Annotated in this window: 102 protein-coding genes, 1 tRNA gene and 1 riboswitch (1 of these 104 cut by a window edge); of the genes, 55 read left to right on the top strand and 48 right to left on the bottom strand. The window is 62.0% G+C overall.

Annotated features, from left to right (window positions below):
• Nucleotides 1–654: the 5' portion of a glutamate racemase gene (gene murI, locus AB0O81_RS01065; RefSeq protein ID WP_363580349.1), read on the bottom strand. 174 nt of this gene lie to the left of the window's left edge; 654 of the gene's 828 nt are visible here — the first part of the coding sequence; it begins with the start codon at nt 652–654; the stop codon falls past the left edge of the window.
• A gap of 40 nt (nt 655–694) precedes the next feature.
• Between murI and AB0O81_RS01060 the strand changes: the two genes are divergently transcribed.
• The gene (locus tag AB0O81_RS01060) at nt 695–2,035 is read left to right on the top strand and encodes a nicotinate phosphoribosyltransferase (RefSeq protein ID WP_363580347.1); all 1,341 of its coding nucleotides are present in this window, start codon (nt 695–697) and stop codon (nt 2,033–2,035) included.
• Between the two features lie 4 nt (nt 2,036–2,039).
• Here AB0O81_RS01060 and AB0O81_RS01055 read toward each other — a convergent pair whose 3' ends face one another.
• Genes AB0O81_RS01055 through AB0O81_RS01045 form a run of 3 tightly spaced genes read right to left on the bottom strand, consistent with a single transcriptional unit; the run spans nt 2,040 to nt 5,091 of the window.
• Complete coding sequence (locus AB0O81_RS01055; RefSeq protein WP_363580345.1) at nt 2,040–2,306, bottom strand: DUF3039 domain-containing protein; 267 nt, start codon at nt 2,304–2,306, stop codon at nt 2,040–2,042.
• A 50-nt stretch (nt 2,307–2,356) separates the two neighbouring features.
• Nucleotides 2,357–3,925, bottom strand: a complete 1,569-nt coding sequence (locus tag AB0O81_RS01050) for a hypothetical protein (RefSeq protein ID WP_363580343.1) — start codon at nt 3,923–3,925, stop codon at nt 2,357–2,359.
• Nucleotides 3,901–5,091 carry an ABC transporter ATP-binding protein gene (locus AB0O81_RS01045; protein WP_363580341.1) on the bottom strand — a complete coding sequence of 397 codons (1,191 nt, stop codon included), beginning with the start codon at nt 5,089–5,091 and terminating at the stop codon, nt 3,901–3,903. The genes AB0O81_RS01050 and AB0O81_RS01045 overlap by 25 nt, the downstream gene beginning before the upstream one ends.
• A gap of 467 nt (nt 5,092–5,558) precedes the next feature.
• On the opposite strand from AB0O81_RS01045, the gene AB0O81_RS01040 reads away from it, so the two are divergent.
• The gene (locus tag AB0O81_RS01040; protein WP_363580339.1) at nt 5,559–6,251 is read left to right on the top strand and encodes an NTP transferase domain-containing protein; all 693 of its coding nucleotides are present in this window, start codon (nt 5,559–5,561) and stop codon (nt 6,249–6,251) included.
• A 54-nt stretch (nt 6,252–6,305) separates the two neighbouring features.
• Nucleotides 6,306–7,253 (top strand): hypothetical protein, encoded by a 948-nt coding sequence (locus tag AB0O81_RS01035; protein ID WP_363580337.1) that lies wholly within the window; start codon nt 6,306–6,308, stop codon nt 7,251–7,253.
• A 21-nt stretch (nt 7,254–7,274) separates the two neighbouring features.
• On the opposite strand, the gene AB0O81_RS01030 is transcribed toward AB0O81_RS01035, so the two are convergent.
• Entirely contained in the window at nt 7,275–8,573 is a 1,299-nt protein-coding gene (locus AB0O81_RS01030) for a CDP-glycerol glycerophosphotransferase family protein (protein WP_363580335.1), read from the bottom strand.
• 41 nt (nt 8,574–8,614) lie between these two features.
• On the opposite strand from AB0O81_RS01030, the gene AB0O81_RS01025 reads away from it, so the two are divergent.
• The gene (locus tag AB0O81_RS01025) at nt 8,615–9,709 is read left to right on the top strand and encodes a glycosyltransferase family 2 protein (protein WP_363580333.1); all 1,095 of its coding nucleotides are present in this window, start codon (nt 8,615–8,617) and stop codon (nt 9,707–9,709) included.
• Nucleotides 9,710–9,719: 10 nt separating this feature from the next.
• Here the strand turns inward: AB0O81_RS01025 and AB0O81_RS01020 are convergent, their stop codons facing one another.
• The 3 genes from AB0O81_RS01020 to AB0O81_RS01010 are packed head-to-tail and all read right to left on the bottom strand — an operon-like array spanning nt 9,720 to nt 14,129.
• Complete coding sequence (locus AB0O81_RS01020) at nt 9,720–11,168, bottom strand: CDP-glycerol glycerophosphotransferase family protein (RefSeq protein WP_363580331.1); 1,449 nt, start codon at nt 11,166–11,168, stop codon at nt 9,720–9,722.
• Nucleotides 11,165–12,451: a CDP-glycerol glycerophosphotransferase family protein gene (locus AB0O81_RS01015; protein WP_363580329.1), complete on the bottom strand. Its 1,287-nt coding sequence runs from the start codon at nt 12,449–12,451 to the stop codon at nt 11,165–11,167. The genes AB0O81_RS01020 and AB0O81_RS01015 overlap by 4 nt, the downstream gene beginning before the upstream one ends.
• A 37-nt stretch (nt 12,452–12,488) precedes the next feature.
• On the bottom strand, nt 12,489–14,129 hold the full coding sequence (locus tag AB0O81_RS01010; RefSeq protein WP_363580327.1) for a trypsin-like peptidase domain-containing protein: 1,641 nt from the start codon (nt 14,127–14,129) through the stop codon (nt 12,489–12,491).
• Between the two features lie 114 nt (nt 14,130–14,243).
• Here AB0O81_RS01010 and AB0O81_RS01005 point away from each other — a divergent pair, with 114 nt between their 5' ends.
• The gene (locus AB0O81_RS01005; protein ID WP_363580325.1) at nt 14,244–15,443 is read left to right on the top strand and encodes an aminotransferase class I/II-fold pyridoxal phosphate-dependent enzyme; all 1,200 of its coding nucleotides are present in this window, start codon (nt 14,244–14,246) and stop codon (nt 15,441–15,443) included.
• A 3-nt stretch (nt 15,444–15,446) separates the two neighbouring features.
• Here the strand turns inward: AB0O81_RS01005 and AB0O81_RS01000 are convergent, their stop codons facing one another.
• The gene (locus AB0O81_RS01000) at nt 15,447–16,268 is read right to left on the bottom strand and encodes a carbon-nitrogen hydrolase family protein (RefSeq protein WP_363580323.1); all 822 of its coding nucleotides are present in this window, start codon (nt 16,266–16,268) and stop codon (nt 15,447–15,449) included.
• Nucleotides 16,269–16,369: 101 nt separating this feature from the next.
• Between AB0O81_RS01000 and AB0O81_RS00995 the strand changes: the two genes are divergently transcribed.
• Nucleotides 16,370–16,443: transfer RNA gene (locus AB0O81_RS00995), tRNA-Met, on the top strand.
• Between the two features lie 46 nt (nt 16,444–16,489).
• Here the strand turns inward: AB0O81_RS00995 and AB0O81_RS00990 are convergent.
• Nucleotides 16,490–16,960 (bottom strand): MarR family transcriptional regulator, encoded by a 471-nt coding sequence (locus AB0O81_RS00990; protein WP_363580321.1) that lies wholly within the window; start codon nt 16,958–16,960, stop codon nt 16,490–16,492.
• 73 nt (nt 16,961–17,033) lie between these two features.
• Here AB0O81_RS00990 and idi point away from each other — a divergent pair, with 73 nt between their 5' ends.
• The 7 genes from idi to AB0O81_RS00955 are packed head-to-tail and all read left to right on the top strand — an operon-like array spanning nt 17,034 to nt 22,661.
• A complete protein-coding gene (idi, locus tag AB0O81_RS00985) occupies nt 17,034–17,597 on the top strand; it encodes an isopentenyl-diphosphate Delta-isomerase (RefSeq protein WP_363580319.1) in 564 nt (187 codons plus the stop codon).
• Complete coding sequence (locus AB0O81_RS00980) at nt 17,594–18,649, top strand: polyprenyl synthetase family protein (protein ID WP_363580317.1); 1,056 nt, start codon at nt 17,594–17,596, stop codon at nt 18,647–18,649. Before idi ends, AB0O81_RS00980 begins: the two co-directional genes overlap by 4 nt.
• The gene (locus tag AB0O81_RS00975) at nt 18,646–19,527 is read left to right on the top strand and encodes a phytoene/squalene synthase family protein (protein WP_363580315.1); all 882 of its coding nucleotides are present in this window, start codon (nt 18,646–18,648) and stop codon (nt 19,525–19,527) included. Before AB0O81_RS00980 ends, AB0O81_RS00975 begins: the two co-directional genes overlap by 4 nt.
• On the top strand, nt 19,524–21,095 hold the full coding sequence (gene crtI / locus AB0O81_RS00970) for a phytoene desaturase family protein (protein ID WP_363580313.1): 1,572 nt from the start codon (nt 19,524–19,526) through the stop codon (nt 21,093–21,095). The genes AB0O81_RS00975 and crtI overlap by 4 nt, the downstream gene beginning before the upstream one ends.
• Before the next feature lie 2 nt (nt 21,096–21,097).
• Nucleotides 21,098–21,457, top strand: a complete 360-nt coding sequence (locus AB0O81_RS00965) for a lycopene cyclase domain-containing protein (protein ID WP_363580311.1) — start codon at nt 21,098–21,100, stop codon at nt 21,455–21,457.
• Nucleotides 21,454–21,771 carry a lycopene cyclase domain-containing protein gene (locus AB0O81_RS00960; protein ID WP_363580309.1) on the top strand — a complete coding sequence of 106 codons (318 nt, stop codon included), beginning with the start codon at nt 21,454–21,456 and terminating at the stop codon, nt 21,769–21,771. The genes AB0O81_RS00965 and AB0O81_RS00960 overlap by 4 nt, the downstream gene beginning before the upstream one ends.
• Nucleotides 21,768–22,661 (top strand): prenyltransferase, encoded by an 894-nt coding sequence (locus AB0O81_RS00955; RefSeq protein ID WP_363580307.1) that lies wholly within the window; start codon nt 21,768–21,770, stop codon nt 22,659–22,661. Before AB0O81_RS00960 ends, AB0O81_RS00955 begins: the two co-directional genes overlap by 4 nt.
• Before the next feature lie 51 nt (nt 22,662–22,712).
• On the opposite strand, the gene AB0O81_RS00950 is transcribed toward AB0O81_RS00955, so the two are convergent.
• Both AB0O81_RS00950 and AB0O81_RS00945 read right to left on the bottom strand, forming a co-directional pair.
• Complete coding sequence (locus AB0O81_RS00950; protein WP_363580305.1) at nt 22,713–25,634, bottom strand: UPF0182 family protein; 2,922 nt, start codon at nt 25,632–25,634, stop codon at nt 22,713–22,715.
• A 68-nt stretch (nt 25,635–25,702) separates the two neighbouring features.
• Nucleotides 25,703–26,770 (bottom strand): S16 family serine protease, encoded by a 1,068-nt coding sequence (locus tag AB0O81_RS00945; protein WP_363580871.1) that lies wholly within the window; start codon nt 26,768–26,770, stop codon nt 25,703–25,705.
• Nucleotides 26,771–26,993: 223 nt separating this feature from the next.
• Here AB0O81_RS00945 and AB0O81_RS00940 point away from each other — a divergent pair, with 223 nt between their 5' ends.
• Nucleotides 26,994–28,367: a zinc-dependent metalloprotease gene (locus AB0O81_RS00940; RefSeq protein WP_363580869.1), complete on the top strand. Its 1,374-nt coding sequence runs from the start codon at nt 26,994–26,996 to the stop codon at nt 28,365–28,367.
• A gap of 759 nt (nt 28,368–29,126) precedes the next feature.
• Here AB0O81_RS00940 and AB0O81_RS00935 read toward each other — a convergent pair.
• Both AB0O81_RS00935 and nudC read right to left on the bottom strand, forming a co-directional pair.
• Nucleotides 29,127–30,902 carry an ATP-dependent helicase gene (locus AB0O81_RS00935; protein WP_363580304.1) on the bottom strand — a complete coding sequence of 592 codons (1,776 nt, stop codon included), beginning with the start codon at nt 30,900–30,902 and terminating at the stop codon, nt 29,127–29,129.
• Nucleotides 30,899–31,813: an NAD(+) diphosphatase gene (gene nudC, locus AB0O81_RS00930; RefSeq protein ID WP_363580302.1), complete on the bottom strand. Its 915-nt coding sequence runs from the start codon at nt 31,811–31,813 to the stop codon at nt 30,899–30,901. The genes AB0O81_RS00935 and nudC overlap by 4 nt, the downstream gene beginning before the upstream one ends.
• A gap of 122 nt (nt 31,814–31,935) precedes the next feature.
• Between nudC and AB0O81_RS00925 the strand changes: the two genes are divergently transcribed.
• Nucleotides 31,936–33,285 carry a phosphotransferase gene (locus AB0O81_RS00925; RefSeq protein WP_363580300.1) on the top strand — a complete coding sequence of 450 codons (1,350 nt, stop codon included), beginning with the start codon at nt 31,936–31,938 and terminating at the stop codon, nt 33,283–33,285.
• 10 nt (nt 33,286–33,295) lie between these two features.
• Here the strand turns inward: AB0O81_RS00925 and AB0O81_RS00920 are convergent, their stop codons facing one another.
• Together AB0O81_RS00920 and AB0O81_RS00915 are read right to left on the bottom strand one after the other, a co-directional pair.
• Complete coding sequence (locus tag AB0O81_RS00920) at nt 33,296–36,625, bottom strand: ATP-dependent DNA helicase (protein WP_363580298.1); 3,330 nt, start codon at nt 36,623–36,625, stop codon at nt 33,296–33,298.
• A complete protein-coding gene (locus AB0O81_RS00915) occupies nt 36,622–39,750 on the bottom strand; it encodes an ATP-dependent DNA helicase (RefSeq protein ID WP_363580296.1) in 3,129 nt (1,042 codons plus the stop codon). The genes AB0O81_RS00920 and AB0O81_RS00915 overlap by 4 nt, the downstream gene beginning before the upstream one ends.
• Before the next feature lie 163 nt (nt 39,751–39,913).
• On the opposite strand from AB0O81_RS00915, the gene AB0O81_RS00910 reads away from it, so the two are divergent.
• Together AB0O81_RS00910 and AB0O81_RS00905 are read left to right on the top strand one after the other, a co-directional pair.
• Entirely contained in the window at nt 39,914–40,138 is a 225-nt protein-coding gene (locus AB0O81_RS00910; RefSeq protein WP_363580294.1) for a DUF3107 domain-containing protein, read from the top strand.
• Nucleotides 40,139–40,150: 12 nt separating this feature from the next.
• Nucleotides 40,151–40,441 carry a hypothetical protein gene (locus tag AB0O81_RS00905; RefSeq protein WP_363580292.1) on the top strand — a complete coding sequence of 97 codons (291 nt, stop codon included), beginning with the start codon at nt 40,151–40,153 and terminating at the stop codon, nt 40,439–40,441.
• A 20-nt stretch (nt 40,442–40,461) separates the two neighbouring features.
• Here the strand turns inward: AB0O81_RS00905 and AB0O81_RS00900 are convergent, their stop codons facing one another.
• The gene (locus AB0O81_RS00900) at nt 40,462–41,175 is read right to left on the bottom strand and encodes a ferritin-like fold-containing protein (RefSeq protein ID WP_363580290.1); all 714 of its coding nucleotides are present in this window, start codon (nt 41,173–41,175) and stop codon (nt 40,462–40,464) included.
• Between the two features lie 187 nt (nt 41,176–41,362).
• On the opposite strand from AB0O81_RS00900, the gene AB0O81_RS00895 reads away from it, so the two are divergent.
• Both AB0O81_RS00895 and AB0O81_RS00890 read left to right on the top strand, forming a co-directional pair.
• Nucleotides 41,363–42,814, top strand: a complete 1,452-nt coding sequence (locus tag AB0O81_RS00895; protein WP_363580289.1) for a DEAD/DEAH box helicase — start codon at nt 41,363–41,365, stop codon at nt 42,812–42,814.
• An 84-nt stretch (nt 42,815–42,898) separates the two neighbouring features.
• Nucleotides 42,899–43,333, top strand: a complete 435-nt coding sequence (locus tag AB0O81_RS00890) for an SHOCT domain-containing protein (protein ID WP_363580287.1) — start codon at nt 42,899–42,901, stop codon at nt 43,331–43,333.
• A gap of 34 nt (nt 43,334–43,367) precedes the next feature.
• Here the strand turns inward: AB0O81_RS00890 and AB0O81_RS00885 are convergent, their stop codons facing one another.
• Nucleotides 43,368–44,231 carry a PHP domain-containing protein gene (locus AB0O81_RS00885; protein WP_363580285.1) on the bottom strand — a complete coding sequence of 288 codons (864 nt, stop codon included), beginning with the start codon at nt 44,229–44,231 and terminating at the stop codon, nt 43,368–43,370.
• A gap of 89 nt (nt 44,232–44,320) precedes the next feature.
• Between AB0O81_RS00885 and AB0O81_RS00880 the strand changes: the two genes are divergently transcribed.
• From AB0O81_RS00880 to AB0O81_RS00870, 3 genes are read left to right on the top strand one after another with little or no spacing between them, the layout of a single operon-like run.
• Nucleotides 44,321–45,343, top strand: coding sequence for an endonuclease/exonuclease/phosphatase family protein (locus tag AB0O81_RS00880; RefSeq protein WP_363580283.1), 1,023 nt, complete (start codon nt 44,321–44,323; stop codon nt 45,341–45,343).
• 38 nt (nt 45,344–45,381) lie between these two features.
• Nucleotides 45,382–46,788, top strand: coding sequence for an aminopeptidase P family protein (locus tag AB0O81_RS00875; protein ID WP_363580281.1), 1,407 nt, complete (start codon nt 45,382–45,384; stop codon nt 46,786–46,788).
• Nucleotides 46,785–48,587: a gamma-glutamyltransferase gene (locus tag AB0O81_RS00870; protein WP_363580867.1), complete on the top strand. Its 1,803-nt coding sequence runs from the start codon at nt 46,785–46,787 to the stop codon at nt 48,585–48,587. The genes AB0O81_RS00875 and AB0O81_RS00870 overlap by 4 nt, the downstream gene beginning before the upstream one ends.
• On the opposite strand, the gene AB0O81_RS00865 is transcribed toward AB0O81_RS00870, so the two are convergent.
• Nucleotides 48,584–49,270 (bottom strand): alpha/beta family hydrolase, encoded by a 687-nt coding sequence (locus tag AB0O81_RS00865; RefSeq protein ID WP_363580279.1) that lies wholly within the window; start codon nt 49,268–49,270, stop codon nt 48,584–48,586. The genes AB0O81_RS00870 and AB0O81_RS00865 overlap by 4 nt on opposite strands.
• Entirely contained in the window at nt 49,267–49,974 is a 708-nt protein-coding gene (locus tag AB0O81_RS00860) for a general stress protein (protein ID WP_363580277.1), read from the bottom strand. Before AB0O81_RS00860 ends, AB0O81_RS00865 begins: the two co-directional genes overlap by 4 nt.
• Nucleotides 49,975–50,013: 39 nt before the next feature.
• On the opposite strand from AB0O81_RS00860, the gene AB0O81_RS00855 reads away from it, so the two are divergent.
• The 3 genes from AB0O81_RS00855 to AB0O81_RS00845 are packed head-to-tail and all read left to right on the top strand — an operon-like array spanning nt 50,014 to nt 53,001.
• Entirely contained in the window at nt 50,014–51,306 is a 1,293-nt protein-coding gene (locus AB0O81_RS00855; RefSeq protein WP_363580275.1) for a CBS domain-containing protein, read from the top strand.
• 1 nt (nt 51,307) lies between these two features.
• Nucleotides 51,308–51,838, top strand: coding sequence for a DUF1003 domain-containing protein (locus tag AB0O81_RS00850; RefSeq protein ID WP_363580273.1), 531 nt, complete (start codon nt 51,308–51,310; stop codon nt 51,836–51,838).
• Nucleotides 51,838–53,001 (top strand): Mrp/NBP35 family ATP-binding protein, encoded by a 1,164-nt coding sequence (locus tag AB0O81_RS00845; protein ID WP_363580271.1) that lies wholly within the window; start codon nt 51,838–51,840, stop codon nt 52,999–53,001. The genes AB0O81_RS00850 and AB0O81_RS00845 overlap by 1 nt, the downstream gene beginning before the upstream one ends.
• Before the next feature lies 1 nt (nt 53,002).
• Here AB0O81_RS00845 and AB0O81_RS00840 read toward each other — a convergent pair whose 3' ends face one another.
• Complete coding sequence (locus AB0O81_RS00840; RefSeq protein ID WP_363580269.1) at nt 53,003–53,404, bottom strand: Sec-independent protein translocase TatB; 402 nt, start codon at nt 53,402–53,404, stop codon at nt 53,003–53,005.
• 70 nt (nt 53,405–53,474) lie between these two features.
• On the opposite strand from AB0O81_RS00840, the gene AB0O81_RS00835 reads away from it, so the two are divergent.
• On the top strand, nt 53,475–54,110 hold the full coding sequence (locus AB0O81_RS00835; RefSeq protein ID WP_363580268.1) for a class I SAM-dependent methyltransferase: 636 nt from the start codon (nt 53,475–53,477) through the stop codon (nt 54,108–54,110).
• 66 nt (nt 54,111–54,176) lie between these two features.
• Here AB0O81_RS00835 and AB0O81_RS00830 read toward each other — a convergent pair whose 3' ends face one another.
• The 3 genes from AB0O81_RS00830 to dapE form a co-directional block, all read right to left on the bottom strand.
• Nucleotides 54,177–54,350, bottom strand: coding sequence for a DUF3117 domain-containing protein (locus tag AB0O81_RS00830; protein ID WP_276179034.1), 174 nt, complete (start codon nt 54,348–54,350; stop codon nt 54,177–54,179).
• A gap of 90 nt (nt 54,351–54,440) precedes the next feature.
• A complete protein-coding gene (locus tag AB0O81_RS00825) occupies nt 54,441–55,673 on the bottom strand; it encodes a hypothetical protein (RefSeq protein ID WP_363580265.1) in 1,233 nt (410 codons plus the stop codon).
• Nucleotides 55,655–56,731, bottom strand: a complete 1,077-nt coding sequence (gene dapE, locus AB0O81_RS00820) for a succinyl-diaminopimelate desuccinylase (RefSeq protein ID WP_363580263.1) — start codon at nt 56,729–56,731, stop codon at nt 55,655–55,657. Before dapE ends, AB0O81_RS00825 begins: the two co-directional genes overlap by 19 nt.
• A 42-nt stretch (nt 56,732–56,773) precedes the next feature.
• Between dapE and dapD the strand changes: the two genes are divergently transcribed.
• Together dapD and ppk2 are read left to right on the top strand one after the other, a co-directional pair.
• The gene (dapD, locus tag AB0O81_RS00815; RefSeq protein ID WP_363580865.1) at nt 56,774–57,727 is read left to right on the top strand and encodes a 2,3,4,5-tetrahydropyridine-2,6-dicarboxylate N-succinyltransferase; all 954 of its coding nucleotides are present in this window, start codon (nt 56,774–56,776) and stop codon (nt 57,725–57,727) included.
• Between the two features lie 52 nt (nt 57,728–57,779).
• Complete coding sequence (gene ppk2, locus AB0O81_RS00810) at nt 57,780–58,598, top strand: polyphosphate kinase 2 (RefSeq protein ID WP_363580261.1); 819 nt, start codon at nt 57,780–57,782, stop codon at nt 58,596–58,598.
• Between the two features lie 20 nt (nt 58,599–58,618).
• Here the strand turns inward: ppk2 and AB0O81_RS00805 are convergent, their stop codons facing one another.
• The 4 genes from AB0O81_RS00805 to AB0O81_RS00790 form a co-directional block, all read right to left on the bottom strand.
• On the bottom strand, nt 58,619–59,920 hold the full coding sequence (locus AB0O81_RS00805) for a citrate synthase (protein ID WP_363580259.1): 1,302 nt from the start codon (nt 59,918–59,920) through the stop codon (nt 58,619–58,621).
• A gap of 187 nt (nt 59,921–60,107) precedes the next feature.
• Nucleotides 60,108–61,220 (bottom strand): succinyldiaminopimelate transaminase, encoded by a 1,113-nt coding sequence (gene dapC / locus AB0O81_RS00800; RefSeq protein ID WP_363580257.1) that lies wholly within the window; start codon nt 61,218–61,220, stop codon nt 60,108–60,110.
• Nucleotides 61,221–61,247: 27 nt separating this feature from the next.
• On the bottom strand, nt 61,248–61,571 hold the full coding sequence (gene fdxA / locus AB0O81_RS00795; RefSeq protein ID WP_337338252.1) for a ferredoxin: 324 nt from the start codon (nt 61,569–61,571) through the stop codon (nt 61,248–61,250).
• A 9-nt stretch (nt 61,572–61,580) separates the two neighbouring features.
• Nucleotides 61,581–61,952 (bottom strand): DUF6113 family protein, encoded by a 372-nt coding sequence (locus AB0O81_RS00790; protein ID WP_363580255.1) that lies wholly within the window; start codon nt 61,950–61,952, stop codon nt 61,581–61,583.
• Between the two features lie 179 nt (nt 61,953–62,131).
• Between AB0O81_RS00790 and AB0O81_RS00785 the strand changes: the two genes are divergently transcribed.
• The 6 genes from AB0O81_RS00785 to AB0O81_RS00760 are packed head-to-tail and all read left to right on the top strand — an operon-like array spanning nt 62,132 to nt 69,195.
• On the top strand, nt 62,132–62,917 hold the full coding sequence (locus AB0O81_RS00785) for an ABC transporter ATP-binding protein (RefSeq protein WP_363580253.1): 786 nt from the start codon (nt 62,132–62,134) through the stop codon (nt 62,915–62,917).
• Complete coding sequence (locus AB0O81_RS00780; protein WP_363580251.1) at nt 62,914–63,756, top strand: ABC transporter ATP-binding protein; 843 nt, start codon at nt 62,914–62,916, stop codon at nt 63,754–63,756. Before AB0O81_RS00785 ends, AB0O81_RS00780 begins: the two co-directional genes overlap by 4 nt.
• Nucleotides 63,753–65,654, top strand: a complete 1,902-nt coding sequence (locus AB0O81_RS00775; protein WP_363580249.1) for an AMP-binding protein — start codon at nt 63,753–63,755, stop codon at nt 65,652–65,654. The genes AB0O81_RS00780 and AB0O81_RS00775 overlap by 4 nt, the downstream gene beginning before the upstream one ends.
• A complete protein-coding gene (locus AB0O81_RS00770; protein WP_363580247.1) occupies nt 65,651–66,589 on the top strand; it encodes a branched-chain amino acid ABC transporter permease in 939 nt (312 codons plus the stop codon). The genes AB0O81_RS00775 and AB0O81_RS00770 overlap by 4 nt, the downstream gene beginning before the upstream one ends.
• Nucleotides 66,586–67,797: a branched-chain amino acid ABC transporter permease gene (locus AB0O81_RS00765; protein ID WP_363580245.1), complete on the top strand. Its 1,212-nt coding sequence runs from the start codon at nt 66,586–66,588 to the stop codon at nt 67,795–67,797. Before AB0O81_RS00770 ends, AB0O81_RS00765 begins: the two co-directional genes overlap by 4 nt.
• 54 nt (nt 67,798–67,851) lie before the next feature.
• Complete coding sequence (locus AB0O81_RS00760; protein ID WP_363580243.1) at nt 67,852–69,195, top strand: ABC transporter substrate-binding protein; 1,344 nt, start codon at nt 67,852–67,854, stop codon at nt 69,193–69,195.
• Nucleotides 69,196–69,262: 67 nt separating this feature from the next.
• Here the strand turns inward: AB0O81_RS00760 and AB0O81_RS00755 are convergent, their stop codons facing one another.
• From AB0O81_RS00755 to AB0O81_RS00740, 4 genes are all read right to left on the bottom strand, one after another.
• Complete coding sequence (locus AB0O81_RS00755) at nt 69,263–69,577, bottom strand: AzlD domain-containing protein (protein ID WP_363580241.1); 315 nt, start codon at nt 69,575–69,577, stop codon at nt 69,263–69,265.
• Nucleotides 69,574–70,344 carry an AzlC family ABC transporter permease gene (locus tag AB0O81_RS00750; protein ID WP_363580239.1) on the bottom strand — a complete coding sequence of 257 codons (771 nt, stop codon included), beginning with the start codon at nt 70,342–70,344 and terminating at the stop codon, nt 69,574–69,576. The genes AB0O81_RS00755 and AB0O81_RS00750 overlap by 4 nt, the downstream gene beginning before the upstream one ends.
• A 113-nt stretch (nt 70,345–70,457) precedes the next feature.
• A complete protein-coding gene (gene typA / locus AB0O81_RS00745) occupies nt 70,458–72,374 on the bottom strand; it encodes a translational GTPase TypA (RefSeq protein ID WP_363580237.1) in 1,917 nt (638 codons plus the stop codon).
• 135 nt (nt 72,375–72,509) lie between these two features.
• Nucleotides 72,510–74,216, bottom strand: a complete 1,707-nt coding sequence (locus AB0O81_RS00740; RefSeq protein ID WP_363580235.1) for an ABC transporter ATP-binding protein — start codon at nt 74,214–74,216, stop codon at nt 72,510–72,512.
• Between the two features lie 29 nt (nt 74,217–74,245).
• Between AB0O81_RS00740 and AB0O81_RS00735 the strand changes: the two genes are divergently transcribed.
• On the top strand, nt 74,246–74,845 hold the full coding sequence (locus tag AB0O81_RS00735) for a PH domain-containing protein (protein WP_363580232.1): 600 nt from the start codon (nt 74,246–74,248) through the stop codon (nt 74,843–74,845).
• Here the strand turns inward: AB0O81_RS00735 and AB0O81_RS00730 are convergent.
• From AB0O81_RS00730 to AB0O81_RS00720, 3 genes are all read right to left on the bottom strand, one after another.
• The gene (locus tag AB0O81_RS00730) at nt 74,836–76,071 is read right to left on the bottom strand and encodes an ABC transporter permease (protein WP_363580230.1); all 1,236 of its coding nucleotides are present in this window, start codon (nt 76,069–76,071) and stop codon (nt 74,836–74,838) included. The two genes, AB0O81_RS00735 and AB0O81_RS00730, sit on opposite strands and share 10 nt — an antisense overlap.
• Before the next feature lies 1 nt (nt 76,072).
• Nucleotides 76,073–77,617 carry an ABC transporter permease gene (locus AB0O81_RS00725; protein ID WP_363580229.1) on the bottom strand — a complete coding sequence of 515 codons (1,545 nt, stop codon included), beginning with the start codon at nt 77,615–77,617 and terminating at the stop codon, nt 76,073–76,075.
• 212 nt (nt 77,618–77,829) lie between these two features.
• Nucleotides 77,830–79,671, bottom strand: coding sequence for an ABC transporter family substrate-binding protein (locus AB0O81_RS00720; RefSeq protein WP_363580227.1), 1,842 nt, complete (start codon nt 79,669–79,671; stop codon nt 77,830–77,832).
• A gap of 178 nt (nt 79,672–79,849) precedes the next feature.
• Between AB0O81_RS00720 and AB0O81_RS00715 the strand changes: the two genes are divergently transcribed.
• Complete coding sequence (locus AB0O81_RS00715) at nt 79,850–80,671, top strand: CPBP family intramembrane glutamic endopeptidase (protein WP_363580863.1); 822 nt, start codon at nt 79,850–79,852, stop codon at nt 80,669–80,671.
• Between the two features lie 73 nt (nt 80,672–80,744).
• Here AB0O81_RS00715 and gcvP read toward each other — a convergent pair whose 3' ends face one another.
• The 3 genes from gcvP to gcvT are packed head-to-tail and all read right to left on the bottom strand — an operon-like array spanning nt 80,745 to nt 85,144.
• Entirely contained in the window at nt 80,745–83,624 is a 2,880-nt protein-coding gene (gene gcvP / locus AB0O81_RS00710) for an aminomethyl-transferring glycine dehydrogenase (protein ID WP_363580225.1), read from the bottom strand.
• A complete protein-coding gene (gene gcvH, locus AB0O81_RS00705) occupies nt 83,621–84,004 on the bottom strand; it encodes a glycine cleavage system protein GcvH (protein WP_363580223.1) in 384 nt (127 codons plus the stop codon). Before gcvH ends, gcvP begins: the two co-directional genes overlap by 4 nt.
• Before the next feature lie 21 nt (nt 84,005–84,025).
• Nucleotides 84,026–85,144: a glycine cleavage system aminomethyltransferase GcvT gene (gene gcvT, locus AB0O81_RS00700; RefSeq protein WP_363580221.1), complete on the bottom strand. Its 1,119-nt coding sequence runs from the start codon at nt 85,142–85,144 to the stop codon at nt 84,026–84,028.
• 159 nt (nt 85,145–85,303) lie between these two features.
• A riboswitch (glycine riboswitch) is annotated at nt 85,304–85,400 on the bottom strand.
• A gap of 214 nt (nt 85,401–85,614) precedes the next feature.
• Between gcvT and AB0O81_RS00695 the strand changes: the two genes are divergently transcribed.
• From AB0O81_RS00695 to AB0O81_RS00685, 3 genes are read left to right on the top strand one after another with little or no spacing between them, the layout of a single operon-like run.
• On the top strand, nt 85,615–86,589 hold the full coding sequence (locus AB0O81_RS00695; protein ID WP_363580219.1) for an ATP-binding cassette domain-containing protein: 975 nt from the start codon (nt 85,615–85,617) through the stop codon (nt 86,587–86,589).
• Complete coding sequence (locus AB0O81_RS00690; protein WP_363580217.1) at nt 86,586–87,335, top strand: methionine ABC transporter permease; 750 nt, start codon at nt 86,586–86,588, stop codon at nt 87,333–87,335. The genes AB0O81_RS00695 and AB0O81_RS00690 overlap by 4 nt, the downstream gene beginning before the upstream one ends.
• Before the next feature lie 59 nt (nt 87,336–87,394).
• Nucleotides 87,395–88,219, top strand: a complete 825-nt coding sequence (locus tag AB0O81_RS00685) for a MetQ/NlpA family ABC transporter substrate-binding protein (RefSeq protein ID WP_363580215.1) — start codon at nt 87,395–87,397, stop codon at nt 88,217–88,219.
• A 68-nt stretch (nt 88,220–88,287) separates the two neighbouring features.
• On the opposite strand, the gene AB0O81_RS00680 is transcribed toward AB0O81_RS00685, so the two are convergent.
• On the bottom strand, nt 88,288–89,457 hold the full coding sequence (locus AB0O81_RS00680; RefSeq protein WP_363580213.1) for a MarP family serine protease: 1,170 nt from the start codon (nt 89,455–89,457) through the stop codon (nt 88,288–88,290).
• A gap of 131 nt (nt 89,458–89,588) precedes the next feature.
• On the opposite strand from AB0O81_RS00680, the gene AB0O81_RS00675 reads away from it, so the two are divergent.
• Genes AB0O81_RS00675 through AB0O81_RS00650 form a run of 6 tightly spaced genes read left to right on the top strand, consistent with a single transcriptional unit; the run spans nt 89,589 to nt 96,258 of the window.
• Nucleotides 89,589–90,317 (top strand): NUDIX domain-containing protein, encoded by a 729-nt coding sequence (locus tag AB0O81_RS00675; protein ID WP_363580211.1) that lies wholly within the window; start codon nt 89,589–89,591, stop codon nt 90,315–90,317.
• 11 nt (nt 90,318–90,328) lie between these two features.
• The gene (gene nadA, locus AB0O81_RS00670; RefSeq protein ID WP_363580209.1) at nt 90,329–91,681 is read left to right on the top strand and encodes a quinolinate synthase NadA; all 1,353 of its coding nucleotides are present in this window, start codon (nt 90,329–90,331) and stop codon (nt 91,679–91,681) included.
• Nucleotides 91,678–93,279 (top strand): L-aspartate oxidase, encoded by a 1,602-nt coding sequence (gene nadB / locus AB0O81_RS00665; protein ID WP_363580207.1) that lies wholly within the window; start codon nt 91,678–91,680, stop codon nt 93,277–93,279. The genes nadA and nadB overlap by 4 nt, the downstream gene beginning before the upstream one ends.
• Complete coding sequence (gene nadC / locus AB0O81_RS00660; protein WP_363580205.1) at nt 93,273–94,130, top strand: carboxylating nicotinate-nucleotide diphosphorylase; 858 nt, start codon at nt 93,273–93,275, stop codon at nt 94,128–94,130. Before nadB ends, nadC begins: the two co-directional genes overlap by 7 nt.
• Before the next feature lie 14 nt (nt 94,131–94,144).
• Nucleotides 94,145–95,293: a cysteine desulfurase family protein gene (locus AB0O81_RS00655; protein ID WP_363580860.1), complete on the top strand. Its 1,149-nt coding sequence runs from the start codon at nt 94,145–94,147 to the stop codon at nt 95,291–95,293.
• On the top strand, nt 95,290–96,258 hold the full coding sequence (locus AB0O81_RS00650; protein ID WP_363580203.1) for a glycosyltransferase family 2 protein: 969 nt from the start codon (nt 95,290–95,292) through the stop codon (nt 96,256–96,258). Before AB0O81_RS00655 ends, AB0O81_RS00650 begins: the two co-directional genes overlap by 4 nt.
• A 4-nt stretch (nt 96,259–96,262) precedes the next feature.
• Here AB0O81_RS00650 and AB0O81_RS00645 read toward each other — a convergent pair whose 3' ends face one another.
• Nucleotides 96,263–98,185 (bottom strand): ABC transporter ATP-binding protein, encoded by a 1,923-nt coding sequence (locus AB0O81_RS00645; RefSeq protein ID WP_363580858.1) that lies wholly within the window; start codon nt 98,183–98,185, stop codon nt 96,263–96,265.
• An 85-nt stretch (nt 98,186–98,270) separates the two neighbouring features.
• Here AB0O81_RS00645 and AB0O81_RS00640 point away from each other — a divergent pair, with 85 nt between their 5' ends.
• Nucleotides 98,271–98,468 carry a hypothetical protein gene (locus AB0O81_RS00640; protein WP_363580201.1) on the top strand — a complete coding sequence of 66 codons (198 nt, stop codon included), beginning with the start codon at nt 98,271–98,273 and terminating at the stop codon, nt 98,466–98,468.
• A 118-nt stretch (nt 98,469–98,586) separates the two neighbouring features.
• On the top strand, nt 98,587–100,095 hold the full coding sequence (locus AB0O81_RS00635) for an MDR family MFS transporter (RefSeq protein ID WP_363580199.1): 1,509 nt from the start codon (nt 98,587–98,589) through the stop codon (nt 100,093–100,095).
• Nucleotides 100,096–100,390: 295 nt separating this feature from the next.
• Here AB0O81_RS00635 and AB0O81_RS00630 read toward each other — a convergent pair whose 3' ends face one another.
• The gene (locus AB0O81_RS00630) at nt 100,391–101,500 is read right to left on the bottom strand and encodes an acyl-CoA desaturase (protein WP_363580197.1); all 1,110 of its coding nucleotides are present in this window, start codon (nt 101,498–101,500) and stop codon (nt 100,391–100,393) included.
• A gap of 371 nt (nt 101,501–101,871) precedes the next feature.
• Entirely contained in the window at nt 101,872–102,324 is a 453-nt protein-coding gene (locus AB0O81_RS00625) for an Hsp20/alpha crystallin family protein (protein WP_363580195.1), read from the bottom strand.
• Nucleotides 102,325–102,478: 154 nt separating this feature from the next.
• On the opposite strand from AB0O81_RS00625, the gene AB0O81_RS00620 reads away from it, so the two are divergent.
• Genes AB0O81_RS00620 through AB0O81_RS00605 form a run of 4 tightly spaced genes read left to right on the top strand, consistent with a single transcriptional unit; the run spans nt 102,479 to nt 105,307 of the window.
• On the top strand, nt 102,479–102,775 hold the full coding sequence (locus AB0O81_RS00620) for a hypothetical protein (RefSeq protein ID WP_363580193.1): 297 nt from the start codon (nt 102,479–102,481) through the stop codon (nt 102,773–102,775).
• 17 nt (nt 102,776–102,792) lie between these two features.
• Complete coding sequence (locus AB0O81_RS00615; protein ID WP_363580191.1) at nt 102,793–104,226, top strand: MFS transporter; 1,434 nt, start codon at nt 102,793–102,795, stop codon at nt 104,224–104,226.
• A gap of 56 nt (nt 104,227–104,282) precedes the next feature.
• On the top strand, nt 104,283–104,621 hold the full coding sequence (locus tag AB0O81_RS00610; RefSeq protein ID WP_363580189.1) for a metalloregulator ArsR/SmtB family transcription factor: 339 nt from the start codon (nt 104,283–104,285) through the stop codon (nt 104,619–104,621).
• Complete coding sequence (locus tag AB0O81_RS00605; protein WP_363580187.1) at nt 104,618–105,307, top strand: cation transporter; 690 nt, start codon at nt 104,618–104,620, stop codon at nt 105,305–105,307. The genes AB0O81_RS00610 and AB0O81_RS00605 overlap by 4 nt, the downstream gene beginning before the upstream one ends.
• Before the next feature lie 33 nt (nt 105,308–105,340).
• Here AB0O81_RS00605 and AB0O81_RS00600 read toward each other — a convergent pair whose 3' ends face one another.
• Nucleotides 105,341–106,048: a spermidine synthase gene (locus AB0O81_RS00600; protein WP_363580185.1), complete on the bottom strand. Its 708-nt coding sequence runs from the start codon at nt 106,046–106,048 to the stop codon at nt 105,341–105,343.
• Nucleotides 106,049–106,229: 181 nt separating this feature from the next.
• On the opposite strand from AB0O81_RS00600, the gene AB0O81_RS00595 reads away from it, so the two are divergent.
• Both AB0O81_RS00595 and AB0O81_RS00590 read left to right on the top strand, forming a co-directional pair.
• Nucleotides 106,230–107,045 carry an MOSC N-terminal beta barrel domain-containing protein gene (locus tag AB0O81_RS00595; protein WP_363580183.1) on the top strand — a complete coding sequence of 272 codons (816 nt, stop codon included), beginning with the start codon at nt 106,230–106,232 and terminating at the stop codon, nt 107,043–107,045.
• Between the two features lie 72 nt (nt 107,046–107,117).
• Nucleotides 107,118–107,468: a LysR family transcriptional regulator gene (locus AB0O81_RS00590; protein ID WP_363580181.1), complete on the top strand. Its 351-nt coding sequence runs from the start codon at nt 107,118–107,120 to the stop codon at nt 107,466–107,468.
• A 40-nt stretch (nt 107,469–107,508) separates the two neighbouring features.
• Here the strand turns inward: AB0O81_RS00590 and AB0O81_RS00585 are convergent, their stop codons facing one another.
• The 4 genes from AB0O81_RS00585 to AB0O81_RS00570 form a co-directional block, all read right to left on the bottom strand.
• On the bottom strand, nt 107,509–108,363 hold the full coding sequence (locus AB0O81_RS00585; RefSeq protein ID WP_363580179.1) for a 3-hydroxyacyl-CoA dehydrogenase: 855 nt from the start codon (nt 108,361–108,363) through the stop codon (nt 107,509–107,511).
• A 246-nt stretch (nt 108,364–108,609) separates the two neighbouring features.
• The gene (locus tag AB0O81_RS00580; protein WP_363580177.1) at nt 108,610–110,271 is read right to left on the bottom strand and encodes an ABC-F family ATP-binding cassette domain-containing protein; all 1,662 of its coding nucleotides are present in this window, start codon (nt 110,269–110,271) and stop codon (nt 108,610–108,612) included.
• Between the two features lie 80 nt (nt 110,272–110,351).
• Nucleotides 110,352–111,428 carry an alkene reductase gene (locus AB0O81_RS00575; RefSeq protein WP_363580175.1) on the bottom strand — a complete coding sequence of 359 codons (1,077 nt, stop codon included), beginning with the start codon at nt 111,426–111,428 and terminating at the stop codon, nt 110,352–110,354.
• 264 nt (nt 111,429–111,692) lie between these two features.
• Nucleotides 111,693–112,364 (bottom strand): alpha/beta hydrolase, encoded by a 672-nt coding sequence (locus AB0O81_RS00570; protein WP_363580173.1) that lies wholly within the window; start codon nt 112,362–112,364, stop codon nt 111,693–111,695.
• Between the two features lie 252 nt (nt 112,365–112,616).
• On the opposite strand from AB0O81_RS00570, the gene AB0O81_RS00565 reads away from it, so the two are divergent.
• Nucleotides 112,617–113,069 (top strand): hypothetical protein, encoded by a 453-nt coding sequence (locus tag AB0O81_RS00565; RefSeq protein WP_363580171.1) that lies wholly within the window; start codon nt 112,617–112,619, stop codon nt 113,067–113,069.
• Between the two features lie 79 nt (nt 113,070–113,148).
• The gene (locus tag AB0O81_RS00560; RefSeq protein WP_363580169.1) at nt 113,149–114,105 is read left to right on the top strand and encodes a class II glutamine amidotransferase; all 957 of its coding nucleotides are present in this window, start codon (nt 113,149–113,151) and stop codon (nt 114,103–114,105) included.
• Nucleotides 114,106–114,213: 108 nt separating this feature from the next.
• On the opposite strand, the gene ychF is transcribed toward AB0O81_RS00560, so the two are convergent.
• A complete protein-coding gene (gene ychF, locus AB0O81_RS00555; RefSeq protein ID WP_363580167.1) occupies nt 114,214–115,287 on the bottom strand; it encodes a redox-regulated ATPase YchF in 1,074 nt (357 codons plus the stop codon).
• Nucleotides 115,288–115,343: the final 56 nt, after the last annotated feature.

The following is a 115,343-nucleotide window of genomic DNA, read 5'->3' as shown; positions in this document are numbered from 1 at the left end:
GAGCTGACGATACACGTCTTTCGCTGTCTCATTGTCGCTTGACACCAAGCTCACGTCGGGGCCCATAACGTAGCTGATCACACCTTCAAGAAACGGGTAGTGGGTGCAACCAAGCACCAAAGTGTCGACCCCCGCGTGGCGCAGCGGCGAAAGATACTCTTCCGCGACCGCGAGCACTTCCGGCGAACCGGTAACGCCTGCCTCGACAAACTCGACGAACCGTGGGCACGCTTGGGCAAACACGGTCAGCCGCTCGTTGACCTCGAGCATGTCTTGGTACGCGCGGGAACCAATGGTGCCGGTAGTGCCGATGACGCCTACTCGCCCATTTCGCGTCGTCGACATCGCGGTGCGCACCGCGGGGCCGATCACCTCGATGACAGGCACGTCATAGCGTTCACGCGCATCTCGAAGCATCGCGGCAGAAGCAGTGTTGCAGGCGATCACGAGCATCTTGACGCCCTGATCCACCAATGTGTCGAGGATTTCGAGCGAATAACGGCGCACGTCAGCGATCGGCTTGGGACCATAGGGCGAGTGCGCAGTATCGCCGATGTAGACGAGCGATTCACGCGGCAACTGCGCAGAAATCGCCCGGGCGACGGTGAGCCCGCCGACCCCGGAGTCGAAGATTCCGATCGGCGCCTCATTCACGATCATTCAGCCTACGCCAGCACGTCAGTAGGCTGGCGTCATGAGCGCCTCGACTGCCGTCAGCACCGCCCTGCACACCGATCGCTACGAGCTCACCATGCTCGGAGCGGCACTACGCGATGGCACAGCCACTCGCCGCTGCGTGTTCGAGCTGTTTGGCCGCCGTCTTCCAGGCGGACGCCGCTTCGGTGTGGTGGCAGGAACCGGTCGATTGCTCAGCCTGCTACGCGAATTTCGTTTCGGCGATGACGAACTGCGGTTCTTGAAAGATCAGAAGGTGGTGGATGCTGACACGCTCACCTACCTCGAGAATTACCGGTTCACGGGCTCAATCGTCGGCTACCGCGAGGGCGAGATCTACTTTCCCGGCTCGCCGATCATGACAGTGGAAGGCACATTCGCAGAAGCCGTCGTGCTCGAGACGCTGGCGCTCAGTGTTCTCAACCACGATTCCGCGATCGCCACGGCCGCTGCGCGCATGAGCATTGCTGCGGGCGATCGCCCTCTTGCAGAGATGGGTTCGCGCCGCGCTGGCGAGGAATCCGCCGTTGCGGCAGCCCGTGCAGCCTACATCGCCGGCTTCACCGCCACATCGAATCTCGAGGCAGGTCGCCGCTGGGGCGTCCCCACCATGGGAACCGCCGCTCACGCGTGGACGCTGCTGCACGACAGTGAAGAAGATGCTTTCCGCTCGCAAATCGACGCTCTTGGATCCGGCACCACGCTGCTCGTCGACACCTATGACATTCGCGAAGGAGTCGAAACCGCCGTGCGTGTTGCTGGCACCTCGCTGGGCGGCGTCCGCATCGATTCGGGCGACCTGCCGACAGTTGCCGCGTCCGTGCGCGCGCACCTCGACGAGCTCGGCGCTACACAGACCAATATCACGGTGACCAGCGACCTTGACGAATTCGCAATCGCCGCGCTGGCTGCCTCGCCTGTCGACTCCTATGGCGTGGGCACGTCACTTGTCACGGGATCTGGAACGCCCACCGCAGGAATGGTCTACAAACTGGTCGCCCGACAGGATTCGACCGGCGCGTGGGTCTCGGTAGCCAAGGCGTCAACAGAAAAGAGCTCCAAAGGCGGGCGCAAGGCCGCATTCCGCACGCTGAAGGACGGCACCGCCACTCAAGAGCTCGTCAGCGTGTCCGACGGATTCGAACAGCTCAGCACTGCCGCGCAGCATCCTGGAGCCCGAGCGCTGCAAGTGACCCTCGTAGCGAAGGGAGACTTCGACAACGCAGCTGAGGGAAGCGCAGGAGTCGAATCCGCTCGATCACACCACGCGCGCGTTCGCGACGAGCTGCCAGTGCGTTCGCTGGCATTGAGCAGGTCTGACCCTGCTATTCCTACCGTCTACGTTGATGCCGCGCGCTAAGGCGCTATTTGACGAGCGACTCGTAGATCTCTTTGCACGTCGGGCAGACCGGGAACTTCTCGGGATCACGCCCCGGAGTCCACTTCTTTCCGCACAGCGCTCGTACCGGTTTTCCCGTCATCGCCGACTCAAGAATCTTGTCTTTCTTCACGTAGTGCGAGAAGCGTTCGTGATCACCGGGTTCGATGCTTTCTTCGCGGATGAGCTCTTCGAGCTCTCGGTCGAGGATAGCCGTACCACCCTGATCCGGGTTGTCGAGAGGAGTGCTCATGGTCAGTCAGTGTACCGGGATGCACATGCGGCCGGGGTCAAATTCGGCACTCACGTCGACTCAGCGAACTCCATCAATCGACTCGTACGACGCTCAAACACGGCGGCTCCGGTTGCCAGGCCGATGATCAATACGCCCACGCCGATTCCGAGTCCGCCCCACATCGCGGTCGCGATTGCGTCGTCATCGCCTGACAGACCCTGCCAGGCCCACCAGAGCGTTGGAGCGCTGAGAATCAGCACCCCGGCCAACACCACCCCTTGCGAGATCGAGCTCTCGGCTCCGGTGCGCGAGGGCTGACGAAATGGGCTGTCACCGGGTCGTGACACCGCGTACGGGGCAACTACAGACGCAATACTCGAGAGGCCGAGGCCACAGAGAAACAGCGACGAGCACACACCAATCATCGCCGGCAGTATCGACCATCGCCCGTGCAGAGACACGGCGATCGGAATCGCCACAGCGAGAAAAGGAATGCCGACAGCCAACACGGGAACAAGTCGGCCCATCCGATCGGATATGCCACGCACACCAGCGGCGAAGTGCATCCACACTGCCGTCGAATCGTAGGCAAGGTCGTTGTGCACCAACCAACCTAAGAAGAGAGCCGCGAACGGCACGGGAACTAACGCCACCATCTCGGGCGAAACACCGGCGACCAAAAGCGGCACGGTCGTCGCGGCCGCGGCTACCGGGATCACCATCATGTTGACGAGGTAGCGACGATCATTGAGCCAATAGAGCAGGCTCCGCCCCGCGATGGCACCAGCCGGCGTGCCCGGCGCGACAGCAAGCCAGCCGAGCCCGCCGCGTTCTCGAGCCGCCACTGGACGTTCGGTCGCGGTCAATAGCCGATTCACGAGCCATAGCCACACGACTCCCAGAAGCAAGACTGTTCCGACAGCCACGGTCACGGCCAGTGCAGCCTGAGGGTCGCCAGCCTCGACGAGTGCGGGAAAGGCCCACGCGGCGCCGATTGGTGTCAGCGCAAGCACTCCAATGACCTCTGAAAGCTGAGTTGGCACGACGCCATCCCACTCCAGCGATGCGAAAAACACAGCGGTGGGCACGACAACCACGATCATGGCCAAAAGAAACACACCGGTCAGCTCACGCGACTGCCGATCTTTGAGAAAGAGCGACGCGAGAGCCATGCACACGCGCGCCAACAATGCGCAGGTAACAATGCCGAGAACGACGCCTGACCCGACCAGAAGCGCAGACACCCCGAAACCGGTCCACAGCACAGCCAGGCAGAAAGCGATCGTTGTCAGCGCAAAGATCGGCACGCTGATGAGGCCTGCAAGCGCAAGAACCGCAGCCAGCGGTCGCGGGGACAATCCGAGAATGGCGAACCGGCGCGGATCAAGCGGGTCACTAGTTGCGCCGATGAGTGGCGACAATGCGAACGCCAGAGTGATGGCGGATCCGCCCAACACGGTCACCGCTATTACAACTTCGATGTCGGCACTCGCAAGCGAAAGCAATGCCCAGCACGCCGCAGCGGTCGCGGCAACGACCGCGAGAAATTGCACAACCGCGCGAGAGATTTCAGTGATGTCTCCTCGAAACGAACCGAAAAGTAGCGCGATCCTCAGTCGGAGAACGTGTGCAGCCATTCAAGACCCTCCACGTCGCTGAGTCCGCCGGCCAACTCAACGAAGCGCTGTTCGAGTGTCAGCTCGCCACGTACCTCTTCAACCGTGCCCTCAGCCAGCACTTGACCCGCCACGATGACAGCGACGCGAGTACACATGCGCTCGACCAATTCCATACCGTGGCTCGAAAGCACCACGGTTCCACCGTGAGCCACGTATGTGGTCAGAATGTCGATGATTACCGCGCTCGACACCGGATCGACCGCTTCGAAAGGTTCATCAAGAACCAGTAGGCGCGGTGAGTGGATCAGTGCACCGGCGAGCATGACCTTCTTCAGCATGCCGGCTGAGTAATCAGACACCACTCGGCCGAGTGCATCGGTGAGATCGAACGCGCGTGCAAGGTCGGTGGTGCGACTCTCGGCCACCGCGGGCTTCAGCCCGCGTAACACGCCGTAGTAGTACAGCAGTTGCCGCCCGGTCAGACGGTCGAACGTGCGCAGGCGATCGGGCAACACACCCATAAGGCGCTTTGCGCCTCTCGGGTCGGATGCAGCGTCAATGCCGCCCACATGAACCGTGCCCTTATCGGGAGTGAGCAGGCCCGCGATCATCGATAGCGTTGTGGTCTTTCCGGCACCGTTCGGCCCGACCAAGCCGTAGAACGTTCCGGCGGGAATCGTCAGATCGATGCCGTCGACCGCGGCGACCTGGCCGAATCGTTTCGTCACACCGCGCATGACAAGTACATCGCTCGTTGCTTCGGCGCCGGCGTCATTCGCGACGAGGAACTCATCGTCAACGATGCTCGAGCCGACCAGCTCCGCGAGCGGCGCGGCTGTGTCGTCGACCTCGAACTCGGAACTCTCTGGTGCGTTCTCGTCTACGCGAGTCTCGTCGTCGAGGAATGCCGCGGCGTCGGTAAGGTGCTCCTCCTCCGAGTCAGCGTCAGCTGCAGCAGCATCAAGCTCTTCAGCATCTTCAGCGTCCTCAGCGTCCTCAGCGTCTTCAGCGTCCTCAACGTCCTCAGCGTCCTCAACGTCAGCGGGCTCTTCAGTCAGCGCGCCATCGGACTGAGTCTCAGCCGGGCCCTCAGCCATGGACTCGTCCGCAGCTTCCTGCGCGGGCGAAGGTAGAGGGGGTTTGGGCGGAATCTCAATGTCATCTAGCGCGACGGCCTTGCTCACTGAGTTGGCCGGAAGAGGCGGGGGCGGACCCGGCCACGCTGGATCATCGGCGCGCGCGGTAAGTGGAGAAGATTCCGTGGTGGCCTCTGGCTGAACAGTCGGTTTGCTGTTTCGCGCGGGTTTCTTGCGCGGCTTCGCCTTTGCTGACCCGGTCCGAGCGCTAGCATTCTTTGTTCGCGGGGTGACCGACTTCAGCTTAAAAACGGGCACACTGCTTCCGTTATCCGCGTCGTCTGGACCAAAGTCGTTCGGTGCCGGCAGTGAGGCTGTCACCAATCAAACCTACCAAGCGAAACACCAACCCCGGTACGCATGACCTGGTAAAACGCCCAACCACTAAAGTCACGAATTCGCAACAGCCAGCCAAAACTCTGCACACTCACAGACGCCATCGCTAGCATGAAATTGGCACGAAGGGGTGTCCTGTCGGTTAACCGACAATGAATCGCCACTTTCAGGAGCAGACTTTGACCCTTCAGACCGTAATCCTCGCCGCTGGCATGGGTTCGCGACTTGGCCGTTCGTTGCCCAAGCCCCTTACCCAACTCAGCGATGGACGCAGCATTATGCGCCAGCAGCATGACAACATCCGTGCTGCTTTCGGCAAGACCGCGAAGATCACCACTGTTGTCGGCTATCGCGCAGAGACGATCGTTGAAGCCTTCCCCAATGCTGATTACGTCTACAACGACCGCTACGACCAGACCAACACTTCTAAGAGCCTGTTGCGTGCACTTTCGAAAACCGGACGCAGTGGCGTGCTGTGGATGAACGGTGACGTCGTGTTCGACCCGCGAGTTCTCGGACGCGCAATCGACCTGATCGAACGTGATCAGTCGTTCGTGACGGTGAACACCTCCAAGGTGAGCGACGAAGAAGTCAAGTACACCGTCACCGCCGAGGGGCACATCAACGAACTGTCAAAGACCGTCAAGGGCGGCATTGGCGAAGCAGTCGGCATCAACTACATCTCCAGCCGTGACAAGCGGGCATTCATGCACCATCTGACACGCGTCGATGACCAGGATTACTTCGAGCGAGGCCTCGAACTGGCAATCGCCGAAGACGGTATTTTGATTGAACCGCTCGACATCTCAGACTTGTACGCCGTTGAGGTCGACTTCGCCGAAGACCTCGAGCGAGCAAACCTCTTCGTCTGATCCACGCCGCACACTTAAGGCAATCTTCAGGGTAGACATGGTTTGATCGCCTCGATGGCTGAGCAGGTGCACCGCATTCACTCGTTGCCTGGCGACGCGCCTTGGCAGGGAGGGCTCCCGCCTGTCGGTTCTCCCGAGCATCCCCGCACGATACGGATGCTCGACACTGTGCTGTCGTTGCAGCGACCGCTCGTGCTCGCCCATCTTCGCAGCATCAGGTTGCGCCACCCCGACGCAACGCCAGCCGAGATCGTGCGTGTGCTTGAGCGCCGCTACCTCTCCGCTGTCACGAGCGGCGGTGCTGCTGTCGGAGCAACAGCAGTGGTGCCCGGCATCGGCACCGGCGTAACCCTTGCGCTCAGCGGCGTCGAAACGGTCGCTTTTCTCGAGGCCACCACACTCTTTGCACAGTCGGTCACGGAGGTGCATGGCATTCCGGTCGCAGACCCAGATCGTGCCCGCGCGCTTGTGCTCACCCTGATGCTCGGCAAAGAAGGCATCGACTTGGTCGGCCAACTCGCGAGACAGGCAAGCGGCCGAGGCCCTGGCCGTGACAAGTACTGGGGCGAAGTCGTCACGAAAAGTCTGCCGCGAGCGGCCGTGGGACCACTCGTCGACAAGCTGAAGACGACATTCATTCGGCAGTTCGCCGCACGCGCAGGTGCGTCGTGGATCGGCAAGGCGTTGCCGTTCGGGGTCGGCGCCGTGATCGGCGGCGCGGGCAACAACATTCTCGGCCGCCGTGTGCTGGTGAACTCCCGACGCGCGTTCGGCGTTACGCCCGAAGTGCTTCCCGAGGAGCTTGAGCCGCGGCCCGGCAGTCTCAGAGTGGAACGAATCGCCACTGGTGGCATTCGTCGCGCCGGTGGGGCCGTGGTCGGCGGCGTCGCGAAGAGCGCCGCAGCGATTGGCAACTCCGCGCGACGTCTTCCAAAGGTCCGACGTGCGCGCATCGACGATGGCGCGCACCACACGAGCTCCGGACAGCCCCAGACAGACTGAACAACGCAGACGGCCGGAGGTTCAGGAGCCGAGGAAAACTTCGTCGTCGCCAGCACCTTCGTCTTCGACGTCGATCAGATTCTCGTCTTCGTCAGCGTCCCCGGAGTGCCATCGCCCCCATTGATCCATCAGCTGCCCCACGGCACTCCCGAATCGCCGCGTAGCGGCTCCTGGCGCCGTGTCACCGAAATAGTGAGCTACCCATTGGTGTAGCTTTGCTCTGGCTTCATCATCGGCCATGACCCTTGACGACTGAGACACGATGTCTGCGGCGTCGTCAGCATCCAGCCACTCGCACGCCGACAGATAGCCATGAGTGTCGATTGCCGCCGCGGGGTCGGTGGGTCTCGCGATCAATAACGGTTTGTCTGCCGCCAGCCTGTCGTAGACCATCGCTGAAATATCAACAACCGCAACGTCGGCCGCCGCAAGTTGCCAGCCAAGCTCGGGGCCCTCGTCGAATACGTGCTGGGCCGCGGGATCTGCGGCATTGGCTGCCGCGATCGCCGCGATGATTCGCGCGTTCGCCGATCCGTACGCGGCATTTACCACTCCGGATCGCGGATGAGGACGATAGATCACACGGTGGTTCGGGCTTGCGAGCAACGCGCCAACAAGAGCCTCACCGTGAGTAGCGATAGACCCATAGTGCGCAGAGGGGCGATCCCCCTCCCAGGTCGGTGCATACAGCACGACCGTGCGAGCATCTGGCGTGTACGGCAAAGCGCCTGAATAGTGATCAGCCTGGGGCCGGCCGATCGCGATCGCACGCTTGTCGAAGTCGTAGTCCCAAAGCACCCGGCTAAGCCGCTCGCGCGCGGCATCGCCCGCGATGAAGGAATAGTCGTAGGCCTTGTACTGATTTGTGGTCATGTACATCTTGTCTGATTCGCCATGGTTGATGAAGACATGCCAACGTCGTCCATACCGGAACATCTGAAAGTTGCGAGTGTTCTGGTTGACATACAACACCACGCGAATGTCTTGCTCAGAGATGAACTTTTCAAGGTCGCGCACAGTCGGCACGAATGCCACGGGTGGCGCACCGGCGTCTGCAAGCATTGCCTGCGCACCAGTAGCCGAACGGCTGAGCACAACCACCGGCCAGTTCGCCTCCAAATCCGCGAGTGGCTTGTACCACTGGCGAATCTGATACATGTTCACAGCACCATCGGCAAAGTACACCGCCACCCGATAGTGCGACCGCGGATGAGCTGGTCGTGACGCGAGCGTGCGACGGACATCAATTACCGCTGCTCGAGATGACACTGCCTTCCCGACCAGTGAAAGTGCTTTCTTGCCATCCGAGACGATACCCACGCCTTCAGCCTACCTAGCCCTGCTCATGACATGATCGACGCGTGCATGTCGAGCAGCCCGGTCGCAAAGACCCCCCGAGACCGCCGTCCGGCGCGGGGGTGACTTTTGTGATGCCGGTGCTCAATGAGCGCGACTACCTTGAGCGCGCTGTTGCCACCGTGCTCGCTCAGCGCATCGATGAGCCCTTGGAGCTGATCCTCGCCCTTGGCCCCTCCACCGATGGCACGACTGAATTGGCATATGACATCGCGAGAAGCGACGACCGTGTGCGCGTCGTCGACAACCCAGCAGCTGACATACCCGTCGGGTTGAACCTCGCGATCAAAGCAGGACGCTATCCAACGATCATTCGTGTAGACGCGCACTCCGAGCTTCAAGAAGGCTACGCAATGCGTGCGCTGGCGACACTCGAGCGCGTTCGTGCCGCCAATGTCGGTGGCGTGATGCGCGCCGACGGTCGCACACCGTTTCAACGAGCGGTCGCGCGCGCGTACAACTCCCCCATCGGTTTGGGCGGCGGGGCTTATCACGGAGGCACCCAAGAGGGCGAAGCAGAATCTGCCTATCTCGGCGTGATGCGCCGATCCGTACTCGAAGAAGTTGGCCTGTTCGACGAGACGATCCGCCGCGGCGAAGATTGGGAACTCAACCTTCGCATTCGTCGAGCTGGCTACCGTGTCTGGTTTGATCCGAGCCTCTCGGTCACCTACTGGCCGCGTGAAAGCTGGGTACAGCTCGCACGCCAGTTCACAGCAACCGGACGGTGGCGCGGGGAACTCGTCCGCCGTTTCGGACGCGGCAATTCGCTGCGCTTTTTTGCACCGCCGCTCCTCGTCATCTCACTTCTGCTGGCGATCATCGTCGCGGCGCTGCAGTTGACCAGTGTGCTCGCGGGATGGTGGTCACTCGCAGCATCCCTCATCTATCTGCCGGCCCTCGTATATGCCCTCGTCATCATCGTCGTGTCGATCGGTCCAGGCGGCGGCAAAGGCTGGCGTGACAAGGTGTGGACGGCCGCGGTACTTCCCACAATGCACCTGTCGTGGGGCTATGGGTTCTTGGTCGGAATGCTACGCGGCGCCCATGACACGGTCGACACGTCCCGCCTCGGCACACGCAATACTCCCCTGCCGTAGACGCGTCGACTCAGTCGGACACCGGTCTGATCAAGTTCTGGTCAAGCATTCGAGACACAACACGCTCGGCGGCATGTCCGTCATCCCGCGAGTTGAATTTGGTCCGCCAGCGCTCGTACTTAGAAGCGAACGCCGCCGTATTCTTCTCGCGGATTGCCGCAATCAGCGCGGCTTCTGTGCTCACCACAGGGCCTGGGGCATGATCGGCGAGATCGAAGTAGAAGCCTCGCAACTCCCCTCGATAATGCTCCATGTCTGGCACAAAGAAGTACAGCGGCTTTCCGGTCGCCGAATAATCGAACATGACCGAGGAGTAGTCGGTGATGAGAGCGTCGGCTGCCAGCAGAAGCTGAGCAGTGTCAGGGAACGTCGTGACGTCGATGACACGCGACCCCTCAGCGTCTCGCCCTGGCCTCAGAGTGCGCGAATGCCCACGCACGAGCACAACCGAGTCCGTCGCTGCAGCTAGTACTGCGGGATCGATGTAATCGACAATCTCGTCACGGTCATCACGCCACGTGGGTGCGTAGAGCAGCACATTTTCGGTTGGTTCGATCCCGAGCAGAGCACGAGTGTGCGCTCCGTCTCCCGTAATAAGGACGTCGTTGCGCGGATGCCCTTCGACCCAGATAGGTCGACGTAGGAACGCGTACGCCTTACCCATGATGCGTTCGGCATAGGTGTTCTGGGCAAGCAAGACGTTCCAACGCCACGACTCACGTAGGACGGCGATTGCGCGGCGAGGATCAAAGCCTGGGCGGTGAAGCGCCAGCCGCTTAAGCGGGGTGCCATGCCAGGTTTGCAAAACTGCTTGCCCGGCACGGCGAACAAACCGGCGCCGCAGCCAATCGTTCACCACGAGCAGTCGAGCAGATCCACGCGCCCGCCACCAGTCAGGACTGCTCTCCACCACGGGGATCGCGCCTTCGGGAACAGCAACGGACAGATCCACGACGCTCCAATAGCGCGTCAGCCCGGGGGCACGGCGAACAAGCTCTCGGTCGATCGCGAGTGGGTTGCAGCTCGCGTTTCGCCCGTAGAAGCTCTCGAAGAACACCGCGTTCTCAAAGTGCGCAGGGCGTGTCGCGTAGCGCCTTTCCAGCGCATCCTGGCCCTCGCCGGAGTCATAGGCGGGATCAATTGGCGGACCCACATGGAGCACCCCCGCTGAGAATTCGGCACGCAAGCTACCTAGCTGAGTGAGCGGCAACGCGAGAGGTGTTTCAATCTTCGGAGAGGCGTGAAGGCGATACTCACCCGCTGGCAAAGGCAGCACCGGTCCACCCCACCGGGATGCGACGAGCGGCACCACCGCTGACCACGCGTCGTCACTCGCGACAATCGTCGCGTTCACCCGTGCTCGCGCGCCGATGAGCTCGATTGACTCAGGAGCCAGACCGACCCCGGCGAGCACCAGCGCAACATCATCGTCGCCGGAGGTGAAACTGGCCTGCGTCATCGGGAACCTTTCGGACTCTCGTCTTTAGTGGACGGCGCCAACCGCGCGGCCGCCAGGATCGCACGGTACACCCGGTCGGTGTTGCGACCGTCATCGTACAAGTGAACTCTGTCGCTGAGTCTCTGTGCCAGCTCGAGTCGACGATCATGCTCACCAGCGTCGCTGAGGAGCAAATCAAGCTGCGCGATGACTGCCGTCCACGTCGTTGCCCAGTTGTCGCCCGCCACGTCACGATACCGGCCGTAGAACCCACGTCGATCTTCGTACTCTTCAAGATCGGGGGCGAAGAACAGCGTGGGCATCGGAACGAGCGATGCATCATAGGCAAGCGACGAATAGTCAGTAATTAACGCGTCGAGGCCCGGGAGCAAGGGCGTGACATCCACGACGCTGTCTGCTCCAAGGCTTCGCACCCTGCCCGTCGAGAAGCCGGGCGCGTAGTCGCCTGCGCCCAACGGATGGGAACGCACCAGCAGGATCGCATCTCGCTGTTTGAGCACGGTATCAATCCGTTGCCAGTCGTCGGAGCTGGGGAGGGCCGGGTCGACCGCACCGTCGCGCCACGTCGGCGCGTAGAGCACCAGGCTGGCGCCGTCCACTGCGCCGACGACTGACTCGATCTGATCGATCGCCCGCTTCCGCCGCTGCGCTCGCGTGCCTCGTGAAAGCACATCAACCCTCGGCTCTCCCGTCACGGGCACAGCTGAGTCTCGCAATGAGAATGCAGACTCCAATCGCCCTCGCACCAGATGCGAGGCCGCAGGAATCAAGTCGATACGGGCCGTCGCGCGCCGGTACATGAACGAGATCAACACCCCAGCCAATGCGGCCCCCGGCAATTTGCTCACCGTGCTGGGAAGCCGCGTGGTCTCAGCGGAGTCGATGCCGATTCTTTTCAGCGGAATGCCGTGCCAAAGCTGCACGACAAATGCTCCAGAAACCCCATAGCGATTGACGTCACCAAAGCCGTGGGTCACCACGACAACTCTCGCGCGAGCAGTGCGCCAAAAGCCCTTCGCTGAGTGCTTGGTAACGGCGGGAATGCCACGCGCGCGGGCATCTGCGGCATGGGCGTCGGAGCCTACGAGCCAAACGGCCTTCTGATGGTCAGCAGCGGCGACGTCCCAGACTTCAAGGGCGCCGTCGGCGATTCCCACTCCACACCCAAAAACCCATTCATCGCGCGAACGCGGAATCAGTGCGGTGGCAACTCGACCCACGGCGTACAGCGGAATGGTGAGAAGCTTTCGGGCATTTCCCGCACCGAACGAGAAGGACGCCACTCCGCGAGCCTATCGCGGAGTGGCGTCCTTCTGCAGATCAGACCGGCAACTCTCCCAGAGTCACGGTGGCCTGCCCTGTCTGGCCATCCCGCACATAGGTGACCGTTGCTTCGCTGCCAGCGGCAGCCGCACGCACCTGCGCCGTGAGGTCGACCGAATCGGTGATGGGAACCCCATTGAATCCGGTGACGATGTCTCCTGACTGCAAGCCGCCCGCGGCAGCCGCACCGCCTTCAACAACCTCATCGATGTATGCCCCGGTTATCGTGGCGCCTTCCACCAAAGAAGCTGACAGTACATTTGCACCCAGCAGTCCGTGGGTTGCTGAACCGTTGGCAATGATCTCGCTTGATACCCGCTCGACGACATCCGAAGGAATCGAGAAGCCCACGCCGATCGATCCGGCAGTGCTAGACGAGCTTCCGGCCGAGGCGATAGCCACGTTGATGCCGATCAGGTTGCCCTCTGAGTCCACGAGCGCGCCGCCGGAGTTTCCAGGGTTGATAGCTGCGTCTGTCTGGATGACGGCAATCTTGATGGTCTCGCTCGTCTGCTGCTGGGTCTCGCCCTCGCCGAAATCGAAGAAGAACGGGCTGTCTTGTTCGCCCTGTTGCTCATCTTCGGAGTCACCTTGGGTGCCGCCTCGGCCGCTGCCGTCCGTCTCGTCCGATCCCGAGGTGTCGGGCGCAGCTGACGATGCGATCTCGATTGATCGATTCAGTGCGCTGACGATTCCTTCGGTAACCGTGTTCGATAGGCCGAGAGGCGCACCTACAGCAACAGTTACGTCGCCGACATTGAGGTCAGATGATGAGCCGAACTCGATGGGAGTGAGATCGCTGGCACCCACGAGCTTGATCACCGCGAGGTCGTATGTCGGGTCGGTTCCGACGATCTCAGCATCGAAGACCCGGCCGTCTGAGGTCGTGACACTGATCGTCGCATCCGCGGTCGCACCGTCGAGCGTGACCACATGGGTGTTCGTCACGACGTAGCCGTCTTCGCTCAGCACGACGCCCGAACCGGTTCCGCCACCGCTCGAACTCGAAGCAGAAATGGTGACAACGCTAGGAACGACTTTCGCGGCAATCGCGGTGGTCGCTGTTACCGAGTCTGTGTCATTGACGGTGACCGTCGAGGGACCTGCTGCCGGGATGCTGCTGCTGGGCTCGAAGAGTTGGGTTCCCGCGTATGCGGTTCCCAAGCCGGCGGCTCCGCCGACAATGGCGGCCGCGACCAAAAGGCCCACGAGCTTTCCCGCGCCGGAGGATTTCTTGGGCGCGGCTGCGGCGGGCGGCAGGCCCAGGTTGGGCGGCTGCGACGAGCCATCGATAGGCAACGTCGGGTAGGTGTCTTGCGCTGCTGTTCCGAATGCAGCTCCCGCCTGACCTGCGTATGCCGGCGGCACGGAGTGACCCTGCGGGGGTGCATAACTGCGCTGCGGAGTGACCGGCGCCTGCTGGCTGGCAGCATGGGAAGCGGCGATCGGGGGCAAGGGGGGCGTCGGAGCCGCCGGTTGCGAAGCCTGTGCAGCAGTCGCTGTGGGCTGGACAGGAACAGCTGGCACGTCAGCAACCGGCGCAGGCGTCGTCGCCTCCGTTGACATGGTCATGTCGCTCTTGGTTGCATCAGCGGCAGGGTTCTGCTCGTCAGGGGTGTTGCCCGTGTTGTCGCTCATTGCTACTCCTTCTAGGTGTAAATCCACCATGCCCAGCGATTCTGTGTGTTTTCTATGTCGTGAGTGGCAGTCCGCTATGCGTAGGGGATGAGCCTGTCGAGTAGCGTGAACACGATGAACGAGATATCTGGAGCTTGGCGCCGCACCGCAGCCGGCGCTGGGCTGATTGACGCTGATGGCGTGGCCCGTGAAACCATCTTCGCCGAGATGTCGGCACTTGCGGCCGAAACGGGCGCAATCAATCTCGGTCAAGGATTTCCTGACGAGGATCCTCCCCTCGAGGTACTGGCGGCCGCCCACACGGCGATGGCGTCGGGCGCGAACCAATACCCCCCGGGTCGGGGCATACCGCAACTGCGTGAGGCCATCGCTTCACACCAGCGACGTTTCTATGGTCTCAAGGTCGATCCTGGCTCGGAAGTTCTTGTGACCGCAGGGGCTACCGAGGCGCTCGCAGCCAGTTTGCTAGCTCTCATCCAAGGCGAAGATGACGAAGTCGTCGTCTTCGAGCCGTACTACGACTCGTATGCGGCAGTGGTCGCTCTTGCCGGGGCGCGACTGGTCACCGTGCCCCTGCGGTGGCCCTCCTTCCAACCCGATCTCGATGAGTTACGCAACGCAGTCACGGATAGAACGCGTGTGATCTTGGTCAATGATCCGCACAACCCAACCGGATCAGTCTTTGACGCTGACGTCCGTGCCGAAATCGTCCGCCTCGCCGAACTGCACGACGCTTTGATCATCACCGATGAGGTTTACGAACACCTGATCTTCGACGCCGCACATGTGCCGATTGCCACCGAGCACGGCGCTCGCGAGCGGACACTCAGCATTTCTTCCGCCGGTAAGACGTTCTCTGCCACGGGTTGGAAAGTCGGGTGGATCTGCGGCCCGGCCGCGTTGATTGATGCGGTGATGGCGGTCAAGCAGTACCTCACCTACTCGAACGGTGCACCATTTCAGCCCGCGATCGCGGTGGGGCTGAATCTTCCTGACGCGTACTTCGCCGGGATTCGACAATCACTGCGCCAAAAGCGTGACCTTCTCGGAGCTGGTCTAGCCAAGGCCGGATTTGAAGTCTCGGCTCCTGCTGGCTCTTACTTTACGGTGGCGGATGTTGCTGCCCTGGGAGTCACCGACGGAGCAGCGTTCTGTCGAGAGTTGCCAGACCGCGCTGGCGTCGTTGCCATTCCGCTGACCGCGTTCGCCACCTCGGCACGCAACCACGAGTACCGCACGCTCATTCGTTTTGCCGCGTGTAAACGGCTTGACGTGATTGAGACTGCCACCCAACGTCTCGCTGAGGCGTTCTGACAATCAGGTCAGTGGATGCACCGTGTAGCGCCGCAAGGCGAGAGCGGGGTTCACGCGGCGCACCCGTTCGATCGCACCACGATCGAGATGAGCCACGGCTACGCCGGTAGAGATGCCTGCCGCGGCTATCTCGACACCCTGCGGATCCACGATCATTGAGTGGCCGACACCTAGCGGCGGCGGATGATCGGAAGCCGCGACAAAGATCGTGTTCTCGATTGCGCGCGCGTGCAACAAGGTGCGCCAGTGTTGTTCTTTCAGAGGACCTCGCACCCACTCGGCAGGCACCAACACGAGCTCGGCTCCAGCATCAACGAGAGTACGGGCGACTTCGGGAAATCTCAGGTCGTAGCAAGTCATCAGAGCACAAGGAAATCCCGAGACGTCGAACACCTGAGGCGTCTCGATATCACCACGTTCGATCCAGTCCGATTCTCGCTGACCGAACGCGTCGTAAAGGTGAAGTTTTCGGTAGCGCGCCAAGATGCCACGCTCGTTCACCGCTACAACGGTGTTATGCACGTGCCCGTCGTCTGAGGCACGTTCTACCAGCCCCGCCGCAATAGTGATCCCGTATCGCTCAGCCATGCCGATCAACGCGCTGGTGAAGGGACCATCGATCGCTTCTGCATTGGCAGCGAGCGACTCGTCGAATGGGTCGATGAAATAGCTGGAGTACTCGGGGAAGAGCACCAACTCGGCGCCGCGTGAGACGGCGTCCTCCACGAGGACGGCGATGGCAGAAAGGTTTTCACCTCGATCTGCGGTGGGCGAAAACTGTGCCACGGCAACGGCGAGCGACGGCGTCAAGGGGCTGTGGGACATATCGCCATCCTCCCGGCTGCGCTGAGGATCAGCAAGTGACCGACAGCTACCTGCCTCGTTTAGACGCGTCTCGAATTCCGTGATAGAGTCACTTCTTGTGCCGCGGGGTGGAGCAGTTCGGTAGCTCGCTGGGCTCATAACCCAGAGGTCGCAGGTTCAAATCCTGTCCCCGCAACAAAAAGAAGAAGGCGTCCCGTCACGGGGCGCCTTTTTCGTTGCCCTCAGGCTGGATCGATCGCCTCGCTCAGCTCGAGCATAAAACGGCTTACGACCTCGAGTTCTTCGTCGGAGTACGGATGAGAAACCTGTCGCATTGCCCGAAGATAGTCACCGAAATGTGTGAAGAACTCCTGGCGGGAGAGATCGGTCAGTTCGACCACACGCGAGCGCCGATCGCTCGGATGCGGCTGGCGCGTAACGTACCCAGATGCCACGAGGCGATCCAGCAGCTTGGTCGTTGACGCCGTCGAAATTCGCAAATGTTCCGCAATGTCGTGAGGACTGACGGTCTGCTTTCGCTGCTCGCGCATAATCAGCATTCGAAGGGTTGCGAGGTCGGTGATGTTCATATCCATGTCGCCCTTCATGCCGCCATGCATGCGGTCCATGGCATCACTGAGTGCCCTGATCGCGTGCAATGTGCGCATCACGACGACGTCGCGATCAGACGCAGGTATCCAGCGTTCGGACATGTGGACAGGTCACCTAGTTCCCTTGTACGATCAAGTTCACTAGATAAACTAGCAAATTACCGTGGAGGACGGAATGACCGATGTTGATCACGTAGTACTCCTCGACGCCCAAGGGCGACAAATCGGCACCGCGCTGAAAAGCAGCGTTCACGGCACAGACACCGCCCTGCATCTGGCCTTCTCTTGTCACGTCCTGAACGCAAATGGACAGCTGCTGGTCACCCGGCGAGCACTGGGAAAGAAAGCTTGGCCTGGAGTGTGGACAAACTCGTTCTGCGGGCACCCCCGGCCCGCAGAGCCCGTGCTCTCGGGCGTTCACCGGCATGCGGAAAATGAACTCGGGCTTGAACTGGCCGACGTACAGCTCGCGCTGCCACTGTTTCAGTACCGTGCAACGGATGCGAACGGGATCGTTGAAAACGAATTGTGCCCCGTCTATACCGCTCGTGCCCTGAATGATCCGACACCCAACCCCAACGAAGTGCTCGAAATGCGCTGGGTTGATCCTGAAGATCTCGCATCATCGCTCGCGGCGACCCCGTGGGCATTCAGCCCATGGCTCGTGCTGCAGGCACAGCAACTGCATCTGTTCGGGAACGACCCCACCTCCACGTCGGATATCGCGCGCGCATCATGAGCATTCTCCCGCGTGATGCCAGCGTCGATGCGGCGATCGATGAATCGATATCGCGGATACTGATTCGAACCTCGTCCCTCGGATCCGGATTCGCGCTACTGGGCGGCGCGCTGTCTCGTGCGGCGTCCGGTGGCAAGCGTCTTCGGCCTGCTCTGGTCGCTGCTACGTACCGAGCGATCAGCTCACAGTCTGATCTGTCGCCAGCGGTGTGCTCGACGGCCGCCGCTTTCGAATTGCTTCATACGGCATTCGTGGTGCACGACGATGTCATCGACAACGACATCGAGCGACGCGGAGTGCCCAACGTGAGTGGCGAGTTCCGTGCTCACGCTGAAGCTCTGGGTGCGGACAGCGCCGGAGCAGCCACGCTCGGAGACGCGGCCGCCATCCTCGCTGGTGACCTGCTTCTACACGAGGCCACTCGGCTGATTGCCTTCAGCGACACCAGCGCAGAAAACCGCGAAGCTCTGTTTTCCTTACTCGACGATGCCATCTATGTGTCAGCCGCCGGCGAACTCGCCGACGTCGAAAACAGTGTGAGTACTCGCATAGACGATCCCGACGCCGTACTCACGGCCACGTTCAACAAGACCGCGGTCTATACCTTCAGCGCTCCGCTGCGTGCCGGTGCAGTGCTGGCGAAAGCGTCACCCGAAGCTTTGGAAGTGCTCGACGCCGCTGGCGGGCGATTAGGCCTCGCATTCCAACTGGTCGATGACCTCATCGGGGCGTTCGGCACCGCGGCCCAAGCGGGCCGAGAGGCAGGCGGCGACCTCAGAGAAGCCAAGCGCACTCCGCTGGTAGCACTTGCGCGTGAAAGCACCTCATGGCCACACGTGGACGAAGCGCTGAACCTCGCCTACACGGGGCCTGTTGCGGTGAGGGCCGCGCAGGTTGCGTTGGAAGCAAGCGGGGCACGAGAAGACGTGAGCGTCATGCTCAATGACGCGCTGAGCGCGGCGCGGGAACTCTCGCAGCATCCTGCGTTGAATAATGAGACAGGCGCACTTATTCGCCAGCTCGCAGACGACATCGCAAGGCGCACCCCGTGAATGAACCGATCACCACCGCTTCGGACGGTCTTGAACTCTATAACCATGTCGCCGAATCAGCTTCAGCAACTGTTATCTCTCAGTACTCCACATCGTTTGCTCTCGCGTGTCGCTTGCTGGGTCCGAGAGCACGTCACCACGTGAGAAATATCTATGCACTTGTGCGAGTCGCAGACGAAGTTGTCGACGGCCCCTGTGTTGCTGCCGGGGTGCCAGGTGAGATGACTCGGCAAATCTTGGACGAGCTCGAGGCAGATACTCTGCGAGCGGTCGAGCACGGTTTCAGCGTGAACCTCGTTGTGCATGCCTTCGCCGCCACCGCGCGCGAGTGTGGGATCAACGCGAACCTGATCACTCCGTTCTTCGCTTCGATGCGCACGGACCTTGACGTCTCGACTCACGATGCCGCGTCCCACGACGACTATGTCTACGGATCCGCAGAGGTCGTTGGGTTGATGTGCCTGCAGGTTTTCACCAACGCGGGCAAGTCTCATCCCTCTCCCCCCGCACCGCACCTTGTCGACGGCGCGCGGCGCCTGGGCGCGGCCTTTCAAGACGTCAACTTCCTCCGCGATCTTGAACACGACTCATCCGACCTCGGGCGCGACTATCTCGGCGTAGATGGGCATACCGTCAGCCGCGCAGCAGTTCTTGACCGCATTGACGGCGATCTCAGCGCCGCCGCTGCAACGATTCCGCAGCTTCCCAAAGACTGCCGACGGGCCGTAACCGCTGCCCACGATTTGTTCGCCGAGCTTTCCGCTCGCTTGCGCGCCAGCGACGGCGGGGACGAGCGCGTGAGAGTGCCCAATACCGTCAAAGCGGCGCTGGCCGGTCGCGCGTGGCTCGGCATGCCCCCAAAGGAGGTTCGCTCATGAGCGACGATCAAAACCCCGCACCACGTACGGCCGTAGTCATCGGTGGCGGCATCTCCGGCCTTGCAACAGCCGCCCTGCTTGCCGCAGAGGGTCTGTCGGTACGACTTGTCGAAGCTCTCGATGATGTCGGTGGACGAGCAGGTTCATGGGACAGCGAGGGGTTTCGATTTGATACCGGTCCCAGCTGGTATCTGATGCCTGAGGTATTCGAGCATTTTTTCACCCTTCTCGGCACCACCGCAGCTGCTGAACTTGATCTGGTCCCGCTTGATCCCGCCTACCGCGTGTACTCCGACCCTGCGACTGCGCTCAAGCCCCTCGATGTGCGTTCAGGCAGAGAGGCTGCTACTGCACTGTTTGAGAGCGTCGAGCCGGGCGCAGGCGCCCTCCTGGACGCATACCTCGATTCCTCGCAAGACGCGTACCAACTTTCTGTCTCGCAATTCCTGTATGACACGTACGAAAGCACCGCGGGTCTGCGGGACCCGGTGATTCTGCGCCGACTGCCACAGCTGACCGGGTTGCTGACCCGTTCACTGGCATCACGTGTCGAGCGCGACTTTCACGACCCACGCTTGCGGCAAATCCTTGAGTATCCGGCAGTTTTCCTTGGCGGCTCACCATATGATCTGCCGAGTCTCTATCACCTGATGAGCCACCTCGACCTCAACGAAGGTGTGCTGTATCCGCGTGGCGGGTTCATTGAGGTGATCCGCGCAATCGAGCGCCTGGCCTATGCACAGGGGGTCGACGTCCAGACGAATTCCCGCGTTTCACGCATCGCGACCGCTGGAGGCCGCGCAACTGGAGTCGTGCTTGAGAATGGCACCACAATCACGGCCGATCTGGTGGTCTCAACCGCCGACCTGCACCACTCCGAAACCGAGCTGCTGCCGCCACATCAGCAGACCTACCCTGAAAAGTGGTGGGCGAAGAAGACCCCGAGTCCAGGAGCCCTATTGCTCATGCTCGGGGTCAATGGGGAGCTCCCCGAGCTGGCCCACCACACGCTTCTTTTCGCCGACGCTTGGCGCAACAATTTCGATGACATCTTTGGTGCGAATGCCAAGATTCCTGACCCTGCCTCGCTCTACATCTGCAAGCCGAGTGCCACCGACGAAGGTGTAGCTCCTGCAGGTCACGAGAACCTCTTCGTTCTGGTTCCCATCCCCGCCGATCCTGAAATCGGTCACGGCGGCATTGACGGAGAGGGAGACGCACGTGTAGAAGCGGCAGCTGATGCGGTAATCAACCAAATCAGTGAGTGGTGCGACATTCCGGATCTGAAGGACCGCATTGTTGTTCGCCGCACAGTTGCCCCTGGAGACTTTGCCTCAAACCTCAATGCGTGGCGGGGCAACTCGCTGGGACTGGCTCACACCCTCGGACAGAGCGCGATCTTCCGCCCTCGCAATGCTTCACGCAAACTGCAAGGGCTGAGCTACGCGGGCGGATCAGCTCTTCCCGGTATCGGACTGCCGATGTGTCTAATCTCAGCCGAACTCGTCCTCAAGCGACTGCGAGGTGACCGCACCGCCGGTCCCGTCGCCGAACCCACTCGGGTCTAGCAATGCCTGGAGTGTATCTGGCGGCCATCCTGCTATCAGCGACGGGCATCGGCATCCTGGACGCGAGATTCCGCCTGGCACTATGGCGTGACGCGATCGCAACGCTGGCCGCTGTGGCAGTGGGCGTGGTTTTCTTTCTGAGCTGGGACGCCGTTGGAATTGTGACGGGCGTTTTCATCAAGGGCGAGAGCCCCTTGTTCATCGGTCTCGATCTCGCCCCGCACCTTCCACTCGAAGAGCTCTTCTTTCTCGCGTTCCTGAGTTACCTCAGCCTCGTGGTCTGGTCTGCGGCGATGCGCTGGCTCGAGCGCCCCAAAGCCAGCATCTCGGGCGAAGAACAGGGTGCAGGGGCAGAGCAATGACCTACCCGCTGATAATCGTGCCTTTTGCGGTGATCACAATTCTCGTCACGCTTCTGAGCGCCATCCGGCCGAACTTTGGCAGGCGAATGCTCGCCTCTACTCTGGCGGCTGCTTTCGTATGCGTGCTCACCGCAATCTTCGACAACCTGATGATTGCCGCCGACCTGGTGGTCTATCCCGCCGAGCACTTGAGCGGAATCTTCATCGGCCTGGCTCCCATCGAAGACTTCTCTTACTCCGTCTGCGCCGCGTTTCTTGTGCCGGCCGTGTTCGTGCTGCTGCGGCGAACCCCTGGTGAAAGGATGCCGGAATGACAGCGCCCGCTCGAATGAGCACTGCAACGGTCATCACCCAACTCTTCGTGTCATCTCGACCGGTGAGTTGGATCAACACCGCGTACCCCTTCGCCGCCGCATACCTGCTCACGACGCGCGAAATCGATCTCACATTCGTCGTGGGAACCCTGTTCTTTCTCGTGCCCTACAACCTCGCGATGTACGGGATCAACGATGTCTTCGACTACGAATCCGACCTGCGCAACCCCCGCAAGGGCGGAGCGCACGGCGCGGTGCTTGACACCCGCATGCACAGCGTCACGCTGTGGACAGCTGGATTGCTGTGTGCGCCGTTTTTGATCTACTTGGTATGGGCTGGCTCCCCCGCGTCTTGGCTCGTGCTAGCCGCCAGCATGTTCTTCGTCGTCTTCTACAGCGCACCACCGCTGCGTTTGAAAGAGCGCCCGTTCGCTGATTCCGTGACCAGCAGCATCCACTTTTTCTCACCCGCTGTATACGCCCTCGTACTGACGGGCGTGACATGGACCTGGCAACTAACAGTGGTCATCGCCGCGTTCGGACTGTGGGGCGTTGCCTCGCACGCGTTCGGCGCTGTGCAAGACGTCGTCGCCGACCGTGAAGCCGATATCTCGTCAATCGCCACAGCAAGAGGCGCACGCTGGACAGTGCGGTTCGCACTCGCATGCTACGCCGGCGCAGGTGTCTTGATGCTTGCCACCACCTGGCCTGGCCCGCTCGCAGCGCTGGCCGCCTTGCCCTACCTGGCCGCCGTGTGGCCGTATCGAAACATCACCGACGCCAACGCGCACACCGCCACTCGAGGGTGGGACCGGTTCTTGTGGATCAACCAACTTGCCGGGTTCGCCGTCACGCTGCTGCTGATTTGGTATTGGATGCTGACCGCTTAGGCAGAGATAAGAATGGCCCGGTTCTCTCGAACCGGGCCATTCTTGAATCAGCTACTGCTGCACTCCCAGACGGATAAGATCTTCGACCGCTGCCGAGAGGCGTTCGTCTGCCTCCGCGAAGGCGGTGAGATCGCCGGCTGACAGTGCAGCGTCTCGATCGAGCATCGCCTGTTGAGCGTCATCAAGCGCAGCCTGATACTCGTCGGTCAGGACGACCTCACCTGACGAATCGTCAGGCTCAGCAGTGTCAGGCTCAGGATCGACTTCGCTGCCATCGACGTCAGGCTCGGGTTGCACATCGCCGTCACCCGCGTCGGCACCCGAATCGCCTCCGAAGAGTGCGTCGAGACCCTCACTGAGGGTGTTCTCAAACGCGATGTCAGTGCCGAACGACACCAGCACCTTCTGGAGAGTCGGAAGCTTGGTCGCGCCCGAAGACTGAACGAATACCGGCTGCACATAGAGCAGTCCGCCACCTACTGGAAGCGTGAGCAGGTTGCCGTTGAGCACGTCGGACTGCCCCTGCTTCAGCAGGTTGATCTGTGACGAGACGAACGGGTCAGCGTCAAACGTGTTCTGCACTTGACCGGGACCGGGAACCGTGGTGTCGGCATCGATGACGAGCATGCGCAGCTTGCCATAGTCGTCGCCCTTTTCACCTGCCACCGCGCCAGCGTTGGAATCAACCGCGAGGTAGCCCATGAGCACGTTTCGCGCATCGCCGCTGGTCGTCGCGGGAATGAACGACGTGAACATCGAGTACGTGGGCTCCTCCTGACCGGGCATCTGCATTGTCAGGTAGTACGGCGGCTGCAGCTGAGTGTCAACCTGCGGGTCGTTCGGCGTTTCCCAACGGTTGTCGCTCTGATAGAACGAGAGAGCGTCGTCAACGTGGTAGGTGCCAAGCACACTGCGTTGCACCTTGAACAGATCCGTCGGGTAACGAACGTGGCTGATCAGATCAGCGGACATCTCGCTGATGGGCTCGATTGTTGTCGGGTAGACGTTTTGCCACGTCTGCAGAACAGGGTCTTCGTCATCCCACGCATAGAGCGTCACCGATCCGTCATACGCATCAACGGTAGCTTTCACCGAGTTGCGGATGTAATTGATGTCGTCCAATGCGAAGCTCGGCGACGGGTTCGATGAATCTGAAATCGCTGCAGCCAAGCTGACCGTTGACGAGTACGGGTAGTTCGCACTGAGGGTGTAACCGTCGACGATCCAGACGATACGACCATCGACCACACTGGGGTAAGGGTCGTTATCGAGCGTCAAGTACGGCGCAACCTTCTGCACCCGCAGGCTCGGGTCTCGGTCGTAAAGAATTTGTGAATCTTCGTTGACCGAATCCGAGAACAGAATCTGCTCTGCTTGGAATTTGAGCGCGTAGATGAGCCGGTTGAAGACTCCTCCAAGGCTCGGGCCGCCATCACCCTCAAAGGTGGTCTTGGTCTCGCCTGCACCATCTTCACCCGAAGGATAGTCAAGCTCAGCGGGCGGAGATCCCTCCGGCGCACCGACGATCGAGTACTCAGGCGAGTACTCGCCGAAGTAGACACGCGGCTGGAAGTTTTCAGAATCCGATAGGAAGCCCTGTGCGGGAATGCCGCGTTCCAGGAACACCGGGTCGCCCTCGGTCGTGCGGTCGTTGCCTTTCGCCGCGACCAGACCGTAGCCGTGGGTGTATACCGTGGCCGAGTTGAGCCAGTCAGCGGCGGTTCCGAGTTGCTCGAGGTTCAATTCACGTACCGATACGACGGTGTCCTGAGACTCTCCATCGATCTCGTAGCGGTCCACATCGAGCGGATCCTGGAACTGGTAGTAGGAACGGTACTGCTCGAGCTGGCGCACGGTCGGCGAGATGATCGACGGGTCCATGATGCGGATCTGCGCTGTCGTGGCGGCGTCTTCACGCAGTTGTCCCGCGGCAGCATCCGTCTCAGCTTTGAAGTCGGCCTTCTCTAGACCATCGACGCCGTACGCTTCCTGCGTCATGTCAACGTTGCGCTGGTAATACTCCTGCTCAAGCGTGAATCGGTTCGGCTGCACCTGGAAGGTGTTGACCACCCAGGGGTAGCCGAGTCCGATGACGAGCGAAGCGACAACGAGAAGCGCCGTTGCCACGAGCGGATAACGCCAGCGTCCGATCACGGCTGTCACGAAGAACAGAATGGCAACGATGATCGCGATGACCGCAAGAATCTCTTGGCCAGGAATGATCGCGTTGACACCTGTGTAGCCCGGCCCGGTGATGCGATCGCCAGGTTCGGTGAGCGTCTTGTAGCGGTCTAGCCACAGGCTGACAGCCTGGACAAGCAAATAAAGTCCCGCGATGATCGCTAGCTGGATGCGCGCGGCCTTCGAGATGCGCAGTTCCCGCTGACCGACTCGCACCGAGCCATAGAGATAGGCCACGAGCACCGTGACGAGCAACGAGATCATCAACACAGCCGAGATGAACGCCACAAGCGCCGAGTAGAACGGCAGGGCGAACAGATAGAAACCAGTGTCGAGGTTGAACTGCGGATCGGTTGTCGTCGTGGCGACACCGTTGAGCCAGAGCCAGGTGGTTTCCCACTGGGCGGAGGCTGCGAAGCCAGCGAAGAAGCCGAAGAACACGGGAATTCCCCACATGCCCAGGCGTCGTAGCGGTTCAACAACCTCTTGATAGCGGTCGAGTTGCGAGCTCAGCCGGGCGTAAACGGGTCGCAATCGGTAGGCGAGCTGAACAGCCAGCCATACCGGCACTGCCATGCCGACGAAGCCGATGACGAACATCAGCGCTCGCGCGATCCACTGGGTGATGAGGACGGAGTCGAAACCGAGTTGGTCGTACCACAGCCACTCGGCATAGAAGTTGGCGAACGTGAAGAACGCCACTACCAATCCGGAGAGGATCGCAAGGGAGATACCGACTACACGTCGAGAGCGGGAAGGTGTGGCCGGTGCCGGCGCTGAGGTCGTGGTCACTATGCCATCCTAAGCATTCATTGGTAACGGGAAGGTCGCGGTCGCCTGGACAACGCCCGTGACTCTCGTCACTTGCAGGTGGGGAGCGCTGCGACGTCACCGTCGCTGGTCACCGTATCGAGCGCCGTCAGTGCATCCTCCAGCGTCTCCACCGAGAACACCTGAAGTCCGTCAGGCACGTGATCAACCACTTCATCACAGTTGTCGATTGGTGCCAAGAAGTAAGACGCTCCTGCGTCGAGCGCGCCCCAGAGCTTCTGACGAATGCCCCCGATTGGCCCGACCTCACCCGCCGCAGTGATGGTGCCAGTTCCCGCCACAATCTCGCCGCCGTTGATCTCTTCGGGCGTCAGCACATCGATGATCCCCAACGCGAACATCATTCCCGCACTCGGTCCGCCGACGTTGTTGAGCTGAATGGCCACGTCGATCGGAAAGTCGTAGGTCGTGGTCAGCCTGACGCCGATCAGCCAGGTCGATTCGCCGTCGATCTCAGCCTCTGTCGGCGTGATCTCGACGCTCTGCTGCTCGCCGTCGCGCTCGATCAGAAGGGTCACCGGCCCCCCTTCCGCTGCGTTGATGACCGCGCGCAGCGATGTGGCATCGGTGACCACGGTGCCGTCACCCTCGAGAATGACGTCGCCCTCCTCAAGCACACCTTCGGCGGCCGATCCTTCAACGAACGAGTGAACCGTCAGTGCGGCTCCGACGTCGAAGCCGAGTTCGCTGAGCGCCGCCGCCGTCGCGTCTTGTTGCGAATCGACCATCATCGCTGCGCTCTCTTCGTTGCGCTCCTCCGTGGTGGTGCCCTCGGGGAAAACACTATCGATGGGCAATACCGCTTTGGTCTCGTCCGCCCATGCGAAAGCCAGCTCCACCCACGACGGTGTGCGCTCCCTGTTTCCGACCACTTGCACGGTGAGCAGGTCGAGCGCTCCGTCGGTCGGATACGTGTCTGCCCCCTCAACAGAGATCAAAGGGACTTCCTCGCCGTCGGCGGAAGTCGCCGTTCCCAGGGTGTTGTACACCGGGCCGGGGCGTTGGATCACATATGAGGTGGGTAGAAAAGTGATGACCAACAGGACCACCAGCGCAATCGCCAATGCCCAGATGCCGGCAAGGGTTGCCCGCGACATTCGTCGCCGCGGCAAGGCCAATGGCGTATCGTCCTCGTGGAACAGGGTCACTGCTGACCTCTCTCGTGCTGGTAGTTCGCGATCGGCGTAAGGAGATCGCGCTCTCAGCCGGGTAGTGCGATGGGTGCTGCGACTAGCGTAGGACCTGACGAGATCGACCAGCTGAAAGGCGACTGAAGTGGCACAGGACGGTCAGAACCCAGAAGACGATTTTCAAGAGCTCATGCGGCAGCTTCTGGGAGGTGAGGGCGGCGGTCTGAGCGCTGAGCAACTTGCACAGCTTTCGCAGATCACAGGTCAAAACGTTGACCCTGCCATGATGCAGAACATCATGGGGCACCTCCAGAGTGCTTTCGCGAGCAGTGGCGAGATCGACTGGGAGCAGACACGCCGCGGTGCGCTTCATATCGCCAACCAAGACGGACTGGCAATCACTTCGGGTCAGCGCGGCAATCTCGATCAGGCCTATGCGCTCGCCACTCTCTGGTTGAGCGAGGCGACGGCCATCTCGCAACTCGCGGCGCCACCACGAGCCATCACCCGCGGCGAGTGGGTTGAAGCCACGCTTCCGGTGTGGCAAGAACTCGCCGAACCCATGGCAACGAGCATTGCCGATGCGCTGACCACTGCTCTCAGCGATCAAGCGCCCGACGACATGCAGAACCTCGTCCAGGGCGCGGGCAAGCTCATGCGTGGAGTGGGGGGCGCGCTGTTCGCGGGCCAGCTGGGCCAAGTTGTCGGCAACCTCTCAAAAGAAGTTCTCAGTGGTGGAGATGTCGGAATTCCGCTGATGCCCGACGGGGATTCCGCCGTGCTCCCCCAGAATTTCTCCGACCTTGGCGCCTCGCTGGAGATTCCCGACGATCAAGTGGCGCTGTACATCGCGACACGCGAACTTGCACATGCCCGACTGTTCCGGCATGCACGGTGGTTGCGTCTGCACGTTATTTCGCAAGTCACTGAGTACGCCCACGGCGTGCGAGTAGATACCGACGCCCTAGAAGATCTCGCGAGCCGATTCGATCCCTCTGAGCCTGAAGAACTGCGCAGTGCGCTTGAGAGTGGGGCGCTGCTCCCCCCTCGTTCCGAGGCGCAGGACGCGGCGTTGGCGCGTTTGGAGAACCTGCTGGCCACCATCGAGGGGTGGGTCGATGTCGTGACGGCAGATGCCACGGCCCGACTGCCCGCAGCCGACAAGATCGCCGAAGCTGTGCGCCGACGTCGCGCAGTCGGTGGTCCCGCCGAACGCGCGCTGAACTCTCTGGTTGGTCTCGAACTACGCCCACGTCGCATGCGCGAAGCAGCAGCCATGTGGCGCACCGTCACCTCCGCCGTCGGCGCCGCGGGGCGCGATTCGTTGTGGGACTACCCCGATTTGATGCCTACGTCTGCAGATATCGACGATCCTGCTGCACTGGTCGCTCGGCTCGAGGCGACTGCACGTGGCGATGCGCCCGCGACAGACGACATCGATGATGCCTTCGCCCGCCTGCTTGCCGGTGACATGCCAGCTGCAGCGACTGGCGGCGAAACGACCGACGGTGGGATCGATCCTGACGATGAGCCAGGTACTCCAGACGACCATCGTCCGGTGTAACGCCCTCCTCCCCAGGTTTCTTCTCAGCGTGGATTCGTCCCCAGCACCCAAGATCTGCCGTACGCGCTAACGCTGACGGCCACAATCGGCACATGCTGATGATCGACCCCGCGTATCCGCCGCTGTGGCGCGATGAAACCACGTTGCAGTTCGGGTTGCCCGCGGTGGCGACCATTCGCGATCCGGCACCGTGGCAACAACGACTCGTCAGGGCTCTCGAACGCGGTATCGCTGAAGATGCGCTCGACCCGATGGCGAGCGTGCTCGGCGCACCGGCACACAGCGCTCGCGAGTTTGTGGCAATGATTCGTGCGGCGCTCGCGCCGTCGACCGTGCGACCTCCTGCTCGCGTTGCGCTGCTGTCGAGTGCCAGTCTCGCCCCAGACGAACTCTCGATCATGGCGTCGAATCTGCACACTTCACGCACTTACATTCACTCGGCGATGCCGGATGCGCTCCGACAAACACCCGCCGCAGACATCGTTGTCGTGATCGCTGCTCACATCGTCGACCCACGGCTGACCGCCGAACTCATGGCGTGTGATGTCGCCCATTTGCCGATCGTCCTCAGCGGTTCCGGTGCCCACGTGGGGCCGCTGATCGTTCCTGGCAAGAGTGCGTGCATGACGTGCATCGGGTTGCACCACACCGATGTCGACCCTGGTTGGCCTGTGCTCGCCGCTCAGCTCACCGCTCGTTCACTCAGGATCACGGAACTTTCTTTGCTCGCTGAAGCTGCGATGACAGCGGCACGAATGCTCAGCGATCTCCGTGCCGAAGCGGAGCCGCCGACCCAGTCCGTCGCGATTCGGGCCGACTCTGCCCAGCGACGCGTCTACTCACACCACCCTCACGCAATGTGCCAGTGCCGATCTCTTTCAGAAAGCGCGATGGCTGGCGATCCCGTGAACCTCGCGCCCATGTCAGAGCGAGAGTACGCGCGGCCCGCGTAATCCCGACGTATGCGAGCCGACGCTCTTCATCAACGTCCTCAAACGTGGTCGCATATGAAATCGGCAGCAGCCCCTCGGCGAAGCCGATCAAGTGCACGTGATCCCATTCCAAGCCTTTGGCGGCGTGGAGCGTCGCGAGCGTCACAGTGCGAAGCGAAGGCTCGTCGTTCGTTTTCGCGCGCGCGACAAGTTCGTCGGTGAACGTACGCAGGGTTGTGCCCGGGGGTGCTTCCTCAGCAAGTCGCAACAGCGATGCACGGGCCTCCCAGGTGTCCCGCAAAGCTCCCCCGGCTTCGGGCGGATCGTTTGTGAGCCCGAGGGAACGCAAGACATCACGGACGGCATCGACGAATCCATGTTGCATCGGTGCGACCGAAGCCCCGCGCAAAGCCAGCACCGCCTGTCGCACCTCGGGAAGATCGAAGAACTTCCTGCCCCCGAGAATGCTTGACGCCGTGCCGTTCTTCGCAAGCGCCGCCGCGATCTCAACCGACTGAGCGTGAGAGCGATAGAGAACCGCAATCGCTCGCGGGTCAATCCCGCTGGCGATCTGCGCGCGAATTCTGCTCGCCAGCTCGCGCGCCTCGCTCGCTTCATCGTCAAAGGACGTCACCGTGGGCATCGTCTTGGTTGACGCCACATCGCTAGATTCGTCGCCGGCGGCCGTGAGATGCAGCGCTCCGGGGCGACCCTTCATCAATTCATTCGCGACGGCCAGCACGGCAGCATCCGACCGATAGTTCGTCTCAAGACGAACGACTTTTGCGTCCTCGTGAGTCTTGTCAAAGTCGAGCAAGTAGCGCGCGTCCGCGCCGGCGAACGAGTAGATCGTCTGACTTGCATCGCCGACAACACAGATGTCTCGGCGCTCCCCCAGCCATAGCTCGAGCAATCGATTCTGCAGCGGTGACACATCCTGAAACTCGTCGACTGTGAAGTGTCGATACTGCTCCCGCACCGATCGGGCAACGTGAGGTTCAGCCTCCAGCATTCCCGCGCACGCGAGCAGCACGTCTTCGAAATCCAACTGGCGACGTTCATCTTTGAGCTTCTCGTAAGCGCGTTGCAGGTCGACCACTCGCTCGACGGACAGTCGTCCAATCCCATTGGGGTGACCAGCGGCGTACTGCTCGATGCTTCGCATTTTGACCTTGCGCCATTCGATGCCGCTGGCGACGTCGCGCAAAGTCGGGGTATCGAGATTGATGCCAATGCTGTCAGACGCGTGGGCGAGCATACGCACCTTGTTGTCAACGATGCTCGGCGCCGTGTCGCCCGCGAGAGTGGGCCAGAAGAAGTTCAATTGGGCGAGCGCGGTCGCGTGAAAGGTTCGTGCGGATACGCCTGAGACGCCCAAAGCGCGAAGTCTGCCCCTCATCTCACCGGCTGCCTTCGCCGTGAAGGTCAATGCCATCACCCGGCCCGGTGAATAGGCACCCGTATCAACACCATGGGCGATGCGATGTGTGATCACCCGCGTCTTGCCGGTGCCCGCGCCCGCCAGCACCGCCACCGGACCTCGCAGCGTCGCCGCTGCCTCCCGCTGTCGCTCATCGAGTCCGCTGAGCGCCGCCGCGGTCATGGCCCGCCCTCGCACCAGTCCCGAATCAGCGCGTGCGCGATGGATGCCCCTCCAGGCAGCAACAGCTCGCTCGTGCCGTCGAGACCCGCGCGAATCTCGTCGCGGGTGAACCACCGCACCGAGAGGATTTCCTCACCGTCAGCGAGAGCATCACTATCGTCAGCGGCTACCGCGAAGTAGCCGAGCATGAGCGAACGCGGATAGGGCCAGGGCTGTGAACCGCGGTAGGTCAACGATGCGACGCGGATACCTGATTCCTCGACGACCTCTCGATGCACAGCGGCCTCAGCGGACTCCCCTGCTTCAACGAAACCAGCGAAGCACGAGAAACGGTTGGGCTCCCACAATGCGTTGTTTCCCAGCAGGAGTCGATCCGGATCGACGGAGCTGGTCACGGCGACGATGACGGCCGGGTCCGTTCGCGGAAAGTGCTGTCGTCCGCACGATGGGCACCGACGCGACCAGCCGCCGTCGCGTACTTCGGTCTCGCCACCACAACCAGCGCAGAAAGGCGCGTCCCAAAGCCAGCGCCCCACGCTCAGCGCGGTCACGAAGGCGTCGACGTCATCGGCGTCGAGTACTCCCGCGATGCGACGCAGGCTTGCCCAGCCGCCTGGCGCGGTGAAGGGCGGTTCGCTTCCCTCCGCAAGCACTGCGGCCAGCAGCGCATCCCCGTCGGACGTGCGACCAAGAAAAGCCCACTTTGCGTCTTCGAGAGAGTCATCGCCGGCACGCCAGATGAGACGTCGGTCGCTGTCGAGCGGAGCGGTGTCTCCGAGGAGAACCAGAACACGCGTCGTAGGTGCTGCGCGCACGTCGGTGAAGTCTCCGACATGCGCACGGTCGCCCTCCGCACGAGAAAGCGTCGACATGTGCACGGGCCGAAGCCACGACGTCTCGGATGTTGTCATCGCAATAGCTCTCTCCTGCAAGGCTCACCCGTGCACCCATGAATTCACGCAAACAGGGTGTGACTACATACGCCAGGGCGTGGCGTATGGGTTGTCACCGGCACCCGACCTACCCTTGGCACATGGCACGATCACCACTCACTCTAGCCGCGTCCGTGACATCAGCACTTCCCCTCGCAGGCGTAGTACGAGTCGGTGCATTGACCGAAGGCGAAGGTGCCCGTTTCGACTCAGCAATCGCGGAACTCGATGATGGGCGCAGCGTTGTCATCAGGGTGCCCAACGACGATTCTGCTGCTGTCCAGCTGAGCGCCGAGGTGGCGGCGTTGCGCGCGCTGACGGCCGGCGTCCGCAGTTTGCTGCCGTTCCGCGCACCCGAAGTACTTGGTGAGACGACGCTTGGTGGCGCACGTGCTGTGGTCGTCGACTATCTGCCCGGGTATCGGGTTGACGCCGCAGAGTTGCCGCCTGGCCGCGGCATATCGACCTCTCTTGGTGAGGCACTCGCTGCCCTTCACGCGTTACCTGTGTCGATCGTGCGTGCTGAGGGGCTCCCGGTGCGGCTGCCGCAACAGGTGCGCACCGACGTGTCACGCCTCCTCGACCGCGCAGAGACCACTGGTCGGGTTCCGGACGGCTTGGTTGCTCGTTGGCGCCGAGCGGCCGTCTCAGAGTCCGTGTGGCGCTTTGAATCAGCCGTTGTCATTGGGAGCGGCGGTGCGGCATCGTTCATCTTCGATGATGTCGATGACGTTCCCCAGGTGACGGGATTGCTGGATTGGCACGGTCTTGCCGTCGGCGACCCCGCCGCTGACCTGCACTGGCTTGCTTCTGCACCTGATGCAGCAGAAGACATCTTTGCCGCGTATGTTGCGGGCAGCGATCGAGCACCTGACGCACTGTTTCGCGCCCGCACCCGGCTTTACGCCGAACTCGAGTTCGCCAAGTGGTTGGTGCATGGGTACGACACTGGAAGCGACGAAATCATGAGCGATGCTCAGTCGTTGCTCGAAGCGCTCGACGCCAGCACGACGGGCGATGAGATTGTGCCGAACATCTCCGCGAACGTCGACGGCACGCTCGCTTTTCTCGACGATATTCCCTCGTCGCAGGCCGGGGTCGACACCTCAATGCAGACTGACGCATACGACGCCGAGGAGCTTGCCCAGTGGGTAGCACGCGAAGCTGGGCCGCCGTCGCCCGCAGACGACTCCGATGACAGTCTGGGCGTGCGGGACGACTCTGAACTCTCCGATCACTCAGCGACGGCGCCCATCGATGTCGACGAAATGCTCCGCGAGCATCGTGCCTCATTGGAAGCCACCGACGATCCCGCCGTGAGCCCCGAGCGACAGGCAACAGACACGGCTCCCGCTGAGGCGAGTGCCGTTGAGCCAGAGAATGACGACGCCCACGCGGCAGAAGCTGAGCGCGCCTCCGACGCGGCTCTGCGTCGCTGGCTTTCGGAGTAGGCACGCCTCGTCAGTTGCGCACGATGACTCCATCCGCAACGTAGTAGAGCGCGACGTCTATCTGCTCGATGGGTACGCCGTGCTTTGCGTGGTACGCACGTCGATACAGCTCGAGTTGCAGCATCCGCTCCTCACGTTCTTGCTTTGACTTCGGCGAGCGACCTGTCTTCCAATCCACGATCTCAATGCGACTATCGCGGTCGGTGCGGCGATACACCGCGTCAAGTTTGCAAATCACGACGTGTGGCGTGCCATCCAAGTCGGTTTCGGTGAAGTTGATTTCGGTCTCTACCTCAATCGGCGTCAATTCTGCCCACTCTGACTGCAAAAAGTTCTCGCGCAGGGCGTCAAGGGCAGCAGCATCGTCATCGGATGTTTCGCTGTCAAACGTGTCTTCGTCGCTTTCCCAAAGGGCATCGTCAATGGAACCGCCGAGGCCTGTCTGACCCGAGCGGTGTTCCACCCAGGCGTGAAAGAGCGTGCCCAATCGTGTCTGCCGAAAGGGCCGCTCGGGCAAAGGCCTTGCCAGTCGGGACAGAGTTCCGTCGTAGTCCGCGACGAAATCCTTGTACCGTGAAGCGGCAATTCGAGCCGGTGCGATTCGACGAACCGCCGCTCTGCGAGACTCGCGCTCGGCAAGCAACAGCGCAACGTCTTCGTCTGGGGCGGGTCTTTCGCCCTGCATCGCATCAGAGACCTTTTGTGCGGCAGCCAACACTCGCTCTCTGCGCTCCCCCAACGGGTCGATTGGCCACTGGAGCAAGCGTCGCTCGCCAGAATAGGGATTCTCGGCAGGCGCCTGATCAACTACGTCGATGTCGAGCGAGGCAGCTACTTCAGTGAAGAACATGCTCGGCACCCGAGGTGCTTTGGTGCCCGACCAGAACGATCCGCTCAGCATCAGGTGGTCGCGCGCACGAGTAATCGCTACGTATGCGAGGCGGCGGTCCTCCTGCAACTGGCGTGAGCGATTCTGCGTGACGAAGTCTTCGATAGCAGTCTTCAGCTCCTGTTGGGTCGGTGAATCAGCGGCGCTCCACTTCAGCCGCGGAAGCCATTGGGCATCGCCGCGGAATTCGTAAGGCAGCACGCCGAAACTCAGCCATGCCTTGGTATCGCGCGCCGCACTCGGCAGTTCGTCTTTGACCAGTCGCACGACGGCTACGGCGTCCCACTCCAAGCCCTTTGAGCCATGGATTGTCAGCAGTTGGACGACGTCGTCTTCGGGCGGCTCTGTGCGCGGAGCAAACTCATCGAGTTGCTCGGCATGATCGAGCCAAGCGAGCAGGCTCGTCAGCGATCCTGACTCATCTGCTGCAAGAAAACCATGAAGCTCATCAACGAAAGCGCGCAACTGTGCCGAAGCAATTCTCGCGGGGCCCCGTGCGGAGTTTGCTGCGAGCTCAATATCGAGGCGCAGCTCGCTCTCAATAATGCGCACGAGTTCCGGAATCGGGGCGCCGACCGCCTGACGCAGTCCCGCAAAAACTGCGCCGGCCTCACGCAACCGTTCACGAGCTGCTTCGGTGAATCCCGCCAACCAGCCGTGGTCACTCTTGTGGCGCACGATGAAGTCGAGCCCGTCGGCCAGTGAACCGCCCTCATCACCCGCGCTCGACCTGATCCGCTCCAGAATCTCGGGAGCAAGTGGCTGCAACGCGGCGTCGTGACGAGCGATGCGGCGACTCAGCGCGGCAAGTTCACGCAGATCGGGCAAGCCGATAGACCAGCGTGGTCCGGCAAGAAGGCGGATCAACGCCGAGCCGGCGGCGGGGTCGCTGATCACCCGCAGAGTGCTCACAACGTCAACGACTTCGGGTGTTGATAGCAGCCCGCCGAGTCCAAGAATTCGATGTGGGATGCCGCGGCGGCCCAAGGCGTCGCCAAATCTGACCATGTGCTTCTTACTGCGAAACAGGATCGCGCCCGTGGTCGAACGCCCACCAGCGGCGCGCTCGCGACGCACACGATCGAACCAGTCAGCCACTCGCGATGCTTCGGCATCTATGTCGTCGTCAAAGGCAAGCTCGACGACCCCGCTTGGCGCGCCCGGACGTGGCAGCAGCTCTTGGACAGGCACCGCAGCGGTCGCCGCGAGTGGCTCAAGCACCGCGTTCGCCGCGATAAGCACTCGGGCGCTGTTTCGCCAACTCGTTCGCAGCGCGAAGTGATTGCACGCACTTCCTGGCGAGAAAGCGGATGCAAATCCACCGAGGTTGCCCGCGCTCGCGCCACGCCACCCGTAAATGGCCTGGTGTGGGTCTCCGACCGCCATCACCGCCGTGCCGGCGAACAAGGAAGCAAGCAGATCGGTCTGAACGACCGATGTGTCTTGGTATTCGTCGAGGAGCACCACTTTGAACCGATCACGAAGCTCCGCCGCGACCGCATCGTGACTGCCGATCACCTCAAGAGCGCCTGCAACTTGATCAGAGAAGTCGATGACACCGAGACGACGCTTCTGTGAGGCGTATTCCTGAGCGAGATCCGCAAGAAGACTCAGCGCCGACACACGGTCGGCGGCGAGCGAAACATCGGCATAGACGACGGTGCGCTTACTCGTCGAAGGTCGCTCCAAGACTGTCGAAAACTGCTCCGGAAACGCTCGCAACGAGTCGAGGTCGACGAGATTGTCGACGCCGTCTCGAGCGATGCGCAGCGCGGCATCCACAATGCTGCGCACCGCCTCCCCGCGCTGTTCCAAGCGCGGGTCGTCAGAAGCGAAAACTACGCGTCGCATCAAGAGCCACGCCGCTGACTCCGACAAAATAGCGACCTCGGCATCCCTGCCGATGCGCACTGCGTGTTCTCGGACAATCTGATCGGCGAAGCTGTTGTACGTAGCGACGGTCGGTCGCTGCAGCAAAGCGTCGCTCGATATCTCTTTCGCCACAGCCCCCGTCTCGGCAGCTAGTGCGTCCATCGCCGCATGCCGCCGGTGAGTGGCATCGGCAACATTGGCGCTCTCGCGCTCGAGCACACCGAAGATGTCGAGCCGCCCTGCCGCGTGCAACTCAGGCAACTGAGCGAGCAAGCCCATCGACTCGAACTCTGCCAGCCGCTGTAGGCGTCGTTGGATTCGTTCCGCTAATTCGCCTGCCGCTTTGCGGGTGAACGTGAGCCCCAGCACCTCGTCACGCCGGACCAAGCCATTGGCCACCAACCAGACAACGCGCGCCGCCATAGTTTCGGTCTTGCCACTGCCAGCGCCAGCGACCACCAAGGCTGGCGACAGCGGCGCTTCGATCACCGCAAGCTGTTCGTCGGTTGGTGGAAACTGACCGAGCGCGGCAGAGATCGCGCGTGCTGACAGCATCGATGTGAGGGCGGAGTTAGTCATGAAGCGCTCACCGAGCCGATTGTGTGAATGCGACACAGCCCGTACGTGTGGTCGTCTCTGCAGTGCTCTTCGTACGGGGCTCGAAATGACGTGCCGCGCATCACCCAGGCCGCGTTCCTCACGCGGCTGAGAAACTGCTCCCGGCGCTCGTCATCAAACGGCGGTTGCCAGGGTTCAACGAAGTCGGCCTTTTTGGCGCTCGGGCGCAGCACCAGCAGCTTTGCTCCGCCCGGCGGTAACTTATCCACCCCGGCAATGGCACCGTCGTCGAAAGCCAACTGGTAGGCAGCGAGCTGGGGGTTGTCGATCACCTTGGCATCGGTCTGCGGTTCACGCTTGCCCGTCTTCAGATCGATGATCACGACAGTGCCCTCAGGTGTGAGCTCGACGCGGTCGATATAACCCGACAAGATCACACCATGCTCGAAAGAACCTGCGTCTTCGAGAGCAATCGAAACCTCAAAGTGTGGCTCCGCAGTGAGCAATGTGCCGCCAGAAGCATCAAAGCGCCGAAGATACAGGTGAAGACGCCGCACAAGGTCCTTCGCGCGCGTCTGCTCAGCACGATCTCGCCACGCCGCTTCGAAGTCGAGTTCCCCCCACCGAGCAGCGACTTCTGCCCACAGACTTGCTTCATCAATGCCCTGCGCGTGTTCCAGCGCCGCGTGAATGATGGTGCCGAGGCCAGCCGTCGCGCCGCCTGGATCGCCGCCCAGATCGCCAATCACCCAGTTGAGTTCGCACTCTTCGAGGGTGTGCAGTCGCGACGGCGAGACCCGAATGTCTTCGCGATCCAGATCACGCAGCGGGCCCATAGAGCTCACCGGGGCCACGCCGAACCATTGCTCGGGTGCCGCCCCCGCCACTCGCGCGTCAGCCAACAGCGCGAGCTGACCGGCGGCATGTTCTGCTCGTTTCGCTGACAAAGCATCGACCACCGCTCTGCGGTGCTGCGCTACCACGCCTCGCAGTGAGAGCGGGTGATCGACGGCGAAATGTTCAGCGTCGGGCAGAAACTCAAAAAAGACGCTCGGCCCGGCGTCGTCGTCGTCCACGGCCGTCACCACGACGCGGCTGCTGGCGCGAGACATCGCTCTAGCGAGCAAGCGCAATTCGTCGTGCATGGCTTCACGACGCCGGTCGAGCGTGTCGACCGGGTCTGCCTCACCGGCCCCCGTGGCCAGCGCCGCACTCAGGCGCCACGTTTCGAGCACACTGCCGCGAAGCCGGGTGTTCGGCCATACGCCCTCTTGCACTCCTGCCACAAATACCGTGTCAAACTCCATCCCCAGCGCGCCTGCCGGGGTGAGTACCCTCACCGCATCGTCGCGCGGCGGTGCGTCAAGGCGATCCTCGGCGACGTCACTGTCGAGAAGACCGCGCACGAAAACCCTCGGATCGGCATCGAGCGAGCGTTCGACGAAACGCTTTGCCGCCTGAAATGCCGCAACTACGGCGTCGAGGTCACGATGTGCTTGCTCGGCGAGCGGACCGTTTCCGCGTGCCGCCTCAGCCCAAGGCCGCTCCAGGCCACTGCGCTCCCAGGCAGTCCACATGAGCTCATGGGCTGTCGCCCCCTTATTTAGGTCTTGGCGCAGAACCTCGAGCGTGCGGGCCAGCACCGCTGCGCGCCGGGCCTCCCTCATGTCGATCAGGTCGAACTCGATCGGGTTGCGCATCGCCGAAAGCAACAGCTCGCGGCCCGATTGCTCCGAGCTCTCTGCGAGTGCAGCATGACGCAAGGCCGCACGCAACCGGCGCAGGTCGATGGGATCGAGTCGGCCGTAGGCGCTCAGCAACAACTCCGTCGCGTCGTCGTACGTCCAGCTATCGCGCCCCGCGAACTCAATCAATCGCAGCAGATCACGCACCGGTCGCAACACACCGAGCGCTCGACCGGGCCCGCTCGCTCGCGCGGGAACGTCCCGCGCTGTCAGTTCTGCTTCGAGCGCAGCAACCTGCCGCGAGTCGTGAGCGATCACCGCACATTGTCCCCACTCGATGCCGTCGTGCACATGACGTTCGCGTAGCAAGCGCGCAATGGCGTCATACTCTTCGGCTGACGAGCGAAGTAACAACGCCCGCACCGTTGAATCTGGTGCAGCACCGACGGTAGGCGTGCGGTGGGCCACAACGCCGACCGCACCAATCCGCTGAGTGATGCGCCGCACCACATCGTTGTTCCACTTGCCCCCGCGGTGTACGTCAGAGAGCACAAACAACTGACCAAGCAAACCAGTTAGTTGTGCAAAGTTCGCTGGCGTGGCCCCGCGGAACGTGCCTGAGCCCACATCGGGGTCGCCGAAGGCGACCACAGCGATGCCGCGCTCGCGCGCCGCCGCGATCAGCTCCACTCCGCCAAGGGTCAGTTCCTGGGCATCGTCGATCACGATCACCTGCAGACGGTCTATCGCCTCGATCCCGGGGCCAGCCGTGCGAAGAACGTGCACTGCCTCACGCACCAGTCCGGCCGCATCGCGATGTGCACCGCGCATGTCGCTGCGCACCTGCAGGTATTCGCCGAAGAAGGATCCCAATGAAACCCAGACCGGCCGATCGCTAGCCTCGCCAAGCGCACGCAATCGTTGCGGATCGATTCCGAGGGTCGTGCACTCTGCGAAGAACGCACGCACCTCTGCTCTGAATCCCGGTGTCGATCGAATGGGTGTGCTCAACCAGTCGGGCCAACGGCTCGACTCATCTGTTTCGTCCTCGGCGTCGCCGTCAAGCAGATCCGCAATGATCTGGTCTTCGTCACCACCCGTGAGCAACTGGGGTGGCGCATCGCCCGATGCCACGCAGGCCGCGCGTACCAGCCGAAATGCGAACGAGGTAAGCGAACGAGCAAGCGGGCCCGAAGTTGCGCGTCCCACGGCGAGAGCCAGCTCGTCTCGCAATGCCGTGGCGGTCTGACGAGACGGGGTGAGAACGAGCACCGAATCGGGATCGAGCGCATCGTCCCCTCGTCCAGACGTCAGTGCAGCGACCCGTGCGACGAGCGTTGTTGTCTTGCCCGATCCTGGCGCACCGACCACAACTGCAGAACTCAACGCATCAAGCTCAACCACGGCGGTCTGATGTGCATCCAGATTCATCTGCCGTCCCCCGGCCATGCCATTGCCCACATGTCGACCGTAGTCGTCACGTCCGACACGACCACACCACCGTGGACCGCACGAACGTTCGCCTAGAGCGTTCGTATCGACGGGCGGTGCACCTGTCAGGGTGTCGTAGAGTTGCCATGCGCGCGGGAACCACCGGCGCACCGGCACGAAAGAGGACAGTCACGTGGAGATCCGCATCGGCATCGCAAACACCGGACGCGAGCTCAGCTTCGAGACCAACGAAACGGCAGCGGACGTCAGGAAGTCCGTCGCGAGCGCTCTCGACGCAGGAGCGACTCACGTGTCGTTCACCGACGTCAAGGGCAACTCCTACATCGTTCCCTCAGCGGGACTGGCCTTCGTCGAGATCGGCACTGAAGAGTCACGCCGCGTCGGCTTCGTAGCCTAAGTAGCCACTCCAATGCAGATCATTCTTGCGCTCGTCGTAGGCGCGAGCATCGGTGCTGGCATCCACTTTCTGGTGGGCGATCGCTACACCCGTGGCGTCGCCGTTGCGCCCATCCTCGGTGCTGTCACGGCGGTGATCGCGTGGGCGATCCTCACCTGGACCGGGGTCGGAACAGATAGCTTGTGGCTCTGGCTTTCGATGATCGTCGTGCCAGCCGCGGTGACCTACCCAGCGATCGTCGTGCTGGCGAAGCAACGTGTCGCCCACGATGCACGACAGCAAACCACTCTGCGGATCGGCTGATCACGCAGGACGAGAATCGGTCACGCGGCGAGGCCCATCGCGTCCATACGACGAGAATGCGCGGCCATCAGCTGTGTGAAAACCGGTTCGACTTTCTCTACGTCCGCCGCACCTAGCGAGCCGGGGCGCAGTGCCGATCGTGCGATCAGCAGTGTGTCGCCCACGAGGCGTCTACCCCACATCGCCAAAAGTGATCGCCATTCTTCGTCGCTGGCAATGGCGCGACCGATGATCTCGACGATCGCGTCACGATCGTCGTCTGCCCGCAGAATCTTTGACACCCGCGTGCCGGTGTCGCCATAGCTGGCCGAGAGTGAGAGGTAGAAATCGTCGAGCATGCCTGCGGTGATGTGCACCGAGAGCATCGTCTCAAATGCGCGAACTCCGTGGGTGGCGCGACGAAACGCGTCGAGCGATTCCCGGAACGGCAACATGAGCGCCGTCGGGTCAGTGCCGCGATGTCTGATCAACGCGACAAGCGCCTCATGCTTCGTCAACGCGGCTCCAGCAGCCCGTGACAGCGACTCTTTATCAGCGAGCTCGGGAGTGTGAGCGATCAACTCGCTCAACGTCTCAAAGAAGCCCAATTGCAAGTAGGCGGCCTGCCCGAGAAAGGTATCGACGTCAGGAGCGAGCTCTTCGAAGTCAACGCGAAGCGCACCATTCTGATCGTCTCGGGAGCGCAGTTGAAGCTTTCGTCCCACCTCACGCCGCTGCCAAAACCAATTCACCACGCCGTTCAGCATACGGCGCGGCGTCCATTCAGCACTCCTCCGCTATTCTGGGAGTCGTCCCGGCGTTGGATCGGGGCCCCCGCGCCTGTGGCAAGAGAGAAGGCGTGGATCGCACTTCCGCCCGCGTGGAATAGACCGCGCCAGGGCATCGACCAGGCAGCATCTCACTGCCGGACAGGCTCACATCGTGACCACCTTCGCCGAACTCGGCGTCGACCAGGACATCCTCGACGCACTTGCTGCCAAGGGCATCGTCGAGGCATTTCCCATCCAAGAACAGACCATCCCCCTCGGCCTTCCGGGGCAAGACATCATCGGCCAGGCCAAGACCGGAACGGGCAAGACCTTTGGCTTCGGCATCCCTGTCGTCCAGCGGCTCGGCCTCAACCCTGAGCCGGGCGTCAAAGCATTGATCGTCGTACCAACCCGCGAGCTGTGTGTTCAGGTGTTTGAAGACATCGACATGCTGACACGCAACCGCGGGACGAGCGTCGTGGCCATCTATGGCGGCAAGGCATATGAAGGTCAGATAGACCAGCTCAAGGCGGGCGCCCAGATTGTCGTTGGCACCCCTGGACGTCTGATCGACTTGAACAACCAGCGCCTGCTCGATCTCTCCAACGCCACCGAAGTGGTGCTCGACGAAGCTGACAAGATGCTTGACCTCGGCTTCCTTGCCGACATCGAGAAGATCTTCACCAAGGTCGCACCGGTGCGCCACACTCAACTTTTCTCAGCCACCATGCCAGGACCGATCGTTGCGCTAGCGCGCCGATTCATGTCCAACCCGATCCACATTCGTGCGACCGACCCCGACGAGGGCCTCACGCAGGCCAACATCGAGCACCTCGTGTATCGCGCACACTCCCTCGACAAAGACGAAGTGATTGCCCGCATTCTGCAGGCAGAGGGTCGCGGCAAGACCGTGATCTTCACACGCACCAAGCGCGCCGCGCAGCGGCTCGTCGATGAGTTGGGCGACCGCGGCTTCAATGCGGGCGCCGTGCACGGTGATATGAGCCAAGAGGCGCGTGAGCGTTCAATGGCAGCGTTCAAAGCAGGAAAGAAAGACCTGCTGATCGCAACCGATGTCGCTGCACGAGGTATCGACGTTGACGACGTGACGCACGTCATCAACCACACCATCCCCGACGATGAGAAAACCTACCTTCACCGTGCTGGCCGAACCGGTCGTGCCGGCAAGACCGGTATCGCAGTCACCTTCGTCGACTGGGAAGACTTGCACAAGTGGGCACTGATCAACCGTGCGCTCGAGTTCGGCCAGCCCGAACCCGTTGAGACGTACTCCTCAAGCCCTCACCTGTTCAGCGATCTGAACATTCCCGCGGGCACCAAGGGGCGCATCGTGACCGCGCCTCGAGCGCAGACCGCGAAGACGAACGATTCATCCTCGTCAAGCCGTCCCCCGCGCCGGCGCGGCCGGGGAGGTTCGTCTTCAAATACGCAGACCGCTGAAGGCAGCGCATCTGCTCCCCACTCAGAGCGCGCCGCAGAGGGTGCAGGCACTCACGATGGCGGCGGCGCCGAACACCACGATGGAAAGTCAGCACCGCGCCGCCGTCGTCGCCGTCGCGGTGGCGGATCGACCGGCACACCGAGCGCTCCCGCGAGCGCGTAGTTCTCAGAAACCTCCCAGGCAAGCTAAGATTGCACGGAGGCGGCGCAGGTGGTGCCGCACGCTTGCATGTAGAAAGGCACAAACGTGCGATTTATTGAAGCTGTCACCACGGGATACGAGTACCAGGGTTTCTGGGGCTCTTTCTGGGACATCATCTGGTGGTTCCTCCTCATCTTCGTCTTCATGGCGTACCTGTTCGCACTGTTCGCCGTTATCGGCGACCTGTTCCGCGATCACAAGCTCAGTGGCTGGTGGAAGGCAATCTGGATCATCTTCCTGATCTTCGTGCCGTTCCTGACTTTGCTCGTCTACCTGATCGCTCGCGGCAACGGCATGGCCCGTCGCAGTGCGAGTGCAGCGAGCGAGATGAAGGCGGCCCAGGACGAGTACATCAAGTCCGTTGCTGGTGGAACCGGCAGCAGCCCTTCGGAAGAGATCGCCAAGGCGAAGGCTCTTCTCGACGCTGGCACGATCACGCAGGCCGAGTACGACGCGATCAAGACCAAGGCACTCGCCTGATCTGACGCGCCATAGGTGCAAGCGCCCTCGTCTCCTACGGGTAGACGGGGGCGCTTCCTGTTGCGCGGTCGATGATTCGCGCGACCATCTCGTCAGCCGTCGTGTTCTCGCCGGGGAGATTCGGCTTGCCGAGGCCGTGGTAATCGCTAGATCCGGTGACGATCAGATCGCGCTCATCACACAGCCTTCGAAGTGTGCGCGTTGGAGCGGGAAGGTTCTCGCGGTGCTCTAGTTCGAATCCGCCCAGACCGGCATCAAGCATGTCATCGACCAAAGCTTGGGGCAGTGGGCGTTCACGCGCTGCCGGGTGGGCGATGATCGGCACCCCGCCCGCCGCCACAATCAGCTTCGTGGCAGACAACGGGTCAGGCGCGTAGAGCGAAACGTAGTAGTCGCCGCCCGGGTGCAGAATGCGGGCGAACGCCTCGGTGCGGTCCTTCACGAACCCGCGAGAGACCAGAGCGTCCGCGATGTGTGGCCTGCCCACGGTTGCTCCGGCCGTGGTGTGGGCGAGTATGTCGTCCCAGGTCAGATCCATGTCTCGAGCGATGCGTTCAGCCATGTTGCGAGCACGGTCGAGTCGCGACGAACGAATCTTCTTGATGAGCTTTCTCATGGCCACATCGTCGGGATCAAACAGGTAGGCAAGTATATGCACGCTCTGCCATTCATGCTTCGCAGAGAGCTCCATGCCAGGGATGAAGGTCATATCGAGGGATGCTGCCGCCTGCGCGGCTTCAGCCCAGCCTGACGTGGTGTCGTGATCGGTCAACGCGGCGGTGCGGAGTCCGTGTCGGTGCGCAGCCGCCATCACCTCCGCCGGGGGCTCCGTGCCATCTGACTGCGCCGAGTGCAAATGCAGGTCGCTCGGACCGTCGAACCGTTGCAATCGAGGCATCTTTCGACAGTAGCGCTGAACCGACTCTTCCCTGTCTTCTCACGCGCGCCGCGGACCGATCTCACAGGCTGCTCACGTAGAGTCACGACGTGCTTCGCCTGCTCGGAATCCTCATCACAGTGGTGTGTGCGATAGCGGCAGCAGTTCTCACCTGGCCGTCCTTTTTCCGCGTCGATCGCATCTATCCCATCGCGCAGATCATCTCGTTTCGCAGCGTGCTTCTTGCGGCCTTCATCGCGGTAACGCTATTGATGCTGCTAGTAGCACTCGTGCGCCCGATGCGTGCCTTCGCCTTCTCGCTCGCACTCGTATTCGGTCTCGCGTCCGCGGCGAGCGGCGCCATCTTGCTCACACGAGGTGTGAGCGGCACCGATGCACTCCCTGAGCAGACCGACACAAGTATTCGTGTGATGACATGGAATACCGCAGGAGACGCGACACCGCCCGAAACCGTGGCAAAGATCGCCGTGGCCATGGACGCCGATATCGTCGCTCTGCCCGAGACCACCATTGAGACTGGCGAAGCTGTCGCCATCGCGATGCGCGGACTCGATCATCCCATGTGGGCACACCACACTGAGTATGGTGACGATGGTTGGGATGCCAGTTCGACCACTCTGCTCATCTCTCCCGCACTCGGCGACTACGCCATCATCGAGTCATCACTCGAAGGCACGAGCAACACATCGACCCTCCCCAGTGCCGTAGCGATGCCTACCGACGGTTCCGGCCCGACGGTCGTAGTCGCTCATGCCGTCGCGCCTCGCGAAGCGTACATGGACAGCTGGCGGTCGGATCTGCAGTGGTTGGCAGACCAATGCGCCGAGGCAAATGTCATTATGGCGGGCGATTTCAACGCGACCGTCGATCACTTCGGTGGTCTCGGAACCAACGGCGGAACACTAGGCGATTGCCACGACAGTGCCGTCGACACTGGCAGCGGTGCAGTCGGAACATGGCCGTCGTCGATCAGAGCCCTTGCCGGAGCGCCGATCGATCACGTCATGGCCTCTTCGCACTGGGTTGCCACCGGCTCGGTGGTCTTGCGCACTCTCGATGGCTCGGGGTCTGACCATCGTCCGCTGATCGTGCAGCTCGAACCGGCTGAATAGTCCTGTCTACGGAACGGTTTGCGTGCGAGACTTGAAGGATGAGCACGACAGGCAATTCCAACACCGAGGCCGCAACAACCACGACCAGCACTAACCGTCGACAGCCGTACGGCCAGGGATTTCTAGACACCATCTCGTCAGGTTGGGCACAGCGCCCCGATCTGACCCCGCCTCGGCGCGAGCAGGCGCCCTTCGCAGCCGCCCGACGCGAAACGCTCTCCCGCATGTTTCCCGGTCAACGCCTCATCGTGCCCGCTGGCGACCTCAAACAACGCAGCAACGACACCGACTATCCGTTTCGCGCGCATTCAGCGTTTTCACACCTGACGGGCTGGGCCTGCGATGCGGAGCCCGGGGCCGTTCTGGTGTTCGAGCCCACCGGCGAAAGCGGTCACGAGGCCACGCTCTACTTTCGGGAGCGAGCAGATCGCACCACGGCGGAGTTCTACTCAGACGCGTCGATCGGCGAGTTCTGGATCGGCCCTCGCCCTGCCCTCAACGGCGTCGCGACTGAGCTCGGAATCGCGACCGCGCATATCGATGGGATCGAGTATCGCGACGGAGACCTCGTCGTAGACGAGGATCCCGCGCTCACGCGCGCGGTGTCTGAGCTGCGCCTAGTGAAGGATGAATACGAAGTCGCCCAACTGCAACTCGCGGTGGACGTCACCGCGCGCGGATTCGATGACATTGTCTCGAACTTTCCCGCGATCATCGCGCACTCGCGCGGAGAGCGCCTCGTTGAGGGCGTGTTTCATACCAGAGCGCGCAGCGACGGGAACACGGTCGGCTACGACACGATCGCCGCATCCGGCCCCCACGCCTGCTATCTGCATTGGACCCGCAACGACGGTGCCGTGATGCCGGGCGATCTCATGCTCGTCGATGCGGGGGTGGAGGTCGACAGCCTCTACACCGCCGACATCACGCGCACGTTCCCCGTGAATGGCACTTTTACCGACGTACAGCGCAAGGTATACGAGGCGGTGCGTGAAGCCGCAGACTTCGCGTTCGCCTCGGCACGCCCCGGGGTCACGTTCCGATCGGTTCACGATGCTGCCATGACAGTCATCGCGGCCCGTGTTGCAGAGTGGGGTCTTCTACCGGTCACTGCTGAAGAAGCGCTCAAGTCCGACAGCGGTGGTCACCACCGCCGATACATGGTGCATGGCACTAGCCATCATCTGGGCATCGACGTGCACGATTGCGCGCAGGCACGACGAGATCTTTACTACGACGGAGTGCTCGAGGCTGGAATGGTGTTTACCATCGAGCCCGGGCTGTACTTCCAGATTGATGACGTGACCGTTCCAGAGGAGTATCGCGGGATCGGCGTGCGCATCGAAGACGACATTTTGATGACCGTTGATGGCCCCGTCAATCTCTCCGCGGCAATCCCACGCACCGCCGACGAGATTGAGGCGTGGATCGCGCGCCTCGCGTGAGTTTTACTGAGCCGTCACCGTTCACCACGCGCCCGACTTTGTCGGGCACATTCGGGATGGCCGCATCTACGCATTGGCTCGCCAGCGCGACAGCTCAGGCCGTTTTGGAGCGGGGCGGCAACGCCTTCGACGCAGCGACCGCCGCGGCGTTCGTATTGCACGTGGTCGAGCCCCATCTCAACGGCCCAGGGGGCGATCTCGTCGGAATTATCCGGAGAGCGGGTTCTGACGAACCACGGGTGCTGATGGGACAAGGCCCAGCCCCGGCTGCCGCCACAATCGAGCACTACCGCTCCGAGGGTCTTGACCTCGTCCCCGGAGCCGGTGGCCTGGCCGCCACTGTTCCTGGCGCCGTCGATGCGTGGCTGCTGCTACTGCGTGACCATGGCACGTGGGAACTGCGGGACGTGCTGTCGTATGCAATCGGCTACGCCCGCGATGGGCATCCGATCCTGGCCGGAGCCGCCGCAACAATTGCTCGTGTGGCTGGCCTCTTTCGCAGCCATTGGACCACCTCTGCTGACCTATGGATGCCACACGGTGTGCCGCCGCAACCCGGCGAGGTGGTCTTCAACCGGGCGTATGCAGACGTTCTCGATTCGTTGACGAATGTGGCGTGCACAGTGAGCGACGGGGGGCCCATCGGGCGCGCCGCGCGAATCGACGCTGCGCGAGAAGAGTGGAAGACCGGCCTCGTCGCCCAGGAAGCGTCGAATTTTCTTGCCACACCACACCGACACTCTGCGGGCGGCCATCATGCTGGCGTTATCACGCTCGCAGACTTCGCGGCCTTCGAAGCCAGCTTCGAGCCAGCGATCACGATGCCGTTTCGTGGCTTCGACGTCTCAAAGCCGGGCGCCTGGACCCAGGGGCCTGCTCTGTTGCAGACCCTCGCGATGCTTGAGCCGCTGAACGATGATTCGCTCGATCCTTCCCAAGAGCGAGGCGCCCACACGATCATTGAGGCGCAGAAGCTTGCGCTCGCCGATCGCGACGCGTGGTTCGGTGACGGCGAGGTTCCCCTCGACGCTCTGTTTGACGCTGACTATGTTGACTCGCGGCGCAGCCTGATCCGAGAAGCAGCCTCACAGGAGTTTCGGCCCGGGTCGCTGGATGGGCGCGCGGGATTCACGCCGCCGTTGCGCACCTCTGACGAGTTCACCGCCGATGTGACAACCGGCGAACCTACTGTGGCGAGAAATGGCGACACGCGTGGCGACACCTGCCACCTCGACGTCATCGATCGCTGGGGAAACATCATCTCTGCCACCCCTTCAGGTGGCTGGTTGCAGTCCTCCCCCACCATCCCCGCTCTTGGCTTCTGCTTGGGCACACGACTGCAGATGACGTGGCTCACGCCCGGCTATGCATCATCGCTGGTGCCCGGGCGGCGCCCGCGCACGACACTCACCCCCACACTGGTTTCGCGAGACGGGTCTGCGGCATTTGCCATTGGGACCCCCGGCGGCGATCAGCAAGATCAGTGGCAGCTGTTAGCCCTGTTGCGAATGATTGTCGGCAAGTACTCACCACAAGAAGCCATCGATGCTCCCGCGCTGCACACCACCGCAATGCCAGAGTCGTTCTGGCCGCGAACGTGGACTCCCACAGGCGCCGTGGTTGAAGATCGCCTCGGCGACGCTTTGATCGCAGGACTCGAGCGCCGTGGTCACCGTGTCACCAGAGCGGGTGACTGGTCGTTAGGAAGGCTGTCTGCGGTTGGGCATGATGCTGCGTCTGGGCTGCTCTGGGCGGCAGCGAATCCTCGTGGAATGCAGGGCTACGCAACAGGCCGCTAGCGGCTCGCCCGCATCCACGGCTCAATCACCGCAACAAGGCCAGCGGCAATCTCGTCGGCAGGACGCTTGTTGCCTTTGACCTCGAACGAGTGCCCACCACCCGTGACCCAATCGAGGCGAGCGTTCTGGCACGACGCAACTGCTGTCTCAAGCTGGTCATGGGGATCAACGAATGGGTCAGCTGTGCCTGACATGAACAGCTGCGGTTGCGATATCTCGGCGAGATGTGCGGTGCGCAGTTTCGAGGGTTCACCCGGCGGGTGCAGGGGGTAACCCAGGTACACCAAGCCCGCCGGATCGATCGCGCTCTCGGCTGCGGCCATCGACGCCATTCGGCCACCGTACGACTTTCCCGATGCGAAGAAGGGCAATCCGCCTGTCGGCGTGAACTCGGCCATAGCAGCCCAAGTAGCCACGGCGTGCGAGGCGGGACCAGGCATGCGGCGTCCTGCTTGCGAGTAGGGAAAATTGAATCGCACGGTCGCGATTCCGGCCGCGTGCGCGGCGGTCACCAGGCCGTCGAAGAATGGATGCTGCGCGGTACCACCTGCACCGTGTGCGACCGCGAGCCAGGCCCACGCGTTATCTGGCGCGCCACACCACGCCGATACCGACACGACGCCCTTCGGAAGCGAGACCGAGACCAGAGATTCGATCTCCGCTATCGATGCCTCATCCGTCATGCGCGATCCGTGTCGTGTCCTGTCGACTTCTCATCCTTCACAGCAGCATCCGATGTCGGCTCGGCCGGCGGAGTGATGCGCTCACCATAGCGAGGCGGCTCTTCACTCTGAGGTGGCGCCTGCGGGGTCGGCCGAGGGTCGGTGGTGGGCGGAGTCGGGGCCGCTGCCTTCTCGGACGCTTTCTTGTTTCGAGAACGCTTCTCAGCCGCGGGCGCTGCGCCATCAGCGGTCGCGACTCCCCCGGCAAGGGCTTGTCGGGCCTTTTGAAAGCTGGCCGCGGCGACCGTGACTTCATACTGGTCAGCCACGACGGTGGTCACCGAGGCAAACGCTCGCCGACGCCGAACAAATGCGAAGGTGACCAGGCTGAGCATCATGCCGATCGCGACGCCGACAAAGAGCACACCGACGAACGCCTGCACGGGAACATCGGTGGTGCCCAGCAGAAGGATCGCGGAGAAGAGCACACCGAGCAAGACACCGTTGATGGCACCAGAGCGCGCCGCGGTGGCATAGCCCAACTTCCCAGTGATGCGTTCCACCGAGCGCAGGCCGAGCCCGACGATGGCAATGTCGCGCGCGGGAACCTCGGCAGCTATCAGGGTTGAGACAGCCTTCTGGGCTCGCTCGTAGGTGGGAAACGTAACGAGAGTCCGGCCGACCTCGTCGACTCCCTGGGGAAAGCGTCCGCCGATCATGGTCATGGCTCTATCCTCCCATGCGCGCACGACTACGCTGGGGTCGTGAGCACGCAGAGGGTATTCGTTGCGCGTCTGTCGGGGTGCGCCGTCTTCGACCCCGTTGGCGACCGCCTTGGCAAGGTGCGCGATGTCGTCGTCATCTATCGTAAAGATGATCCCCCGCGCGTCACTGGCTTGGTCGTTGAGATTCCTGGCCGTCGTCACGTGTTCGTGTCCATCGGCCGCGTTGTCTCGATTGAGACCGGGCAGGTGATCACTACCGGGCTCATCAACGTGCGTCGCTTCGAGCAACGTGGCGGTGAGGTTCGCGTCATGGTCGAACTGCTTGGTCGCAAGGTGTATTTCGGAGATGGCAACGGAACCGGAATCATCGAAGATGTTGCGATCGAGCGCAACCGTCTCGGCGAGTGGGATGTGGGGCAACTCTTTCTTCGGCTCCCGAAGACGAGCGCGTCACCCTTTGCGAAGGGCCCGACAACTTTCGCGCAGTGGGGCGATGTGCGCGAACAGAGCAATCCCGGCGAAGCGCAGTCCGCAGAGCAGCTGGTGGCTACCTATTCGGAATTGAAGCCTGCCGATCTCGCCAATACTCTGCTCGATCTTCCCGAAGAGCGACTCATCGAAGTTGCCGAAGAGATGACCGACAGCAGACTTGCCGATGCCCTCGAAGAGATGCCTGAAGAAGAGCAGGTGCACATTCTCGAAGCCCTCGGCGATGAGCGAGCGGCTGACATCCTCGACGCGATGGAACCCGACGACGCCGCCGATGTACTTGCGCAATTGCCAGAAGAGCGACTCGAAGAGCTCCTCGATCTGATGGAGCCCGAAGAAGCAGAAGATGTACGTGCGCTGCTCAAGTACGGCTCAGACACAGCAGGCGGCCTGATGACCAGCGAACCGATCGTGCTCTCAGCCGATGCCACGGTCGCCGAAGCGCTTGCGCTCATCCGCCGTCACGAATTGCACCCGGCGCTGGCTGCGGCCGTGTTCGTCACGCTGCCCCCATACGAAACTCCCACCGGGCGACTTCTGGGCACAGTGCACTTTCAGCGCATGTTGCGCTATCCACCGCACGAGCGGCTGGGGGCAATCATCGATGACAGCGTCGACCCCGTGCCTTCGAGTGCTTCCGCTGCCGAAGTGGCCCGTCTGTTGGCAAGCTACAACCTGGTTTCAGTCCCCGTCATCGACCCCGCGCGCCGCTTGGTCGGGGCAGTGAGTATCGATGACGTTCTGGACCATCTGCTGCCTGACGATTGGCGATCGCACGATGGTGACGAGCACGCGCGACCGCCATTGAACACCAACACTGCGAGCATCCCGAGGAGGCGCTGAAATGGCCCGTGCGAACCGCGTTCCCGCGCTCGACGCTCCCCGAGGCCGCTCGGGGGTTCTCCAACGTGCACCTCAACCCTCTCGCGACCGTTTCGGACGCTTTACCGAGTGGATCGCCCGTGCGATGGGCACCCCCGCCTTCCTGATGAGTCTGACCATGTTCTGCGTGGCTTGGCTCGCATGGAACACGCTCATGCCGATCGAGCTTCGATTCGATTCAGCCGCGAACGGGTTCACCGCTCTCACTCTCGTGCTGTCGTTGCAGGCGTCTTACGCTGCGCCGCTGATCCTGCTCGCCCAGAACCGTCAAGACGATCGTGACCGGGTGCAGATCCAACAGGATCGTCAGCGCGCCGAGCGCAATCTGGCTGACACCGAGTATCTCGCCCGCGAAGTCGTGGCCTTGCGTATGACCGTGGCAGATCTGTCGAACGAACTGCTCACGAAAGACGTCTTGAGAGCCGAGCTGCGCAGCCTGCTTGAGAAGGTCGAACCTCGAGCCGAGCAAGAAGACGAGCGCGGTCAGAACTGATGACTGCTGACACCAACCCACGCGCCGCAGCCGTACGCACTGCGGTGGGGGCAGTCGCAGACCCTGAGCTTCGACTGCCCATCGGCGATCTGAACATGGTGCGAGAGATCACCGTCGACGGGCCGCACGCCAACGTGAGCATTGTGTTGACCATTGTGGGCTGTCCTGCGGCAGACCGCATCTCGGCGGACGTGCACGCCGCCGCAGCATCTGTACCCGGAATTGCGTCGGTAGAACTCGACGTGGGAGTGATGACACCCGCCGAACGCAAGGCGCTGACGGAACAGCTCAAGGGCGGACGTGCGACGCGTGAAATGCCGTTTACGGCTGCCTCATTGACACGCGTGATCGCCGTGACAAGCGGCAAAGGCGGAGTAGGCAAATCCACCATGACCGCGAATCTTGCCGTCGCTCTCGCCCAGCGAGGACTCGCGGTGGGCCTCATCGATGCAGACGTCCATGGGTTTTCGATCCCCTCGCTCATGGGACTGACCGATTCGACTGGGGCAGCCGAACAGCCCACACGAATCGACGACCTCATGCTTCCCCCGGTCGCACACGGGGTGAAAGTGATTTCGATCGGCATGTTTCTGCGTAGGGGCGGCGACGAGTCCCCGCTCGGCGCCATCGCTTGGCGTGGACCAATGCTCCACCGGACGATTCAGCAGTTTCTCACTGACGTATTCTTCGGCGATCTCGACATCTTGCTGATTGACATGCCCCCCGGCACGGGTGATATCGCTATCTCCGTGGGCCAGATTCTTCCGCATGCCGAAGTCCTCGTCGTGACGACACCGCAGTCTGCGGCGTCTGACGTCGCCGTGCGTAGCGGACTGCTGGCACGACAGACCGGGCAGCAAGTGACCGGCGTGATCGAGAACATGTCAGCCATGGTGCTCGCCGATGGCACCGTCGTCGATGTATTCGGCTCCGGCGGCGGGCTGGCTGTCGCCGATGCTCTGAGCCAGGATGGGAAGCCGGTGCCTCTGCTGGCGTCAGTGCCGCTCAGTCCCACGCTTCGCGAAGACGCCGACGCGAGCGCGCCGACCGTGATCGCACACCCTGACGATCCCGCAGCCAAGGCAATCGGCCATGTCGCAGATGCTCTCACTCATACCCAGCGGGGGCTATCGGGCAGATCACTGCCGATGCGTGTGCGCTGAACTACGTGGCTTCGCTATCGAACGGCGGCGGTTCCTCATCGCCAGCGGCGAACGGCGACTTCGAGGGCGGAGTGGGCACAGGCGCATCGGGGTTGGTTGCGATCGCCCCCATCGACGCTCGAACGGGTTTGGTTGGGGCGACTGGAGCATCGTCGAGCAACGCTTCACGAATGATGCGACGCGGGTCGTACTGTCGCGGATCCAATGTGCGCCAGTCGACCTCGTCGAATTCCTCGCCCATCTCCTCTTTCACACGAGTTCGCGCGGTCGAGGTCCACTCTTTGGCCTTCTTGACGAAGCGTGCGAGGGCTTCGGCATAGCCAGGAAGGCGCTCAGGGCCGACAAGGAGCGCTGCGATCACTCCGATCAGCAGCAACTTCTCAATGGTGATACCTGAGAACATGAGTCAAGGTTACGCCGTGGCGAGCCGTGTGCAGCACCATCGGCGCGTAGGCTGGCGGCGGAGGATTCCTATGGGAGAACACAGCGCGAATCACAGATTCGCCAGCGAGGTGACGAGCGAGCCCGATCACATCGCTCGCGCTCGAGCGCACGCGCTCGAGATTGGCGCGGCTCCTATCAGCGCGACAGTGGGAGCGCAGTGTGCGGTGCTCGCTGCAGCGTCACGCGCGCTCAATATCGTCGAGATCGGTACTGGCGCTGGTGTGTCGGGTCTCTGGTTGCTGCACGGCGCTCCACGCGCCACGCTGACCACGATCGACAAAGAGCCTGAGCACCTCGGAGTAGCGCGTCAGTCGTTCGCCGAGGCAAAGATTCCGGCGGCGCGCGCGCGGTTCATCACGGGAAGAGCATCTGAAGTGCTCCCACGTATGAACGAAGCGTCATACGACATCGTTCTGGTCGACGCAGATCCCGAGGGCGTCATCGACTACGTAGAGCACGGGCTGCGACTGGTCAGAGCTGGCGGAACCGTACTGATTCCCCGTGTGCTCGCGAATGGCGGTGTATCCGACCCGGTTCGTCGTGACGCCGTCACGACAGCTTTTCGCACTCTCATTCAAGAAACCCAGGCTTCGCCCGCCGTTCTCGGGGCGCTTTCGATCGTGGGCGAAGGTCTGCTGCAACTCGCGACGGTTTCTACCGAGTAGCGACTCTCTACGCAACGAAGAACGACCGGTCAGAGGACCGGTCGTTCTTGGAATTGCAAATGCGAACTATGCAGGGGTGACGACGCCACCCAGGACGTCGTAGAGCTCCTTGGCTTCAGCGTCGTTTACCGAAACGACGAGGCGTCCGCCGCCTTCGAGCGGAACACGCACAATGATGAGGCGCCCTTCCTTAACGGCCTCCATTGGTCCGTCTCCGGTTCTCGGCTTCATGGCTGCCATAGTGGCTCCCTTTCGTCGGTGATCTATGTGGTAGTTTACCGTGCCTGGGAACTGCCTCTGACCGAACTGAGAGGTTCGTGTGCCGTTTTGTTACGGGATCTGCCACACGGTGTTGCCGAGGCCAAACATGTTGTAGATCCACCACCACTGCCCAAGAAGGCACGCGACGAGAACGCTCAGTCGCCACGGGGTGGAGCGCGGCGCTGCGATGGCGCCCCACATCGGTGACAACGGAACCAGCAGCCGGAAAATGCTCGACTGCGGGAAGAAGACCAGCAGCAGATAGACCAGGTAGCTCGCGCTCCAGAGGCGAATCTCAACGCCTAGTTTCTTGACCGCAGGAACGATCGACAACGCCACAGCGATTGCCGCTACCCCCAAGCCGAGAACAACATATCCAATCTCGGCGCTCAGGCCCCACATCGAACCGAACCAGAATGATGTGGCGGCCAGAAATCCGTCGAATGGCGCGAACGCGGCATCGCCGGCAATCCAATTGCGACGCCATGCAAGTTCGGTCGACAGGTAGGCACCAGCATCCCCCGTCACAACACCCGCAATCACTTGCCACGAGAACCCGATGATCACCGCCCACAAACCAAGGGCCACGATATGCACGACTTCGACGGGTTTCATCGGCTCGCGATGCCGCTGAAACCAGCGCCAAATGCCGAATAGCGCAAGAAACAGCGCAAACGCGAGGACGCCGGGCCTGGTATATCCCATTAGCGGAATGAGCAGGAAAAGCCAGGCGTAGTGGCGGCGCACGATGCATAGCAGCGATAGAAACAGCCAAAGCAAGAACAGCGACTCGGCATAGCCGATCTGGAACAAACCTGCCAGTGGGCCGCATGCAAAGAAAACCACCGACCACATGGCCGCAGGCGCAGCGAGCTTCTCACGCATCAGCAGATACAGCACGTACGACGCCGCGAACCCGGCCGTGATCGACACGAGGAACGCACCAACCGCCCACTGACCGAAGGGCAGGGAAACCAGTTTTGCCAAGTACGGGTAGATCGGCATAAACGCCCACTGGTTCTCTGCGATCGCCCCGCTCTCTGTCAGTGGAAGATCTGCGGGATAGCCGGTCTCCGCCACGATCCAGTACCACCGCGAGTCCCAGGCCAACACCAGATCAGCGATGCTCGGAGCAACGCCGAACCGAGAGTCAACGCCGGAGAGCTGAGCGGCGAGCAGGAAGAACAGAGCGGTAACTACCCGCGCGACGACATAGATCAATGCGACACGGGCGACGGCGGGAAGCTGCTGCCAGCGTCGCGCAGCCCCCGGGCCAGCGGCGCTCAGCGCTGAGTCAGCCATGCCCGAAGGCCACGCTCAACCGATTCGATCTGCGCGACAGGAACCCGCTCCTCGTCGTGGTGCGCAAGATGAGGATCGCCGGGGCCGTAGTTCACAGCGGGAACACCCATCGCACTGAATCGTGCAACATCGGTCCAGCCGTACTTGGGCCGGGGCTCAGATCCGACGGCGGCAACGAAGTCTTGCGCCAGAGGTGCATCGAGACCTGGGCGAGCGCCCTCAGCGAGGTCGGTGACCTCAACCTCAAAGCCCTCAAACACGGAACGTACGTGTGCTTCAGCGTCGGCGCCGTTGATGTGGGGCGCGAACCTATAGTTCACCTCAACCTCGCACAGGTCTGGAATGACGTTTCCCGCGATGCCCCCGCTGATACGCACCGCGTTCAAACCTTCGCGGTAATCAAGACCGTCGACGTTCACTTCGGCGGCCCGATAGTTGGTGAGCCGCTGCAACACCGCTCCGGCGCCATGAATGGCGTTCTCGCCAATCCAAGAACGCGCACTGTGCGAGCGCACTCCTGTCGTGCGCACGATCGCACGGAGGTTGCCGTTGCAGCCGCCTTCGACGCCCGCGAGCGAAGGCTCCCCCAAGATTGCAAAGTCAGCGGCGAAGAGGTCAGGACGGGTGCGCGCCAGGCGGGTCAACCCGTTCAAATCAGCATCCACTTCTTCGTGGTCGTACCAGAGCCAGGTGATGTCTACGCGCGGGTCAGTGAGTTCGACCGCGAGTTTCAGCTGCACAGCCAGCCCCGACTTCATGTCAACGGTGCCGCGCCCCCAGATAAAGGGCTCACCGTCGATCTCGATGTCGCGGGTCGGGAGGTTGTCGTTGATGGGCACGGTGTCAATGTGCCCCGCGATCGCGACGCGATGCGCGCGACCAAGGTCGGTGCGCGCCACGATCGTGTCGCCATCGCGATACACCTGCAGGTGCGGTTGCGCGAGCATCACTTCGTGAATTGCATCAGCGAGTGTTGTCTCATCGTCGGAGACGCTCGGGATGTCGCAGATTGCGCGGGTGATGTCAGGCGACGAGGCAGCAAGGTCAAGCGTAGGCATGTGCCGAGTCTATCGACGCCCTGTCATCGCGATAGCGTGGTGATCATGACTGAACGATGGGTATGGGGCACTGGACTGGCAACAACTGCAGAGGACGGAACGGTTCTTGACACCTGGTTTCCTTCTCCGGCTCTCGGGCGGATTCCCACGGGCGAAGCCAGCGAGCCCACTGACGAACTGAAATCCCTTGCGGGCGTTGATGCTCGCCGCGCAGTGACGATCAGCGCCGTGACCGTTGAGATCGACCTCGACGCCGCGCCCGCCTCAACCTCAGACGCGTACCTGCGCCTTCACGCGCTGTCACACCGTCTGGCCGCGCCGAACTCGCTCAACCTTGATGGCATCTTCGCGCACCTCGCGAACGTCGCCTGGACCAACGCGGGTCCAATGCACCCTGATGCTCTCACCGCACAACGACCGCACCTGTTGCGAGCCGGAATTCAAGTGCAGAGCCTCGATAAATTTCCCCGGCTGCTCGATTACGTCGTGCCACCCGGGGTGCGCATTGCAGACGCGTCTCGCGCTCGACTCGGCGCCTACCTGTCACCGGGTACTACCGTGATGCATGCCGGATTCGTCAACTTCAACGCTGGAACTCTCGGTCAGAGCATGGTCGAAGGTCGAATCTCTCAGGGCGTCGTTGTGGGGGACGGCAGCGACATTGGCGGCGGAGCCTCAATTATGGGCACGCTCTCCGGTGGCGGCGCGCACAAGGTCTCGATCGGCGCCCGCACGCTTCTCGGCGCGAACGCTGGCGTCGGAATCTCGCTGGGCGACGACTGTGTCGTCGAAGCCGGTCTGTACGTAACCGCGGGAACGAAGATTTCGCTCGCCGACCAACCACCGCTCGCTGACGGCAGCAGGCCTACGGTGAAGGGAGCAGAGCTTTCAGGACGCAACGGCCTGTTGTTCCGCAGAAACTCTCTCAGCGGGGCGGTCGAAGCGGTCCAGCGCGCGGGAGTCGGCGTCACGCTGAACGAGGCCTTGCACGCCTGAAGCGCCTCACGCACGCCAGCCGCTAAGGTCGAGAGGAACTCAGGGAGACCACATGGGCAAGCGGCTATCGAAAAAGCTTTATGAAAGCGAACTGAAGAACCTGCAGGCGAGCTTGGTAGAGATGCAGGCGTGGGTGCAGGCAACCGGCGCCAGAATCGTCGTCTTGTTCGAGGGACGGGATGCTGCGGGCAAAGGCTCGACCATCAGCCGGGTGTCGCAGTACCTGAACCCCCGCGTTGCACGTGTCGTCGCTCTACCGACGCCCACCGAGCGTGAGAAGACCCAGTGGTACTTCCAACGCTATGTCGCTCATCTGCCTGCAGCCGGTGAGATCGTGCTGATGGACCGCTCTTGGTACAACCGAGCTGGCGTCGAGCACGTCATGAACTATTGCACCAATGATGAGTATCACCGCTTTCTTCACCAGGTGCCCATCTTTGAGCGACTGCTCGTCGAAGATGGCATTCTGGTGCTCAAGTACTGGTTCAGCGTCTCGGACGTCGAACAGGAGAACCGTTTCACCTCGCGTAATGAAGACCCGATGCGCCGCTGGAAGCTGAGCCCCAACGACGTTCTATCGATCACAAAGTGGGAAGACTACTCGCGGGCGAAGGACACGCTGTTCGTACACAGCGACATCCCCGAGGCCCGCTGGTTCGAGGTCGACAACGAAGACAAGCGACGTGGGCGAATCAATATGATTGCCCACCTGCTCTCGCAGGTGCCGTATCACCGAATCGAAAAAGAGCCAATCGAGATCCCGCCCCGACCCGCGTCGGGCGGCTACGAAAGGCCACCCCGCGAGCCGGACACGTTGGTTCCCGACTATGCCGCAGAACTAGAAGCTGCCGCAGTCGCCGAGAAGAAGTAGCATATTTCGCCGCCTGGGCGTCAGCTGACGCCCGGGTAGTTGCGTTCGCCGGCGCCCACGTAAAGCTGCTGCGGACGGCCGATCTTCGCCTGCGGGTCTTGTGATGCTTCGCGCCAGTGCGCGAGCCAGCCGGGAAGGCGTCCGATCGCGAAAAGCACCGTGAACATGCGGGTGGGGAAGCCCATCGCCTTGTAGATCACGCCGGTGTAGAAGTCGACGTTCGGGTACAAGCGACGCTCGCGGAAATAGTCATCGTTCAGCGCGATCTCTTCGAGCTCTTTGGCGAGGTCGAGCAGAGGATCGCTGACGCCGAGAGCCTGCAAAACCTCGTCGGCTGATTCCTTTACGAGCTTCGCGCGCGGATCGTAGTTCTTGTAGACGCGGTGACCAAAGCCCATGAGCTTCACGCCGTCCTCTTTGTTCTTGACCCGCTCAACGAAGCGCTGCACGCCCTCGCCCGAATCACGGATGCGACCAAGCATGTCGAGAACAGCTTCGTTGGCTCCACCGTGAAGCGGTCCGTAGAGCGCGTTGATCCCCGCTGAAATCGACGAGAACTGATTGGCTCCGGTAGAGCCGACCAGTCGCACGGTCGAGGTCGATGCGTTCTGCTCGTGGTCTTCGTGCAGAATGAGCAGACGCTCTAGCGCGCGAGACATCACGGGGTTTACCTCGTAAGGCTCTGACATCACACCGAAGTTGAGTTTCAAGAAGTTGTCAACGAAACCGAGGTTGTTGTCGGGGTAGAGGAATGCCTGACCGATGCTCTTCTTGTGCGCATACGCCGCGATAACCGGAAGCTTGGCGAGCATGCGAATGGTGTTCAGCTCAACAAACTCAGGGTTGTTGGGGTCGGTTTCGCTCTCGTAATACGTCGAGAGCGCAGATACTGCCGATGACAGCACCGACATCGGGTGCGCGGTGTGCGGCAGCGCCGAGAAGATTCGTTTGAGGTCCTCGTGCACGAGTGTGTGTCGACGAATCCGCTCGTCGAACTCGCCGAGTTGATCTGAAGTAGGAAGCTCGCCGTAGATCAACAACCACGCGACCTCGAGATAAGTGCTGTTCGTCGCGATCTGGTCAATCGGGTAGCCGCGATAGCGAAGGATGCCCTGATCGCCGTCGATGTAGGTGACCGCAGAACGTGTGGCCGCCGTATTCACGAAACCGTAGTCGAGCGCGGTGTAGCCCGTTTGCCTGGTGAAGGTTGACACGTCGACGCTGGGAGCGCCGTCGGTGCCGTGCAATAGGGGGAATTGTGCAGTCTTGTCACCGATGGTGAGGGTGGCTTGTTCCTGCTGGGTGCCCGCTACTTCGCTCACGGCGCCTCCTCGCGATTTCTGGTCGGACCGGGGGTGTCGGCCGGATTCAGCATCATCACGGAATAGAGATGGACTGCTCCGGCACGGAAGCTAGGTGTCACCGAGCCGCCGCCGTTTACAGCCTACTGGTCGCGTGAGGCTACTGCCGACACCACCAAAGGCCTGCGGCATCTGGTAGAGGATTCCTCTAGAGCCGTGCGCTGCGCAACCGCGCCGCGCCTGCCGCAATTCGCTCGTCGCTCGCGGTGAGCGATAGCCGAATGTGTTGTGGAAAATGCTCTCCATAGAAATGTCCAGGGCCCGCGAGGACTCCGAGCTCGGCGAGCCGTGCCATGCTCTCCCAGGCGTCGCGGCCTTCGGTCGCCCAGAGGTACAGGCCCGCTTCGCTCGCGTCAATTCGGAAACCCGCACTTTCAAGCGCCGGCTTCAGAAGCTCGCGCCGCGCGCGGTAGAGGCTCTTCTGGTGCGCGACATGCGTATCGTCGCCCAGTGCAGCAACCATCGCTGCTTGAACGGGCGCTGGCAACATGAGGCCGAGGTGCTTGCGCGCAGTCGTCAATCTGGCGACGAGACCGGAATCACCAGCCAGAAAGGCGGCTCGATAGCCCGCCAAGTTTGATTGTTTGCTCAGCGAGTACACCGCGAGCAGCCCCGCAAGGTCGCCGCCGGTAGCGCCAGCGTCAAGTACTGAGGGAATTGGCGTCGCATCCCAAGGCTTATCCCACCCCAACTCGGCGTAGCACTCGTCTGACGCCAGCACGGCGCCCAGCTCACGGGCTCGCTCAACAGCGACTCGAAGTTCTTTTACCCCGAGCACCCGACCGTTGGGATTGCCCGGTGAGTTGATCCAGATCAACCGTGCGCCTTCGGGCCACTCGGCGGGATCATCGGCGGCTACGGGGACCGCGCCGACGAGCCTCGCTCCGACTTCATAGGTGGGATATGCGGCGCGCGGGTGAACGACCACATCGCCGGGGCCAAGCCCGAGCAGCAGTGGCAAGAGCGCAACAAGCTCTTTAGAACCCACTGTGGGGAGCACATTCCCCGCTTCAAGCCCTTGCACTCCGCGTCGACGGGCAAACCACGCCGCGATCGCCTCGCGCAACGCTGGCGTACCAACAGTCTGCGGATAGGCGTGCGCATCGGTTGCTCGTGCCAACGCTGTTGCCACGACCTCCGGGGTCGCATCGACCGGCGAGCCAATCGAGAGGTCCACAATCCCATCGGCATGCTCGCGGGCGCGAGCGGCGTAGGGGGCAACGGCATCCCACGGGTAGTCTGCGAGGTCTGCGACGCCCATGTCAGCGCCCCCGCTGGATGGCTGAAGTCACGACTCGTCTTGCGGGGGGAGCGCTTCGATCACCGGGTGATCCTTGTGAATCACGCCGACTTTCGCCGCGCCGCCGGGCGAGCCGACGTCATCGAAGAACTCGACATTGGCCTTGTAATAGTCCTGCCATTCGTCGGGCAGATCATCTTCGTAATAAATGGCCTCAACAGGGCAGACCGGCTCACACGCACCACAGTCCACGCACTCATCGGGATGGATGTAGAGGGAACGGTCGCCTTCATAGATGCAGTCCACCGGGCACTCATCAATGCAGGCGCGGTCTTTTACATCGACACAGGGAAGAGCGATCACGTACGTCACGGCTACAGTCTACGACTCTCTCGTCACACGGACTCGTTCGGGCCACGCAACGACAACGGCAACAAGCAACGGCACGGTTATCGTCCAGACAATACCCGCCGAGGTCTCGGGCACGATTACCGATCCACCGGGACCTGTTCCCGAGAAGACGAGCGTCGCGAGCATCATGCCCAAGCCCGTGCTCAACGCGGCCCAGCGGTCCATGGTGAGCAGACGCACTGCCGCGAGAAATGCCGCGCAGCCAATGATCGCCAGCGTGAGGCCAAGCGGAAACCAGCCGAGCATGTAGGTGTGCGCGATTGTGCCAGCAAGGCCGTAAACGGCGCCCACGATAAACGCGATGAGCCAGGTACCGAGTCGTGCCAGGCGAAGGGAGCGCATGTATTGACTCTACTTGCACGCACACTGCGAGCATGCCGAAAAACCGCACGCGAAAGGTGGAATCAAGTCTCACACGACTTGACCCTTCGTTTCATTACGGATGGGTAACCGACCGCGCGGTTTGTTGCTTTTCCTGTTAGGTTCTCAGCAATCGCAGCGCCGCGAGCCGAGGGGAAGCTATGACGCTGGCCGTACACAACATCGAAGTTGTCTATGAGGATGTAATGCTCGTCGTCAAGGGCGCGAGCATGAAAGTGCCTCGAGATGGCATCGTCGCATTGCTGGGTGCCAATGGTGCCGGAAAGACATCGCTCCTGCGCGCAATGACAGGCTTGCTCGACGTGCACCGCGGCCGTATCACTCGCGGTCACATCTCGATCGACGAAACGCCTCTCGATACGCGTCGCGCACCGAACGTGGTGAAGGCTGGCGTCAGCCAGGTCATGGAAGGTCGACGCGTCTTCGTCGAGTTCACGGTCGAAGAGAACCTTCGCGTCGGCGCCTACACGCGAAGCCGTACCGACATCGCCGCGAAGCTCGATCGGATCTACGGCATGTTTCCGATTCTCGGGAAACGTCGCAGCCAACGTGCTGGCTACCTGTCTGGCGGCGAGCAGCAGATGCTCGCGATCGGGCGAGCGCTGATGGCTGAGCCGTCTTACATACTGCTCGACGAGCCGAGCCTCGGCCTTGCGCCGCAGATCGTCGAACAGATCCGAGATCTGATTGTCGGCATCCGCGATTCAGGGACCGGCGTGCTCTTGGTCGAGCAGAATGCGGCGATGGCGCTGTCGATTGCCGACCACGGATATGTCATGGAGAACGGAAAGATCGTGATGGATGCCCCCGCGCAGGCGCTGCGCGAAGACGACGACATTCGCGAGTTCTATTTGGGTACGGGCGCAGCGGGCGGAAGCCTACGAGATGTCAAACATTACAAGCGGCGGAAGCGGTGGCTGTCATGAGCCTGCTCGAAGTTTCTGACCTCACTCTTCGCTTCGGCGGCGCGACCACTCTCGACGCGGTCTCTTTTGACGTGCAAGAAGGCGAACTCTTCGCCATCATCGGTCCTAACGGCGCCGGTAAGACCTCAACCTTCAACTGCATCTCGGGTGTGTATCGACCGCAAGGCGGCGCAATCACTCTGAACGGTGACAGCTTGCTCGGGCTCGCACCTGACGTGATCGCTGGGCGCGGGATTGCGCGCAGCTTTCAGAACGTCGAGCTGTTCGACAACCTGTCGGTACTCGACAACCTCATGCTTGGGCGCCATCAGGCATCCAGCTACGGCTGGCTCGAGGGGATGATCTGGCTCGGGCGTTCGCGGAGTCAAGAACTCGCGGCGCGCCGGCGTATCGAAGACCTCATCGACTTTCTCGATCTCGCGAGTGTGCGCCATCTGCCGGTCGGCATACTGCCCTACGGCATCCGCAAGCGAGTAGAACTGGGGCGCGCCCTGGCGATGGAACCAAAGTTGCTGTTGCTGGATGAGCCCGTCGCAGGCATGAACTCGGAAGAGACCGAAGACATGGCGCGGTTCATCCTCGACATCCGCAGCGAGCTGGGCACCTCGATGATCATGGTCGAGCACGACATGCGCCTCGTGATGGATTTGGCCGACCGTGTGATGGTCATTGATTTCGGTCGCCGTATCGCGCTGGACACCCCCGCGGCAGTGCAGAAGGATCCTGCGGTGATTGCCGCCTACCTCGGTGGGGCGTCAGAGGACCTCGCCGAAAACGTTATCGACACCGTGGCAGTCGCCGCAGAATCAGCCGACCCCGCACGGGAGGAAGCGCCATGAGCACTGTCGCCAATGCCTCCTCCCCCACCGAGCCCCAAGTCACCTACCTTCCTCGCCTATTAGCCGAAGCCGCCAGCACGATCCCGCACCACACTGCTCTGCGTGTGAAAAAAGCGGGGATCTGGCAAGACATCACCTGGTCTGACTACCGCGATGCTGCGGAGAGCATCGCGTTCGGCCTCGCTGACCTGGGCGTTGGCGAGGGTGATCGCGTCGCGATTCAGTCTGAGAACCGTCCTGAATGGCTGTTCACCGACGTGGCGGCCGCAGCACTTCGCGCCGTCATCGTCGGCTTCTATCCGACCAACCCCGTTGCTGAAGTCACCTACCTTTTGCAAGACAGCGGCGCCCGTGTGCTGGTGGCAGAAGACCAGGAGCAAGTAGACAAGGCTCTCGCCGCCGAAGCAGAGTGCCCGAGCCTCGAGTGGATCGTCTACCTCGATGGGCGAGGGCTCGCCACGTACGAGCACCCGAAGCTACTCTCGATCGACGCGCTGATCGCCCGAGGAGATTCGATGCGCGCGGCCCAGCCGCAACTGCTCCAAGAAGCGGACGCACTGCGCACCCCCGATGACATCGCGACGCTCATCTACACCTCGGGAACCACCGGTCCACCCAAAGGCGCAATGTTGACCGCGCGCAACGTCTCGTTCGCGAGCTACGTCTTTACCCTTGACGGCGGCTTGCTTGGCAAACAAATCGGTCCCGACGACACGCTCCTGTCGTATCTGCCGCTCTCACACGTTGTCGAACGGGGCATTTCGGTGTGGGCGAACCTGCGTTCACACACTGTGGTGCATTTCGCGGAGTCCATCGACACTGTCACAGCGGACCTTGCCGAGGTGCAGCCGACAGTGCTGTTCGCCGTGCCGCGCATCTGGGAGAAGATTCAGTCGGCCGTTGCAATTCGCATGGCCAACGCGAGTCGGATGAAACGCGCTGTCTACTCGGTCGGTGCCCAGTGGAGCCAAACGATCGCCAACGATCGCATGGCCAACGGAGGCACCTTCACCTGGCGTGCACGCGTGCGCTACGCCGTGGGCTACTGGCCTCTCTATCGTCCGCTACGCAAGCGGCTCGGGCTATTGCGCGTGCGACACGCGATCTCTGGCGCTGCCCCGATCGCGCCCGACGTGCTCAGCTTCTTCCTCGGTCTCGGCGTTCCGCTCTTCGAGGCGTACGGCATGACCGAGAACGCGGCCGTGGCCACCTCAAACTTCGCAGGCCGCATGCGTGTGGGCACGGTTGGCGAAGCCCAGCCGCACACTGAAGTGCGACTTGATGAGCAGACCCGCGAAGTTCTCACTCGTCACCCTGGCACCTTCGCTGGATACTGGGGCCGACCTGATGCCACCGCCGAAACCATCGACGCAGATGGCTGGTTGCACACCGGTGATGTGGGCGAATGGGTTGACGGTACGCACTTGCGCATCGTCGATCGCATCAAAGACATCATCATCACCGCCGGCGGAAAGAACATCGCGCCCAGCGAGATCGAGAATGCCCTCAAGTCTTCGCCGTATGTAAAAGAGGCCGTCGTCATCGGCGATCGCAGACCCTATCTGGCCGCGCTCATCGGCATCGAGTATGACTCAGTCGCCGACTGGGCTTCACGTCGTCGATTGGAGTTCACGACGTATCGCGATCTGTCGAGCAAACCAGAAGTAGTCGAACTCATCGCCAGCGTGATCCGCGAAGCGAACAAAAAGCTCGCACGTGTTGAAGCAGTGCGCAAATTCAGGATGCTGACCAAAGAACTCGACCACGAAGACGGTGAGCTCACCGCGACACAGAAACTCAAACGCCAAGCGTTCGCGAAGACGGTCCCCCACCTGGTCGACGACATGTACGCAGACTCAAAGGCCTACCCCGGCGGCGACCTAGGGAGGAACGGATGAACACGCTGCTCTCCTCACTGGCTACCGGCCTCGGACAGGGCGCTGTCTACGCCCTCATCGCCGTGAGTTTCGTGATCATCTACCGCGCCACGGGTGTGTTGAACTTTGCACAACCCGCCCTTCTCATCCTCGGAACCTTCGCCACAAGCGTGTTCGCGACACAGATGGGCGTGCCCTTCTTCGTCGCGGTTCCGATCGCGATGCTGGTCATCGCGGCGCTTTCGGCCGGAATCGAACGTGTTGCAATCCGTCCGATGGTCGGTCGCCCCGCGTTCTCCGCGGCTATCGTGACCGTGGGTCTGTTCATCGTGCTGCTGGTCGTCGCCTTCCGACTTTTCGACTCAAAGCCGCGCACCGTCGGCGATCCGTGGCAGCTCAGTTCGGTCTGCATCGGGGGCGAAACAACCGAGTCATTCGGCGTCACCGGGTGCACCGGCGGCGTGCAGATCTACGAGAACGCCATCGCTCGCTTTGTGATCTCGCTGGTTGTGATCGGCCTGCTGGGATGGTGGTTGACCCGTTCCCGCATTGGATTGGCGATGCGCGCAACATCACTTGACCAAGAAACCGCGCTCGCACAGGGCATTTCTGTGGGGCGTATGTTCTCAATCTCGTGGGCAATTGGAGGCGGGCTAGCCGCTCTTGCCGGCGCGCTACTCGCCGCGAACGGATCCGTCGTGCAGGCCACCGATGCTCTCTTCGCCCTCGTTGCATTGCCCGCCATCATTCTGGGCGGCATCGACTCACTCAAGGGGGCGGTGGTTGGTGGGCTCATCGTCGGGCTCGCGATGGCGTTGACCAAGACATACCAACCGATGTTCGCCCCGTGGCTCGGCACCAACTTCGACAATGTGGTGCCGTATCTGATCATGATCGTGGTGCTGCTCGTGAGACCGTACGGCATCTATGGAACGAAGGAGGTGCAGCGAGTATGACCTCCCACGACTCACTCGCCGAGGCATCCCACCGCCTCACCGGATCTTCCACCCGACTCGACTTCGAAACCTCACGCGGCAAAGTAGCGGCGCGGGTGCGCCGCGGACGGCCAACGCTCTACACGAGCTACGCCGCCGACCAAGGCTTGCTCAACACGCCGGCCAAGCGATTCTGGACTGCGGTGCTCCTCGTGATCGTCCTGGCAGCACCGTTCATGATCGCGGCCGATCTGATCTACTTGCTCACGCTCGCGGTGGTCTACGCCATCGGTGGGATCGGTCTGAACCTGCTGACCGGCTATGCCGGTCAGGTGTCACTGGGACACGCGTTCTTCTTGGGAGTTGGCGCTTACACAGCTGCCGTGCTGGGTGGCGCGCCTGGCACGACAACGTGGGGACTTCAACTCGACCTTGCGATCGTGTTGCCCGCTGCGGCGATCGTCACCGGTCTCATCGGCGCTGTCGTAGCTCCCCTCGCTACTCGAGTGCGAGGCCTATACCTTGCGGTACTCACGCTCGGCCTGCTGATTCTTGGCGAACACCTGTTCAAGATCATGACGCCAGTGACAGGTGGTCAAGGCGTCGGGCGCGGGGTCGCCGAACGCACGCTCTTTGGTGTCGACCTGGATGCCACCTACGCGATCGGTCCGTTGCTGCTGACCCCGGCGGTTTCGTTATACCTGCTTACGCTGGTGCTGTTGATTGTGCTGGGAGTTGCGGCACGCAATCTGATGCGCGGGCGATACGGACGAGCATTCGCCGCCGTGCGCGATCGCGACATCGCCGCAGAGATCATGGGAGTGAATCTGCTCCGCACCAAGACGCTCGCGTTCACACTCTCCTCCGCCTACGCCGGCGTGTCAGGTGCCCTGTTCTCGATCCTCGTGGGGCGCATCGCCCCAGAGCAGTGGAACCTCTTCTTGTCAATCGACTTCCTTGCGGTAGTCGTGATCGGCGGGATCGCAACGATCTCGGGCACGATCATTGGCGCGGCCTTCGTCGTACTTGTCCCCCGACTGCTTGAAGAACTCACCGCGATTATCCCGTGGATCACCGTCTCAGGTGGCGGTGTACTCAACGTATTCCAGCTGCAAACCATCGTGTTTGGTGTGCTCATCATCTTGTTCATCACTCTCGAACCACGTGGCCTCTTCGGCCTGTGGATTCGCGTACGCAACTACTTCAAGGCATGGCCGTTCTCTTACTAGCGAACCACCGACGAATCACAACCGAATACCGATCACAACACAAAGGAGCACAGCATGACCAAGCGTCAAAGAAGCCGCGCGGCGCTCGCCCTCGTCGCGGCGGGCGTACTCACCCTCTCTGCCTGCACACAGGTGACACCCGAGGAAGGATCGAGTGGCGACGGTGACGGCGTCTCAGACGGCACCATCGCTACCGGCGCGGGCATCACCGAAGAAGCATGCCCCGACGGCGTCAACGCCGACAACGGATGCATCTATCTGGGCGTACTCTCTGACCTCACCGAGGGCCCCTTCGCAGCGCTCGCCGTGCCGATCACCGACGCTCAGCGCGCATTCTGGGCACAAGTGAACACAGAAGGCGGTATCGGTGGCTATGACATCGACATCGATACCTACACACGCGACACGAAGTACCAGGCGGCCGAGCACGCGGCCCAGTACCAGCAGATTGCCGATGGCATTTTGGGCATCGCGCAGTCACTCGGAACGGTGAACACCGAGGCGGTGCTTCCCGACATGGTCGAGCGCAGCCTTGTCACCGTGCCCACATCATGGTGGTCGGGCTACGCGTTCGAAGAGAACGACAGCGGCATCATTCTTGAAACCGGCTACTCGTACTGCACTGAAGCGCTGGTTGGACTCGACTGGTTCGCCGAAGAGAACGGCTCGCCGTCAACCGTGCAAGCTGTTGGATACCCCGGCGACTACGGCGGCGACTCAGCGGAGGGCGTTGGCCGTTGGGCTGAGGTGAACGGTGCAACAGCGCTCGACCCGATCGGCACCGGACCAAACCAGGTTGTCGGCAACCAAGACGCCGTCGTCGCCGCTGTGCTCGACGGCGGCGCAGATGTCGTCGTGTTGGCTGTCGGCCCCGCCGAAACTGCGGAAATCGTCGGCAAGCTTGCTGCCAGCGGCTTCTCCGGTCGCTTCCTCGGCGCACTCCCGACGTGGAACCCTGCATTGCTCGAATCGGCTGCGGCACCCGCACTCGAAGCGCTCTACAACCACCTCACTCCCTATGAGAACTGGGATGGCTCAAGCGCATCGATCGAAGCCGCAAAGGCCTCGCTCAATGGGGAATTGCCGGCCAACGGTGGCTACATCATCGGCTGGGGCATCGGCTACCCGATGAAGGCAGCTCTCGAGACCGCCGCCGAAGCAGGCGACCTCACACCTGAGGGACTCGCCTCGGTGATCGACGGTCTTACTGTCGATTTCGATGGGCTCATGCAGCCTCACACCTACGGTGGTGACCCGCAGGCCAACGCCAACCAGGCAGTAAACGTTGGTGTGCCCGACCCCGATGTCGAACTCGGACTTCGCACGATTGCGAGCTTCTACGAAGGAACCTCGTTCGATGAAACCGACTACTCGGCAGCGTGCGTCGCGTCTAGCTGATCGCTGACAAGGGGGATGTTCCGCAAGGGGCATCCCCTTTGTCGTACCCTCCGCCGCGATAGTCTGCTCACGCAGCCCATCCCCATAGTCGCAGCAGGGCTGCTGTGGCTGCTGCCGCTGCGACCACCACAAGGAACGGTGCCCGCAACATCAGCAAGCCGGCAGCAACGAGGACGGCGGGCAAGCGAGCGTCGAGCACCACCGACTGGCCACTCCCGAGCGTCTGCACCGCGACGAGCGCAGCCAGAAGTGCCACCGCCAGCAGGTCAGCGATTCGAGCGGATCGCGGTGCCTCGAGCCAGCGCGCGGGAGCAAGGTAGCCCAACGCTTTCAGCGCAACACAGATGATGGATGCGACAAGGATGCCGCCCCACATAGTCATGGCAGTCCCCCGCGTTCAGCGACATCGTCTGGCTCGTCCCACGGTTCCGCGTTCACGGCGCCGGAACCGAACAGGTTTGCCCAGCCGACGACGATCGCGACGACCGCAGCGATCAACACGGGCATACCCGGCATGACGAACGGCGTCACCGCGGTGGCAATGACGGCGGCCGCGATTCCCACGATGATCGGTTGCCGATGCTTCAGCCGCGGCCACAGCAGTGCCAAGAACGCGGCGGCAGCGGCAGCATCCAACCCATACGCACGTGGATCGCCGAGAACATCCCCTAACAGCGCGCCGGCGAGCGTCGAGACGTTCCAACCGGCATAGATTCCTACGCCAGTGACCCAAAACCCGATCTGGCGGGCGTGACTGGTGCCTTGCGCGAGAGAAACCGCAACCGATTCGTCGATCGTGAATTGCACGGCGAGGGCACGACGCCATACTCCCCCACCGACGATCGGCGCCATACGCATCGAATAGGCGACATTTCTGACGCCGAGCAATGCGGCTGACGCAATCGCCGCGGGAATTGCCGCGAGACCCCCGGCGGCAACAATCCCCACAAATGCGAACTGCGAGCCGCCGGTGAACATCAGCAGGCTGAGCACACAGGTCTGCCACACATCAAGGCCCGCCGCGACGCCCAAAGCCCCGAACGAAACGCCATAGAGACTGGTGGCTAACGCCACCCCGGCGCCTTCGCGCGCGGCGCGGCGGGCTTCGCCAGGTGCGTGCGCTTCGTCAAAGCGTGGTTCGAGGTTCACCTATCGATGCTATCTATGCACAGTCGTCGGCATCGTGCCGATCGCTGCAAACGGACGGCGCGAACAAGACAAAGCGGGCGGCCACCCTCAGGTAGCCGCCCGCTTAAATCAGATCACGCGTTGGCGTCTTGCTTCTTCAAACGTGCGGTGTTGCGCGCGCGCTCGTTGGCGTCAAGACTCACCTTGCGGATGCGAACGACCTCAGGGGTCACCTCGACGCATTCGTCATCACGAGCGAACTCAAGGCTCTCTTCAAGAGTCAGCAAGCGCGGGGGCGTCATCGACTCGAACGTGTCAGAGCTGGCTGCACGCATGTTGGTGAGCTTCTTCTCTTTGGTGATGTTCACGTCCATGTCATCAGCGCGTGAGTTCTCGCCAATGACCATGCCCTCGTAAACCTCTTGCGTGGGCTGAACGAAGAACGACATCCGCTCTTGGAGTGCGATCATGGCGAACGGCGTCACAACACCCGTGCGGTCAGCGACGATCGAACCGTTCTGACGGGTGACGATGTGACCAGCCCAGGGCTCGTAGCCGTGCGAGATCGCATTTGCGATACCCGTGCCGCGGGTGGTGGTCAAAAATTCGGTGCGGAAGCCAATAAGACCACGTGACGGAACGATGAACTCCATGCGCACCCAGCCGGTGCCGTGGTTGGTCATGTTGTCCATGCGGCCCTTGCGCGCAGCCATGAGCTGGGTGATCGCGCCGAGGTACTCCTCGGGAGCATCGATGGTCAGGTGTTCGAACGGCTCGTGCGTCTTGCCGTCGATCTTCTTGGTGACCACCTGAGGCTTGCCCACGGTCAGTTCGAAGCCTTCACGACGCATGTTCTCAACGAGGATGGCGAGAGCCAGCTCGCCACGTCCCTGAACTTCCCACGCGTCCGGGCGGCCGATGTCGACGACCTTCAGCGAGACGTTACCGATGAGCTCACGGTCGAGGCGGTCCTTGACCATGCGAGCGGTGAGCTTGTGGCCCTTGACCTTGCCCATCAGCGGCGAGGTGTTGGTGCCAATCGTCATTGAGATAGCGGGGTCATCGACCGTGATCGCCTTCAACGGGCGTACATCTTCGGGGTCAGCGATCGTCTCGCCGATCGTGATGTCTTCGAAGCCCGCGATCGCGACGATGTCGCCGGGGCCTGCGCTCTCGGCGGGGTAACGCTCAAGCGCGCGGGTCTTGAGCAACTCGGTGATACGAGCGTTGCTTGTGGTGCCGTCAGCACGCACCCACGCGACGGTCTGGCCCTTCTTCAGCGTGCCGTTGAACACGCGCAAAAGCGCGAGACGGCCGAGGAACGGGCTGGAGTCGAGGTTGGTGACCCAGGCTTGCAACGGCGCTTCGTCATCGTACTCGGGCGCGGGCACGTGCTTGAGGATCGCCTCGAAAAGCGGTTCGAGGTCGTCGTTGTCGGGCAACGCGCCGTTGTCGGGGCGGGAGAGCGATGCAGCGCCCGCACGACCACTCGCGTAGACCACAGGCACGTCGAGAAGAGCATCAACATCGAGGTCAGGCACATCGTCTACGAGGTCAGAAGCAAGACCGAGGAGCAGGTCGTGCGCTTCTTCTTCAACCTCGGCGATGCGCGCGTCGGGACGATCGGTCTTGTTGACCAAAAGGATGACCGGCAACTTGGCCTCGAGCGCCTTGCGCAGCACAAAGCGCGTCTGCGGAAGAGGGCCTTCGCTGGCGTCGACGAGCAGCACGACACCGTCGACCATCGACAGGCCTCGCTCCACCTCGCCACCGAAGTCAGCGTGGCCGGGGGTGTCGATCACGTTGATGGTGACAGGCTGACCATCGGGCGCGTGCAGGCCGCTGTAGCTGATCGCGGTGTTCTTCGCGAGGATCGTGATGCCCTTTTCGCGTTCAAGATCGTTTGAGTCCATCGCGCGCTCTTCAACGTGCGAGTGCTCGCCGAACGAGCCGGTCTGGCGGAGCATGGCATCGACCAAAGTGGTCTTGCCGTGGTCAACGTGGGCGACGATCGCGACGTTTCGCAGGTCTGAGCGGAAGGCGTGCGCCATGAAGGATTCCTTGCAAGATGTGGGAGGTAGCCGGGATGCCGGCATGACCAGCCTAACGTAGGAGACCGAAAGCGACCTGAAGGCCCGTTCCAGGGCGCTCAGATCGCTTTCGACAATGTTGCATATCGCTCTCGGCTAGCTTGCGGTACGACCCAACAGTGTCGCCCGCGCCAGGCGACGCTCACGCTGTTCAGCAGGGTCAGGCACAGGAACCGCAGCGATAAGGCGCTTGGTGTAGTCGTTCTGCGGGTTGCGCAAGATCTGCTCTTTCGAGCCTTGCTCAACGATCTTTCCGTGCTGCATCACGGCGATGCGGTCAGCCAGCAGATCCACGACAGCCAGGTCATGAGTGACAAACAGAGTCGCGAATTGCTTCTCTTTCTGGATGTTCTGCAGCAGTTCAAGCACGCGGGCCTGAACCGAAACGTCCAAGGCGCTCGTCGGTTCGTCCGCCACCAGCACTACCGGGTCGAGCGCGAGCGCCCGAGCGATACCGATGCGTTGACGCTGGCCGCCAGAGAGTTCGTGCGGGTAGCGGTTGCGGAAGTCCCGCGGCAACTCAACGAGGTCGAGCAAGTCCTCTACCCGCTTGGAGATCTCTTTGCGATCGCGCCCCGCGAGCTCGAGCGGCTCGCCAATCGATTCGCCGACGGGCCAGCGCGGATTCAACGACGAGCCCGGGTCTTGGAAGACGATGCCGATCTTGCGGCGCACGGCGCGCAGCTGCTTCGCATCCACCCCGATCATGTCTTGACCGGCAACGCGCAAAGTGCCTTCCTTCGGCGCCACAAGTCCGACGACTGCCCTGGCGATGGTGGTCTTACCCGAGCCGGACTCGCCCACCAGACCCATGACTTCACCTGGTTGGATCGACAAGGATGCTTCGCTGACCGCGAGGAAGGCCGGGACGCGACCTCGCTTGGGATACTCGATAGAGACGTTCTCGAGGTGAAGAGCCGCTTTCGCAGCTTCGCGAATACCGTGCGTATCCGCGGTTGCCTCGCCCAGTCCCAAGTGGGGAACTGATGCCATGAGCGCCTGTGTATAGGGATGCGATGGCGCGGCGAACAGATCAGTCGCCGTGGCGTGCTCCACAACTGCGCCGTCTTTCATCACCATCACGTCATCGGCCATATCGGCGACTACACCCATGTCGTGGGTGATGAGAATAATCGCCGAGTCGAGCTTCTGGTGAAGGTTGCGAAGCAGATCGAGAATCTCGGCCTGCACCGTGACGTCAAGTGCCGTCGTGGGCTCATCTGCCACCAGCACACGCGGGTCGAGGGCGATCGACTGCGCGATCATGGCGCGCTGCCGCTGCCCACCCGACAATTGGTGCGGGTAGGAGTTGTAGGCCTTTTCCGGGTCGGGCATCTCGACCAGACCCAGCAGCTCGATTGCACGTGCTTTGGCGAGCTTTCGCGTCATATTCGAACGGTGGGTAAGCACCGTCTCAGCAATCTGGAAACCGATCGTGTACACCGGGTTCAACGCCGTCATCGGCTCTTGGAAGATCGCAGAGATGCCTTCACCGCGCACCTTGCGCAAGGATTCGATCGGCGCGTTGATCAGTTCACGACCCGCCAGCTTTGCGCTACCCGTGACTCGAGCGTTTTTTGGCAGCAGGCCCATGATGGCCATGGAGCTGGTGCTCTTGCCCGAACCTGACTCGCCCACGATTGCCAGCACTTTTCCTGGCATCAGGTCGTAGGTGACGTGCATGGCGGCAGCCGCCCAGCGATCGCCGACCCAGAACTCAACGCCTAGGTTGCTAACTGAAAGCACGGGCTCACCCGGCTTCGGTGCGTGAGAGACGACGGATGCGTCTTTGCTCGTACTCATCGTGTGGTCCCTCGTGTCAGGATTGTCGAATGTCCCAGCCGGTTGTCTTCCGTCCACGCGGCGGGGTAATACTCGCGATCATCGCGATGGCAGTGTGCGTTGCTGCGCTGATCTTCATTGTGCTCACCGAAGATCTCACCGCACTGTTTCGCTGGGGTTGGCCCATCGTTCTGCTGGCCTGGAGTGCCTGGGTGCTCTATGTTCAGCCGGCTGTCACAGTCACCGATGGCTTCGTTGAAGTGCGCAACCTGGTTCGCACCCACCGCGTGCCGTGGGGCGATCTCGACAGCGTCGACACTCGATTCGCGCTCACCTTGGTCACCAAGGACGGACGCAAGATCCAGGCGTGGGCGGCGCCCGCTCCCGGCGCGCGCCAAGCACTGTCTACCAGACGCGAAGAGGTGTCGCTCACTCCCGGCGAGGGAGATTCGCGGCGTCCTTCCGACTCGGAGACGAGCTTCTCGGGTGGGGCTGCCGCTCTTGTGCGTCGACACCTTGCTGCCTATCAGCACGCTGGCGGCGCCTCGCTGGGCGGTGGAACCACGACGAACTGGCACGTTGCTGTTCTTGCCGTCAGCGCGGTTCTCGTCGCTGCGACGCTGCTGAGCTTTTTCGCACCTCACGGCTGATCACCCTTAGCGCCGGGGTCTCCCCGATCGGGCCCCTCGACGGTCCCGCGTTCTGAGGGGTCTTCATAGTCGGCCGCTTCCTCCGTTGACTCGCTGAACATCGCGCGTGGCAGATCGGGGTCTTCTTCTGACGTCTCGATCTCGACCATCTGCACAGCCTGGATCGACGGAATGGCGGCGACAGTCTTCGCTGCCTTGCGGCCGACCTTGCCCTGCTGACGCGGGTCGAACGCGTCGCGCAAACCGTCACCAATGAAGTTGATGCACAGCGCAAGCGTCACGATGAACAGACCCGGCCACCAGAACAGCCACGGCCGCGTGCGGAACGCTTCGCGGTACTCACTGATGATCTGGCCCAATGAGATGTCGGGATAGGTGATTCCGAACCCGATGAAGCTCAGCGCGGCTTCGATGAGCACTGCGGCGCTCATAAGCAACGTGGTGTTGACGATGATCACGCCGACCGCGTTCGGCAGAATGTGACGGAAGATGATGCGGGAGCTGCCAGCGCCAGCGACGCGGGCAGCATCCACAAATTCCCGTTCTCGAAGAGCGAGGAAGTCGCCTCGCACCAAGCGAGCCAGGCCCGTCCAGCTCAGCAAACCGAGGAAGATTCCAAAAACGATCGCATTGCCGCCGAACAGCTTTCCGAAGATTGAGCCGATGACGATGATCGGAATAATGATGATCACATCGGTGAAACGCATGAGCAGCGAATCGACCCAGCCACGGTAGTAACCCGACAAGGCGCCGATGACGACGCCCACGATCAGCGAGCCGATGCCGACGAGGAACATCACGGTGATGGACTGCTGCGTACCGCGCATGACTTGCGCGAAGACATCCTTGCCCAGAGTGTCTTGGCCGAAGGGATGCTCACCCAAACTCAGCGGCCAGAGTGTCAGCGTGGGCTGACCCCCGTTGATCACGGGGTAGGTCGTCCACCAGTTGAGGGGCCACCAGCCGGGGATGCGGAATCCATCGACGGTCAGCGTGCCGTTGGGCAGGGCCTTCAAATTGCCCGTGCCACCCACCACTGTTCCCACTGAGCTGAATGCCAGCACGATAACGAGAAAGAGGACGACCATCGCGATCAACGCGAACTTGTGTCGGAAGAAGCGGCGGCGCACCAGGGTTCCCTGGCTGAGGCCCGCAATCGCCTTCTGCTCAATGCTCTGCTCGTTGCCGCGATCTTCCTGCGGCGCGTTCGTTGGTGTCGTAGTCATGTCAGTTCACCCGAATCCGGGGGTCAAGAGCGGAGTAGAGCAGATCGGCGATCAGGTTGAAGACCACCGCGAGAATTCCCGTGACGACGAAGAAGCCCATCACGAGGTTCACGTCGCCCGCATTGAGTCCGTCGACGAAAAGCGCGCCCATTCCCTTCCAGGCGAAGATCGTCTCGGTGATCACTGCACCGCCGATCAGTGCTCCGATGTCGAACGCGATGATCGTCGCAATCGGAATGAGAGCGTTTCTCATCGAGTGGCGCATGATGACGGTGCGCTCGGTGAGCCCCTTGGCTCGCGCTGTGCGCACGTAGTCCTGGTTCATCACCTCGAGCAGGCTGGAGCGTGCGTAGCGGGTGTACGCGGCGATCGAGACCAGCGCGAGCGCAATGGTCGGCAAGACCAAGTGGGCAAAGCCGTCAAGAATTTCAAACCACATGTCGCCTTGCAGACCCGGCGTCTGTGCGCCGATGGTCGCAATCACGCCGCTCTGCGGAATCCGATCGACGTAGTCCGGATATACGAGCATCACTCGGTCGATCACAATGACAAAGAAAGTGATGAAACTGACGATGGCAGCCGTGCGCGCCGCCTCTTTGCGGCCATCACCGCCGATAAGCGCGCCGATTCCGATACCGAGTCCGATCGCGGCAACGGCGAGGCCCAGGAGCATCCAGCCCGTCGGAACGTAGAAGAACAGGTACTGAAGCGGCACGTAAAGCGCTACCCAGATCGCGACAACGATCAACGATGAATACAGCGCGCGCTTGTTCGCGAGTCCGGTCGAAAGCGCCGTGATTCCCACGGCTGCCGCGACTCCGGTGATGATCACACCGACGATCGTGATCTGGGGGCGTGAGAACCAGTCCATGACGCCAAGGAGCCACAAGAGGCCTGCCGTTGCGATGAACGCGCCTCCAAACGAGACGAGGCGCTTTTTCGCATTGCCGCCGATGATGCTCATCACGATCAGGCCCCAGACGGCGCCGGTGATCAGAATTGCTGGCCATGTGATCACGGGATCGCTCAAAAACTCGTTGAAGCGAATCGCGCCGTACTCCTTGAGGAGCACCGCGACCCAGAAAATGGGGAGCGAGTAGACGATGAACGTGAGGAAGGTCACGGTGTAGTCGAAACCGCTGTACTGGCGAAGAGCCGTCAGGATTCCGATGGTGAGACCGAAGAGAATGGCGACAATAGTCGCCGCGGTGACCAGCTGAATTGTGGATGCAGCAGCCGAGCCGAGTGCGTCGGTGACCGGCTGATAGCTGCGGCTGAATGCCGCGCCGAGATCGCACTCGAGAACACCCGGCACGAGGCACTTGGCCGCGCCGCCGAGCCAGACGAAGTAGCGGAGCGGAATGGCGAGATCTAGGCGGAGCTGCTCGGTGCGGAACGCGATGAGCTCGTCACGGTTCGGTGCGCTTGATCCCTTTAGATCCGCGAGGGGATCAGCCGTGATGGCCGTCAATGTGTACACGATGAACGAGGCGACGAGCAGGACCAATACGGTCGCTCCCAGCCGCCTCAGGATGTACGTCAGCACTGCCGACCTCCGTGCGAGGTTGTGAGTTTACTCATGGGTTTGTTCCATTCGCGAGCGGTCTGCTCAAGCTACTACGTCAACGGGCATACGGGGTGCGTTTGCGTGGTGACGCGACTGTGGGCGCCGGGGGTCCCCGCGGCGCCCACAGTCATTGAGTCGTCGACTCGGGAGAGCGGGCATGATGCCCGCTCTCCCTTGAGGTCAACCGATGTCTACTCGGAGTCCTCAGCCGGTGCCCACTCCCAGAAGTTCCAGAAGTAGTCCGGGCTCAGTGGCATCGATTCGACACCGGTCACCTTGTCGCTCGAAACGAGCAGACCCGGGAACTGGAAGATCGGAATCGACACCGAGTCAGCCCAAATAGCGGCTTCAGTCTGCTCGAGAAGAGCGGTCTGCTCGTCGTAGTCAGCGGTTACGTTCAGCTGGTTGAGGAGGTCGGTAACCTCTTCGTTGCAGTAACCGTTGTAGTTTCCGCCCTTGGCGAGCGGGTCTTCGTAGCATGCGTAGATCTGGTCAGATCCACCAACTGCGAGGCTGGTCTGCGACCACGCGAAGATCACCGCGTCGTGGTTGTTGACCGGAACCGAAGCCGGGTCGGTGAAGAGCCAGTCAGGCTCGCTCTGATCGACCAGTTCGAAGCCAGCAAGTGCTGCCGACGATGCGATCAGTTCGTACTCCTGGCCACGACGCACGTTGCCCTCGGGGTACCAGAAGCCGACCTCGACGGTGCCCTCGATGCCAGCATCGGCGAGAAGCGCCTTGGCGCCCTCGATGTCGACGTCGGCGTAGTCAGCCGAGCCGTTGGTGTCCGACAGGAGCGGGTAGCGCTCGGGGTCAGACGGGCTGACGAGGTGCGTGTTGCGAACCTCTGCGTCAGCCTGAAGCGGCGCGATGATCTTGTCGACGATCTCCTGGCGCGGGATCGTCTTGAGGAACGCGGTGCGCACTGCAAGAGCGGTCGCCTCGTCGCCGTCATAGGTGGCGGGGTCGAACGGGCCGCCGTTGTTGACCGTGAGGTCGACGTGCTCGTGCGAAGCCTGCACCGCGGTCTGAACATCGGCGGTCGCGATTTCGTTCGCGAGCTCCAGGATGTCGGACGTCGGCTGGCCGGTCCAGATGTCGAGCTCGCCCGACTCAAGTGCCTGCAGAGCGGTCGTCGCGTCAGCGATCGTACGGATCGTGATCTTTTCGAACTTGGGCGACGGACCCCAGGTGTAGAGCGGGTTGGCTGCCACGGTGATGTACTGGTCTTCGACGATGTCGTCGATGATGTACGCACCGCTCGTCAGCGCCGCTGCGGGGCTTTCGGGAAGCGTGGTGTAACCGTAGCCAGTGTTCCATGCCTCACCAAGAGCTGCGAGAACCTCTTCGTCGCCACTGGTGATGGCGTCGACGACCTTCTGCTTGGCGTCTTCAGCGAACGTTGCCGCTGCTTCCTGGTAGGCGTCCATGTCGCCCTCGTCGTAGGCAGACTGCACATCTGCGTACTCGTCCGGGAAGGCGAGTGCGTAGGTGCCGTGTGCTGACACGCCGAGCGGGCCAACGAGCTCCCAGTCCACGTAAGGCTCGTCGTAGACGAGCGTGATGCTCTTGTCCCCGGTCTCAGGGGTGGTGGTGACGAGGTTGTAGCCCGTGGTCGCCGCAGGGGCGAATGCGTCAGTGACGTTGCCCGACATCGCAGCCCACTGCAAAAGCATGTCGGCCTCGTCGATTGCCACGCCGTCCGACCACACTGCGTCTGCCGTGATGGTGTACTCGACCGTCAGCGGGTCGTCCGAAGTCTGCTCGTACGAACCGAAGTCGGTGTTGTGAACGTACTCGGGGGTGTTGTTGTAGTACCCGAATGACGTGTCCGTCATGTATTTGACATTGCCGTTGGCCGTGTTGTTTCCGGCACCGCTGTCGTCGTTGAAGTGGAAGAATCCCGAGTTGTACGCAACCGTGATCTCCGTGCCTTCTACGACTTCAGACTCGTAGGGGTTGCCGCAGCCAGCGAGCGTAAGTGCTCCGACTGCAACGATCCCCACGCCCGCCGTCAAGCGTGCGATCTTCACATTTCCTCCTGTGCAAGGGTTAAGTGCCCAGCCTGTGGCAGCACTGGACACGGTCACGGACACGATAAGCACCCTTGGCGATACGAACAAAGCAGAATCGCAAACCGTTACATATCCTTAACTCAAAGCGACGAGCGTATGACAATCTGACAACGTGAATACTTCACTCCCCCGGAATCTGCTAGATCCGCACCCCCTGACGCACGGCGCCCGAGTGCACCAGCGCTGGGAGGTCGGTATCGTGCTCGCCATCACGGTCGGGCAGTCCGCGATCTACTCAGTGCTTTCGCTCGTGCGGGCATTGTTACGCCCCACGCCCATCGGTGAACAGCAGACCCAACTCAACGCATCGCGAGACGTCGCAGCATTCTGGGATGTGCTCTACCAGTTGCTGTCGATCTTCTTCGGTCTGTCGTTGGTGGCTCTCGTGGTGTTTCTCATGTGGGAACCCGGAGGAAATGCGCTGCGCCGCATGGGCCTGGACTTTCGCCGATTCGGAGGAGACTTCGCCAGGGCGCTCTTGCTCGGCGCAGCGATCGGCATCCCGGGTCTCGCGCTCTATGCCGTTGGGCGTGTGCTCGGAATCACTGTAGAAGTGCAGGCGGCACCACTTGACGCCGCCTGGTGGACAGTTCCGCTGCTGATTCTCGCGGCGCTTCGCGCTGGCCTCACCGAAGAAGTGATCTTCATCGGCTACCTGTTCGACAGACTGCGACGACTGGGATGGGGGTGGTGGAGCATCATCTTCACGACGGCCGCGTTGCGGGGTGCGTACCACGCCTATCAGGGCATAGGTCCGATCATCGGCAACTTCGCAATGGGTGTGGTGTTCGGTTGGTGTTACAAGCGCTGGGGACGAGTGATGCCGCTCGTCATCGCTCACACACTGATCGACATCGTGGCTTTCGTGGGCTATCCGCTGGCTGTAGCGCTCTGGCCGGCCCTGTTCGGCACAGTTTCCGTGGTGTCGCCGAGCCCCACTCCCAGCGCGACGTCGTAGCGGAAAACTCGCACGCCTCTCAAAACGAAGAGGTGAGATGCCGTAACATCCCACCTCTCGTCGTTATGCGGGGTTACGCGAAGGCCTCGATGGGCGGGCACGAGCACACCAAGTTGCGGTCGCCGTGCGCCTGGTCGATGCGCCTGACCGGCACCCAGTACTTGTTGCGCACGAGCGTCGGCACCGGATAAACCGCAATCTCACGTGAGTACGGGTGAGCCCATTCGTCGGTCACGATCGACTGTGCGGTGTGCGGAGCATTCACCAGCGGGTTGTCATTCGCGGGCCACTCCCCAGCCGCAACACGGTCAGCTTCCGCCTTGATCGCGATCATCGCTTCGATGAATCGATCGATCTCGCCGAGGTCTTCTGACTCTGTCGGCTCGACCATGAGCGTTCCGGCAACCGGGAACGACATCGTCGGCGAGTGAAAGCCGTAGTCTACGAGCCGTTTAGCCACATCGTCGACGGTGATCCCGGTGCTTTCCTTGAGCGGGCGCAGATCGAGAATGCACTCGTGCGCGACAAGTCCACCCTCACCCGTGTAGAGCACCGGGTAGTGATCGCGCAGGCGATATGCGATGTAATTCGCCGAGAGGACCGCCGCTGCGGTTGCGTCCCGCAAGCCTTCAGCTCCCATCATGCGCACGTAGGCCCAGGAAATCGGCAGGATGCTGGCAGATCCGTGGGGCGCGCCAGCAACCGCGCCGCCGGCAAACACGCCGCCGGCATGATCTTCACGCTGCTGCATTTCGTGACCTGGCAGATACGGCGCGAGATGGGCCTTTGCCGCGACTGGACCGACACCGGGTCCGCCACCCCCGTGCGGAATCGCGAAGGTCTTGTGCAGATTGAGATGCGATACATCGCCACCGAGGTCGCCGAAGCGTGCGTAGCCCAGCAGCGCGTTGAGGTTCGCACCGTCGACATACACCTGCCCGCCTGCATCGTGCACGGCTTGGGTGATTTCGAGCACGTCGTGTTCGTACACGCCGTGCGTCGACGGGTACGTGATCATCAGCGCGGATAGCTGCTCGGCATGCGTGCTGATCTTGGCACGCAGGTCATCGAGGTCGACGTTTCCGGCTTCGTCGCACGCCACGACGACGACCTTCATGCCAGCGAGCACCGCAGAAGCGGCATTCGTGCCATGCGCTGAGGAGGGAATGAGGCACACAATGCGCTCGGCGTCACCGTTGGCGTGGTGGTATCCACGAATCGCCAGCAGCCCCGCCAACTCGCCCTGCGAACCTGCATTCGGCTGCAACGACACAGCGTCATAGCCAGTCACCTCGGCGAGCCACCGCTCAAGCTGTTCGATCATGACGAGATAGCCGCGCACATCAGCTTCCGGCGCGAAGGGGTGCACACGAGAGAATTCCGGCCACGACACCGCCGCCATCTCCGTTGCCGCATTCAGCTTCATAGTGCACGAGCCGAGGGGAATCATGCCACGGTCGAGCGCGTAGTCGCGATCAGCCAGCAGCTTGAGATAGCGCATCATCGCCGTTTCAGAGTGGTGCGTGTTGAACACGGGGTGTGTCAAGAACTCCTCTACCCGGTTGAGCTCAACCGGCACGGCTGCGATTGCGTCGGAGTTTGCGAAGGGCACCTGAAGCTCTTCAGACTCTGGCAACCCGAACGCCCACGCAACCGACGCGAGGTCATCAGCAGTCGTCGTCTCATCGACGGACACGGCGACCGTCGCTTCGTCTACTTCGTATAGTTGATACCCCTTCGACCGGGCACGTTCGATCACACGCGAAGCGGGGCCGGGCGTGACAACGCGGATCGTGTCGAAGAAGGAATCGCTCACGAGCGGGAGCCCATAAGATCGCAGTCGCTCAGCGAGCGCTTCAGCCTTCCGAGCGACGTCAGTCGCGATCTCGCGCAGGCCGGCGGGCCCGTGGTAGACCGCGTACATTGACGCCATAACGGCGAGAAGTACCTGGGCCGTGCAGATGTTGCTCGTCGCCTTTTCACGACGAATGTGCTGCTCGCGCGTCTGCAGCGAAAGCCGGTAGGCCGGCTGACCCGCCGCGTCCTGTGACACGCCCACGAGCCGACCTGGCAGCTGCCGTTCAAGTCCGGCGCGTACCGCCATATAGCCGGCATGCGGACCGCCGAATCCCATTGGCACTCCGAAACGCTGCGTGGTGCCGACAGCAACATCTGCGCCAAACGATCCGGGCGAGCGCAACAGCGTCAGCGCCAGCAGATCGGCCGCCGCCACGACGATGCCGCCCTGTGCGTGCACCGCGGTCACGACATCGCTGGGGTCCCAGATGTGTCCGGATGCTCCCGGATACTGCACGAACGCACCAAAAATGTCTTCGCCGATCGCCGCGCCAGCATCGTTCGCATGCGCAAGTTCTGCATAGCGAAGCTCGATACCGAGCGCCTCGGCACGGTGACCGATCACAGCCTTGGTCTGCGGAAGAGTATCAGCATCCATCACGAAGACGTTCGAGCGCGATTTCGACGCGCGCCGGGCGACAAGCATGCCCTCAACCACCGCGGTCGATTCATCGAGCATCGACGCGTTGGCCGTGGTCAACCCCGTGAGGTCGGTGACCATGGTCTGAAAGTTGATAAGCGCTTCGAGGCGCCCCTGAGAGATCTCAGGCTGATACGGCGTGTAGGCGGTGTACCACGACGGGTTCTCCAGCACATTCCGCGCGATCACAGACGGGGTGAAGGTGTCGTAGTAGCCTAGGCCGATCATCGGCCGGGCGACACGGTTCTGCGACGCGAGAACGCGCAACTCCGCCAACGCCTCAGCCTCCGTAGCGGCCGGTGGGATGTCGCTGGTCGGTTGCGGCTGCACATGAATGGATGCCGGCACTGCCGTGGTCAGCAACGCTTCCACATCTGCGTATCCAAGAGCGTCGAGCATAGTGCGCTGCGCCGCGGTGTCGAGACCAATGTGGCGCTCGGCGAAACCACCAGTCATTCGTCGCCGCCGGTAAGTGCGACGTACGCGTCGCGGTTCAGCAACGCGTCAACGGCCGCTGCATCGGTGGAAATCTTGATAAGCCATCCCGCGCCGAATGCATCGGAGTTCACGAGCGACGGGTCATCAACGGCGGTGTCGTTGATTGCAACAACCTCACCGGTCAGCGGTGCGTAAAGCTCACCGACCGACTTGGTGGATTCGATCTCGCCGCAGACGTCACCTGCAGTGACGGTGTCGCCGACTGCGGGCAGTTCCACGAAGACGACGTCGCCGAGTTTGTCAGCAGCGAAGTCAGTAATGCCCACGGTGGCTGTCTCGCCGTCGAAGGCGATCCACTCGTGCTCGGCGGTGTACTTGAGTGAGTTGAGGTCAGTCATGGTTTTCTCCGGTGAGGGTGATCAGTTGCTGCGCCGATAGAACGGCAAGGCGGTAACGGTGGCGGGAATGCGGGTTCCCCGCACATCGATGAAGAGTGTGGTGCCAGCATCGCTTGCCGACGGTGAGACAAGGGCCATAGCGATCGGGTGTCCAAGCGTGGGGCTGAGCGCACCGCTAGTGATCTCGCCGATGGCTTCACCGTCCTCCGCGACATCGAACACGGCATAGCCGGCGCGACCTGCGCGGCGGCCGTCGCTCACCAGGCCCACGAGCACAGGAGCATCAACGGTGCCTTTAGTCGACAGCCCCTCGCGCCCGACGAAGTCACTCTTCTCGCTGGCAACGACCCGCCCCAGTCCCGCCTGCGCCGGAACGATGTCGAGCGAGAGTTCATGGCCATAGAGAGGCATGCCCGCTTCGAGGCGCAGCGTATCGCGCGATGCGAGACCAGCGGGCGTAAGGCCCAGCTCCGCGCCCGCTGCCGCGAGTGCATCCCAAAGGTCAACAGCGTTGCCGACAGGAATCAGCAGCTCAAAGCCGTCTTCACCGGTGTAGCCGGTGCGTGCGATCAGCAACGGTGCTGAATCAAAGCGTGCATCGACGGCGGCGTAGTACTTCAGCTCGTCGAGTGGCTTGCCCAGATCGGTGATCGAGCCGGTCGCTTCGAGCACCGCGCGTGCGACGGGCCCCTGCACAGCGATCAACGCGTAGTCGTCGGTGACGTCAGTCACTTCAGCATCCATCGACTGCGAACGCTCGACTAGCGCGGCCGAAACAGCCGCGCGATTGCCTGCGTTCGCGATGATCAAATAGCGCTCGTCGGCAAGGCGATAGACAATGACGTCATCGATGATGCCGCCACTGCGCTCGAGCAGCAGGCTGTACTTCGCTTTCCAAATGGGCATCGTGGTGAACGTGCCAGCGAGTGCATAGTCGAGATAGGCACCTGCGGCGGAGCCTTCGACGAGGAACTCCGCCATATGTGAGATGTCAAACAGGCCCGCACCGGTGCGTACGGCGTGATGCTCAGCAAGATCTGAGCTATAGCGAACGGGCATCAGCCACCCACCGAAGTCAGTGAATGACGCGCCCAGAGCTTCGTGGCGTTGGTGCAGAACGGTCGTGCGGGGGTCGGTCATGAGTTCTCCCGGTCGGTTCGGGCAGGCGCACGAATGCACCCTAGGGAACTCCCCCTCTGTCATTGGCCTGAGAGTTTCGCCTTCGCAGCCCCGAATGGGCGGATACGACAGCTTTCACCTTCGGCAGGATCGACGATGTCGAGCCTTTTCCAGAGTTGGCCGACCAGGACGGTACGCGTACCTGAGAGATTGGCGGGGAGGCTTGCTCCTTCGGTGCCCGACACGATTGCTGTCGAGGCTCTCCCGCCCGGGTCATTGGCCGATATTGACGTGTTCGATCAGCATATCGCTCGTGCGGCGCAATTCATTGCAGATGTGCCCTAGCACCGAATGCTCGGCTCCCGAAGCTGCCCTGAGGTCACACGATGTAACACGATTGCGATGAACCACCACGCATCGGTCAATCTGGACTCTCCCTCACCGATGGCGGTGCGCGTCACCGCCCGGTGGTGCGTTTCGTCGTGCTTGCGATGATTACAACTACTCACCTCTATAAGACGTTCTCCGGCGTGCGCGCCCTCGATGACGTGTCGCTTACCGTGCCCGGGGGCGAGATCTTCGGCGTTGTCGGCACCAGTGGTGCGGGGAAGAGCACGCTCATCCGCACTCTCAACGGGCTTGAGAAGCCAGACTCCGGCACCGTCGAGGTTGCTGGCCGCCTGATCACCGATCTGTCGGGCGAAGCGTTGCGCGATGCTCGCCATGACATCGGCATGATCTTTCAGCACTTCAACCTGCTTTCGCGCCGCACCGCGGCGGGAAACGTCTCGCTCGCGCTCGAAGCGCAGGGTGTTTCGCGCCGGGAACGAGCAACGCGGGTGGGCGAGATTCTCGATCTGGTGGGACTGGGAGACAAAGCAGACGCCTACCCATCGGAGCTCTCCGGCGGGCAGAAGCAGCGCGTCGGAATCGCTCGAGCCCTCGCAACCAACCCGCGCGTGTTGCTCTCTGACGAAGCAACCAGTGCTCTAGACCCCGAAACCACGCTGAGCATTCTGGATCTGCTGCGCACCCTCAATCGGGAGCTGGGGCTGACCGTGTTGCTGATCACCCACGAGATGGACGTCGTCAAAGGCGTGTGTTCGTCGGCAGCGCTCATGGAACATGGACGCGTCGTGGAGACGGGCCGACTGCACGAATTGCTGCGTACCCCCGGATCGATCATCGCTCGGCAGCTTTTTCCGCTCGGCGACATTCCCGCTGTGGGCAACGGCACTGTGGTCGATGTGACGTTCACCGGTCTGTCAGCGAACGAACCGGTCATCACGCGTCTCGCGCGTCATCACACCGCTGACGTTGGCCTTCTCGGTGCGGCAATCGAGACGATCAACGGAGTTCAAACCGGCCGTACCCGACTTGAAATTCCGGCCGCAGCTGACACCGCTGCGGTGCTGGCAGACCTGCGAGCACAAGGCCTCGTGGTCGAGGAGGTGAGCCGAGCATGATCGATTCCGCTGATCCCGGGTTCTGGACTGACTTGTTGGAGAACCTCGCGAAAGCGACGTGGGAAACCCTCTACATGGTGGTCGTCACCATGATCGTGACGTTCATCGTCGGCCTTGCCGTCGGTGTGGTTCTCGTCGCTACCGACCGCGGCGGCATCCTGCAGGCGCCGTTCGGTAGCCGCGGACTAGGGCGCACGATCAATGTCATCGTGGCGATCGTCGTAAACATCACCCGTTCCGTCCCGTTCGTGATTCTGATGATCGCGCTGATTCCCGTGACCTATGTGCTGATCGGCACTTCGTTCGGATCGACAGCAGCGATCGTGCCCCTGAGCGTCGCCGCCATTCCGTTCTTCGCGCGGATCGTTGAGATCGCCGTGCGCGAGGTATCCCCTGGAAAGGTGGAGGCTGCCGAAGCGCTCGGAGCCACTCGCTGGCAGATCCTCAGCAAGGTGCTCGTTCCCGAAGCACTGCCGTCAATTGTGCTGGGCTTCACCACCACCGTGGTGTCGATTATCAATTTCTCGGCGATCGCCGGCGTCATCGGCGCGGGCGGGCTCGGTGACCTCGCGATCCGCTACGGCTATCAGCGATACAGCACCGAGTACATCGTTGCCGTGGTCATTGTCCTTCTCATCATGGTGCAGGTGCTGCAGTCCACCGGCAGCTTCATCGCGCGGCGCATCGACCATGAGCGCTCCCGCTCTGGTCGCAACAAGAAATCGGCAGCGGCTCCGACCGTCTAGCCATTTACTTTGGCGAGTCGCACTGCGGCGCGCTCATCTCGCTTCATCGAAAGGAAAACATGTCTCTCTCCACTCGCCTCACCAGTGCGATTATCGGCGTCGCAGCCGTCTCGCTCGCCCTTACTGCGTGCGCCAGCACATCCGACGACTCCGAGGCTGCGCCCGAAGAAGACCTCGGCACTCTCGTCGTCGGCGCAACCGCCGTACCTGCCGGCGAGATCCTGGCATTCGTGCAAGACAACCTCGCCGAAGAAGCGGGCCTTGACCTCGAAATCACCGAGTTCAGCGACTACAACACCCCGAATCCTGCACTCGCACAGGGCGCAACCGACGCGAACCTCTTTCAGCACGCACCGTTCCTCGACCTGTTCGTCACCGACTCGGGCGACGACCTTGTTTCTGTCGGTGAGGTGTACCTGCCACCACTCGCCCTTTACTCCGAGACTGTCGACTCGATCGACGACCTGCCTGACGGCGCTGAGATTGCGCTGCCCAACGACGCCAGCAACGAGTCACGTGCTCTCCTGTTGCTCGCTGACGCGGGACTCGTTGAGACCACGGAAGCACCCACCACTGTCGCCGACATCACGGCGAACCCCCGCGGCTTCGAATTCACCGAGATCGATGCCGCGAGCCTGCCCACCGCGTTGCAGCAGCAAGACGCCGCCATCGTCAACTTCAGCTTCGCGGCGGCTGCTGGACTCAGCGGAGACCTGCAGATCCTTACGGAATCGACCGATAGCCCGTACTTCAACATTCTCGCTACCCGTGGTGAACTGATCGATGACCCCCGCATCGTCACCCTCTATGAACTCCTGACCTCGACCGAGACACAGGAATGGATCATCGAGAACTACAACGGTCTGGTTATTCCTGCTGAGTAGTCCTCAGACAAAAGTGGGGTGGGATGCTGCGGCATCCCACCCCACTTGCGCGTACAGCGCAGGTCAGCTCACGTGCAGGCTCCTGACGAAACGGTCTGCGTGAGGGTGTCACTCTGTGCGATTACGGGCATCAGTTCTGCGGTGGTCATCGCGTAACCCAGATTGTCGTCGGCTTCGGCTCGAGCGAACACGACGCCCGCGACCTCACCATCGCCGGTCAGCAGCGGCCCACCCGAGTTGCCAGGGCGCACCACGGCTTCGAGAGCGTAGATTTCGCGCGGAGTTGAGCTCTCGTCGTAGATGTCGGGAATAGGAACCGTTCCGGTCGATAGCACTGATGCACTCACCATGGTGAAGGGGCCACCGAGCGGATAGCCCTGCACGACGGCGGCGGCTCCGGCTTCGAGCACGGGGGAAATCTGCAGTGGGGTCGCATCGAGGTCGTCAACCGCGATCACCGCGAGGTCATCGATCGCATCAAAGTAGACGATGCGGCCTTCTCGGGATGCTTGCCCGGGCAGTTCCACGTGGGGTTGGTCGACGCCCGCGACCACGTGTGCGTTGGTGACGACGAGATTCTCTGCAATGACGAAGCCGCTGCCCGTCGAGCTACGTCCACAAGCGAAAGCTGTTCCCGAGACGCGCGCAACTGATGCGGCCGCCGAGGCAAGTTCTGGATCGTCGAGATCGACGGCGGGCATTGCGATTTGCGGTGTGACTTCGAGCAGTTCGCCGAGTTGCGGAAGCCCCTCGTCGATGACCATCGAGCGCACTTCAGCAAGCGCACGGTCCACCGGCTCCGGCGTCAACTGGTCGATCGTGCGCACCACCGTCGATGATGACAGCGCGGTTGACAACACCGGCACACCCGCGGCTATCACGCTTGTCGCCGCCAACGAGATCACAAGCGAGGTGACGATCACACCCGTCGCTGCGCCCAACAGTCGGTCAATCGCCCGAAGCGGGGTTCGGTCGACGCCGCGGCGCACAGCAGCACCGATGGACGCGCCGATCGATGCCCCGAGGGTCAAGATCAGCAGTGCCGACAACACGCTCACCAGCAGCGCCCACTCCGCCCACGGCCAGCTTGCGTTGATGAGCGGGGCAGCCCAGTAAGCAATCGCGGCACCAGCGGCCAGCCCCGCGAAGAGGCCAATGCTCCCCGTGAAACCGCGCGAGACGCCGGCGAAAAGCGCGATCACTAAAACCACGATCAACACGATGTCGACAATCGGCACGCGGACCTCCGGGGATAGATCGCGCGATCTTGCGCACGGACCGCAAGGCTACGAGGCGAACCTTTGAATCTGGTGATGTTTTGCACTTCTGGTCATAGCGACACTAAGATAAAACCGGAGTAAAAGTCACCATGACCATAACAGCAACCACCACCGCGCACGCGTCCAACGCAACGAGTTCCGCCGCGCCCGCGGGCACACGCGTTGCGGTCTCGACGGTGATTTTCACCCTTCGCCGCGCAGAAGGTCAGGAACGAGCCAGCGTCGCACTCCCCCTCGTCAGACGCCAGAGCGATCCCCACGAAGGGCAGTGGGCCTTGCCGGGCGGTTGGCTCGACATCGTCGAAGACCTAGATGCCGCTGCGTCGAGAACGCTTGCCGAGACCACCGGGCTCGCGCCGAGCTATCTTGAGCAGCTCTATGCGTTTGGTGCGGTCGACCGTTCCCCCACCAGAGTGGTTTCCATCGTCTACTGGGCGCTGATTCGACCAGACGAGATCGCCGACACCTCAGACGAGAATGTGCGCTGGTTCGATGCCGACGACCTGCCGCACCTCGCGTTCGATCACAACGAGATCGTTTCTTACGCACTGTGGCGACTTCGCAACAAGGTCGGCTACAGCCAGATCGCGCACGGCTTGCTCGCAGATGAGTTCACGCTCGCTGAACTGCGAGAGGTGTACGAGTCGATCCTTCGCCGCAGGCTCGATCCGGCAAACTTTCGCCGCCAGGTCGAAGGCACCGATACCCTCCTTCCCACCGAGCGTTTCCGCAAGGGCAGTCATCGCCCCGCCCGCCTGTACCGCTTCAATCAAGATGTTGAGCTTGCCGATCGTGGCCCGCTCGGCGTACGCCCCTGAATCGAGCAATCATGCCTGCTGTCAACATCGCCCTTCAGCCCCGACCCGACACCGACCCCTCGGTTGACCATGCCATCCAGGCAATCGTGACGGGTGAGGCCGTCGGCGAAACCTGCAACACAGACCTCGCCGCGGGGCCCTGGGACTTCGATGGTCGCCCTGGGTATGGGCCCGGCTCGTCGATGGGCGACGTAATTCCCACGGGCTCTCCCCGCCAGGGAGAGTTGCCTGTGCAGTACCGCGAAGCCTCAGAGGAAGAGCTCAATGAACGCATCGTCGCGGCCAAGGCCACGCTCGGAGATCGCGTCGTCGTGCTCGGCCACTTCTATCAGCGCGAAGAGGTTGTGCTGCACGCCGACTATGTCGGCGACTCGTTTCAGCTCGCAAATGCGGCGAAGGCACACCCCGAAGCAGAAGCGATCGTTTTCTGCGGAGTGCACTTCATGGCTGAGACCGCGGATCTGCTTTCCGGCCCTGAGCAGGCCGTGATCCTGCCGAACCTCGCCGCTGGCTGTTCGATGGCTGATATGGCAGACATCGACCAGGTCGAGGAGTGCTGGGAACAGCTCGAAGAGATCTATGGCGACATGGATGCCGTTGATGCTGACGGGCTCTTGCCGGTCATTCCCGTCACCTATATGAACTCATCCGCGGCCATCAAGGGTTTCGTCGGGCGCCACGGTGGCATCGTCTGCACTTCTTCTAACGCCCGCACGGTGCTCGAATGGGCCTTCGAGCGAGGCCGCCGCGTGCTGTTTTTTCCTGACCAGCATCTCGGACGCAACACCGCCAAAGCCATGGGCGTGCCGCTGGAGCAAATGCCCATGTGGAACCCCCGAAAGCCCTTCGGCGGATCGGCCCCCGACACTCTCGAAGACGCTCGCGTGATTCTATGGCACGGTTTCTGCTCGGTGCACCGGCGTTTCAGCGTTGCTCAGATCGCGCAGGCGCGCGTCGATCACCCCGACGTGAGAGTGATAGTGCATCCCGAGTGCCCGATGGAGGTTGTGGACGCCGCTGACGAAGCAGGTTCTACCGACTACATCCGCAAGGCCATAGAAGCAGCATCTGAGCCCACCACCTTCGCGATCGGCACCGAGGTGAACCTCGTGCAGCGCCTCGCCGCGCAGCATCCGCAGCATGAGATCTTCTGTCTCGATCCGGTCGTGTGCCCGTGTTCGACCATGTATCGCATCCACCCGGGGTATCTCGCATGGGTGCTCGAGGGCCTGGTCGCCGGCACTGTGCTGAACCAGATCACGGTGGCGCCTGATGTCGCTGACCCCGCCCGCGTGGCGCTTGAGCGCATGCTGGCTGCGAAGCCGCCCGAGGCGCCAGCGCTCGTTGACAGCAGCGCATCATGACCGTTCACACGGTGGTGGTCGGTAGCGGGATCGCCGGTCTAACCGTCGCCCTGCACGCGGTGGCGCAAGGCTGTCAGGTCACCCTGGTCACCAAGGACGTACTCGAACACGCCAACACCCGCTATGCGCAGGGTGGCATCGCGGGTGTCATGTTCGACGATGACCGCGTCGAGGATCACGTGCGCGACACGCTGACCGCGGGTGCCGGGCTGAACGATCCCGAGGCCGTGCGAGTACTGGTAGAAGAAGGCCCAGCCCGCATTCGCGAGCTGATCGAACTGGGGGTCGCGTTTGATCGCGCGGCTGACGGCGACTTCGTCAAAGGCCTCGAAGCAGCTCACTCTTACCCGCGCATTCTGCACGCCGGCGGTGACGCCACGGGAACCGCCATCGAGAAGGCCCTCGTGGCGAGTCTTCGTGCCTCGAATGTTCGGGTGATCGAACATGCATTTCTCGTCGACCTCGTGGTCTCTGACTCACGAGTGACCGGAGTTGAGCTGCTGGTAGGCGACGTCGCCGGCCGCAGCGAAGGCACCAGCGAAACAGTATGGGCGGATGCCGTGGTGCTCGCCACTGGCGGTGCGGGTGAGCTCTACGCGCACTCGACCAACCCTGAAGTAGCCACTGCTGATGGCATCGCCGCAGCGATTCGCGCTGGCGCACACGTGCAAGAGCTGGAGTTCTTCCAATTCCATCCGACCATCATTGCGGCCGGTGAGGCGTTCCTGGTGTCGGAAGCGGTGCGTGGCGAGGGCGCGATCCTCGTGGACGAACATGGCCGACGCTTTACATTCGACGCACACCCCGACGGCGAGCTAGCGCCGCGCGACATCGTGGCTCGCGCGATTGCAAAGCAGATGGATGCTCAAGACGGTCGGGCGGTGTATTTGGATGCAACTCAGTTGCACTCCACTGACAGTCACGAACGCGCCGCGTTTCTCGCCCAGCGTTTTCCGACAATCGATCGTGCCGTGCGTGAACGCGGCCTCGACTGGGCCCGCGAGCCGATTCCGGTGACCCCGGCAGCCCACTATCTGATGGGTGGCGTCACTACAGACCTCAACGGACGCACCAGCGTGCGCGGACTCTACGCGGTCGGCGAGGTATCGCGCACCGGCGTGCACGGTGCGAACCGCCTCGCGTCGAACTCGCTGCTCGAAGGTGCCGTGTTCGGTGCGCGAGCCGGCGACGTGATCGCGGCCGACGCTGCCTCCGACCGGTGGCCCTCGCTCCCCAGCATTGCGCTCCCCCAGCTCGTCGATGATGTGCGAAACACAACCGCTCCCGTGCCTGCGTTCACCCGCGAAGCGCTGCAGGATCTGATGTGGGAGAACGCAAGTCTGGTGCGCGATGAAACCGGCCTCGACCGTGCCGCCGCGGTGATCGCCGCCTGGCGCACCACTGCCCGAGAGAAGCGCAGCGAACGGCAGTTCGAAGATGAGAATCTGCTTTTGGTGGCCGAGCATCTAGTGGCAGCAGCCCGCCAGCGCCGTGAATCTCGCGGCGCTCACTATCGGAGGGATGCGGCGTCGAACGCACAGGCTGCAACGTCCACTGGCGGCTCAACTCTCGCTCAGACGGAGGCGATCGCATGCTGACCCGCGCACACATCGACCGCGTTGTCGCTGCGGCACTCGAGGAAGATGCACCCTGGGGCGATCTCACCAGCGAGTATCTGATCGACGACGTTTCATTGGCGAGCGCTGACCTGGTCGCACGCGAGCGCGGGGTATTCAGCGGCGGCGAGGTGTTCGCGGCGGCCTTTCGCTTGACCGATCCGCGCATCGAGGTCGAACTCGTCGTGGCAGACGGCGAGTGGTTTGACCCCGGCGATGTGCTCGCGGTGGTGAGCGGCCCCGCCCGCGGCGTTCTCACCGCAGAACGCGTCGGCCTGAACTTTGCGCAGCGAATGTCTGGCATCGCCACGTTGACAGGTCTGTATGTCGCCGAGGTCGCTGAGACCGCTACCCGCATCGCAGATACGCGAAAGACGACGCCTGGATTGCGAGCGTTCGAACGCAAAGCGGTGCGCGACGGTGGTGGACGAAATCACCGATACTCACTGTCAGACGCGGTGATGGCCAAAGACAACCACCTCGCCATCCTTACCCGAGGCGGAGCATCAATCACCGAGGCACTGAAAGAAGCGCAGCAACGGCTTCCTCACACGGCTCACCTTGAGGTGGAGGTCGACGGACTCGATCAGATCGAAGATGTGCTGGCTGCCGGAATCGGAACGATCATGCTCGATAACTTCTCGATCGACGATCTGCGCACCGGCGTCACTCAAGTCGCCGGTCGCGCCACAGTCGAAGCCTCGGGCGGCGTCACCCTCGAGACGGTACGAGCTATTGCTGTTACCGGGGTCGATGTCATCTCGATCGGCGCACTCACCCATTCGGCACGGGCGCTCGATCTAGGTCTTGACGTGCGCATCGACACAGCCTGAGCATCACCATGCCCCTGCTGTATCTCGACAACGCGGCGACGACTCCAGTGCGCCCCGAAGTGCTTGAGGCAATGGCGCCGTACTTCTCACGCTGGTTCGGCAATCCTTCAAGCCATCACACCGTCGGGGAAGCCGCGGCTGACGCACTTGCCGATTCTCGTGCTCGCGTTGCAAAGGTGCTCGATATGCGCACCGGTGACGTCGTTTTCACCGCTGGCGGCACTGAAGCGAACAACCTCGCAATCAAGGGCATTGCAATCGCCGCGATCGCGCGGGGCGCACGCCACGTGGTCACTACTCGAATCGAACACGAGTCGGTTCTCGAGTCGGCGTCGTACCTTGAGCGCATTCACGGATTCGACATCACCAGGGTGCCCGTCGATGCAGAAGGCGTAGTGAGCGCCGATGCCGTCACCAGCGCCATGCGCGACGACACCGCTCTGGTGAGTTTTGGCTATGCAAACAACGAGGTTGGCACGGTCCAAGACGTCACGGGAATCGCAGCAGCCGTGCGAGCGAGCGGCTCGCGTGTGCCCCTTCACATCGACGCGGTCCAGGCCGCCGGATGGTTGCCACTGTCGATGAAGGAACTCGGTGTCGACGCCGTTTCCCTCGCGGGGCACAAGATCGGCGCGCCAAAGGGCATCGGGGTGCTCGGTGTGCGAGGCCGCATCCCGCTTGAGCCAGTGCTACACGGCGGCGGCCAAGAGCGCGGCAAACGCAGCGGCACCGAGAACGTCGCCGCTGCGGTCGGCTTCGCCACCGCGCTTGAGCTGACCGAAGCCGAACGCCTCACGTCTGCATCTCGCGTGGCTCGCCTGAGAGATGAGTTCATCGCTCACGTTCTTGCACGCGTACCAGGTGCGCGATTGACCGGTCATGCAGTGCAGAGACTTCCGGGCACAGCGAGTTTCACCTTTGCGGGTACGAGCGGTGAGGCCGTGTTGCTAGAACTCGAGCGGCGCGGAATTGTCTCTTCGAGCGGATCTGCCTGCGCGGCCGGAAGTGATGAAGCTTCCCATGTTCTGGTTGCAATGGGCACCGATGAAGATGTCGCGCAGACCGCAGTGCGCTTCACGTTCGCTCACTCGCACGACGGCTCGCTCGATGTCGTGGCTGACGCGGTAGCTGACGCGGTATCGGCCGTACAATCGGGCGGATGACCCTGTCTGAGCCAGCCGCTGTCACGATCATCGTGCCAGCCTTCAACGTTGAGGAATACGTTGCTGACGCACTGCGCTCGCTCCAAGTGCAAACGATCGCGACGTGGAGCGCGATCTTGATCGACGATGGCTCAGACGACGCCACCGCCGACATACTCGACCGGTTCGCCGCAGGCGACTCTCGTTTTCGCATCGTTCGCCATGACGCACGCCATGGCCTGGGCACCGCGAGAAACACTGGACTTGATCTGGTCGATACCCCGCTTCTTGGTTTTCTTGACGCAGATGACATCTTGAGACCGGCCGCCCTGGAACGCATGACCACCACTCTTACCGAGACAGGGAGCGACTTCGTGGCCGGCGCCTATGTTCGCCTGCGCGCAAACGCTGAGGGCAGATACGAGCCTGGCGCAATGCAACCATGGGTTCTCGCCGCAACCGATCCCGCCCGACGTGCGGTGACATTGAGGGATCACCCCGCCGCATCAGGCAACGTGGTTGCGTGGTCGAAGATCAGTCGCACCGATTTCTGGCGGAAGAATGGGCTTCGCTTTCCTGAGGGAACAGCCTATGAAGACCAGGTCGTCGCCCAAATGATGTACACACGTGCCCGAGCATTCGATGTGATCAGCGATGTCGTGGTGGAGTGGCGCGAGCGCGCCGATGGCTCTTCGATCACACAGCACAAAGCCGAGCTTCCGGTCTTATTGGACTACCTCGAGGCATTGCGCGCGGGTTTGGCGGTGCTCGACGCAGCGGGCGCGCAATCGGCCGCTGCCGCGCGCGTGCCGCTGATACTGATGCTTGATCTGCCGCCGTTGATCCAGATCGCAAGCGAGCACCCGGTTGCGAAGTATCGCCAAGAGGTGGGCGCTTTCGCGCGGGAGATCCGGCGTCGAACGGACGCGCCCTCGACGCTGCCGGAGCCTGCCGCACGCGCACTTGCACTCGCAGCAGCATGGTGAGTTGCTAGCGACCCTCCACCGCGCGATCCGCCTCAGCATCCGCTTCCGCTTCGAAGATTCGGGATGCTGCCATCTGCTCTGCGGCCAGGTCAGCGTAGAGCCCGCCGGCGGCAAGCAGTGACGCATGATCACCGGTTTCCACGATGCGTCCGGCCTCGACGACATGAATGACATCGGCGCCAATGACTGTGGAGAGCCGATGCGCGATCGACAGCGTGGTGCGACCCCGGGCCGCAGCATCCAGCGCTTCTTGAACGACGCGCTCTGACACGGTATCGAGAGCCGACGTCGCCTCGTCGAGCAGCAGCACGGGCGGGTCTTTCAACAAGACCCTGGCAATCGCAATGCGCTGCTTCTCGCCGCCTGAGAGCCGGTAGCCGCGTTCACCGACGACGGTGTCGTAGCCCTGCTCAAAGCCCGCAATCACCTGATGGATATTCGCCGCGCGACATGCTTCTTCCAATTCAGCATCCGACGCTTCAGGCTTCGCGTAGCGAAGATTCTCACGGATTGATGCATGAAACAGGTAGGTCTCTTGCGAGACGATGCCGACGTGGTCGATGATCGCCTCCTGAGTCAAGCGACGCACATCGGTTCCTGCGAAGCGCACCTCACCACCTGAGGCCTCGTACATGCGCGGCGTGAGGTAGAGCACTGTCGTCTTGCCCGCGCCAGACGGCCCCACGAACGCGACGTGTTGCCCCGGTTCAGCGGTGAAAGACACGTTGTCGAGGGTGGGGCGAGAGTCAGGCGCAGCATCCGGGTAACGAAAAGTCACATCTCGAAATTCGACGCGGCCAATAGCGCTGCTCGCACTGTCGACGCCGACAGCATCAGGGGCATCTTTGATCGCCGGCACGAGGTCGAGATACTCGAAAATGCGTGCAAAGAGAGCGCCCGATGTCTGCAGATCGAGCGCGACGCGCATAAGCCCCATCAGCGGCATCAGCAACCGCGCTTGCACCGTCGTAAATGCCACGATTGTTCCCGCGGTGATGGTGTCGGTATTGCCCGCGATGAGGTACCCGGAGACGAGGTAGATCACGGCGGGAACGCTGGCCATCAGCACCTGCACGACCGCGAAAAAGCCCTGACCGCTCATCGCCTGACGCACCTGCAAGCGCACCTGGTTCACGTTCTCGCCGCTGTAGCGAGCCGACTCAGCACGCTGTCGATTAAACGACTTCGAGAGCATGATGCCTGAGACGCTCAGCGTCTCTTGGGTGATTGCGGTGAGCTCCGACAACGACTCCTGCGTTTCACCAGCGATGCGAGCGCGCACCTGACCGACTCGGCGCTGCACGATCACGAGAATAGGCATCATGATCACGGCGATGATGGTCAACCGCCAGTCAATGATGATCATGGCAACCAGCGATGCAATCACGGTGACAGTGTTGCCAAGAATGCTAGTGACCGTGTTGGTAAGCACACCTGACACACCGCCCACATCATTTTGGAGGCGAGATTGGATTACACCGGTCTTCGTGCGAGTGAAGAACCCCAGCTCCATCGACTGCAGGTGCTCAAAGAGCCGGACCCGCAGATCGCCCGTGACACGATTGCCGACCGTCGAGGTGAGCCACGTTTGCACGACCCCGACCGCGGCTGACAGCAGGTAGAGCACGATGGTGGCGAGAACGAGTTCCCAGAGCAGAGTGAGATCTGGGGCTGAGTCATCGACGGGAAAAAGAGCATCGTCGAAGATGCGTTGCACCAACAGTGGTGGCACGACCGCCAGCGTCGCGCCGACAATCACAAGAATCGCGGTGACAGTGATGCGAACGCGGTAGGGGCGAAACAGCTCGACGATTCGGCGGCCCAGGTGTGGAATGCGTGGTGCATCAGCATTCTGTTTGCGCTGTGCCTCAGTATCGGGCGGACGGAACCCGGCATGACGCCCACCGCCACCTCCGCCACCACGCATCATGCTCACGCCGAAAGCCTAAGCGACGCCAAGCCTGCCCCGGCCGGACCTCCCGCCTGACCGAGTGCACGGCTAGGCTCAGAGCATGACTTCGACATCAGATGCGCCCACTCCAGACGGCGCAGACCTGGCCGCGCTTCGCAAAGAGATTGACGACCTCAAGGCGATCCCCGAAGAGGAGCTCATCAACCCGACCCCGGCAGCGTTCACCGACCGCGAGCCGACGCCGCACGCCACCGATGCGATCGGGTCCGAAGACTGGGACGCGAACACCAAACCCTAGCGACTCGACTCGCTTTTTCTCTCCTATGCGGGAATAGGATGTCGCACTCCGCCGTTAGGCTGAGAGCTTGCCGCCCTCTGCGGCACTTTCCCCCTGCCTGATTTCGAGGAGACCATCGATGGCCGCCATGGACACCACGCCCGAGACCGGCAGTATTCGCACCCCGGAAGCTGCGCTCACTCCTGAACAAGCACGAGTGATCTGGCTTCTCCTCGGCGCCGCCTTCGTAGCGATTCTCAACGAGACCACGATGGGCGTGGCGATCCCCGACTTGATCACGAGTCTCGGCATCACCGCGCTCGCAGCGCAGTGGCTCACCACTTCGTTCATGCTCACGATGGCGGTCGTGATTCCGATCACCGGATTTCTGATCCGGCGCTACAGTACGCGCCCGATGTTCATCGCCGCTATGTCGCTGTTCTCATTCGGCACGCTCATCGCTTTTCTTGCACCTGGCTTCGAGATGCTACTGGTCGCGCGTGTCGTCCAGGCATCGGGAACCGCCATCATGATGCCGCTGCTGATGACTACCTTGATGACCGTCGTTCCGGCGCAGTCTCGCGGGCGCATGATGGGGCGCGTGAGCATTGTCATCGCGCTCGCACCAGCGATCGGCCCTAGCCTGTCGGGCCTTATCATCCAGACCGCCGGATGGCGATGGATCTTCGGCATGATCTTGCCAATTGCGCTTGTCGCGCTGTTTGTCGGTGCGAAATGGATTCGCAATATCGGCGAAAAGTCACACGCGCGCATCGACGTTACCTCGGTGATCTTGTCGGCGTTCGGTTTCGGCGGGGTGGTGTACGGCCTGAGCTTGATCGGTGGTGGTAGCCATGGAACGAATGCCGCCGCGGCGGCCACCAATGCTGCCGTTGACACGTCGTTGACGATCTCGCTGGTCGTCGGAGTCGTTTCCCTCGCACTCTTCGCGTGGCGGCAGATGCGCCTGCAAGCAAGCGATTCGGCGCTGCTTGATCTCCGCGTGTTCAAGAGCACGAACTTCTCGTTGTCGATTGCCCAGATGATGTTGATGTCGATGGTGTTTTTCGGCGCGATCACGTTGCTACCGCTCTACCTACAACAGGTCCTGTTGCTTGAGCCACTCGACGCGGGACTCATTCTGCTACCTGGAGCGCTAGCGATGGGCTTCGCCGGCCCAATCATCGGGCGTGTCTACGACCGTTGGGGCACACGGGTGCTGATTGTGCCTGGATCCATCCTCACTAGCGGCATGCTTTGGGCGAGCACCACCTACGACGAGAACACGGCCGTCTGGGTCGTGGTAGGCATCCAGACGCTCCTGTCGGTTGGTCTCGCGCTCTCTTTCACACCATTGTTCACCGCATCGCTGGCATCTGTTCAGCCACGGTTCTACTCCTATGGCAGCGCGATCGTGAGCACCGCTCAGCAAGTAGCCGGAGCTGCCGGCATCGCCTTGATGATCGGCATCATGTCTTCGGTGAGCGCGATGCAAACGCAAGCGGGCACCGCAACTGTTGCCGCCGAAGCCGCGGGCATCCACGCTGCGTACTTGATAGGCGCAGTCATCTCGCTGTTCACCATCGTCGGGGCGTTCTTCATTCGCAAACCGGCAGACGATCTTGACGCTGCGCCGATAGCGCACTGAGCGCTACGCCGCCAACGAAAAGACCCTGACCCCGCTAGCACAGCGGAGTCAGGGTCTTTCATCTAGCGTCAGTTGGTGCCGCAGGCGCTTCCACCGCAGCATCCACCCGCGGTTTCGGCGGGGGCGAGAAGGTTCTTCTCGTCGTCAACGGGCTTGAGGGCAACGTTCTCTGGCTGTGAAGTCATGGCTCCATAGTACGACCCATCGACAAAGAGCGGGCCGTGCAACACCATGCGCCCGCAAACGACAAACGCCCGCAGACGATCGGCGGGCGTTTGTCGAAGCTGCGTCTCTGCTAGACGCGTCGCATGTCAGAAACCATCGGGCAGTCAAACGGATCACGGGCGGCGAGTCCGACGCGGTTCAAGTAGTCGATCACGATCGCGTAGGAACGCCAGAGGGTCGTCTCGGTGTAGGGCACATCGAGCGTTTCGCACTGCTCACGCACGATCTCGCGCGCCTTCGAGAGGTGCAGGCGCGACATGCTCGGAAAGAGGTGGTGCTCGACCTGGTAGTTGAGGCCGCCCATGAGCCACGTGGCCCACCATCCGCCGCTGACATTGCGAGAGGTGCGAACCTGCTTGGTGAAGAAGTCGAGCCGAGCGTCGGGCGCGATGATCGGCATTCCCTTGTGGTTCGGTGCGAATGCCGCGCCCATGTAGACGCCGAAGACTGCGAGCTGAACGCCCATGAATGCAAACGCCATGCCGAGGGGAAGCAACAGGAATACCGGCACGATAACGATGGCAAGCCGCGTAAGAATCAGCGTGATCTCAAGCGCGCGGCCCTTGACCTTTCCTTTGGTGAAGAACAGGTGCTTCAGACCGAGGTAGTGCAAGTTGATGCCCTCGAGCGTGAGCAGGGGAAAAAACAGCCAGCCTTGTTTGCGAGTGATCAGTCGAACGAAGCCACGCGACTGGGCAGCATCCTCTTCGAGGAACGAGATCGTGTCGACCTCAATGTCGGGGTCTTTGCCCACCCGGTTGGGGTTGGCGTGATGTCGGCTGTGCTTGGCGTCCCACCAGGACAAGCTCATGCCCACGAAACCGGCAGCAAGCACGCGCGCCAGGCGGTCGTTTGCTCGCCCGCTGGTGAGAATCTGCTTGTGCGCTGCCTCGTGACCGAGAAAGGCAAACTGGGTCACGATGATGCCGAGTGCTGCTGCCATCAGCAGCTGAAACCAGCTGTCACCGAGCAGAATGAACCCGGTAATCACACCACCAAGAGCGAGCACGAGCACTGCGCCAACGATGCCGTAGAACCACGGGGTGCGTGCGAGCAAGCCCGTTTCCTTCGCGACCTGCGAGATGTTCGTGTAGGCGCGCGCGACAGGGGGAAAGGTCTTCGCGCTTGCGTAAGTCTGTCTGATCGGTCCGAGAGTAGGTGCTGGTGCAACGGAGGCCATCGCGACTCCTCTGGTCGGCAGCAGCGACCCGGGAGCCAAAGCTGGTTGGGGCGGCCCGAAAGAGCCGTTGCGGCGAGCCTACGCGGGGGGTGATGCCGCAAGAGGCATGTCTTTGGCCACGCCACAACGATTCGTGAGGTGAGCGACCCCAGCGTTCACCACTGTTCAATCACTCCGTTGCGAATCAGATCCGCGCCGAGCTCTTCCTCGAACGCATCGACTTCGTCATAGAAAGGGTCGTCAAATCTCTCGTCGTCCATGTGCACTCCGTGCTGTTGCCAATCATCGGATCATGGGTGATAGCCACCCGCAGGAAGGGGGCGCCGTTGCGAGGCAGAACAATCCAACGGCCCCGCAACGGCGCGCGATTTCTACTGCTCGACAGGTTGTGACGTGTCAGACTCGTGCGCCTGAAGAGCGGCAGCTGAATCTGCTGTCGCCACAGCGATGCGTCGCGGCTTGGCTTTCTCGCTGACCGGAATTGTCACCGACAGCACGCCATTGTCATAGGACGCACTGATCTGCTCCGTGTCGACGCCTTGACCGAGGTTGAGTTGACGAACGAAAGTCGCCGCTTCGCGCTCACGAGTGATCCACTTCACGCCATCCCCCGAAGCGAGAGTTCGCTCAGCGCGGATTGTCAGCAGCTGACCGTCGACATCAATATCAACCGAGCCTGGGTCGATTCCGGGAAGATCCGCGGCGAGCACATAGTGATCCCCATCGCGGTAAAGATCCATCGGCATGCGCCGCGGCCCACCGCGCGACTCGAGAAGGGTCGACGCAATACGGTCGAGGTCACGGAACGGGTCGTAGTTTGCCATAGTCATCTCCTTTTCTCTTCGCTCGAACGATTGGCTCGAGCGCCGAATCAAAGTTGAGCGTATGTGACTCAACTACCCAAATATTAGCACTCTCGCTAGTCGAGTGCCAGATTCGAATCGGAACGTAGCCGCCTGCTCCAGCTACCTTGGGAGGATGACCGCAGACCGCCCTACCCGTCGCATTGAACTCACGATGCACAAGCCGTGGTTTGTGCTCTACGGCGGAGTACGCCCGACGCTCATCATCGAGGGCCGGGGCCAACCCGTGCAATGGGGGGCGGGAACGTGGCAGCTCGCGGCCGACGAACCGGTGACGCTGGGCGTGTTCTTGTTCAATCGAATCTGGCGTTTTGGCGAAGCGCAGTTCACTCTCGCGCCCGACGACCCCGCGAAGCTCATCTATGAAGCGCCGATGTGGCCATTCATTCGTGGGCGCATGCGCCTGCGCTAGCTCGCTACCGTTGAGTGATGTCGACACCGACCAGCGCCATTCGAGTGCCCGCACGGTTTCGTGCCCGCGGGGTTGTGTCGATGACAGGCCTCGTCGTCGCCACGCTCGGAGCAACCCTGCCGCAAGCGATGACGGCGCCGGTGGTGGGTATTACGGCAGATGCTTTCGGTGTGACCACGGTGGATGCTACCTGGGCTCTCACAATCACACTGGTTGTCGCCGTGGCCACAACACCGCTCATCGGGCGGATGGGAGACGCCTACGGGGCTCGTCGGATGCTGTTGATCGTGCTGCCGATGGTGGCATCGGGCCTGTTTGTCTCGGCCATCGCTCCGACGTTCGGATGGCTCATCACCGGCCGCGCGATTCTTGGGGTCGGCGGGGGCGTTTTTCCACTGGCCATCGCCGCTGTACCGGGGCTCGTTCCAGCGCGCAGCCGTGCTGGCGCCGTAGGGCTCGTCACCGCGATGTTCGCTACCGGGATCGGTTTCGGCGTGCTGGTCTCGGGTCTACTGGTCGATCACATCGGCATCCGCGCCACCGCCTGGGCGCCCTTCGGAATCGTTGTCGCGGGCTGGATAATTCTCGCGTCTACGCTCCCCCACATTCCCCGCCGCAGCAATGTGCACGTGGAGCTGCGCGCAGCGCTGTCGCTGGCGGTCGGTGTGATCGCCGTTCTTCTCGCCTTTACCGAGGCACCCCGCTGGCCGTCGCCGTGGTGGTGGATTACCGGGCTCGCTCTCATCGCGACCGGCTCGCTCTATTACTGGTTCCTTCGCGAGCGAGTGAGCCCAGATCCGCTCATCGGCGCTCCCACACTGCGCCTGCGCGGGGTGTGGGCCACTCAGCTGACCGCATTCCTGCTCGGCGTCACCCTGCTCGGCATCTACGTACTGATTCCGGCGTTCGCAGAGTCACCCGGCGACGACGAGGTTGGACTCTCCGCGTCGGTGACGCTCGCCGCGTTGCTGCTGTTGCCCGCGACCGTCGCGATGCTCGTGGTCGGGCCACTATCTGGAGTGCTTCGTCGTTGGATTGGCACCCGTGCGCCCGTTATTCTGGGCGCCGCTACCGCCGCAGCGGGAGCGCTCGTGATGATTATCGCGCCCCGGGAGCTCGCTACTTTGCTCGTGGGAACAATCCTGCTCGGCGCGGGGATCGCCGCAGCATCCGCTGGCCTGGTAAACGTGCTGATCGATCACGTCGATGAGCAGCACGTCGGCGCCGCCACAGGCCTGACTGTCGTGGCCCGTCAACTCGGCGGGGCGGTCGGAGCCTCGATGATCGCGGGGCTGATAGCCATTCAGCCCTCTGAACCGGATGGCGATGTGTATGGAGCGGCGTTCGCCGCCGTCACCGTGGTCACGGTACTCGCCCTTCTTTCGACGCTGCTGATTCCTGCGGGAACATCTTCAACGCTTCGGCGGGTGCGCCATCGAATCTCACGCTGAAAAGGGCTCCACGCTACAGAGATTGCTTAATTCATGATTTGCTGTACTCTCAGATGGTGCCCGCCACCATCGCTTCTGTGACTCATACCGCCGCTCTCGCGCGGCTTGGATACGCGCTTTCTGATCCGACCCGTGTGGGCATTCTGCTCGCGCTTCGCACAGGCTCGGCGTACCCTTCCGACCTTGCCGACTCGCTCGATGTGTCGCGCCAAGTGATGTCGAATCAACTGGCATGTTTGCGCGGGTGCGGCCTCGTGAGCGCTACGCCGGACGGTCGACGCACGCAATACCGTCTCGCAGACACTCATCTTGCACCAGCACTCAACGAGCTGCTGCAAGTCGTGTTGTACGTCGAACCGCAGTGTTGCTCAGCTAACGTCTGCAACTGCTCATGACCGCGTCCGCCGGAACGCTCTCGGATGGGCGCAAGGTCGCACTACAGCGACGAATCCGTTGGATCGTCTCGGCGACCATCGCCTACAACCTCATCGAAGCGGTCATTGCATTGACGGCTGGCAATCTTGCGAACTCGGCCGCTCTCGTGGCGTTCGGACTCGACTCCACCATCGAGGTGCTGTCGGCCGCGGCGGTGGCATGGCAATTCACGCGCCGCGAACCAGAGCGATGGGAGAAGGGGACGCTGCGAGTCATCGCCGTCGCTTTCTTTGCACTCGCCGCGTACGTGACCGCAAGTTCTCTGTTCGCGCTGATCACACAAGTTGACGTTGAACACAGCTCTATCGGCATTGCTATCGCTGCGCTCAGCGTCGTGATCATGCCGTTCCTCTCGTTTGCCGAACGTCGCGCCGGTCGCGAGCTGGGGTCGGCGAGCGCTGTTGCCGACTCGAAGCAGACGCTGATCTGCACATATCTGTCGGCCGCGGTGCTCGCCGGGCTGTTGTTGAACTCGCTCTTTGGTTGGTGGTGGGCCGATGCCGTGGCCGGTCTCGTGATCGCGGCCTTCGCGTTGCGCGAAGGCATCGAGGCTTGGCGCGGAGACGCATGCGCAACGTCAGTGGGAATGCTGCTTGAAGACGACCACGGCGATGACGAAGATGGCCACGACCACGACCAACACTGAGCCGTGCGCGGTAGCGCGGACGGCCTCACCGACCTAGCTGTGACTTCTTCCCACGTACACAGTGTTGGATGAGGTACCTTCTGTCACCGGGTTCGCGAAGTCAATCACGTGCGCAGCTGTGTCATCGAAGACCTGATCAAGCTGAACCATGAAGTCTGGGTCTGGCGGGTCGTCTGACCAGAGCGCGAATACGCCTTTCGATGCAAGATGCCGGGCGAGTGCACGCAGACCATCTGCCTGGTAGAGGTCAGCGTGCGTCGCATCGAGTTGATGGCGCGGTGAGTGATCGACATCGAGCAAGATCGCATCCCACATCCTCAGGTCGTCACGCGGCGCGTTGCGCATCACCTCGAAGAAGTCATCACAGACCAGCGTGGTGCGCGAATCATCCACGAGCTCCGCCGAAACCGGCAGCAGCTTGCGCTCGTGCCAGCCGATCACGGTATCGAGGCGGTCGATCACGGCGAGCGCCCCGACCCTGCTGTCACGCAATGCCGCTACTGCGGTGTAGCCAAGACCAAGCCCGCCGACCAGCACGTTGAGATCCTCGCCATCAGCGAGGGCAAGTCCGAGATCAGCGAGCGCGATCTCGGCGACCGTGAACAGACTCGACATCAAATACTCTTCGCCGAGCTTCACCTCGTAGATCTCGTGGCCCGCGGCTGGCTCCCATCGACGCCGCAGCGTGAGGTCTCCCATCGGCGTCGACTGCCAGTCAAGCTCTTCGAAGCGAGTGATCACTAGATTCCTTTTTGAACGAGGCGCGCCCTCAAACGCAGCACTACTTCGCCTCCGGCAGCGCGATCGCGACGTCACGAACGCTCTAATCTGAGCGAACCGCTGTGGTGAGAACAAGAGACGCGCGGTGCCGACACTAGCGCACAAGCACGCCCGCGAGACATCGCTGCGGTAGCGTGCACTCGTGAAGGTAACCAGACTGCGCGTATATCCCGTGAAGTCATTGGCGGGTCTCGATGTCGATACTGCCGAAGTACACCCCTGGGGTCTTGAGGGAGATCGCCGGTGGGCAGTTGTCGCCCCTGATGGAAGCCCCGTGACCGCGCGAGAAGCAAACCAATTGCTTTCGCTACGCGCGACAACGCTCGAGAATGGTGGATTGCGTATAGATAGCGCCACCGACTCGATGCACATCGACGTACCATTCCACGCTGAGTCAGTCGCGGTCGGCCATGCCGGCCAGGGCACGGCATTACCAGCTGACGCTGCTGCCAATGCATGGTTGAGCGCGCAGCTTGCTCGGCCGGTCCGGTTGGTGTGGCAATCTGATCCGAAGCGACGCGCGGTTGATCCAACCGAGGGCGGGCTCGCGGGCGATCACGTCTCGCTCGCCGACGTCGCTCCCTTGTTGCTCACCAGCGAATCGTCATTGACACAGCTCGATGAGTGGACCGACGCCGAGACCGCTCCGCTCGACATGGTGCGCTTTCGACCAAATATCGTTGTTGATGGCGACCCAGCGACACCGTTCGCCGAGGACTCGTGGTCACGCATCCAACTCGGTGACGTGCGTCTTCGAGTGTTAGGGCCGTGTGATCGGTGTGTCATGACGTCGATCAACCCGTCAACTCTCGAGCGCGGCAAAGAGCCGATCCGCACTCTCGCCAAGCACCGCCGTTGGGATGGCAAGATCTGGTTCGGGATCTGGCTCGTCCCCGACCTGAGCGAGTCTGCTGGGTCTGCGATGATTGCCCTGAACGACGCGTGCACCGCCCAATGAGGCACACGGCACACCACGGGCTGACTTGTGGGCTCACCGGTTAGCCATTTCACCCAATATGAGAGCTGATCTGTGAATCCCACTCATCTCACACGTTTCCTCACGATCGTCGATCACGATCTGCACGTTCCGCGCGCGGCAGCGGCTCTCGACATTCCGCTCGCGTCGCTTTACACGACAATCGATAAGCTCGAAGCCGAAACCGGGCAACCGCTGTTCACACGAGCGAAGAATGGCTGGACGCTGACGCCCGCCGGCGCGCTACTGCGCGAAGATGCCCCACGGCTGATCGCAGAAGCACCAGCGCCACCTGACAAGCCCAAGGTCCCTGCCGGAGGCAAGGCCAAGGCATCGAAGGGAAAGGGGCGTGCGCCCTCTGTGAAGGGACAGCCGAAGCCGTTCAAGAAACGCCAAGGGCGCTGATCCCACCGCGGAATGAGCGCCCCTGACGTCGAATGATGACTCAGTACTTGTAGAACCCCTCGCCGCTGGCGACTCCGAACTTGCCCTTGTCGAGAAATTCGGTCTTCAGAATCTCGGCGAACTTGATGCTGCTGGGGTTATCGCTCGCCGATGACACGTTGTAGGCCGTGCGCAAGCCGATGACGTCATACATCTGGAACGGACCCGACTGAGCGCCCGTTCCCTTGCGCCACGTGTGATCGATCGTTTCGACATCCGCAACACCGTTGACGTACAACGCGCTCGCCGCGGTGAGTAGCGGAACCAACAGCGAGTTGAGAACGTAGCCCGGCTGTTCCTTCTTGACAAGGATCGGATCCATGCCGGTCTCTTCTGCGTAGGCGACGACCGCGTCGTATGATTCTTTCGACGTGCGCTCCGTGCCCATGACCTCAGCGACGTTCTGCACCCAGATGTTGTTGGCGAAGTGCAACGCCAGGAAACGGTCCGGGCGTCCCGCCTCGGCGGCATACTGGCTGGGCACCATTGTCGAGGAGTTGGTGGCAAAAATTGTCTTCTCGGGCGCGACCTTCGCGAGGTCGCTGAAGACCTTCTTCTTGAGATCAAGAATCTCAGGAACGGCTTCGATGACGAGATCTGCATCGACAACTGCATCGGCGAGGTCGGAAGATAGCGAAATCGATTCCGCCGCTTTGGCAGCGTGACCTTCTTCGGCATCGGGCATTGCCTCGATGTATACCGAGACCAGCTTGTTGAAACGCTCTCGCGCTGCCTCAAGTGCTTCGTCGTTGATGTCGTACACGGTCGCGCTCTTGCCGTGGAATGCTGCTTGATATGCGATCTGGGCGCCCAAAACGCCGCCGCCCAAAACAGTGACGTTGTTCAGTGTGTTCATTGATGTATTCCCTTCGACGTGCCAGCGCAAAAACGCATGACAATAGTGCCGGTGGCAGATGCCATCGGAAACATCGAGGATGAGAATCCCACTCGTCCTCTGAGCCGCAGAGCTTCGGTGAGACATCGAAGCTGGTGCGCGCAGAACCATGGAATGCATAGTGTGCATCTCTTTGATCGCTACATTCTCAGGCTATACCCGACCAGATTCTGGGCTGCCCTCAGGGGAAGAGTTTCGCCATGAGCGTCATCGTTCGGTGACAGTGCCCGCGTCAACCCGCCAATGACGATCAGTCTTCACTGTGGCGAGCATTCGGCGATCATGCGTGACAAGCAACAGCGTGCCGTCATAGGAGTCGAGCGCCTGCTCCAGTTGCTCAATCGCTGGCAGGTCGAGGTGGTTTGTCGGCTCATCGAGCACGAGCACGTTGACACCGCGAGCCTGCAGCAACGCGAGCCCCGCGCGAGTGCGCTCACCCGGCGAAAGGGCCTCGACGGCGCGATTCACGTGATCGGCTTTGAGCCCGAACTTGGCTAGCAAGGTGCGCACTTCGCCCGACGACATCTCGGGAGCGAGAGCTTCGAACACGGCCGTGAGCGCCTGCGAGCCCGCAAGCATCGAACGCGCTTGATCGATCTGGCCGATCTGCACATTAGCACCCAGGCTCGCAGTGCCCTCATCGGGGGCTTGAGTGCCCAGCAGGGCGCGCAACAGGGTCGATTTGCCGGCACCGTTCGGGCCCGTGATGCCAATGCGCTCGCCGGCGTTGACCTGAAGTGACACGGGTCCGAGCATGAAATCGCCTTGGCGAAACACCGCTTCGTTCAGCGTCGTGACAACTGCACTTGAACGTGGCGCGGAACCAATCGTGAATTCAAGCTGCCACTCTTTGCGCGGCTCTTCGACTTCTTCGAGGCGGGCTATGCGGCTCTCCATCTGGCGAACTTTCTGTGCTTGCTTTTCGCTCGATTCCGTCGCTGCCTTGCGTCTGATTTTGTCGTTGTCGGGCGACTTCTTGATCGCGTTGCGCACACCTTGGCTCGACCACTCGCGTTGAGTGCGTGCCCGCCCCACCAGATCTGATTTCTTCTCAGCGAACTCGTCGTACTTCTCTCTCGATTGACGTCGCAACGTGGCGCGCTCTTCGATGTAGGAGTCGTAGCCGCCGCCGAATACACGGTTGGCGTTCTGCGCGAGATCTAGTTCCAGTACCCGTGTCACGCAGCGCGCAAGAAACTCGCGGTCATGACTGACAAGCACCACGCCGCCGCGCAGCCCTCGCACGAATGCTTCAAGTCGCTCTAGCCCGTCAAGATCGAGGTCATTGGTGGGCTCATCGAGCAGCACGATATCGAAGCGACTCAGCAACAGCGCCGCCAGCCCGACGCGAGCAGTTTGGCCGCCCGAAAGCGAGGTCATCATTGTCTGCTCTGGTGCGTCGCCGAGATCAAGGCCAAGTTCTGCGAGCACAACCGGTAAACGCTCGTCGAGATCAGCCGCGCCGCTCGCAAGCCAACGGTCGAGGGCGAGCGAGTAGACATCGGCGGGGTCGGTGCCCGGGGCAGCCAGCGACTCGTCGCCGAGCGCGGCGGCGGCAGCATCCATTTCTCTCGAGGCTTCAGCACAACCCGTGCGACGCGCGACGTACTCTGCGACGCTTTCGCCCGCGACACGCTCATGTTCTTGGGGTAACCAGCCTACGAACGCATCAGCAGGTGCGAGCGAGATCGAGCCCGCCTGCGGTGCGTCAACGCCTGCGAGCAACCGTAACAGCGTCGACTTGCCTGCACCGTTGGCACCCACAACTCCGACGACATCGCCCGGGGCAACAGTCAATTCGAGGGAATCGAACAGCGTGCGATGGCCGTGGCCACCGGCGAGGCCTCGAGCGACAAGTGTTGCGGTCATTGATTGATCATTTCACCCGACGGCGACCCACGATGACCGCCGCGGCGCACAACGCACCGCGGCGGCAAAGCCGTGCAAAATCAGGCGGCAGGCAGACTTGGGTAGTCCGTGTATCCCTCAGCGCCGGGTGCATAGAACGTAGTTGGATCGGGCTCGTTCTCGGGATGACCACCCTGCCAACGTGCCACCAGGTCGGGGTTCGCGATCGAGGCGCGGCCCACCGCAACCGCATCAGCTTCGCGACGCTCGATGAGGCCGTTCGCTTCTTCTTTGGTGGTGAGTTTTCCAAAACCGCTGTTCGCAATGAACACACCTTCGAAACGGGCGCGCAGCGCCTGAACGAAGGCCCCTGCAGGCTCTGCGTGCAACAGGCTCAGGTAGGCGAGCCCCAGCGGTGCGAGGCCCTCCATAAGTGCTCCGTACGTGGCGCGCACATCGTCATCGTCGGTCTCAAGCACGCCCTGGATATTGTGCGCCGGTGAGATACGAATGCCGACGCGCCCGGCTCCGACCGCCTCGGCGACCGCCGTCGCGACCTCGATGACGAATTTCGCCCGCGCCTCAGGGGAGCCTCCGTAGGCGTCCGTGCGGCGATTCGAGGCGGGTGACAGAAACTGGTGCAGCAGGTAGCCGTTCGCGCTGTGGAGCTCGACACCATCCATCCCCGCGCGGATCGCACGCGTAGCCGCGGCCACGAATTCTTCGCGCACCTGCGCAAGCTCGTCGGTGGTGAGCGCGTGCGGCACCGGGAACGGCTTCTTGCCGTCGGGAGTGCGAACTTCACCGTCGATCGCGATTGCGCTCGCAGAAACGATGCGGTCGGTGCCGGTGATGTCGGTGTGCGACACACGTCCGCTATGCATGAGCTGCATCACGATGAGACCATCCTGCGCATGCACCGCATCGGCGACTGCGCGCCAACCCTCCACTTGCTCGTCGGTGACGATGCCGGGCTGCCCCATGTATGCGCGTGACTCTGCGCTCGGAAAAACACCCTCGCTGATGATCATGCCGTGGCTCGCCCGCTGGGCGTAGTGCTCAGCGACGATTGTGCCCGGTACTGCGTCCATTCCCGAGCGCAAACGCGTCAATGGCGCCATAACAACGCGGTTTGCAAGATCAAGGTCACCGACTGTGAGCGGGGAAAACAGATCCACAGAGGAGGTCCTTTCAGCGAAAATCGGCACCGTGAGGTGCGGGCCGACACGATGGGGAACAACTGGCGATCGCGGGCTATTCCTTGAGATGGATGCTGCACCGTGCATTTTCGTCCATCGCTCGCCGCCGAAGCTGAACAGGACCCAGCGAACGAAGACCCACCAGCTAGTGCGGGGCCCGATCGTTGGTGGCCAGGTGGCGACGAGCTCGAGAACCCGCCGGGTACCGCAGCCGACAGCTCCGACGGAAATGCGCCGTTCTGATCAGTCCCAGTCCAGGTAGTCCTCGATCGCCCACGATGTCGCACCGATGTGCGTTGCCGGGAACATGTGGTTGCCACCTTCAACCGGCACAACGCTCACGCGGTCGGAAGCAGAGATCTGCAATTCCTCGCCGTTTGCCGGGGGGGTCAACTCATCGTCAACACCTTGAATGATCAGCACCGGCAGGCCTTCTGCAAGCGGAACCGGACCGCCCGCTACTTCACGTGCCGCGCTCTGCATAGCCACAACGTCAGGGTCGTGCATGCGCGCCGGGATTCCGGGGAAGTCAAGAGAGCTTGCCGCCTGGTCAGCGGACTCCACGCCCATCAGCAGCACCCCGTTCACACGGTCATGGTGATCGGCAGCTACCGAACGGGCTACTGAGCCGCCGAACGCGTGCCCACCGACCCAGGCGTTCTCGACTGATAGGTGATCCATGACGTCGATGATGTCTTGTGCCAGGTCAGACATCGTCACCACGGCATCCTGTGAGGGCCGACGCGAACCGACGCGGATCATGCAGAAGTCTTCTTCGGCGACCGAGTGCGCCAGGGTCCCCAGATACGAGATGTTCAGGCCTTGGCCTGCAATCAATACAACAGCGGGTCCGTTGCCTTCGACGGCGTACGGAATCGCCCGCCCCTCAGGTTCGAACGTCTGAGTTTCAGTCACAGCGCGGAGTCCTCTCGAAAGCAGGTGTGTGCCGATCGACCACGGCTAGGGGTGAAGATCTCGACCAGATCTGATTCGCCGATATTCTCTCACAGCGCTCTAGCCAGCCCCGGTGCGCCCCGTCAGTCTTCGTCAGCCACTCTCGAGAGCCGCTGCGAAAAGTAGACGGGAATGAGCGAAAGCCGGGTATAGCGCTCGACGTGGTTCTTGGCTGAACGAGACGTTCGAGCTCGGCTGATAGTGTCGGCGCCCATGAGACGCCGGATCTTCTTTGTTCCCACGATCATCCTGACTACCCTGCTGCTGGCGTCGTGTGCTGGTAACACGGACACTGCCCAGAACGCGGCCACCTCAGAAGCAACAAGCACCAGCGATGAGACGTCAGAAGCTGCTGAGTTGCAGGAATTTCCCGATGTTGTCGATGCCGCGCTCACCGCGAGCGGTGACGAGTTCACTGTCGCGGTCACGATCTCGTCGCCGTATGACACGCCGCAACGCTACGCGGATGGTTGGCGGGTGCTCTCCCCCGATGGCGATGTGCTCGCGGAGCACCAACTGGGGCATGATCATGCGAATGAACAGCCGTTCACCCGCACCGGTGGCACGTTTGCGATTCCCGAGAACGTCGACGAGGTGACCGTCGAGGGGCGAGACCAAGACAACGGCTATGGCGGTGCGACCGTGACAGTCGAGGTTCCGCGCTGACGCGAACACCCGCTCACCGCGACCAGCACCGGCTCCGAGCAACGGGGGTAGGGTGGCGGCAGCCCAACGAAGGAGACGTATGTGCCGCGTGCTCGCCTACCTCGGTCCTGAGACACCACTGGAGAACCTCCTCCTCAGGCCACAGAACAGCCTGATCAACCAGGCACTCGACCCCGAACGGCACCCCGAGCTCCAGTTGGCCGGATGGGGATTCGGGATCTGGGGCGAGCACCTGCTGAAGCCCGAAGAACCCTTCATCTACCGCCGACCTATGGCGGCCTTTTACGACGACAACGCCAGCCGGATCATCCCCAGCCTTCAAGCCAGCACGATGCTGGCGCATGTGCGAGCGGCGGCGTACGACTCGAAGGTCGTGATGGCCGACGAGAACTGCCACCCGTTCTCCTTCGAGGAGACCCCGTGGATCGTCGCCCAGAATGGCTACCTGCCCAACTGGCAGCGCCTGCAGCGCGAGCTGCTGCAACACTGCGAGGATCGATATCTCACACAGTTGCGCGGGAACACCGACACCGAGTTCATCTACGTGCTACTTCTCTCGCTGCTCGAAGGTGACAGCAACGAGGACGTCCAACGAGCGATCGAGAAGCTCATCGAACTGATCGCCCAGGCTATGAAGGACCTCGACCTCGGGGCTCTGACCAAGCTGAAGATGGCCCTCGTGTCGAACGGCCGCATCATCGGTGTCAACGTCGGCCTCGGTCACCATGGTGAGACCAACCCGGCCGGCGACTGGAAGGAGCTGCGAAAGTCAGCCCCCGACAGTGACGACTTCGCGCTCTCGATGCTCCTCGAACCGATGTACCTACTGATGGGGCGCAACTTCGACCACGACGCAACGACCTACGACTTTGAGGAGTGCGGCGAGGATGACGCGACCGGTGTCATCCTCGCGTCCGAGCCCTTGACCGAGGGCGACGATTGGTCACAGCTCGAGTTCGGCGAGATCGTCTTCCTCGAAAAAGACGGTGAGCGCATCACTAGAACCGTCAACACACTGAAGGTCTCAGCGCGCTAGGTGTTCTTCTCACGGAGGTTGTGAGCAACCTGGCGTGCTGGAACAGGTGAGGAACCCGCACGCGGCAACCGTCGAGCATCTCTGCGGTGGACCGCAGTATGTGTCGAATCAGTTGTTGAAGCGGAACTCCACCACGTCGCCATCCTGCATGACGTACTCCTTGCCTTCGAGACGCGCTTTGCCCTTTGAACGAGCGTCAAGCACCGAGCCGGTCTCCACGAGGTCGTCGAACGAGATGACCTCTGCCTTGATGAAGCCCTTCTCGAAATCCGTGTGAATCACGCCAGCTGCCTGGGGAGCCTTCGATCCCTTTGGAATCGTCCATGCACGCGCTTCTTTCGGACCGGCGGTGAGATAGGTCTGCAGACCGAGTGTGTCGAAACCGATGCGCGCGAGCTGGTCGAGACCCGACTCGTCCTGACCCGTCGAAGACAGCAGCTCTGCAGCATCCTCAGGGTCAAGATCGATGAGCTCGGACTCGATTTTTGCGTCCAAGAAGACCGCTTGCGCCGGAGCGACAAGAGCCGCGAGCTCCGCCTTGCGACCATCATCCGTAAGCACTGCTTCGTCGACGTTGAACACGAAGATGAACGGCTTGGACGTGAGCAAGCCGAGTTCTTTGATCGGATCCAGATCGATTGTGGATGCTGACAGCAACTCGCCGCGCTCGAGAGCATCTTTCACCTCGAGGGCTGTCGCAAGAACGGAGGGATCAAGCTTCTTGCCCTTGACCTCTTTCTCGTAGCGGGTGATTGCCTTTTCGACGGTTTCGAGATCGGCGAGCTGGAGCTCGGCGTTGATCGTTTCCATGTCGTTCTTGGGGTTGACCGAACCCTCGACGTGGACAACATCGTCGTCGGCGAACCCGCGCACAACCTGAGCGATAGCGTCGGCTTCACGAATGTTGGCCAAGAACTTATTGCCCAGGCCTTCGCCCTCACTTGCACCGCGCACGATGCCGGCAATGTCGACGAACGACACTGCCGCAGGCAGAATACGCTCGCTACCAAAGATCTCAGCGAGTGTGTTCAAGCGCGGGTCTGGAAGATTCACGACACCGATATTCGGTTCGATCGTGGCGAACGGGTAATTCGCTGCGAGAACAGAATTCTTCGTCAGTGCGTTGAAGAGGGTGGACTTGCCGACGTTGGGCAGGCCGACGATGCCGATAGTAAGAGCCACGGGAGATCAGTCTACGCGGCGCACTCCCCGCTCATCGACGCGCAATTTCAGTCTGA

Source organism: Microbacterium sp. NPDC076911 (genome assembly GCF_040687125.1).
Lineage (GTDB): Bacteria > Actinomycetota > Actinomycetes > Actinomycetales > Microbacteriaceae > Microbacterium.
This window is presented reverse-complemented; position numbering and strand designations above follow the sequence as displayed.

Excerpts from the sequence above, each read along its gene's own strand:
- AB0O81_RS01060 (WP_363580347.1), top strand. The coding sequence starts at position 695 with ATGAGCGCCTCGACTGCCGTCAGCACCGCCCTGCACACCGATCGCTAC.
- AB0O81_RS01055 (WP_363580345.1), bottom strand. The coding sequence starts at position 2,306 with ATGAGCACTCCTCTCGACAACCCGGATCAGGGTGGTACGGCTATCCTC.
- AB0O81_RS01050 (WP_363580343.1), bottom strand. The coding sequence starts at position 3,925 with ATGGCTGCACACGTTCTCCGACTGAGGATCGCGCTACTTTTCGGTTCG.
- AB0O81_RS01035 (WP_363580337.1), top strand. The coding sequence starts at position 6,306 with ATGGCTGAGCAGGTGCACCGCATTCACTCGTTGCCTGGCGACGCGCCT.
- AB0O81_RS01020 (WP_363580331.1), bottom strand. The coding sequence starts at position 11,168 with ATGACGCAGGCCAGTTTCACCTCCGGCGACGATGATGTTGCGCTGGTG.
- AB0O81_RS01010 (WP_363580327.1), bottom strand. The coding sequence starts at position 14,129 with ATGAGCGACAACACGGGCAACACCCCTGACGAGCAGAACCCTGCCGCT.
- AB0O81_RS01005 (WP_363580325.1), top strand. The coding sequence starts at position 14,244 with ATGAACGAGATATCTGGAGCTTGGCGCCGCACCGCAGCCGGCGCTGGG.
- AB0O81_RS01000 (WP_363580323.1), bottom strand. The coding sequence starts at position 16,268 with ATGTCCCACAGCCCCTTGACGCCGTCGCTCGCCGTTGCCGTGGCACAG.
- AB0O81_RS00990 (WP_363580321.1), bottom strand. The coding sequence starts at position 16,960 with ATGTCCGAACGCTGGATACCTGCGTCTGATCGCGACGTCGTCGTGATG.
- idi (WP_363580319.1), top strand. The coding sequence starts at position 17,034 with ATGACCGATGTTGATCACGTAGTACTCCTCGACGCCCAAGGGCGACAA.
- AB0O81_RS00980 (WP_363580317.1), top strand. The coding sequence starts at position 17,594 with ATGAGCATTCTCCCGCGTGATGCCAGCGTCGATGCGGCGATCGATGAA.
- crtI (WP_363580313.1), top strand. The coding sequence starts at position 19,524 with ATGAGCGACGATCAAAACCCCGCACCACGTACGGCCGTAGTCATCGGT.
- AB0O81_RS00965 (WP_363580311.1), top strand. The coding sequence starts at position 21,098 with ATGCCTGGAGTGTATCTGGCGGCCATCCTGCTATCAGCGACGGGCATC.
- AB0O81_RS00960 (WP_363580309.1), top strand. The coding sequence starts at position 21,454 with ATGACCTACCCGCTGATAATCGTGCCTTTTGCGGTGATCACAATTCTC.
- AB0O81_RS00955 (WP_363580307.1), top strand. The coding sequence starts at position 21,768 with ATGACAGCGCCCGCTCGAATGAGCACTGCAACGGTCATCACCCAACTC.
- AB0O81_RS00945 (WP_363580871.1), bottom strand. The coding sequence starts at position 26,770 with ATGTCGCGGGCAACCCTTGCCGGCATCTGGGCATTGGCGATTGCGCTG.
- AB0O81_RS00940 (WP_363580869.1), top strand. The coding sequence starts at position 26,994 with ATGCGGCAGCTTCTGGGAGGTGAGGGCGGCGGTCTGAGCGCTGAGCAA.
- AB0O81_RS00935 (WP_363580304.1), bottom strand. The coding sequence starts at position 30,902 with ATGACCGCGGCGGCGCTCAGCGGACTCGATGAGCGACAGCGGGAGGCA.
- nudC (WP_363580302.1), bottom strand. The coding sequence starts at position 31,813 with ATGACAACATCCGAGACGTCGTGGCTTCGGCCCGTGCACATGTCGACG.
- AB0O81_RS00925 (WP_363580300.1), top strand. The coding sequence starts at position 31,936 with ATGGCACGATCACCACTCACTCTAGCCGCGTCCGTGACATCAGCACTT.
- AB0O81_RS00920 (WP_363580298.1), bottom strand. The coding sequence starts at position 36,625 with ATGACTAACTCCGCCCTCACATCGATGCTGTCAGCACGCGCGATCTCT.
- AB0O81_RS00905 (WP_363580292.1), top strand. The coding sequence starts at position 40,151 with ATGCAGATCATTCTTGCGCTCGTCGTAGGCGCGAGCATCGGTGCTGGC.
- AB0O81_RS00885 (WP_363580285.1), bottom strand. The coding sequence starts at position 44,231 with ATGCCTCGATTGCAACGGTTCGACGGTCCGAGCGACCTGCATTTGCAC.
- AB0O81_RS00875 (WP_363580281.1), top strand. The coding sequence starts at position 45,382 with ATGAGCACGACAGGCAATTCCAACACCGAGGCCGCAACAACCACGACC.
- AB0O81_RS00865 (WP_363580279.1), bottom strand. The coding sequence starts at position 49,270 with ATGACGGATGAGGCATCGATAGCGGAGATCGAATCTCTGGTCTCGGTC.
- AB0O81_RS00860 (WP_363580277.1), bottom strand. The coding sequence starts at position 49,974 with ATGACCATGATCGGCGGACGCTTTCCCCAGGGAGTCGACGAGGTCGGC.
- AB0O81_RS00850 (WP_363580273.1), top strand. The coding sequence starts at position 51,308 with ATGGCCCGTGCGAACCGCGTTCCCGCGCTCGACGCTCCCCGAGGCCGC.
- AB0O81_RS00845 (WP_363580271.1), top strand. The coding sequence starts at position 51,838 with ATGACTGCTGACACCAACCCACGCGCCGCAGCCGTACGCACTGCGGTG.
- AB0O81_RS00840 (WP_363580269.1), bottom strand. The coding sequence starts at position 53,404 with ATGTTCTCAGGTATCACCATTGAGAAGTTGCTGCTGATCGGAGTGATC.
- AB0O81_RS00835 (WP_363580268.1), top strand. The coding sequence starts at position 53,475 with ATGGGAGAACACAGCGCGAATCACAGATTCGCCAGCGAGGTGACGAGC.
- AB0O81_RS00830 (WP_276179034.1), bottom strand. The coding sequence starts at position 54,350 with ATGGCAGCCATGAAGCCGAGAACCGGAGACGGACCAATGGAGGCCGTT.
- AB0O81_RS00825 (WP_363580265.1), bottom strand. The coding sequence starts at position 55,673 with ATGGCTGACTCAGCGCTGAGCGCCGCTGGCCCGGGGGCTGCGCGACGC.
- dapE (WP_363580263.1), bottom strand. The coding sequence starts at position 56,731 with ATGCCTACGCTTGACCTTGCTGCCTCGTCGCCTGACATCACCCGCGCA.
- ppk2 (WP_363580261.1), top strand. The coding sequence starts at position 57,780 with ATGGGCAAGCGGCTATCGAAAAAGCTTTATGAAAGCGAACTGAAGAAC.
- dapC (WP_363580257.1), bottom strand. The coding sequence starts at position 61,220 with ATGGGCGTCGCAGACCTCGCAGACTACCCGTGGGATGCCGTTGCCCCC.
- AB0O81_RS00790 (WP_363580255.1), bottom strand. The coding sequence starts at position 61,952 with ATGCGCTCCCTTCGCCTGGCACGACTCGGTACCTGGCTCATCGCGTTT.
- AB0O81_RS00785 (WP_363580253.1), top strand. The coding sequence starts at position 62,132 with ATGACGCTGGCCGTACACAACATCGAAGTTGTCTATGAGGATGTAATG.
- AB0O81_RS00780 (WP_363580251.1), top strand. The coding sequence starts at position 62,914 with ATGAGCCTGCTCGAAGTTTCTGACCTCACTCTTCGCTTCGGCGGCGCG.
- AB0O81_RS00775 (WP_363580249.1), top strand. The coding sequence starts at position 63,753 with ATGAGCACTGTCGCCAATGCCTCCTCCCCCACCGAGCCCCAAGTCACC.
- AB0O81_RS00770 (WP_363580247.1), top strand. The coding sequence starts at position 65,651 with ATGAACACGCTGCTCTCCTCACTGGCTACCGGCCTCGGACAGGGCGCT.
- AB0O81_RS00765 (WP_363580245.1), top strand. The coding sequence starts at position 66,586 with ATGACCTCCCACGACTCACTCGCCGAGGCATCCCACCGCCTCACCGGA.
- AB0O81_RS00760 (WP_363580243.1), top strand. The coding sequence starts at position 67,852 with ATGACCAAGCGTCAAAGAAGCCGCGCGGCGCTCGCCCTCGTCGCGGCG.
- AB0O81_RS00755 (WP_363580241.1), bottom strand. The coding sequence starts at position 69,577 with ATGACTATGTGGGGCGGCATCCTTGTCGCATCCATCATCTGTGTTGCG.
- typA (WP_363580237.1), bottom strand. The coding sequence starts at position 72,374 with ATGGCGCACGCCTTCCGCTCAGACCTGCGAAACGTCGCGATCGTCGCC.
- AB0O81_RS00740 (WP_363580235.1), bottom strand. The coding sequence starts at position 74,216 with ATGAGTACGAGCAAAGACGCATCCGTCGTCTCTCACGCACCGAAGCCG.
- AB0O81_RS00735 (WP_363580232.1), top strand. The coding sequence starts at position 74,246 with ATGTCCCAGCCGGTTGTCTTCCGTCCACGCGGCGGGGTAATACTCGCG.
- AB0O81_RS00730 (WP_363580230.1), bottom strand. The coding sequence starts at position 76,071 with ATGACTACGACACCAACGAACGCGCCGCAGGAAGATCGCGGCAACGAG.
- gcvP (WP_363580225.1), bottom strand. The coding sequence starts at position 83,624 with ATGACTGGTGGTTTCGCCGAGCGCCACATTGGTCTCGACACCGCGGCG.
- gcvH (WP_363580223.1), bottom strand. The coding sequence starts at position 84,004 with ATGACTGACCTCAACTCACTCAAGTACACCGCCGAGCACGAGTGGATC.
- gcvT (WP_363580221.1), bottom strand. The coding sequence starts at position 85,144 with ATGACCGACCCCCGCACGACCGTTCTGCACCAACGCCACGAAGCTCTG.
- AB0O81_RS00695 (WP_363580219.1), top strand. The coding sequence starts at position 85,615 with ATGATTACAACTACTCACCTCTATAAGACGTTCTCCGGCGTGCGCGCC.
- AB0O81_RS00690 (WP_363580217.1), top strand. The coding sequence starts at position 86,586 with ATGATCGATTCCGCTGATCCCGGGTTCTGGACTGACTTGTTGGAGAAC.
- AB0O81_RS00685 (WP_363580215.1), top strand. The coding sequence starts at position 87,395 with ATGTCTCTCTCCACTCGCCTCACCAGTGCGATTATCGGCGTCGCAGCC.
- AB0O81_RS00675 (WP_363580211.1), top strand. The coding sequence starts at position 89,589 with ATGACCATAACAGCAACCACCACCGCGCACGCGTCCAACGCAACGAGT.
- nadA (WP_363580209.1), top strand. The coding sequence starts at position 90,329 with ATGCCTGCTGTCAACATCGCCCTTCAGCCCCGACCCGACACCGACCCC.
- nadB (WP_363580207.1), top strand. The coding sequence starts at position 91,678 with ATGACCGTTCACACGGTGGTGGTCGGTAGCGGGATCGCCGGTCTAACC.
- nadC (WP_363580205.1), top strand. The coding sequence starts at position 93,273 with ATGCTGACCCGCGCACACATCGACCGCGTTGTCGCTGCGGCACTCGAG.
- AB0O81_RS00650 (WP_363580203.1), top strand. The coding sequence starts at position 95,290 with ATGACCCTGTCTGAGCCAGCCGCTGTCACGATCATCGTGCCAGCCTTC.
- AB0O81_RS00645 (WP_363580858.1), bottom strand. The coding sequence starts at position 98,185 with ATGCGTGGTGGCGGAGGTGGCGGTGGGCGTCATGCCGGGTTCCGTCCG.
- AB0O81_RS00640 (WP_363580201.1), top strand. The coding sequence starts at position 98,271 with ATGACTTCGACATCAGATGCGCCCACTCCAGACGGCGCAGACCTGGCC.
- AB0O81_RS00635 (WP_363580199.1), top strand. The coding sequence starts at position 98,587 with ATGGCCGCCATGGACACCACGCCCGAGACCGGCAGTATTCGCACCCCG.
- AB0O81_RS00630 (WP_363580197.1), bottom strand. The coding sequence starts at position 101,500 with ATGGCCTCCGTTGCACCAGCACCTACTCTCGGACCGATCAGACAGACT.
- AB0O81_RS00625 (WP_363580195.1), bottom strand. The coding sequence starts at position 102,324 with ATGGCAAACTACGACCCGTTCCGTGACCTCGACCGTATTGCGTCGACC.
- AB0O81_RS00620 (WP_363580193.1), top strand. The coding sequence starts at position 102,479 with ATGACCGCAGACCGCCCTACCCGTCGCATTGAACTCACGATGCACAAG.
- AB0O81_RS00615 (WP_363580191.1), top strand. The coding sequence starts at position 102,793 with ATGTCGACACCGACCAGCGCCATTCGAGTGCCCGCACGGTTTCGTGCC.
- AB0O81_RS00605 (WP_363580187.1), top strand. The coding sequence starts at position 104,618 with ATGACCGCGTCCGCCGGAACGCTCTCGGATGGGCGCAAGGTCGCACTA.
- AB0O81_RS00585 (WP_363580179.1), bottom strand. The coding sequence starts at position 108,363 with ATGAACACACTGAACAACGTCACTGTTTTGGGCGGCGGCGTTTTGGGC.
- AB0O81_RS00580 (WP_363580177.1), bottom strand. The coding sequence starts at position 110,271 with ATGACCGCAACACTTGTCGCTCGAGGCCTCGCCGGTGGCCACGGCCAT.
- AB0O81_RS00565 (WP_363580171.1), top strand. The coding sequence starts at position 112,617 with ATGAGACGCCGGATCTTCTTTGTTCCCACGATCATCCTGACTACCCTG.
- AB0O81_RS00560 (WP_363580169.1), top strand. The coding sequence starts at position 113,149 with ATGTGCCGCGTGCTCGCCTACCTCGGTCCTGAGACACCACTGGAGAAC.